This window comes from Novosphingobium sp. SG751A (genome assembly GCF_013149295.1).
Classification (GTDB): Bacteria; Pseudomonadota; Alphaproteobacteria; order Sphingomonadales; family Sphingomonadaceae; genus Novosphingobium.
Map to the genome: position 1 here is coordinate 1 of NZ_JABGCB010000017.1, position 107,246 is coordinate 107,246.

The window sequence follows — 107,246 nt, forward strand, 5'->3', positions numbered from 1 at the left end:
GATATCATGGGACCCGTCCTCTTCCTCGCCAGCGATGCCTCCGCCCTCATCACAGGAACCTCCCTCATCGTCGATGGCGGCTGGACTGCGGATTAGTGAAAATCGCGTGATTTCGGTAGGATGCGGACATTGCGTGGATGGTTATGCGCCGAGGGGCGGTGAGTTTCTCCCACGACCATTTCCGTCAGCCCGGTCAGCATCGCGGTGCGGTCGATCACCCGGTCGACCATCACATGCACCACGCCCTCCTTGCTGCGCTGGACCACGCCCTCGATCACCATCAGCCGCGCGGCCATCACCGCGCTGCGCTGCTTTTCCAGATCGCGGGCCCAGAGCAGCGCATTGGCAATGCCGGTTTCATCCTCGATGGTGATGAAAACGGCATTGCCCTTGCCGGGCCGCTGACGGGTCAGGACCACACCCGCCACGCGGATCTTGCGCCCATCTTTCAGCTCTTGCGTATGCGAGCAAGGCGACACGCCCTCCTGTTTGAAAGCATCGCGCAGGAACCGCATCGGATGGTTTTTGAGTGACAGGCGCAGCGTTTGATAATCGGCCAGCACGTCTTCGGCAGGCGGCATGGCGGGCAGGGGAGCATCGGCCTCCTCGCCCAGTTCGGGCGCTCCTGCATGGGCGAAAAGCGGCAATTGCGCGGGCGGCTTGCGGCGCACCTCCCACAATCCGCTGCGCCGCGAATGGCCCAAAGATTTCAGCGCATCGGCATCGGCCAGTTTGCGCAAGGCCGCAGGCGGCAGGGCGGCGCGCTGGGCCAGATCCTCAACCGATTGATAAGGCCCGCCGCCGCGCTGATCGGCAATCGCATCGGCCCATTCGCGGCGAAACCCGTCCAGCCGCGAAAAACCCAATCGCAACACCCGCGCCTCATCCTCCAGTGTGCAATCCCATGCGCTGTGTCCCACGTCGATGCGGCGCACCAGCACGCCATGCTCCTGGCAATCGCGAACCAACTGGGCCGGGGCGTAAAAGCCCATGGGCTGGCTGTTGAGCAGCGCGCAGGTGAAGACCGCCGGATGCCGACATTTCAGCCATGAGGACACATAGGCCAGCCAAGCAAAGGCCTGCGCATGGCTTTCAGGAAAGCCATAGTCGCCAAAGCCTTCGATCTGTTTGAAACATCTTTCGGCAAATTCAGGGTCATAACCGCGCGCCGTCATACCGCCCACCAGCCTTTCCTTATAACGGTCCACCGTGCCCTTGTGGCGAAAGGCGGCCATGGCGCGGCGCAGTCCATCGGCCTCGGCCGGCGTGAAGGCCGCTGCCACGATGGCCAGCTTCATGGCCTGTTCCTGAAACAGGGGGACCCCCTCTGTCTTGCTCAACACCTCCTCCAGTTCATTTGGAGGATATCCCGGACCCGGGCTGGGCAGGACCGCTTTTTCCTCACCGGTGCGGCGGCGCAGATAGGGATGGACCATGCCTCCCTGAATTGGGCCGGGCCGCACAATCGCCACCTGAATCACCAGATCATAGAGTTTGGTCGGCCTCATGCGCGGCAACATCGCGATCTGCGCCCGGCTCTCGACCTGAAACGTGCCGATGCTGTCGCCTTTGGACAGCATCTTGTACACGCCCGGATCCTCCAGCGGCACAGTGCGCAGCGAATAATCGCCCAGCCCATGCCGGCGCAGCAGATCGAAACTCTTGCGGATACAGGTCAGCATCCCCAGCGCCAGCACATCGACCTTCATCAGGCCCAGTTCGTTGATGTCATCCTTGTCCCATTCGATGAAGGTGCGGTCGGGCATCGCGGCATTATGGATCGGCACCATTTCGTCCAGCCGCCCTTGGGTCAGCACGAAGCCGCCCACATGCTGCGAAAGATGGCGTGGAAATTCCAGCAATTGATCAACCAGATGCTTCATCCGCGCGATCACCGGATTGGCCGGATCAAAGCCCGCCTGCGTCACGCGCGCCTCGGGCACATCGCCGCCCCAACTGCCCCAGATCGTTGATGACAGGCGCGCGGTCACATCCTCGCTCATGCCCAGCGCCTTGCCCACCTCGCGGATCGTGCTGCGCGGGCGGTAATGGATGACGGTGGCGGCAATCCCGGCGCGATCCCGGCCATAGCGGGCATAGATATATTGCATGACCTCCTCGCGGCGCTCATGCTCGAAATCGACGTCAATGTCGGGCGGTTCGTCGCGCGCCTCGGACAGAAAGCGCGAGAAGAGCAGTTTTGCGCGCACCGGATCAATCGGCGTGATGCCCAGAAAATAGCAGACCAGCGAATTGGCCGCGCTGCCGCGCCCCTGACACAGGATGGGGGGATCAAGGCTGCGCGCATGATGCACGATGTCATGCACGGTCAGGAAGTAGGGGGCATAGTTGCGCGACCGGATCAGGCCGAATTCTTCCTGCAAAACAGCCATATATTCCTTGGGCAGGCCATTGGCGAAGTGATTTTTGATGCCCCGCATCACCAGATGTTCCAGCCACGCCTGCGGTTGCCACCCGTCGGGCACCGGTTCATGCGGATATTCATAGCGCAGCTCGTCCAATGTGAACTGCACCCGCGAGAGCAGGTCCATGCTGGCCTCCACCGCCGCCGGACAGACGCGGAACAGGCGCGCCATTTCGGCGGGGCCTTTCAGATGGCGCTCCGCATTGATGGCAAGGCGCCGCCCGGCGCTCTGGATCGTCACGCCCTCGCGGATACAAGTGAGGATGTCGTGCAGGGGCCGCGCCTGCGGACTGTCGTAAAGCGCATCATTGCTGGCCAGCAGGGGCACGCCGGTGGCCGCCGATAAAGCCTGCGCCTGCGCCAGACGCCGCGCATCGGCCCCGCTGCGCAACATATGCGCCGCCAGCCAGACCGCGCCGGGCCGCGCCTCCTGCAAGCGCTCCAGCACACCGCGATCCTGCCCTATGGCTATCAGCAGCAGATCATCGGCATGATCGAGCAGATCGGGCAGGCGCAGGATACAATCGCCCTTTTCCGCCCGCCGATTGCCCAAAGTCAGCAGCCGCGTCAGCCGCCCCCAGCCATGCCGCGTGGCCGGATAGGCGATGATATCGGGCGTGTCATCGGCAAAGACCAGCCGCGCCCCCACCACCAGTTTCAGCCCGCAGGCCTCGCGCCCCAGATCTTTCCACGCCTTATGCGCGCGCACTACGCCCGCCACGCTGTTGCGGTCGGCCATGCCCAGTCCGGCCAGCCCCAGCAGCACCGCGCGCGTCACCATGTCCGCCGGATGCGAGGCCCCGCGCAGAAAACTGTAATTGCTGGCCGCGATCAGCTCGGCAAAAGCGGGAGTCGGGGCGGGCGTTTTCATGCGAAAAGCCCATGCATATACCAATGCGGATCGGACTTTTCCTCATACAACCCATGGCGGAAAATCCAGTAGCGCCGCCCATGTCGATCCTCGACCCGGTAATAGTCGCGGGTCAGCCCGCCCATGCCGGGGATCTCGCCCTCCTTGCGCCGCCACCATTGCGCGGCGATGCGTTCCGGCCCTTCAAACCGGCGGACTTCATAAAGGATGCTTCGCCAGCGGAAACGATGGGGCGGGCCGTCGGGTACTTCGGCAATGACATCAACCTGTTGCGGCGGATCGAACAGGAACAGGGGGCGCAAAGGCGGCTCTCCCTCCGCCGGGGCGGGCCATGGGATCGGCGCATGATGGATAGCCGGAAGTGCCAGTTGCGCCTGCTCGGGCATATGGCTGTCCTGCGGCACAAGGCGGCGCAAGGCCTGCGGCCCCAACCGCGTGCTCAGCCGGTCGATCAGTTCGGCCAGCGCGGCTTCCTGCCTCTCTTCGCCATCCAGCGCGCTCTGGCTGGCCAACAGCGGTTCGGCCAGAGGCACCAGCAGCGCAATCCGGTCATAGCCAAAACCGGGGTCGAGCGGATCGGCCAGCGCCGCGATGCGTTCATCGAACAGGCGCAGCACCAGCGCCGGATCGCGCGTGGGCAGACCGGTTTCGATCATCAGCCGATGCCGCGCCCCATCGCTGCGAAACAGGGTGAGGGCAAAGCGCCGCCCGCCCAGATCGCGCTGCGCCATCTCGCCCGCAGCCTGATGCATCAGGTCGAGGAAGCAGGCCGCGATGGAGGATTGCAGGCCGATGGGTTCGGGAAATCGCCGCTCGAAGCGCAGCGGGCGCGGGCGAAGGATGGGCGCAATCGGCGCCTGCTCCTCGCCCAGCAGGCGGCGCAGGGCGGTGACCGTTTGCCCACCGAAACGCGCGGCGATGGCGGCCATCGACCGCCCCGCCACATCGCCCACCGTTTTCAGCCCCGCGCGCGAAAGCGCCAGCGCCGCCTCATGTTCCAGCCCCAGCGCAGCCATCGGCAGGGCGCGGATCGCGCGGCCTTCATCGGCCACGGGCCCCTGGCCATAATGCACCCCATAACGAACCAGAGCCTGCGCCGCCTCAGACGTTGCAGCCATGGCCACCCGCGTGGTCATGCCGATGTCGGCCATCGCATCCTCGACCTGAGCGGCCAAACCGGCCTCGCCGCCGAACAGGTGATCGACCCCGGTGCTTTCCATCACCAGCCCGTCGGGCGGCGTCACCATCACATGGGGCGACCATGCGCCGCAGCGCCGCGCCAGACGCATCAGCCAGTGTGCATCGGCTTCCTCGTCCATTTCGGCCACGATCAGATCGGGCAAAACCGCCCGCGCATCGGCCAAAGCCATGCCCACCACCATGCCTTGATCCCGCGCCGCGCCATTCACCGCGCCCAGCCGCAAGGCCCCGCGCACCTTGGCCACCATGGCCAGAGGCGCGTCATGCAGCGTGCCGCTCTCCTGCTCGATCCCCCGCTCGACCTTGAGCCGGTCGGTCGAGAGGAACGGGAACCACAGCGCCAGATAGCGCTTCATGGTTTTGCCCTTTACGGAACTGGCATTTTTCACGGTCCCACTCCAGCCGCCAGCTCTGGCCGGACGGGCCGGAGCGCTGGCGCAACAAGGTCACATCGAAACAGGGTGCGCCCGGCGCATTGCCCAATAAGGCTTGCGAGGGCGCAGCCGTCACCTGCCATCGCGTGCGCGCCGCGCTGGGCGTTGGTGCGGCATCCATGCGCAGCAGCAGCAAAGGCACGCCCGATTGCTCTGCCGCCAGCGCAAAGCGGCGGCTCGCCGTCAGGTCCAGCTCGCGCATAGCCCCCCAGCTTTCCACCACCACCGCCCCCAGCGCCGCGCAGCGCAAGCCATCGACCGCCGCGCGCAGCAGCCCCATCGTATCGCCCACCACGCCGACCAATCCGCCATCGGGCGCGCCGCCCAGCTCGGCCCAGCCCGCACCCTGAAACACGCCCAGCGCGCCCACCGCCCGCCGCGAACGCAGCCAGAGCAAGGGCCGCGCGCCGGACATGCCCCCCCCGCACATCCCCATCGCGGCGCCCAGCGTGAAACCCGCCGCCGCCGCTGCATCGCCCACCTCGGCCGCATAGATCTCGTGCAGGCAGCCATGAGCCAGCCCGCCGCCCAGCGCGGCGTCCATAGGCTCCATGCCGCTGCTCCACCGGGATAGGGGCGGCGCATCAGGCATGGGCGAGGGGGCGTTTATGATTCTCATGTGTTCTTATTATGTTCCAATCGAGGTGAAGATCAAGCCCCCGCTTGCCCCCTTGCAAACCAAGGATTTGACACAGGTTGACCGCTAAAGCGTTGCCTACGCGCGATGGATGGAGCGGGCTTTCACTACGGTCCATCCCCGCTTCTGCTAAGCAGCGAAGGTGCACAAGTTCATGTTTCTTCACGAACGGACCCGTTTCACAGGGCTGGTTCCGGCGCTCGTCCTTGCCTGCGCGGCCTGTACGCCGCAGACGGGGCTTCATACGCAGGCGCCGGCACAGGCCGAGCCATCGATGGCGGGGGATTGGTGGCATCAATCGGGCGACGCGCTGCTGGATGAAATGGTGGCGCAGGCATTGAGCGCCCTGCCGCCCGTCTGCGCCGCGCCGGAGAGGGGGATTCGCGGCGGCATCCGGGCCGCGCTGCATCATCAAAGCGCCGAAAAACGCCATGCGCAGGAGCATGAGCGCGCCGTGGAACGCCTGCAAAAGGCCGAGGCGGTGGCCGGGGCCTATCTGCGGCTGCGTGCTTGGGCCGATCGTCTGGCCGCGCGCCATGCGATGCTGGCGCCATGGGTCGACAATGCCGAAATCGCCCGTTTCCGCCGCGAGGCCGGGCTGGTGCCCGCGCTGGATGAGGATATGGCGGGGGTGATGGTGGGCCTCAATGCCAGTGACGAGGATGCCGCGCGCGCCGGGCTGGAACGCGCGCTGACCGATCTGGCTCGTTTGACCGGACAGGACGCGGCGGCTCTGCGTGCAAGGCTGGACAAGACCTCGGCCATGCCGATCGGCAATGGGGCGGCGACCTCGAATACTTTGCTGGCGCAGGCCGAAGCCGCGCTGGCCAATGCCCGCATCGCCTATCGCGGCGGCGCGGCCAGTTTCGCCACGCTCTATGTGGCCGAGGCCAATGCTTTGGCCGCGCGTGAGGCGCAGATCATGGCCAATCACACTGCCGCGCTTGCCACCATTCGCCAATGGAGCGAAAAGGCCATGGCCGAGGAGGCGCATTGTGGCTGAACTATCGCCGACCGACAGCCTGCTGGGCGCGCAGACGCCCCGGCGGCGGCGCGGGTTGACCGTGCTGTTGCTGGTGCTGCTGGCCGGATTTGCGGCGCTCTGGCTGTTCACGCGTTTTCTGGTGGGGACGGATTCGCCCTATTTCACCGCCCCTGTCGAACGCGGCGATCTGACGCCCACGCTCTCGCTGCGCGGCACGCTGCATGGTGAGGGCGAAGTGACGATCGCTGCCGCGCAGGATGGCGTGGTGGTCAGCCTTGCCTCGCCGGGCGGAATGCGCGTGGCGGCGGGGCAGGAACTGGTGGTGCTCGATACGCAGGCGCTGGCGCGCAGCCTTGAGAGCAATAAGGCCGCGCTGGAGAGCGCGAAGGAGGCCCAGCAGCGCGCCCAGATCACCCTGCGCGAACATCAGGTTCGGTTGGATCGCTATGAGGGCGTGTGGCGCAAATCGGGCGGACGGGTGCCTTCGCTTAACGAGATGGAGGGTGCGCGCGCCGATGTTTCGCGCGCGCAGATCGACCTGTCCCGCGCGCAGGACGCCATTGCGCAGGGCGAGCGGCAGATCGAGATGGATCAGGCATCGATGGCCAATGCCATCGCGCGGGCGCCTTTTGCGGGCTATCTGGTGGCCTGCTCGGTGGCGCCGGGGCAATGGGTTCATGCCGGGCAACCGCTTTGCACCATCGCGGCCAATCCGGAAAAGCTGAGCATCTCTGTGCCGATTACGGAAAGCGATGCCGGGCGCATGGCAGCGAAAGCGGGCGCCCGCGTGCTGGTCGATGGCAAGAGCGATGCGGAACGCAAGGCGGCGTTGGTGCGCATCGACCGACTGCCCCATGGCGGGCGTGAGGCGTTGTTCGCGCTGGCTCCGCCGGAAAAAGAGGGCGCGGCGCTGCTCCCCGGCCTTGAGGCGCTGGCCCAAATCGATCTGGCCGAGCGCGAGAATGTCCTGCTGGTTCCCAATGCCGCGTTGACTTTCAGCCTGCATGGCGAGGAACGCAGCCGCCAGAGCGGCGTTTATGTGGCAGGCAGTGATGGCGCCCCGCGTTTCGTCGCCGTCGCGCTGGGGGCCAATGACGGCCATCGCAGCGAAGTTTTGTCGAGCGCGTTGCAGCCGGGCGATCAGGTGATCATCGGATGGCGGCGCGACCACAAAGGATCATGATGATTTCCCGATTGACCCGAAGGAATGTGACGAAAAGCGGATTGGGCGCTCTGATGATGGCTTTTGCCGGGCGTGCTCTGGGCGAGGCGGCCATACCGGGGCGTTTCGGGCCCGCGCGGCGCTTTTCATGGGATGATCTGGTGGCGCAGGCGCAGATGCGCGCTCGCCGCCCCTATGCCCGCCAGATCGCCGTCCATGCCGTGCCCGATTTCGACACCCATGTACGCTTGAGCTATGATCCCGCCGAGATGGTGGCGGGCCGTTTACGCCTGTTTCCGGCCAAGGTGGATACGGCGCCCGATGCGGTGAACATCCATGTCGTGGAAAATGGCATGGCGCGCGCGATTGTGGACACCCATGGCCTGTTCGGCGGCGGGCAATCGGCCGATGTCGCCGGTTTCCGCGTGATGGAGGCCCATGGCGGTGGTGACTGGCTGGCCAGCCTTGGCGCGTCCTATTTCCGCGCGGTGGGGCCAACCGGGCAATATGGCCTCTCGGCCCGCGCGATTGCCGTCGACACGGCCATGCCGGGGCCTGAGGAATTCCCCGCCTTCACCGATTTCTGGATCGAACAGAAGGGGCCGGATCATCTGCTGATCCAAGCGCTGGTCGACGGGCCTTCGCTGTGCGGGGCCTATGCGTTTGACATTACGCGCACGGGCGCGGGGGTCGAGCATGGGGTGCGCGCGGCGCTGTTTATCCGGCGCGACATTCGGCGGCTGGGCGTGGCGCCGATCACCAGCATGTTCGATTTCGATCAGGCCACCCGCCCCGCCGATGGCGACTGGCGGCCCGAGGTGCATGACAGCGACGGTCTGGCCATCCATGCCGGCAATGGCGAGCGGGTCTGGCGCCCGCTGGACAATCCGCCGGGGCCGCGCGTTCACATGCTGCGCGCCGACGGGGTGAAGGGCTTTGGCATGATCCAGCGCGACACCGCCTTTGACCATTATCAGGACGATCTCAATTTCTACAATCGCCGCCCCTCGCTCTGGGTCGAACCGGAGGGCGATTGGGGGCCGGGCGCGGTGATGCTCTACGAGATGAACACGATCTCGGAAAATGTTGATAATATGGCGGCGATGTGGGTTTCCGACCGGCCCGCGCGCGCCGGGGACCGCCGCGATTTCGCCTATCGGCTGCGTTGGGGGCAGGGCGATCTGGCGGGTGATGGCAATGCCGTTTGCGTCAATTTTTTCATGGGGCCGGGCGGCGTGCCGGGCGCCGATCCGATTGCCGGGGCCATGCGCTATGTTTTCGATTTTTCCGGCCCGGCGCTGCGCGGCCTGACGCGGGACAGCAAGGTTGAGGCGGTGACCGATCTGGGCGCGGCGCTGATCATGGCCAATGTGTTTCCGGTGGAGGGTCAGCAGGACCTGTGGCGCGTGACGATGGATGTCCGGGTCGAAGGTCTGAAACAGAATGAGTTTCGCCTGTTTCTGCGCCGGGCGGGCGGGGCGCTGAGTGAGACCGTGATCAAGACGGTGCGCCCATGACACCCCCCAAGGGCGCCACCCATCTGCCCCAATTGCCGCCGGAGGCCCCGCTGGCCATGCCGGTGCAGGATCTGTTCGGCAATCCGCCCGCCCGGATCGAGGTGCTGACCCGCCCGCATGGCATGGGGATGAAGCGCTTGCTGCTGGTGCTGTTGACGGCGGTGCTCAGTCTGGCGGCATCAAGCGAGCTGCGCGTGCAATTCTCGCTCGACGGGCTGGACTGGTTCGAGGTGGCGCTGCTGATCTGCTTTGTGCCTTTGTTCAGTTGGGTGGCCTTTGGCTTTGTCACCTCGCTGATCGGTTTTGTGCAACTGATCAGCGGCGAACATCCCGGCTTCACCGAAATTCCCAGCCCTGCCAAGGCCCTGCGCCATCGCACGGCGGTGTTGATGCCGGTCTATAATGAGAGCGTCGCGGAGGTGTTTGCCCGCGTCGAGGCTATGGGCCATTCGATTGCGGCATCGGGCGGCGGTCCATGGATCGACTTTTTCGTGCTGAGCGATTCGCGTCCCGATCATGGCGCGTTGGAGGAGGAGGCATGGGCCAGACTGGCGCCCCGGCTGCCGATCCGACTGTTCTATCGCCGCCGTGCCGAAAATACCGAGCGCAAGCCGGGCAATATTGCCGAATGGGTCCGCCGCTTTGGTGGGGCCTATGAGAATATGCTGGTGCTGGACGCGGACAGTTTGATGAGCGGACATGCGATTGTCGGCATGGCGGCCATCATGGAGGAGCGTCCCTCGGTCGGCCTGTTGCAGACCGTGCCGATGATCACCAATGCGCGCACCCTGTTTCAGCGCTGGATGCAGTTCGCCAGCGAGGCTTACGGCCCTATCGCCTCGGCGGGGCTGCTGTGGTGGTCGGGGTCGGAGGCCAATTTCTGGGGCCATAATGCGATCGTGCGAACCCGCGCCTTTGCCGAGGGCTGCGGATTGCCGCAATTGCCGGGTAATCCGCCCTTTGGCGGGCCGATCCAGAGCCATGACATGTTCGAATCCGCCCTGCTGCGCCGTCGCGGCTGGGCCGTCCACATGATCATGATCGGCGGCAGTTATGAGGAATTTCCGCCCAGCATCGTCGATTTCGCGATCCGCGACCGGCGCTGGATGCAGGGCAATCTGCAGCATCTGCAATTGCTGGGCGCTTCGGGGCTCAGCCTGACGCATCGGCTGCATCTGCTGCTGGGGGCTTCGGCCTATCTCACCTCGCCGGGCTGGCTGCTGCTGGTGATCACCTCGATCCTGCGCATGGGCGCGGCGGGCGAATGGCAGGCGGCGGGGGGTATGCCGCTCAACGTGTTATGGCTGACGCTCGTGCTGCTGTTCGGGCCCAAAGTGATGGGCATGCTCTGGCTGTTGGCGGACCCGGCGCGGGCGCGGACATTTGGCGGGGGCGGCAGCATCGTACGCTCGGTGGCGCTGGAGACGGTGCTCTCCATCCTGCTGGCGCCCGTCACGATGGTGACCCAGACCAAGGCGCTGGCGGCTTTGCTGATGGGCGTGCCTTCGGGCTGGAACACGCAGGCGCGCGAGGCGCGGCGACTGCCGGTGCGGGGGCTGCTGGGCTCTCTGCGCGAACATCTGTTGCTGGGCGCGCTGTTTGCCGCGACCTTTTTCTACAGCATCAGCCTAGGCCTCTGGCTTTCGCCTCTGGCGCTGGGCCTGCTGCTCTCGCCTTGGCTGATCAGCCTGACCTCGGGTGAGGATCTGGGATCGGCGGCGGGTCATGCGGGCGTCTTTGCCGTGCCAAGGCCGGAGATTGCCGACCCGACCGCTCCCAAAGAATAGGGGGCCAAGGAATAAGGGCGGCAGGCAAACCGCCGCCCTTGGACATGCTTACTTCTTGGGCGTCTTGGCGGCGGTCGCCTCGATTTCCACCAGGAAGGCGGGACCGGCCAGCGCGGCCACCTGCACCACCGAACGGGCCGACTTGTTGGGCTGGGCGGCGGTGCCGAAGAACTGGCCATAGGCTTCGTTGAAACCCTTGAAGTCCAGCTTGCCGCCATTGGCCGGATCGCCGACCAGGAAGACCGTCAGCTTGATGACGTCGGACATTTCATAACCCTGCGCCTTGAGCGCGGCTTCGATCTTCTTGAAGGTGCTGATGGCCTGCGTCTTGGTGTCGCCATAGGTGGCGATGGCGTCGGGCGCGCCGCCCTGAACGGCAGGAGCGGGAACTTGACCCGACAGGATCAGCATATCCGCCTTGGCCGGAACCAGCACGCCCGTCAGGATCGGCGAGGTGGCAGCGCCCGGAATGCGGGTGACGTCCTGCGCCTGCGCCACGGCGGGGATCGCGGCAAGGAGGGCGGCAGCGGTCAAAAGGCGTTTCATCGGTTCAACTCCTGATGGAAAGACGCCGCCTTTGTGGCACGCGGGGATGACGCCGCCAAGACCGGGGTAAAGCGCTATTTTGCGTATGCTTGCGCGCGGCGGCGCAATAGAAAATCCAGCCCAGCGCCCAGCGCCAGAACCCCTGCGCCAAACACCGCGCCCAGCCCAAGCTGAACAAAGGAAGCATAGAGCATATAGGCCGCCAGAGCGATGAAAACGGCGGGAAACAGCGGAAAGAGCGGCGTTCTGACCGGGCGCGGCAGGGCGGGATGCATGATCCGCAAACGGATCGCCGCCGCCATGCCCATGCCGATAAACAGCCAATAGACCGGCGTCATATAATCCACCATGGCGTTAAACCCGCTGCCTGTCAGTGCCGAAAGCAGGGTGAGCACCAGCGACACGCCGCCCACCGCCAGCGCCGCGCGGGTGGGTGTGCCGCGTGTGGGGTGCCAATGGGCCAGAGCGCCAAGGCCTGGATGATCGCGCGCGGCGGCATAGGTGGTGCGTGCGCAGACGATGATGGTCGAATTGATGCTGGCCACCGCCGATATGCCCACCACCGTCACCACCAGCACCTGTCCCGGCCAGCCAAACGCCATGCGCGCCAGATCGGCGGCAGGGGCTACCGAATGGGCCAGCTCCCTTTCGCCAAGGCCGCGCATCAGCGCCCAGTTGAGCGCGACATAGATCAGCCCGAGCAGGCCGATTGAGCCGATTACCGCAATGAACATGCCCCGCCGCCCTGATCGCACCTCGGCCGAGAGGGTTGCCGCATCGCTCCACCCGCCATAGGCGAGGAAGATATAGATGAGCGCCACAGCGATCCCGCCCATGGCCGGGCGCGGCGCATCGGGCATGACGGGGGCGGCCGGAACCACAATCCCGGCCAGAATGACGGCAACAAAGCCCAGCGCCACGGCCAGCACCAGCGCCGCCTGTGTCAGGAAGCCTAGCCGCACATGGGCCAGATTGAGCCCTGTCATCGCCGTCACCAGCCCCACCGACAGCACCAGCCGCCCGCCCGCGCCCAAGCCCAGCGGCGCGCCGATATAATCGGCGGCCAGATGCGCCATCAGCGCCACCCATCCGGTATGCATGATGGCAAAGCGCGACCATGCGTAAAGTGTGCCCACCCTTTCACCCCAAGCGCGGCGGATGAAACTGTATTCACCCCCCGCGTCGGGAAAGGCGGCGGCCATTTCGACATAGGACAGGCCGCCGACAATCGAGACTATTGCGCCTGCCACCCACAGGCCGAGGAAATTCCAATGGCCGATCGAGGCGACAATTGTGGGCGCGGTTTTCAGCGCATCGGTGGACATGATCATGCCCAGCGCCAGCAGCATCGCATGCAGGCTGTGAAGGTGCCGTTGCGGCTGATGGATACTCATGGGCGGGGCTTTAGTTTGCCGCCGCGATCAGCGCCAGCGCCTCGTCCATCGCGGGCAGCACCGAGGGCGCGCCCGAAGGCCGGTCATTGGCATAGATGGCAAAGGTCAATTCGCGCCCGCTGGCCGCGATCATATATCCGGCCAGCGCATTGGCGGCCAGCAAAGTGCCGGTTTTGGCAAAGACTTTGCCTTGCAGGACAGGGTTTTTCATCCGGCGACCCAGCGTGCCGTCTACTCCGCCGATGGGCAAGGTCTTGCGCCAGTCCGCCGCCCATGGCTGCCCATTGGCCCAGTGGAGATAGGACACCATCGCGCGCGGGGTGATGCGATTGTCGGGCGAGAGGCCCGAACCATCATAGAAATCATGCGAGGAGGCGGGCAGACCGGCCCGCGCGATGGTCTGGTTCAGCACGATCCGTCCGGCGGGCGTGGTGGGCGAGAAGCCCTGCGTCAAAGCCAGTTTTTTCAGGAACAGATGCGCGTGCAGGTTTTGGCTGACCTTTGACGTGATGGTCAGGTCCTCGATCAGGTCGGGCGGGGTCAGGGTGGACAGATCGGGCGCCTGCGCGGCGGGAGTGATCGCCGCCGGGATCATATCCACCGGCCCCATCGGCGCATGGCGGGCGCGGGGGTGGCCGGTGACCTTTACGCCGCGTTCGCGCAGCAATTGGGCAAGGCGGATCGCGGCATAATCGGCCGGATCGTCAATGTCGAAATCCAGCCTCTGCTCCTTGCCGCCAAGGGGCAGCGAGCCGAACAGGCGGATCTGGCGCGTGCCGGGGATCATCTCGACCATGACCTCGGCGTGGGAATCGGGCGCGCCGGTGGTGATCTGGTTGACGATCTCCATGTCGGGCGCGGCGATTTCCAGCGCGGCGCGCCCCGGCGCCCCCACCGCATCGCCCGGATTGGCCAACACGGTCAGTTCATTGTCATTGATCGTCAGCGCGGAAATCTGGGTGCGTGTGCCGGGGCGGATGCGGTCGGAGATGATCCAGCGCTCGAAAGGCATGAAGCTGTCATCGCCGATCACATCGCCCACGCGCTTCACCCCGCCCGCCGCCACGGCATCGGCCAGAGCTGCAAGGCAGTCCTTCTCGCAATCGGAGCGGTCCTTCATCATCGCATCGCCGCGCCCGACAATGACGACGTTCTTGCGGCCATGATCCTCCTCGATCCGCACACCATTGCCCGCATTGGGAAAAGACCCGCGCGCCATGGCGTCAAACACGGCGGTGGTGACAAAGATCTTGGTGTTCGATGCAGGCTGAAACCTCTCATCCGGGGCGATGGAGGCGATGACATGGCCCTCCTTGTCCTCAACCCGCAGGCCCCAGCGCGTGCCCTCGATGGCCGGCTTGGCCAGCACGGCGCGGATCTGCGCATCCAGATCGGCAGCGCAGGCCGGGCCGCAAAGCGCCACCAGAGTGGCAAGCCCGGTTATGGTCAGGCGCATGATCGCAAATTCCCTGTTTGACAGCCTATCGCCCGATCATTGCAGAATGCCGCGCCGCCGCAAGGGGCAAAGCCGCGCCAGCTTTGCGTATTTTCGCCAGTAGGGGGGGTGGTTTAGCATCCGCGGCAAGGGGGAATAATCATGCCGATCATCCTGAGCGTGAATGGGCAAAAGCACAGTGTCGACAATGCCGCCGCCGATGTGCCTTTGCTGTGGGTGCTGCGCGATATGGTGGGCATGACGGGCACAAAATTCGGCTGCGGGGTGGGGCTGTGCGGGGCCTGCGGCGTGCTGATCGGGGGGCAGCGGTTCTTTAGCTGTCAGACGCCTTTGCGCGCGGTGATCGGGCGCGATGTGGTGACGATCGAGGGGCTGGGCGAGGATCCGCATGGCGCGGCGCTGCAACAGGCGTGGGAGGAGGCCGATGTCGTGCAATGCGGTTATTGCCAGCCCGGCCAGTTGATCGCGGCCTGCGCCTTGCTGAAGGCTAATCCGCGCCCCGACGATGCGGCGATTGACGAAGGGATGAGCGGCAATCTGTGCCGCTGCGGCACCTATCCGCGCATCCGCAAGGCGGTGAAACTGGCGGCGGGAGGCGGGCGATGAGCGAGGGCGGATTTTCGCGCCGGAGCATGTTGCAGGGCGCGGCGGCGGTGGGCGCAGCCATGGTGGTGCCTGTTGCGCGCGGGGCGGGCGGCGGGGCGCTGGCGGCCAACGCCTATATTTCCATCACAGCCGCAGGCGTCGAACTGGCCTTGCCCAAGACCGAGATGGGGCAGGGGGTGATTACCTCGCTCTCCATGCTGGTGGCCGAGGAATTGGGCGTGGCCTTGAACAAGGTGCGGGTGAGCATTCCCGATGGCGATGCGCCCCGCTTTGCCCCCATCACGCAGGAGACCGGTGGCTCAACCTCGATCCGCGAAGTGTACAAGCCCATGCGGCAGGCGGCCGCACGGGCGCGTGTGGCCTTGATCGAGGCGGGGGCGCGGCAGTTGGGCATCGCGCCGGGACAATGCGATCTGGTTGACGGCATGGTGGTTTGCGGCAAGCGGCGGATTGCGATGGGCGATCTGATTGCGGCGGCGAGCCTGCCCCGCGAGGCGCCTCTGCGTGATCGGTTGGGCCTGATAGGCAAGCCTACCCGTCGTATCGACGCGCAGCCCAAGATCACCGGCGCGATGCAGTTCGGGATCGATTTTCGTCTGCCCGGCATGAAGGTGGCCACGCTGGCGCAATGCCCGATCTATGGCGGTACGCTGGCCGGGCTGGACGAGGCGGCGGCGCTGGCGACCCCCGGCGTGGTCAAGGTGGTGAAGGGCCGCGATGTGGTCTTTGTCGTGGCCGATCATTACTGGGCGGCGCTGCAAGGCTATGTGGCGGCCAATGTGCGATGGGCCCCGGGGCCGAAACCGGCCGAGCAGGGGGCGATTGTCGCCGATCTGGAGGCGGCGCTGGCCCGCCCCGGCCATTCGGCCAAGGCGCAGGGCGACCTTAACGCCGCGCGGGGCCGCGCATTTTCCGCCACCTATCATCAGCCTTTCCTGGCCCATGCAGCGATGGAGCCTTTGGCCTGTACCATCCATGTTACGGAAAACGGCTGCGAAATCTGGTCGGGATCGCAGGTTCCCGCGCAAGCCCGCGCCGATGCGGCCAAGGCGCTGGGCATGGGCGAGGACAAGGTGACCTTTCACAACTTTCAGATGGGCGGCGGTTTCGGGCGGCGGCTGGAAACCGACATGGTGCTGCGCGCGGTCGAACTGGGGCGGGCGGTGCCCTGGCCGGTCAAGCTGGTCTGGAGCCGCGAGGAGGATGTGCAGCATGACATGTTCCGCCCTGCCTATGCCGACCGGATCAGTGCCACGCTGGACGACAAGGGCAAGCCCGTCGCATGGGAACATCGCATCGCCGGTTCCTCGATCATGGCGCGGTTGATGGGCGATGGGTTCAAGGGTGTGGATGGCGACGCCATCGAGGGCGCGGTGGAGATGCCCTATGCCGTGGCGGCCCATCATGTCTCGTTTCAACAGGTCGAAAGCGCGGTGCCGACCAGCTGGTGGCGCGGGGTGGGGGGCTTGCGCTCCTGCTTTGTGGTGGAAAGTTTTATCGACGAACTGGCCCATGGCGCGGGGGCCGATCCGCTGGCCTATCGGCTGGCGCTGATGGAGGATGCGCGCAGCCGGGCGGTCTTGGCCCGCGCGGCCAAGGAGGCGGGCTGGGGGCGGGCCTTGCCGCCGGGGCAGGAGATGGGGCTTGCCGTGCTTAAACTATGGGGCACGCATATTGCCGCGGTGGTCGAGGCCAAGGTAAATGAGGGCCAGATCAGCGTGCCGCGCGTGACTATTGCGGTTGATTGCGGACTGGCGATCAATCCGCTGGGCATCGAGGCGCAGGTGGAGAGCGGGGTGATCTTTGGCCTTTCCGCCGCGCTTTATGGCGAGATCACGATGAAGGACGGCGCCGCCCAGCAGTCAAACTATCACGACTTCCGCATCCTGCGCATGAATGAGGCGCCGCGCATCGCAACCCATATCATGCCCAGTCAGGCCGATCCGGGCGGCATGGGCGAGCCGCCCTGCGCGGTGGTGGCGCCCGCGCTGGCCAATGCGGTTTTCGCCGCCAGTGGGCAGAGGATGCGCCAATTGCCGCTGGTGGTTTAGGCGCGCCGCCGCCACCACGCCGCCCCCATCGCCAAGCCCAGCGTGACAAGGCTGCTGATCAATTCCACCCGGCGTGCAGGCGCGAACATCATCGCCACCAGAATGCTCAGGATCGCGGCCAGCGTGGCATAGGAAAGCCATGGAAACAGCCACATGCGGATGGGCAAGGTTTCCCGGCCCTCCGCCTCGATCCGGCGGCGCTGGACGATCTGCGCCACAGCCACGGCGAAATAGACAAACAGCATCAGCGCGCCCGAGGCATTGACCAGAAAGGAAAACACCAGTTCGGGCGAGATGACCGAGGCCGCCAGCGCCAGATAGCCGAACAGGCTGGCGATCAGGATCGCGCGGGCGGGCACTTTGCGCCGGTTGACCGCGACCAGCCATGCGGGCGCATCGCCCTTGTCGGCCAGAACGAAGAGCACCCGGCTGGTCACATACATGCCCGAATTGAGGCAGGATAGGACCGCCACCAGCACAACAAGGTTCATCACGAATTCGGCATGGGGAATCGCCATATGGCCCAGCGCAATGGCAAAGGGCGAGGTGCCGGGTACGATCTGCGTCCATGGCATGACGGCCACGATCAGCAGCAGCGAGAGCACATAGAACAGGATGATCCGCGCGGCCACGCTGCTGGTGATGCGGGCGATGGTGCGGGCCGGTTCATGCGATTCGGCCGCCGCCACCGTGGCGATCTCTGCGCCGGTCAGGGCAAAGATCACGCTGGCCGTGCCCGCCAGCACCGCGCCCCATCCCTTGGGCGCAAAGCCGCCATAGGCGTTAAGGTTGCCCCACGTCGGCCCGGTGGGGGAAGTGAGGCCGAAAGCCCAGACGCCCGCAATCGCGATAAAGCTGACAATGGCCAGAACCTTCATCAGCGAGAACCAATATTCGAACTCGCCATAGGAGCGGGTGGACATCAGGTTTACCCCGGTCAGCATCCCCAGCAAAGCGACCCCGATGGCCCAGACCGGCGCGTCGATCCAGATATGCAGGATCTTGGCCCCGGCAATCGCCTCGATCGGCACGACGATGACCCAGAAATACCAATAGAGCCAGCCGCAGACGAAACCCGCGCGCGGCCCCAGCACTTCGCGCACCAGTTCGGTGAACGCGCCAAGGCCGGGGCGCAGCGCGGCCATTTCGGCCATCATCCGCATCACCATCAGCACGACCAGCCCCGCCAGCCCATAGGACATGACCACGGCCGGCCCCACCTGCGCAATCGAGCTGGACGAGCCGACGAAAAGCCCCGCGCCGATGATCCCGCCAATCGCGATCATCGAGACATGGCGCGATTTCAGCGCGGCCTGAAGCTGGTTGTCACTTGCGGCCAAACCCTATCCCCTTGGCGCTGATCCCTGCGCGAAGTGAACAGGTTGGACCGGTCCGGGTCAAGCCCTGCCCGATACGCTATTTGCCCCGGCCAAAAGGGATAAGGCGCAACAGATCGGCCAGCGCCGGTGCATCGGCCCATTGCGCGCCCTGGCGCAGCAGAAAGGCGTGGCGGATGATCTCGGCCTGTTGCTCGATATTGAAATCGCCCCATGCCGCGCCGGGGCGCAGAGCATAGTCATAGCGGCAAAAGGGCATCCGGCGCAGCAGCAGGTTAATCCCGGCCTGATGCTGCCAGACATGGGCCATTTCGTGGATAAACAGGCCCTGCGCGGCCAGCGACCCTTGCGCAAAGCATGGGTGCCACAGGGTGCTTTCGGGGTGGAAATGCAGATGGCCGCGCGGTGCCATCACCACATTGCGCGGTTGAAACCACCACCAGCGCCGCCGGATCACCCGCACCGGATCCGGATTGAGCGCGGCGCCGAACATATCCGCCACCATGGTCCTTTCGGCTGGTGTCAGGACGCGGGAGGTGGGGCGGTGTTCGATCATCGCGCGATCTATGGCGTGTGTCATAACGGCGCGCAATTGACGCATTTGCCTGTGTGAGTGGACGGGGTACACTCGCCCCGCAAACAGAGGGCATGCGGATGGTATTGCGTTGGATCGGGTTAACGGCGGCGATAGTGATCCCGATGGCGGCGCATGCCGCGACCAGAGTGGAGGAAGTGCCGCTTTGGGAAATCTCGGCCCAGTTGGAGCGGGGCGCGGTCAGCAGCGAGGCGGTGACGGGCGCCTATCTGGAGCGTATCGCGGCGATGGACCGAAAGGGCCCGCAATTGCGCGCGATCATCGCCATCAACCCCGATGCGATGGCACAGGCCCGCGCTTCGGACGCGCGGCGGCGGGCGGGCAAGGCGCTTGGCCCGCTCGACGGCGTGCCGATCCTGATCAAGGACAATATTGAGACGCAGGATCCGGTGGCCACCACAGCGGGCAGTCTGGCGCTGCGCGATAATGTGGGCGGGCGCGATGCGCCGGTGGTGGCGCGGCTGCGCGCGGGCGGGGCGGTGATCCTGGCCAAGACCAATCTGTCGGAATGGGCCAATATCCGCTCGACCCATTCGATTTCCGGGTGGAGCGCGGTGGGCGGACAGGTGCGCAACCCCTATGCGCTGGACCGCAGCCCCTGCGGATCATCGAGCGGCACCGGCGCGGGCGTGGCGGCCAGTTTCGGCGCGGGCGGACTGGGGACGGAGACGGATGGGTCGGTGGTCTGTCCCTCCTCGCTCAACGGGCTTGTCGGGCTGAAACCCACGGTGGGCCTGCTCAGCCGCAGCCATATCGTGCCGATCAGCCACAGTCAGGACACGCCCGGCCCGATGGCGCGCAGCGTTCGCGATGTGGCGATGATGCTCTCGGCCACGGCGGGGAGCGATCCGGCCGATCCGGCCACGGCGCAGGCCGATGCGCATAAGCAGGATTATGCCGCCGCGTTGGAACAGGCCAGCCTGAAGGGCGTGCGCGTGGCCTATTACCGTCCGACGATGAGCGCGGCTCTGGCCGAAAGGTTCGCCGCCGCGCTAGAGGTGCTGAAAGCGCAGGGGGCCGAGCTGATCGAGGTGGCGCGGCCCGAACTCGAGGGTTTGGGGCAGGCCGAGCATGAGGTGCTCCGCAGCGAGTTGAAGGCCGATCTCAACACCTATCTGGCCGGGGCGACGGCGGCGGTAAAGCTGCGGACGCTGGCCGACATCATCGCCTTTAACCGGGCCAATGCCGAAGCGGAAATGCCCCTGTTTGCGCAGGAGAGTTTCGAGGAGGCCGAGGGGACACGCGGGATTGCCGACCCGGAATATCTGGGCGCGCGGGCCAAATCCCTACGACTGGCGGCAAAGGAGGGGCTGGAGGAGATGCTGGCCAGGGCCGATATTCTGGTGCAGCCCACCACCGGTCCGGCATGGCTGATCGACCCCATCTATAGTGACCAGTTTCGCGGACCTTCGGCCAGCGGTCTGCCGGCGGTGTCGGGTTATCCGCATCTGACCGTGCCGATGGGGCTGGTGGGGGGGCTGCCGGTGGGCCTGTCCTTTATCGCGCGGCCCTATGAGGAGGGCAAATTGCTGGGCGCGGGCTATGTCTATGAACAGGCGGCGCGGGCGAGGATGGCGCCGACTTATCGCGCCACGGTCGATGCCGGGGCGGCGTTCAAGGGGGCGGTGGAAAAGTAAGCGCTTGGAATTACCCGCATGATGGCCCATCGCAGCCTCCATGACTGAACGGGTTCCATTCGCCGGAATGCGGCGGGGCAGCGCCGAATATCGCCGGGCCAGCCTGGCGCTGTTTCTGGCGGGCAATGCCACTTTCTCGCTGCTCTATTGCGTGCAACCGCTGTTGCCCGAATTTGCGCGGGAGTTTGGACTGGCCCCGGCGGGGGCTTCGCTGGCGCTGTCCCTGACATCGGGCGCGCTGGCGGTGGCGGTGTTTCTGGCCGGAGCCATCGGGCAGGCGATGCCGCGCCGCTCGCTCATGCTCGGCTCGCTGATCGCGGCCAGTGTGCTTAATCTGGTTGCGGGGGCGGCCACGCACTGGCCATGGCTGGTGGCGGCGCGTCTGCTCGAAGGGGTGGCGCTGGGCGGCGTTCCGGCCGTGGCCATGGCCTATATTGCCGAGGAGATGCATCCCGCCGATCTGGTGAAAGCCATGGGGCTCTATGTCGCGGGCACGGCCTTTGGCGGGATGATGGGGCGTTTTGCTACCGGTTGGTTCACCGAGTTTGGTTCATGGCGCATCGCGCTGGGCGCCATGGGCGCTCTGGGGCTGGCCGCGGCTTTGGGCTTTGGCCTGCTCTTGCCGCCCTCGCGCCGGTTTGTGCCCCAGCGCGGGCTGGGCTGGGCGTATCACCGGGCGGTGTGGTGGCGGTTGATGCAGGATAACGGCTTGCTTCGCCTGTTCTTCATCGCTTTTGCCTTGATGAGCGTCTTTGTCACCCTGTTCAACTATGTCGGCTTTCGCCTTGTGCGCCCGCCCTTTTCCTTGGGCCACGGCGCGATCAGCGCGATTTTCCTCACCTATATCTCGGGCATCTTCTCCTCATCCATCACCGGCCATATGACCGAGGCATGGGGGCGGCGTCCGGTGCTGGCCATGGGGCTGATGGCGATGCTGGGCGGGGCTTTGCTGACGCTGTCCGCCGCCTTGCCGCTGATCGTGCTGGGCATTCTGCTGCTCACGCTGGGCTTTTTCTCGGCCCATGCTGCGGCCAGCGGGTGGGTGGGGCAATGGGCGGGGCCGGACAAGGGCCATGCCGCCTCGCTCTATCTGCTGTTCTATTACCTTGGCGCCGGGATCACCGGCACGGCGGGCGGCTGGTTTTATCAGCACTGGCAATGGCCGGGCGTGGTGGCGCTGACGGGCGGGATCTGCGCGGCGGGGCTGGGCGTGGCCCTGTCGCTGCGCCCGCGCTAAAGTGCCGCCGAATTACAGACCGGCCTCGACCGCCACGCGGATTGCCTCGGCGCTGGATCGCACGCCCAGCGTCTTGAACATGGCCGAGCGGTGCATCTTGATCGTGCGCTCGGACAGGCCCAATTCCCACGCCACCTGCTTGTTCAGCTTGCCATGCGCCATCTCGACCAGAATCTGGCGCTGGCGCGGGGGCAGGGTGTTGACGCGGGCCAACGCCTCTTCACGGGTTTGCCGGTTCTGATCGACAACCTCGACCTGAGAGCCGAGGAAATATTCGACATCGCCATCGGCATTGAACACAGGCGCGATCATCACGGCATTGCGGAAAGGGGTGCCGTCTTTTTTGTAATTACGGATTTCGACGATGGCGGGCTGGCGATTGTGGATTGCGCTGCGCAGCGTTTCGGTCAGCTCGCCCTCGGTGTCCGGCCCGCGCAGGAAACGGCAATTGCGCCCGATAATTTCCTCGCGGGCAAACCCGGTCAGGTCAATAAAAGCCTGATTACAGGCAATAATCGGATTGTCGGGCAGCCTGGGATCGCTCACGACGGCGGCGATGGGGCTGTGTTTGATCATCTCGTCGGGCAACATGACAGGGGTTCTAGGGCAGAAAGCGGCCTATTCCAAGCCGCAGATCGATGCTGGCGCGAGGGGGCATGATCGCCTAAGGGCGGCGCGATGAAACCGACAAGCGAAAATCATGATGCCATCGTGCTGGGCGCGGGGGCGGCGGGGCTGTTTTGTGCCGCGCAGGCCGGACAGCGCGGGGCGCGTGTGATCGTGGTCGATCATGCGCCGGAACCGGGGCGCAAGATCCTGATTTCGGGCGGCGGGCGCTGCAATTTCACCAATATTCACGCCACCCACGAACGCTATCTGTCGGCCAACAAGCATTTCGCCCGCTCGGCCCTGTCGCGCTATACACCCGCCGATTTCCTCGAACTGGTCGAGCGCTATGGCATTGCATGGCATGAAAAGACGCTGGGGCAATTGTTCTGCGATGGTTCTGCGCGCGAGATTCTGGCTATGCTGGTCGAGGAATGCCGGATCGGGGGCGTCGAGATCGCCTGCGGGCTGAGCCTTGGCGAGGTCAGCCATGCCGATGGGCTGTTTCATGTCCGCGCGGGCCATCGGATGCTCTCGGCGCGCAATCTGGTGATCGCCACGGGCGGGCCTTCGATCCCCAAGATGGGGGCCAGCGGCATCGCCTATGATCTTGCGCGGCAATTCGGGCTGAAGGTGGTTCAGCCGCGCCCCGCATTGGTGCCGCTGACCTTGCCGGGGGATGAGGCGCTGTTCCGCGAGCTTTCGGGCGTGGCAACGCCGGTCGAGGCGCGGGTGGACGATGGCCCATGGGGCAAGGCGGCGTTTCGCGAGGCGGCGCTCTTTACCCATCGCGGCCTATCGGGTCCGGCAATCCTGCAAATCTCCTCCTATTGGCAGCGCGGCGTGGCGCTTGGCATCAATTTCCTGCCCGATCTGGCGGCGGGCTGGATGGTGGAGGCCAAGAAGGCCAACCCCAAGGCCGCCCTGCGCCGCGTGCTGGGCGCGCATCTGCCCGATCGTCTGGCGGTGGCGCTGGCGCAAAATCTGGGGCTGGAGGGCGAGATGGGCAACCAGTCGGACAAGGCCCTGCGCGCCGCCGAGGCCCGGCTGGCGCATTGGCCCTTCAACCCCGATGGCAGCGAAGGCTATGCCAAGGCCGAAGTGACGGCGGGCGGCATTGCCACCACCGGCCTGTCGCAAAAGACGATGGAGGCCAATACCGTGCCGGGCCTTTATGCCATTGGCGAGGCGGTGGATGTGACGGGCTGGCTGGGCGGCTATAATTTCCAATGGGCATGGGCCAGCGGCCATGCGGCGGGGGTCGCCATCGCCCAAACGGGTTGACCCGCATCAAGGCGCGAGGGAAAAGAGGGGACTAGGTAAGCGCCAGCCTTTCAAGGAGATTCTCCATGACTTCGCTTTCCCCCACAATCCCTGCCCAAATTCCCGCCACTATGCGCGCGGCGGTCGTCCGCGCATTCGGCGCTCCGCTTACCATCGAGCAATGGCCTGTCCCCACCCCCGCGCGGGGCGAGGTGCTGGTGAAACTGCTAGCCACGGGCGTTTGCCATACCGATCTTCACGCCGCCCATGGTGATTGGCCGGTTCAACCGACTCTTCCTTTCATTCCCGGCCATGAGGGCGTGGGCCATGTCGTCGCCCTTGGCGAAGGGGTGGAGGATCTGGCGATTGGCGATGCGGTGGGCGTGCCATGGCTGCATGACGCCTGCGGCCAATGCGAGTATTGCCAGACGGGCTGGGAAACCCTGTGCGAAAAGCAGCATAATACCGGCTATTCGGTCAACGGCACCTATGCCGAATATGTGACGGCGCCGGCTGCCTTTGTCGGGCGCCTGCCTGCTGACGCCGATCTGGTGCCGCTGGCCCCGATCCTTTGCGCGGGCGTGACCACTTATAAGGGCCTGAAGGAAACCGAGGCGCGGCCCGGCGAATGGGTGGCGATTTCGGGCGTGGGCGGGCTTGGCCATGTCGCCGTGCAATATGCCAAGGCGATGGGGCTGAAGGTCGTGGGCGTCGATGTGGGGCAGGGCAAGCTCGACCTTGCGCTCGAACTGGGCGCGGATCTGGTGGTCAATGCGCTCGATCCTGATGCGGCGGCCCGCGTGGTCGAGGCCACGGGCGGGGGCGTGCATGGTGTGTTGGTGACGGCGGTTTCAGTGCCTGCCTTTGAACAGGCGCTGGCCATGGTGCGTCGCAAGGGCACTGTGGCGCTGGTCGGCCTGCCGCCGGGCGCTTTCCCCACACCGATCTTTGATGTGGTGTTGAAGCGCATCACCGTGCGCGGCTCTATTGTGGGCACGCGGCGCGATCTGGCCGAAGCCATCGCCTTTGCCGTTGAGGGCAAGGTGAAAAGCACGATTCAAACGGCAAAGCTGGATGACATCAACGCGGTGTTTGACAAGATGATCGCGGGCAAGATCGAGGGGCGCATCGTCCTGACTTTCTAAAACCCGCTTAAGGGCATTTGCCGAGGCCAGGCTCAGCCATGCCTTAGGCATCCTTGTTCATAAAACGAGGCGGCGGGAGGAAAACCTCCTGCCGCCAAGTTTTAGGGAACGGGATGCGCCTCTTTTTCTATCTTCCGGTCATCACGCCATGGTGGTTCGAGGCCATCGTGACGCCGATGCTGATCCGGCTCAACGCTGATCCATGGGTGCATGAACTCCATGTGATGGTGGCCCCGCTGTGGCGCAACACCGGGGTGGAGGGCGCGCAGCTTGAGCCTTTGCTGGCGCAGGAAAAGCTGCGCTGGCATGTGATCGCCGAGGGCGATCCGGCCCAGTTTCGCATGCATGGCGCAGCGGTGCCGGGGCTGATCGAAACGGTGGCCGGGATACGGCCCGATCTGACCCTTGTGCGCAGCAGCGATTTTGCCACGCCCGCGATGTTTCCCGGCACGGTGCGCCATATCATGGAGGGAGCGGCGGCCCCCTTTGCCACCGATCCGGCATGGGTGGTGCTGGAGGAAACGCCCTTTTCCTATGGCTTCATGCCGGAGGAGGACATTTTGCCCTCCGAACTGGCGGCGCGGGTCGATGCGCTGTGGTCTGGGGCGGCGGGGCGGTTCGGGCCTTTCTCGGTCCCGCTCTCTCGCCCCACGCTGGCCGTGCCTTTGCCCTATGAGCATGAGGAGAACCTGTTCCTGCGCCATGGTGCGTATGAGGATGGGGTGGCGCTGCTCCAATCGCTGCTGACGCGTCTGCCCGAGGAATGGCGCATTGAGGTCAGCGATCATCCGCTCAACCGCCTGCATGTGGATCGCGGTGCGCTCGACGCCTTCATCGCCGCCGCGCCGGACCGGCTGAGCATGGCGCTGGGGGGGACCGAGGCAATGGTGGCCGGGGCGACGGCGGTGTTTACCGATCTGTCCAAGAGCTGGACGCTGGCCGCCTTTGCCGGAAAGCCGATGCTGCATGTCGGACGCCGGGCGATGGCGCCATGGCTGCGCGCCAGCGGCGATCCGGGCGAGTTGGCCGGGCCGGACCGGGATGCGGCGCGGCGCTGGTTTGGCTGGCATCTGGCCGCGCGGCTGCTGCGGCCCGAGGTCGTCGATCTCAACCTCCTGCTGCGCCATGCCAAGGGGCAGCCGACATTTGAAGACATGGACGCCAATCTCGATGCGCTGGAGGTGGTGGCGCCATGATCCCGCAGCCTGCCTTTAATCCCGCCGCCGAATTGACGACCACGCCTGCGCCGGAATTGGGGCTGGAATGGGCGATGGAGGTGCTGCGTGGGGAAATGACGGCGCTGGCCGATTGTCTCGACCATCCGCCTGAAGGACTGTCCGGAGCGATCCATGCGTTGGCGGCTTCGCGCCTGCCGGTGCTGTGCTGCGGTGTGGGCAAATCGGGGCTGGTGGCGGCCAAGATCGCGGCCACGCTTTCCAGCCTTGGCACGCCCGCCTTCTCGCTTTCGGCCGGAGACGCCAGCCATGGCGATCTGGGTGCGGTGACGCCGGGCAGCGTGGTCATGCTGTTTTCCAATAGCGGGACCACGGTGGAACTGATGCGCATCCTGCCGGGCCTGCGCGAGCGGCGGTGCCATCTGATCGGCCTGATCGGGCGGGGGGATACGCCGCTGGCCCGCGCGGCGGACACGCTGGTGCTGTTGCCAATCGTGCGGGAGGCCGACCATCTGGGCATGGCGCCCACGGCCAGCACGACGCTGCAAATGGCGATGGGCGATGCGATGGCGGTGGCGGCCAGCCAGTTGCGCGGTTTCGCCCGCGATGATTTCCTGCGCAGCCACCCGGCCGGTGCTCTGGGCCGGCGCGCCCAGCCGATACGCGCGGTGATGCGCGAGGGGGCGTCCTTGCCCTGCATCGGCCCGCAGGCCAATCTGGCCGAGGTGATCGCGGCGATTTCCACCGGAAAGATGGGCGCAGCCTGTGTGGTGGAGGGGGGCTATCTGTCCGGTTTGATCGTTGATGGCGACATCCGCCGCGCCATTGCCGCGCGCCGCGACATCTATGCCGAGCGCGCCGCCGATGTGATGCGCCCCGACCCGACCGTCCTTTCCGCCTCGGCCACCACGGGGGACGCGCTCGATCTGATACGCGACCATGGGGCGGGCTTTTCCGTTTTGCCTGTGACCGATGACGCCGGTCGCCTGTTGGGCATGGTTCACAGCGTCGATCTGGTGCAAAATCTATGAACGCCCATTCAAAGCCCTTTGCCCGCCCCCGCGTGGCCGCCCTGATGCCCGCCAAGGGCAACAGCGAGCGGATCGAGGCCAAGAACACCCAGGTTCTGGACGGCGATCATCTGTTCCTGCGCAAATTGCGCCAGTTGCTGGCCTGCGAGGCGGTGGATGCGGTCTATTTGGACACGGAATGCGATGTGATCGCGGGGCTGGCGGGGGATCTGCCGGTGCGGCGCCTGCATCGCCCGGTCGAGCTGGCCAGCAACTCTTGCGACGGGCATGGGCTGTTTGCGTGGGAATGCGCGGCGGCGGATCAGGCTGATGGGCCGTATGATTTTTATCTTCAGGCGCTTTGCACCGCGCCTTTCGTCACCGAACATACCGTGGCGCGCGCCATTCAGGCATTGATCGACAATCCGCAGGCGGACAGTCTGGTGGCGGTCAGCCGGGCCAAACAATATTGCTGGAATGGCGATGAACCGGCCTATGGGCGCGGTCGCATCCCCAACAGCGTCGAATTGCCGCCCACAGTGATCGAGGCAATGAGCCTCTATATCGTGCGCCGCCGCCCCGGAGAGCCGGTGCCCACCCAGCGTTTCGGGCGCAATCCGATCCTGTTCGAACTGGACCCGACCGAGCAGGTGGATATCAACAATCCCGCCGATCTGGTCATGGCCGAGGTGCTTTGCGCAGGGGAGCGGGCGCAGGAAGTGACGCGGTTGCGGGCGCTCACGCCCTATCTCTCCTCGCCGGTTTTGGCCGATATCACCAAGGAGATGGGATTTCGCGCCGTCCTGCCGCCCCATATCGGTGCGACCAGTCCGGGCAAGATGCTGGGCCGCGCGCGCACGCTGCAACTGGTGGCCATCACCCCGCAGGAGCGCGAGAGCGGGCGGTGGAAGGGCATTTACGATGCGCTGGAATCCTATCGCTTCGTGCGCCCCGGCTGCATCATCGCGGTGGCCAATGAGGCGCCCGGCTTTGCCTATTTCGGCGATCTGAACGCCACGCTGGCGATCCGTGCCGGGGCGGTGGGCGCGGTGATCGATGGCGTCACGCGCGACAGCCGCGATGTGTCGCTGCTGGGCCTGCCGGTCTATGCGCGACGGTCCTATTGCGACGATATCAAATATGAAGGCACACTGGGTTCGATGAACATGCCGGTGAAGATCGGCGATATACGCATCGCCCATGACGACATGATCTTTGGGGATGAGAACGGCGTGGTGGTGATCCCTCATGCGCTCTGGCCGCGGGTTGAGGAGGCGGCGTGGGATGTGCTGAGCAATGAGGCGCGGATCCGCATCATGGCCGCGCGCGGGCGGCCCACGGGCCAAATTCTGGCCGAGTGCGGAGCCTTCTGATCCTCTTGCGCATCCTCTCTTACAATGTAAGTATAGCATACAAAGGCGACTCAAGGTGCAGATCGCCCGCATTGTAAGAGAGGATGGCTTTTATGCAGGATTTCAACGGGCAACTGGCCTTTATCACCGGCGGCGCCTCGGGCGCGGGGCTTGGTCAGGCGGTGGTCTTTGGCCGGGCCGGGGCCAAGGTCGTGATCGCCGATCTGCGCGCCGATGCGATTGAGGCAGCGCTGGGCCAATTGCGCGCCGAGGGCATCACCGCCCATGGCATCGTGCTGGATATCACCGATCGCGCCGCCTATGCCCGCGCCGCCGATGAGGTTGAACAGGTCTTTGGGGCGGCCCCTACGCTCTTGTTCAACACGGCGGGCGTGAACAGCTTCGGTCCGGTGGAAAAGACCACCTATGCCGATTTCGACTGGCTGATCGGGGTGAACCTTGGCGGGGTCATCAACGGCATGGTCACGTTTGTGCCGCGCATGATCGAGAGCGGCAAGCCGGGCCATATCGTCACCACCTCCTCGCTTGGCGGCCTGTCGGGCAGCGCGCTGGCCGCGCCCTATTCGGCGGCCAAAGCGGCGGTCATCAATCTGATGGAAGGCTATGCGCAGGGGCTGGCCAAGCACAATATCGGCGTGTCGGTGATCTGCCCCGCCAATATCAAGAGCAATATTGCCGAGGCCAGCAAGCTGCGCCCCGCAGGGCTCGGCCCCTCGGGATACCGCGAGGATGAGGCGACGATCCAGTCGCTCCATTCGATCCATCGCCATGGGATGGAGCCGGTCGAACTGGCCGAATGGACGAAGAAGGGGATCGAGAAGGGCGACCTCTACATCATCCCCTATCCCGAGGCCAAGGAGCAGATCCGCGCCCATTTCGACCGCATCGTCGAGGCCGTCCTGCCGCTTGAGGCCGACCCGGAAGGCGCCAAGGCCCGCACCGAGGCGCTGATGGAATGGGCCAGCAATGGCGCGAAGGTCTTTGCGAAAACTGCCAGTTAACGGAAAAAACCGCGCCAGTGCAGATATAGATAGGTGGCGAGCGAGGCCAGCAAAGCAACGCCTCCCGCCACCCATGTGCCCGAACCATGGGCAAAGGGCAGGGCGCCGGTGTTCATGCCGAAAAAGCCCGTCACCAGCGTGGCGGGCATCAGCAGCACCGTCATCACCGAGAGGATATAGAGATTGCGGTTTATCCGCTGATTGGCGGCCAGCTCCAGTTCCTCGCGCAGCATCCGCACCTGCCCTTGCGCGGCGGTTACGTCCTCGTCCAGCCCCTGCGCGCGCTGGGTCAGCTTCTCGACCGTGGGGTGGAGCGCGGCGTCGAGATCACCGTCCTCCTCCAGCCGCATCAGCACGCGCTTGGTGCCATCCATCATTCGGTGGATGATCGAAAGCCGCCGCCGCAATTCCAGCAGATCGCGCGCCGAGGGCGGTGCCTTGCCCGCCAGCACCGCGTCCTCGGCCTTTTGCACGCGGGCCGACAATTGCGTGACCAGTGCGGCCTGATTGGTGACAATGGCCGACACCAGCACATCGAGCGCACGCTGCGCGCTGTCGATAAACAGTTTTTCGGCAAACCGGTCGCGCAGCACATCGGCAAAGCCCAGCGGATGCATCCGCGCCGTAATGATCATGTCGGGCGTGATGGCCACATGGACGGTGCCGGCGCGGTCGGTATAGCGGATCTCGAAATCGCGTTGCAGATCCTGAAGCACGCAGGACAGCGTATCGTCCTCGACGAAGCTGCTCTGATGCGTATCGGGGGCCAGCATCGCCTCGCGCAAATTCTGGGGCAGGAAATCGGCGCGCTCGATCCATTGCCGCGCGCCATTGTCGGCCAGGCTCATATGCAGCCAGCGAAAGACGCCATCGGCGCGCGGAGTGTCGATGGCGATGTCGCGCGGGCCGGTGGTGTAGAAATCCTTGCCCCACAGCAAGCCGTTGCCGGGCTGGCTCCATGCAGGCGCGCGTTCCGGCGTTTTCAAGTCCGGCGCAGACATTCCGAGCCCACGATCAGCGCTTCGAGACTGTCCATCACCGCCGGTTCGATCGGGGTCAGCTTGCCCATCACCTCGCCATAGGTGTTGTCGAAACCGGCCCAGCCGATCACCAGCGCCTGAATGGCCGAATGCAACTGCACCGCCTCGGCCGCGCTCAGCCCCAGAGGTTGCAGGCGCTGGGCCAGATATTCGCGGAAATTGCGGAAATCCTCTTCGACATAGCCCAGCGAGAAAGTGAGGCGGGCCGCATCGCGCGCGCTGTGATACATGGTCCAGAGCGCCCGGCCATAGGCGCGTGCCCAATCCTGCCATGTCGCGCATTGGGGCATATCGGCCATGGCCAGAGCATAGAGGCGCTGGCTCATCCGGCGCAGCAGTTCCTCCTTGTTCGGGATGTGCCAATAGATCGACATGGCCTGTACGCCCAGCCGCCCGGCAAGGCGGCGCAGCGAGACGGCATCAAGCCCTTGTTCCTGCATCAATGCGATGGCTTCGCCCACGATCCGCTCGGCGTTCAGCGGCGCGGGGGGCGTATCGGTGCTGGGTTGTTCAGAAGGGGTGGTCGCACTGCACATGATTGCATGACTAGGCGCGGCCTGTGGGATTGGCAACTGGACAAGAGGGGAAGGGGCAAGGACGCGCCGGTGCGTCGCGGCGGGCCGTATATTCACGCAAATGCCATAAGATTCATAGTTTTGTCATCGAACTGTCGTGTTCCGGTCATTGCTCTCCCCTAGCGGCCTTCGCACATGCAGCAGGCTTGCTGCACAAGGATGGAGAATCCCATGGGTCGAATCACTTTGCGCGCCAGCCTTATGCGCCCAAGCCTGTCGCTGGCCGCTCTCTCGCTGTCGCTTGCCGCCACCTCCGCTCTGGCCGCTGAGGTCCCCGCCGCAGCGGCCGCCGATGCCGAAGCGCCCGCCGCCGATATTGGCGAAACCATTGTGGTGAACGCCAAGACCACCCGTTCGGCCACGGCTATTCCGGCGGCTGAAATGCAGAAGATCCTGCCCGGCATCTCGCCCCTGAAGGCGATTCAGAGCCTGCCCGGCGTGCTGTATGTGACCGCCGACCCGTGGGGCAACAATGAGCAGAACGCGCAGATGTTCGTCCATGGCTTCTCGGCCCAGCAATTGGGCTATACGATGGACGGCGTGCCGCTGGGCGATCAGTCCTATGGCAATTACAACGGCCTTTCGCCCAGCCGCGCGCTGATTTCGGAAAATACCGGCCGCACGGTTGTCGCCACGGGCGCGGGCGATCTGGGCGTGGCCTCGATCAGCAACCTTGGCGGCGCGGTGGAAATCACCAGCCGCGATCCGTCCAACGAACGCGGGCTGGAAATGAACCATACCGCCGGCTCCTATGGCACGGCGCGCACCTTTGTCCGCGTGGATTCGGGCGAGTTCGGCAATGGCAACAAGCTCTTCCTCTCGGGCAGCCGCCAGCGCGCCCGCGCATGGGACTTCGCCGGGGTTCAGGGCGGATATCAGGCCAATGGCAAGTTCATCCACGAAGACAGCCATGGCAAGCTGACCGCCTATTTCGCCTATTCGGACAAGATCGAGCCGAATGAGGACGCCACCACCATCTATGCCAACCCCGCCAATGCGGTGCAGGCCTATCAGCCCTATACCCGCCCCTTCACCTATCCCAGCTTCAGCGCGGCGCTCAATTATCTGGACGCCAGCGGTGCTGTGCCCGCCGTGGCGGCGAACAATTATCGCAACTTCTATTCGGATGCTCAGCGCACCGACTATCTGGGCTACATCAAATATGATGTGAACCTGTCGAAGGCCGTCAAATGGTCCAACCAGTTCTATATTCACCACAATGATGGCGTTGGCGTGGTGGCCGGGCCGATCACGGTGGCTGGCCTGCCTGCCTTGTTTGCCAAATATTTTCCGGGACAGGATCTGAAAACCGTGTTCGGCGGATCGGGCTATGCCATCCGCACTACCGAATATATGATCCACCGCGAAGGCATCATCAGCAACCTGAACATCGATGCTGGCGATCACCGCATCGAGGCGGGCGTGTGGTTCCACCACAATGAATCCTCGGCCTATCGCCGCTGGTATCCGATGAATGTGAACATGCCGGATGCCTACAGCCCCTATATCCGTCCGTCGGGCTATCTGATCACGCAATATGCGGTGGAAATGCGCACGGATAACCTCCAGCTGCACATTCAGGACGCATGGCGCGTCAACAGCCGGTTGAATGTCGAAGCGGGCATCAAGACCAGCGCGCAATTCGCCAACGGCCTGTTCACGGTGCAGGAAATCAACAATCCGCGCCCTAGCGGCCGGATCAATTCGACCAACTGGTTCCTGCCCTCGGTGGGCGCGAATTATGACCTGAACGGGTCGGAAAAGGTCTATTTCAACGTCCAGAAGAACCTGCGCCAGTTCCAGGCCTATGGCGCGGGCGGCTCGGCCGATCCGTGGAGCACGGGCAGCCAGGCTGCGTTTGACTATATCAAGAGCAATGTTCGCCCCGAAACCGCATGGGTCTATGAAGTGGGTCTGCGCAGCCACCGCAATTTCACCGGCCTGCTGAGCAGCATCGACGCGCAGATCAACTATTACCACGTCGATTTCAGCAACCGCCTGCTGGCGCTTTCCACATCGGGCGCGATCAACACGATCAACCCGTCGACCACGGCGCTGTTCAACGTCGGCAATGTGACCACCAATGGCGTGGACGCGGCGGTGACCCTTGGCTTTGGCCAGCATGTGAAGCTGTATAATGCTTTGAGCTATAACAGCTCGAAATATTCCAGCGACTATTCGACCGTGACGGGCGCGGCGACGGGCACCCAGATCGGCGGCTTTGCCACGGTTGCAGGCGTGGTGCCCACCGGCGGCAAGCAGATCCCCGGATCGCCCAGCTGGATGAACAAGACCATGCTGACGGTGAATTACGCCGGGGCCGAGGTGCAGCTGATCGGTGACTATATCGGCCGCCGCTATGCCACCTATACCAATGACGCCTCGATCCCCAGCCTGTTCATGGCATCGGCCCGCGTGGCTTATCAGTTGCCCGCGCAGCTGGTGCATGCGAAAAAGGCCGAGCTGAGCCTGAATATCACCAACCTGTTCGACAAGAAGGGCTGGTTGCAGGTTTCCAGCTTCAACAATGCTGGCAGCTTCGCCGCCTATCCGGTGGCCCCGCGTCAGTTCTTTGTCACTCTGGCGGTGGGTCTCTGATCGATGCGTAATCCGCTCTCTCGTCGCAAGGTTTTGTCGCAAGGTCTGGTCGCGGCCAGTGCTGTGGCGGGGGGGCGGGGCATGGCTATGGCCGCGCCGGTAGGGGCCAGCGTTTCGGCGCGCGCCCGTCCGGCGCGGCCTGTGCTGCTGGCCCATCGCGGATCATCTGCGTTGCGTCCCGAACATACGCTGGGCTCCTATGCCCGCGCGATTGCCGATGGGGCCGATTTTATCGAGCCCGATCTGTGCTGCACGCGCGATGGCGTGCTGGTGGCGCGTCATGAGAATAACATTGCCGAAACCACCGATGTCGCCGCGCATCCCGAATTCGCATCGCGGCGGGTGGAAAAGATCGTCGATGGCGAAAAGCTGATTGGCTGGTTCACCGAGGATTTCACGCTGGCCGAATTGAAGACACTGCGGGCCAAGGAGCGTCTGGGCGCGGTGCGGCCTGAGAGCCAGAGCTATGATGGCCAGTTCCAGATCGTCAGCCTTGAGGAAATCGCCGATTTCGTCGCGGCGGAATCGGCGGCGCGCGGGCGGGTGATCGGCCTGATCCCGGAGGTTAAGCATTCGACTTATTTCGCGCGGATCGGATTGCCGATCGAACCGCGCCTGATCGAGCGCTTGAACGCCAGCGCTTATTTGAAAAAGGCGCCGGTGGTGATCCAGAGTTTCGAGGTGGTGAATTTGAAGGCTTTGCGCCGTGACCTTGCGGGGCGGGGCAATATTCAACTGATGCAACTGGTGGGCGATCCGCGCCAGAGCCCGGCCGATTTCGAGGCGGCGGGCGACAAGCGTCGCTGGGCCGATCTGCTGACGCCGCAAGGGCTGGCCGAAATCGCCACCTATGCCGACTGGCTGGCGCCTGCCACGCGGATGTTGATCCCGCTGGAGGCCGATGGGCGTCTGGGCAAGCCGACCGGGCTGGTCGAGGCGGCGCGGCGCGCGGGGCTGTTGGTGGGCACATGGACCTTCCGCCCGGAAAACCGCTTCCTTGCCGCCGATTTCCGCAATGGCGAGGGTGAGAATGCCCGCAATGCGGCGGGAAGCGTGGCCGAAATGCGGCGTTATCTGGCGCTGGGGCTGGACGGGTTCTTTACCGATGATCCGGCGCTGGGATTCGAAGCGCGAGGAAATTAGACTCTTGGTAAAGGCGGGGAACCATCGCTTCTGGTTCGCATTTCGCTGATAATCTGGTTCGTTTACGAAATCCATTTTGGAACTTTGCTGCAATGCAGGATGTTGTATAGTGGATTTAACCTAGGCACCTTTGCCTTGAATATGATGATCCTGCTCAGGAAGGCCGCCATGGAAAGTACTGCCGCGCTTGTCCCGCTCACCGTTGATATGCTGATGCAGCAATCGGGTGTCCAATTCGGCACCAGCGGCGCGCGGGGTGAAGTCGTCGCGATGACCGACCGCGTGTGTTATGGCTATACGCAGGGCTTCTTGTCCTATCTTCGCGAAATTGGCGAATATGATGGTGGCCGGGTCGCTCTGGCGGGCGATCTTCGGCCCAGCTCTCCGCGCATTCTGGCCGCCTGTGCGCAGGCGATCCGGGATATGGGCGGAGAGCCGGTGTTCTGCGGTTATGTGCCCACGCCCGCGCTGGCGCTCTATGCGTTCGGGCAGGCGATTCCCTGCCTGATGGTGACCGGCAGCCATATTCCCGACGACCGCAACGGCATCAAATTTTATCGACCCGCCGGCGAGGTGCTCAAATCGGACGAGGCGGGCATGAAGCGTCAGATCGTGACGCTGGCCAAGGGCGCGTTTGACGATGAGGGTATGCTGGTGTCGCCCGCACCTTTGCCTGCGGTGACGGATGTGGAGAAGGCCTATGTCGCGCGCTATGTCGCGGCGTTTGGGGCCGATGCTCTGGCCGGGCGCAAGATCGGCGTTTATCAGCATTCGGCGGTGGGGCGCGATGTCGTTCTCTCCATCGTCAATGCGCTGGGGGCCGAAGGCGTGCCGATTGGCCGCGCAACCAAATTCATCCCCGTCGATACCGAGGCGATCCGCCCCGAGGACGTGGTGCTGGCGCGCGAATGGGCGGCCGAATATGGCTTTGACGCGATCATCTCGACTGATGGCGACAGTGACCGGCCCCTGCTGGCCGATCATACGGGTGAATGGTTGCGGGGCGATGTGTTGGGCGTGCTGTGTGCGCGGGCGCTGGGCGCTGGCACGGTGGTGACGCCGGTGTCGAGCAACACGGTGCTGGAGCTCTCGGGCGCGTTTGCCCATTGCGCGCGCACGCGGATCGGTTCGCCCTTTGTGATCGACGCGATGAATGCCACGCTGGCTGCCGGGCAGGACAAGGTTTGCGGCTATGAGGCCAATGGCGGCTTCCTGCTGGCCAGTACCTTTGATCTTGGCGGGCGCAGCATTTCCGCGCTGCCCACGCGCGATGCGGTGCTGCCGGTGGTCGCGGTGATTGCGGCGGCGCGGGGGCGTCGGGTGGCGGACCTGCTGGGCGAATTGCCGCCGCGCGTGACCTATTCCGACCGGATCCAGAACTTTGCCACGCAGCGGAGCGAGGCGATCTTTGCCGCGTTGCTGGAGGGCGGCGCGCAGGATCAGATCGCGCGGTTGACCGGCTATTTCGGCGGTATTGCGGGGCCCATCACGGGGGTCGATCTGACCGATGGCATTCGCATGTCTTGCGCCGATGGTTCGGTCTTGCACCTGCGCCGGTCGGGCAATGCGCCGGAGCTGCGTTGCTACAGCGAGGCTGATGATGTCGGTCGGGCCGCTGCGATCAATGCCGCCGCGTTGAAGGTGGTGTTGGAGGAATTGGCTTAAAGGAAGTTTGCCATCGGCGTGCAAAGGGCGGGGGCCCTTTGCAATCCCGATACTGTCGGCGTTGCGTCTGGCATCGGCCTTGGGGCAGGGGGCAACCTTTGAATTTTAAAGCCTTCGGCGCCAATCAGCGTAACCCGCGCCGCAGGCTTTTAAAACCTAACCTCAACGTTTCCAACCTTGCGCCACCCCCATTAATGGGATTGCAAAGGGACAAGTCCCTTTGCCCGCCGGAGGCATAAAGCTCAAACCCCTCACTTAACCTGCTGCTTCTCCAGCTTCCGGGCCAAAGTCCGTCGATGCATCCCCAGCCGCCGCGCGGCTTCGGAAATGTTGAAATTGCATTCGGCCAGCGTGGTATGGATATATTCCCATTCCACGGTCTTGATGCTGGTCTTGCGCCCCTCGACGGGCACGGCGGCATTGCCTTCGCGCTTGGAGAAGGCTTCCTCGATGTCATCGGTATTGGCCGGTTTGGCGAGGTAATGCGAGGCGCCCAGTTTGATCGCCTCGACGGCGGTGGCGATGCTGGCAAATCCGGTGAGGACGACGATGGTGGTGTCGGGGTCTTTTTCGTGCAGCATCTGAACGCAGGTCAGGCCGGAGGCCGTGCCCAGCTTCAGGTCCACCACCGCATATTGAAACCGCGTGCTGGTCATCAGCAGCGCCAGTTCGTCCGGGCTGGTGGCCAGCAGCACTTCATAGCCGCGCCGCTCGAAGGATCGGCGCAAGGTGCGGCCAAAGGCGGGATCATCCTCGACGATCACGAGATGGGGCAGGGGGTTGTTCATGATGCTCCTTTGCCCGCAAAAGCCAGCGCCGACAATGGGATCGAAAGGATGACCAGCGCGCCGCCCTCCTCGGTGTTGCTCACTTCGATCCGCCCGCCAAGCTGGCGCAGGACGTTGACCACGAGGAACAGGCCCAACCCGCCGCCATCGCGCCCCTTGGTCGAGCGATAGGGGCGGCCGACCTGTTCGATCATGTCAGGGGCGAAGCCGGGGCCGAAATCGCGCACGGCGATCTGCCAGATGTCGCCATCGCGCGCCGTGGCTATCGCAATGCCTTCGGGCGATACCTCCAGCGCATTGTCCACCACATTGCCGATCACCTGCCGCAGCGCAGGGTCGGCAATGATCGGCACATCCTCGCCCAGCCGGTCGTCCAGCGTGATGGGGGCGGGGCTGCGCGCGCGCCAGTCCTCGACGATCTGGCAGAGGAAGCCGCGCGCGGTGGTGACGCTGGGGTTCTCGCCGCGCACTTCGCCTGCCGCCATCAATATGCCCGACAGGATGGTTTTGCAGCGTTTGAGTTCGGCCTGCATATCGGCCACATCGGCGGACAGGTCGGAATCGCCCGCAATGGTCTTTTCCCGCGCCCAGTCGCCAAGGATTACCGACATTGAGGCCATCGGCGTGCCAAGTTCATGCGCTGCCCCGCTGGCCAGCAACCCCAGCCGCACGATATGATTCTCCTCCGCCGCCTGTTGGCGCAGGGCGGCAAGGGCGGCGCTGCTGGCGCGCTGGTTGCGGTCCATGCGGACCACGAAATAGACCAGCAGCGCGGCAATCAGCACAAAGCAGGCCAGACTGCCCAGCAGATAGAGCCGGAAATGCTCGCCCACATAGGCGGGGGGCAGATCGAGCGGCCGATAGTCAAACGTCAGAAATGCCACATCGCAGCACGCAACCAGCGCGACGATCCAGCTCCACCGAGCGGGCAGCAGGATCGCCCCCAGCATGATCTGGACCAGAAACAGGAAGATGAACGGATTGGTCGCGCCGCCGGTGAAATAGAGCTGCCAGCTCAGCGCCTCGACATCGAGCATCAGCGCGCCCAGCAGTTCCAGATAGGAATAGCCCGCGCGCTGGCGCCCATAGGCCCATGTGCCGATGTTCATCAGCGCCAGAAGCGCGGGCACCGCTACCAGTTCGGCCATCGGCAGCCGTACGCCCAGCACGCGCCACGCCACCCAGATCGTGACCAATTGCCCCAGCACCGCGATCCAGCGCAGCTGAACCAGCAGTCCCATGTTGCCATAGGATGCGGGGGCTATGTCATAATCGGGTGTGGGTTGGGTTGCCATGGCCGCGCTTTATCAGGGCACGCGCCGCCAGACCAGCCGGATGGCAAACAGGCTGAGCAAAGCCATGGCGAACCATGTCAGCGCATATTGCAGATGGCTGTTGGGGAATTGCACCACGGTCAGGCCCGGGATGGGATTTCCTGGGATTTCCGGGCCCTGCGCATCGATAAACCATGCGGCCTGCCCTTTCACCCCGCGCGTGGCGGAGATGACGGCAATATCGCGCGCATACCAGCGGTCCTGCGCGGGCACATTGGCCTGCAAAAAGCGGCCCTTCGGCTCGGTCTTGCGCAGCAGCCCGGTGATCGCCACTTCGCCCGTGGGCGTCTGCGCGGCCTCGGCCAGAGCGGTGCTGCCCAGCGGGACATAGCCGCGATTGATCCACACCGCGCGCCCATCAGCCATGCGCAAGGGCGCCAGCACCCAATAGCCAGCGCCCCGCTCGGTCAGCGCCGAGACCAGCGTGGTGCCTTGGGGTTCAAACCGGCCCAGCGCCCAGACATGGCGATATTCCAGATCGGCCAGATCGCGGGGCGAGGGAGCCATCGGCAACAGCCGCGCCTCAACCGGATTGGCGGTCGAAACCTCGTTCACATGCGCGATCAATGCGCGTTTCCATGCCAGCCTGTTCACCTGCCACACGCCCAGCGCCGAAAACAGCGCCGCACAAAGCAGCAGGGCGGCCACCGGAAGAATCCGGCGCCGCCCCTTTTGCTGGCCATTAAGGCCGGACTTCATCAGCCCATGCCGTCCATCTTGACCGGCATCATGTTGGCATTGAGGTGGAACATCACCCACAGCGTGCCGGACAGGATGATCGCCACCAGAAGGATGGTGAAGAGCGCGGCCATCAGGTTCCAGCCACCCTCGATCTTGCCGTTCATGTGCAGGAAGTAGATCATGTGGACCACAACCTGAACCGCGGCAAAGGCGGTGATGACGATGGCGGTCGTCGACTTGTCGGCAATCGCGCCGCTCATCACCAGCCAGAAGGGGATGGCGGTCAGGATGACGGACAGGACAAAGCCGATCACGTAATCCTTGGTGGTGGCGTGGAACGCGGCTTCATGGCCGTGATCGTGAGAATGGTCAGCCATCAGCGCAGCACTCCCATCAGATAGACAAAGGTGAACACGCCGATCCAGACCACGTCAAGGAAGTGCCAGAACAGCGAGAGGCAGGACAGGCGGCGCTTGTTGGCTTCGGTCAGGCCATGCTTGCCCACCTGGAACAGCAGAGTGACCAGCCAGATCGAACCGAAGGTCACGTGCAGACCGTGGGTGCCGACCAGCGTGAAGAAGGCCGACAGGAAAGCGCTGCGCTGAGGCCCGGCGCCTTCCTCGATCAGGTTGTGGAATTCGTAAAGTTCGATCGAAAGGAAGCCCAGACCAAAGCACAGGGTCAGGATCAGCCAGCCGATCAGGCCCTTCTTGCTGCCGTTCTGCATTGCGATCATGGCAAAGCCATAGGTGATCGACGAGAAGAGCAGCAGCGAAGTGTTGACCGCCACCAAGGGCAGTTCAAACAGATCCTTCGGAGCCGGACCCCCGGCATAATTGCCGCCCAGCACCGCGAAGGTGGCAAACAGCATGCCGAAGATGAGGCAGTCGCTCATCAGATAGATCCAGAAGCCCAGCGTGGTGCTGTAGCCGTCCGGGTGGGCGTGTTCGTGCAGATCGTAATACTGCTCGGTCAGGTTGGTGCTCGCCATTACGCGGCTCCCTTTTCCAGCGCGGCGAGTTGCGCCGTGCGCGCAGCTTCAACCTCGGCGACATGGTCGGCCTTGATGTAGAAGGTGCGGTTATAGTTGAAGGTGTGGAAGATCGCGGTGCCGACGATGCCGACCAGCATGACCACAGCCAGCCACCAGACCTGCCAGATCAGCGCGAAACCGCAGACCGTGGACAGACCAGCCAGCACGATACCGGCCCAGGTGCCCTGCGGCATGTAGATGTCCTGGAAGCCGTCGACCGGGCGGGCAACGCCCTTGGCCTTCATGTCGGCCCAGGCGTCGATGTCATGCACCTTGGGGGTGAAGGCGAAGTTATATTCCGGCGGAGGCGAGGAGGTCGCCCATTCCAGAGTACGGCCGCCCCAGATGTCGCCGCTTTCGTCCTTGTATTCTTCGCGCTTCCAGATCGACACGGCGAACTGAACCAGCATCGCGCCGATACCGGCCGCGATCAGCAGCGCGCCGAACAGCGCAACCCAGTAATAGATGCGCATGGCGTCAAAGCTGGCATCGAACACGCGCATACGACGCGTCACGCCCATGAAGCCCAGCATATAGAGCGGGGTGAACGCGATCCAGAAACCGGGAACCCAGCACCAGAACGACACCTTGCCCCAGAACTCGTTCAGCTTGAAGCCGAAAGCCTTGGGCCACCAGTAGTTGATCGCGGCAAACACGCCCCAGACCACGCCGCCGATGATGACGTTATGGAAGTGGGCGATCAGGAACACCGAGTTGTGCAGCACAAAGTCAGCCGCAGGCACAGCCATCATCACGCCGGTCATGCCGCCGATGGTGAAGGTGAGCATGAAGGCGACGGTCCACATCATCGGCAGTTCAAACCGGATGCGGCCACGGAACATGGTGAAGAGCCAGTTGAACAGCTTGGCCCCGGTGGGGATCGAGATCACCATGGTGGTGATGCCGAAGAACGAGTTCACGGACGCGCCCGAACCCATGGTGAAGAAGTGGTGCAGCCAGACCGAATAGGACAGGATGCCGATGACGCAGGTGGCATAAACCATCGAGGTATAGCCGAACAGGCGCTTGGAGCAGAAGGTCGAGACGATTTCCGAGTACACGCCGAAGACCGGCAGCACCAGAATGTACACTTCCGGGTGGCCCCAGATCCAGATCAGGTTGACATAGAGCATCGGCGAGCCGCCGAAGTCATTGGTGAAGAAGTTGGTGTGGAACACGCGGTCCAGACCCAGCAGGGCCAGAACGACGGTCAGTACGGGGAACACGGCAACGATCAGGATGTTGGTGACCAGAGCGGTCCAGGTGAAGACGGGCATCTTCATCAGGCCCATGCCGGGGGCACGCAGCTTGATGATCGTAGCGATCAGGTTCACACCCGAAAGCGTAGTGCCGACACCGGCCACCTGCAGCGACCAGACGTAATAGTCGACGCCGACATCAGGGCTGTAGGCCAGTTCCGAGAGCGGGGGATAGGCCAGCCAGCCGGTGCGCGCAAACTCGCCCACAAACAGCGAGAGCATCACCAGCACCGCGCCGCCCGCCGTCATCCAGAACGAGAAGTTGTTCAGGAAGGGGAAGGACACGTCGCGCGCGCCGATCTGCAAGGGCACGACATAGTTCATCAGACCCGTGACGAAAGGCATCGCCACAAAGAAGATCATGATGACGCCGTGGGCGGTGAACACCTGATCGAAGTGGTGGCTGTTAAGATAGCCGTCAGAGCCGCCGAAGCCCAGCGCCTGCTGGCTGCGGATCATGATCGCGTCGGCAAAGCCGCGCAGGAACATCACAAGCCCCAGCACCATATACATGATGCCGATCTTCTTGTGGTCGACGCTGGTGAACCACTCTTTCCAGAGATAGGACCACAGGCGGAAATAGGTGAGCGCACCCACCAGCGCGATGCCGCCGAGCGTTACGGCCGCAAAGGTGGCGAGCACGATCGGCTCGGTCGGGATCGCGTCCGGGCCAAGGCGGCCCAGCAGCGGTGTCCAATGGGAATGGGTCGGGATCATGGGATCTCGCTATCAGCTAAGAGGAGTGCGCGCGGGCGAGGCCAGCGAAAGCTTGGCAGCGTCGGCAGGAACGGGGGTCTTCACGCCATCGGGAACGCAGATCGCGCGCACGAAAGCCTTGGTGCGGGCATCGGCCTGCTGACCGCCGCGACCGGGGATGACGGGGATGGTCGTTTCGCGACCATTCTTGTCATAGGTCAGCGCGGCAACATTAAAGATGCCGGCCTTGCCGGTGCCGCCGCGAGCGTCGAGCGCCATCATGTCCTTCAGACACATCTTGCCCGGACGAACGCACAGGTTGACGATCTTGTCGAACAGGCCGTCAGCCACCGCAGTGAAGTGACGAACCGGTTCCTTCTCGCTGGGCTGTTCCAGCTGAAGATAGGCCACGGTGTCGAGCGCGCCTGCGCTGTCCTTGTCGCCGCCCTTGGCGACATTGGCGACCCACTGGTCAAAATCGGCGTCGGTCATGCCATGCGTCTTGAAACGCATATGCGAGAAACCCGAGCCCGAATAATTGGCCGAGAAACCGTCGAACGTGCCGGTCTTGTTCAAAACCGCGTTCAATTCGCTCGTCATCGCGGGCATGGCATAGATCTGGCCAGCCAGCGCCGGGACGTAGAAGGAGTTCATTACCGAGGAGGCCGAGATGCTGAAATGCACCGGGCGGTCCACCGGCAGAGCCAGTTCGTTGACCGTGGCGATTTTCTGCTCAGGATAAATAAAGAGCCACTTCCAGTCGAGCGCGACGACCTGAACCTCCAGCGGCTTCGCATCCGCAGCAAGGGGCTTGCCCTCGGCAATGCGCGAGACCGGACGGAACGGATCGAGCGTGTGGGTGGTCACCCAGGTCAGCGAACCGAGCGCGATGATGATCATCAGCGGGGCGGCCCAGATCACCAGTTCGAGTTGGGTCGAATGGTGCCATTCGGGCTCATAGCGCGCACCGGCCTTTTCGCGATATTTCCATGCGAAATAAACGGTCAGCGCCATCACCGGAACGATGATGATCAGCATCAGCAGCGTGGCGGTGACCACCAGGCTGGCTTCCTGTTTGGCGATGTCGCCCGCGGGGTTCAGCACCACCGGGCTACAGGCGGAGAGCGAGGCGAGGCTGACAAGGCTGCCGAGCCGGCTCGCATGACGAAGGAGGGTGGGTTGCGTGCTCATGGCGCCCGCGCGTAGGAGGCTCATGCTGCAACCGCGATAGGACATATTGTCCCATCAATTTGATTGCCATCATGGATCTTTTGATGCAGTCTCACATCAGGCCCGCCAAAAGGCCCTGAAATCTGCGGTTTTCCGCGCGTTTTGGAACCTTGTGGACGGACCATAATTAAAGAGAAAAGCCGGGTTGTTCCCATGGGAAAACACCGGCCCGATTTTGGGGATGCTGAACATGACCACCTCCGTTTCCAACGGGGTGGCCGCAGGGGTCGTTTCGGGCCATGCTGGCCATTCCGATCACGTTTCTCCCGGTGAGATCGCCATTGGCGTGATCATCGGTCGAACTTCGGAATTCTTTGACTTTTTCGTCTATGCCATCGCCTCGGTGCTGGTATTTCCTAGCTTCTTTTTTCCTTTCACCGATGCCTACACCGGCACGCTCTATTCCTTCGCGATCTTTCCGCTGGCCTTTGTCGCGCGGCCCTTGGGCACCTTTGTGTTCATGACCATCGACCGGCTCTATGGCCGCACGGCCAAGCTGGCTATCGCGCTGTTTTTGCTGGGCGGATCGACGGCGGCGATTTCCTTCCTTCCGGGCTATGCCACGCTGGGCAAAACGGCCATTGCGCTGCTCGCCCTGTTCCGGCTGGGTCAGGGTTTCGCGCTGGGCGGCAGCTGGGATGGTCTGGCTTCGCTGCTGGCGCTCAATGCGCCGCGTGATCGCCGGGGCTGGTTTGCGATGGTGCCGCAATTGGGCGCGCCGCTGGGGCTGATCGTGGCATCGTCCATGTTCGCCTTCTTCGTCTCGTCGCTGCCCACCGAGGATTTCCTGAGCTGGGGCTGGCGTTTCCCGTTCTTCGTTGCCTTTGCCATTAACGTGGTGGCGCTTTTTGCCCGCCTGCGTCTGGTGGAATCGCCCGAATTCGTACGCTTGTTCGAAAGCCGCGATCTGCAGCCGGAAAAGGCCATCGTCACCATCCGTCAGGAAGGCCGCACAATCCTGATCGGCGCTCTGGCGCCTCTGGCCAGCTTTGCGCTCTTCCACATGGTCACGGTGTTCCCGCTGTCCTGGGTGATGCTCAACACGCCCGAACGCCCGGCCTCGTTCCTGATTATCGAAACGGGCGCGGCCATGATCGGCGTGCTGGCGATCATCGTGTCGGGCTATATGGCGGACCGTTTCGGGCGCCGCGCGGTGCTGGGCGCTTCGGCGGCTGCAATTGCGGCTTTCTCCGGCTTTGCCCCGCAATTGCTGGGTCAGGGCACCGGGGGCGAGGTCGCCTTCATGACCATCGGTTTTGCCATTCTGGGCATCTCCTTTGGTCAGTCCTCGGGCGCTGTGGCTTCCAGCTTCTCGACCCAGCATCGTTATACGGGTTCTGCGCTGACCAGCGATATCGCATGGCTGGTGGGGGCCGCCTTTGCGCCGCTGATCGCGCTGAAGCTGGCCACGACCTATGGGCTGATCTCGTCGGGGGCCTATCTGCTCTCTGGCGCGGCGGCCACGCTGATCGCGCTGTGGGCCAATCGCGAACTGGCGGGCAATCGCAACAATGCGATGAGTCCGATGTCGCTGGCCGTCTGAACGGGTACACCATTGCCCGCAGGTCATAGATCTGCAAAGGAAAGGGGGCGTGAAAAGCCCCCTTTCTCTTGACCTGAAGGCCGTGACAGAGCCGGACCGGCCCGCCATTGCGGATCGCGATGCGAGGCGCGCGCATCCCTACTGGCCCTATCTGGCCTCGCTTGGGCTGGTGGGCGGCTTTTCTCTCATCGGCATTCTGCTCAATCCATGGCTGGGCGAGGGCTATGCCTCGCTGGTTTTTGTGGTGGGCGTGTCGATGGTGGGCGCGCTCTATGGGCTGATGCCTTCGCTGCTTTGCGCGCTGCTGTCCTCGCTGCTTTTCGACTTCTTTGTATCCGAGCCGGTGTTCGAACTGGCGATCAGCCGCACCACTGACCTTGCCCCGCCGGTGGTCTTTGCGCTTTGTGCGGTGATTTCGGGCCTGCTCTCAGGCCGCCTGCGCGATGAGGCCACCCGCGCCAACCGCTCCAACCAGCAATTGGCCAGTCTGCTCTCCCTCTCGCGCCAGTTGCAGAGCGCGAGCAGCGATGAGGCAGTGCATGACATCCTGTGCGAAAGCCTGCTGGCGGGGGCGGACGGCGGGATCGGCCTTTATCGGATGACCGAAGGGCGTGCTGTGCCGGTGGGTCGGAGCGCGGATGGGCCCGAATGGATCACGCTGGCCCAGGCCGCGATGCTGTGGGAACCGGAATGGCTGGAGGATGAACATCTGATCGGCTGCCGCCTGCTGGCGGGCGAACATTGTGTGGGGGCGTTGGTGGCGGACCGCACCACGGCGCGGGCGCGGGGCATCGGCCTGATGCTGGCGCAGGGGCGGATGGCGGCGCTGGCGCTCGAACGGATCGACCTGTCGCTGCGCCTGTCCGAGGCCCATGCCCATGCCCGCACCGAAGAACTGAAATCGGCGCTGCTCTCTTCGGTCAGCCACGATCTGCGCAGCCCCTTGACCGCGATCAGCGCCTCGGCCGCCAGCCTGCTGCACTTTGGCCCGCAATTCGACCGCGAAACTTCGCGCGAATTGCTCGACGGTATCGTCAAGGAGGCGGCAAGACTCAACGATCTGACCACCAACCTGCTCCAGATGACGCGGCTGGAGGCGGGCGAGGAGGGGCTGAGCTGGTCGCTGTTGCCGGTGGGCGAGAGTTTGCGCGCGATCATGGGCCGGGTGCAGATGCATCGCCAGACCCACCCGATGACCCTGCATATGCCTGCGCAGGAATTGCTGGTGCGCACCGACGCCACGCTGTTTGATCTGGCCGTGACCAATGTGTTGCAAAACGCGATCCGCTATAGCCCGGCGGGCAGCCCGATCACTATTGCCTGCATGTCCGATGGCTCGTGGTGCCATATTGCCATCAGTGACCAAGGCCATGGCATTCCCCCCGCCGAGCAGGAAAGGGTGTTCGACCGCTTCTATCGGCTTGCGCGCGATGCCCGTGTGCCGCAAGGATCGGGGCTGGGGCTGGCCATCGTGCGCGGCTTTGTTCAGGCGTCGGGCGGCAGGATTAAACTTGAATCGCCGCTGTGCGATGGGCAGGGAACGCGCATCACCATCATCCTGCCCCTGATGGAGCAGGATCAGAGCCGGTTGGCCGATGAGGATGACGATGAAATTGGCGCCAATATGGCGGATGACGCTGTTGATCTGGCGCCGGGCGCGGCAAGCATGAAGGCATAAGGAAGCATATGGTTAGCGGTCATATCCTGCTGGTGGATGATGAAGTGGGCATCGTGACGGCGCTGCGCCCGGCGTTGCGCGCGGTGGGCCATGAGGTGACCGTGGCCAGCGATGGCACGGCGGCTCTGGCCAGTTTCCTGCTGGCCGATCCCGATGTGGTGCTGCTCGATCTGGGCCTGCCCGATATGGACGGCAAGCAGGTGATTCGTAAGATCCGCGAGACATCCTCGACCCCGATCATCGTCATCTCCGCCCGCCATCAGGAGGCCGAGAAGATCGCTGCGCTGGACGAAGGGGCCGATGATTATGTCGACAAACCCTTTGTGCTGGGCGAATTGCTGGCGCGGGTGCGTTCGGCGCTGCGGCGGCGGCAACATCTGATCGAGGTGCCCGAGGGGCTGGATCTGGGCCATCTGAGCATTGATTTCGGCACGCGCGAGGTGCGGCTGCGCGGTGATCTGATCAAGCTTTCGCCCAAGGAATACAATCTGCTGCGTATGCTGGCCGACAGCGCCGGGCAGGTAGTGACGCAAAAACGCCTGCTGGCCGCAGGATGGGGCCGGTCCGAGGCCGATCCGCAATATCTGCGCGTCTATATCGGCATGTTGCGGCAAAAGCTGGAGATCAATCCGTCCGATCCCCAGATGATCCTGACCGAACCGGGCGTGGGCTATCGCCTGCTGGTTCCTGCCTCTGTGTAAAGCAGAGGCCATTGGCCAGACAAAACAGACGGCAAGGAAAGGGGCCGCCTTCATATCGCTTAGGGATAGGTTGAGATGAAGGCGACCACACAAAGTTGCGGATCGGAAAGCCAGACGAGGCCGGCATGTTTTGTTCTTCTGATACCGAGATTATCCAGCCCCAGCGCAGCTTGCACCTAAAAAAGCCATAAACGGCATCCGTTTCCGCCATTTCGGCTGCAAGCCTTGTGTTGCGGTCGCGGCAAATTCAGTAGCCCGGAAAGAGCTTGCGGACCAGTTGGCCGCGCCAGGGCTTGCCATGATAGTTAAAGAAGAACCAGCCGAACAGACGCGTGAAAGCCAGCACCGGCCGGGCCAGCGGATCGCCGTTTTCCCGCATATGGACATAGAGCGCGCGGTCGGCGCGGCGCCGGTCGGCACCGGTGCCGCCGCCGTTGATGCCATAGGCATTGTCATGCCGCTTGCACCCTATGTTGCGATTGCGGATGCGGCCGTTCATGAACAGGCAGTATTGGCGGTCGGTCATGGCCAAGGATAGACCCGCGCCCGCGCCCGCTTTCAAGCGCAAAATCTTCTATCTGCCCGGCTATGATCCGCGCGGCAGCCGCCATTACCACGCCATTCTGGCCGAGGAGGCTGCCAAGGATGGCGCGCTGAACCTGTCGCGTCGGCGTCGGGCGGGGGCCAATGTGGTCTGGACGCTGGAGCGGGGCGATGGGGCGGCATCGGGCGCGCATGAATTTCTGGTGTGGGATGACATTGTTCGCGCCACATGGGCTAAACATCCCCCCGCGCTTCTGCGGCAGGGGATAAGGACCTATTGGCATCTGTGTCGCCATCTGGACTGGCGACTGGCGCGGCGCTGGCCGAGGGCGGGGTGGGTCACGCTGTTTGCGCCCGGCGTGCTGTTTATCGCGCTGCCTATGCTGTTTTCGTTGGGCCTGTGGGGCTTGGCCGGGCGTGGGTGGCTGGCCTTTCCTGTGGCGCTGGGGCTGGGCTGGGTGCTGGCGATGGAGTTGCAGAAACGGCTGCACAGCCTGTGGCTGCTGCGCTTTGTGATTTTCAGCACGATTGTCTCGCGGCAGGAGGCGCCGGGGCTGGAGGATCGGCTGGACCGTTTTGCCGAGCGCATCGTGGCGGCGCTGGACGAGGATTGGGACGAGGTGCTGCTGATCGCCCATTCGGCGGGGACGATCCTGTCGATGATGGTGATGGCGCGCTTGCTGGCGCGGCGGGGCGGGGCGATGCCGGACCATTTCGCAGTGGTGACACTGGGCAGTGTGGTGCAGCTGATCGCCTGCCGAGGGGATGCGGCGTGGTTTGGCGCGGATCTGGACGCGGTGGCTGCGGGGGATTTTCGCTGGCTCGACATTGCCTCGGTCACAGATGGGGCCTGTGTGCCGCTGGTCGCGCCATGCCTTGGGCGTGCGAAGGAGGCGCCGGAGCGGCTGGTGCAGATTACCCCGCGCTGGTTCGCCTATTGCGATCCGGCCCATTATGCGCGGCGGCGGCGGGACAAGTATCAGACACATTTCGATTATCTGCGCCGATTGGATCGTGCGTCGCCGGTGGATTATCTGGGGCTGGTGGCCTCGGCCCGGCCCATCGCCCAATCCATCGCCGCGTTTGAGGCGCAGCGCCATGCATGAATGCCCCTTTATCCCGCCTTATCCCGCGCCTTTGGCCCAAAAGCCGGGGCTGATCCGCCGTTTCTATCTGGGATGGTGCAAAAGCTGGCTCGATATGCTCCACGGGCGGGCCTACACGATGAAGCTGGGCGTGACGCAATTGCCGGCGGGCCGGGCGTTCATGGTCAATGACATGGCGCTGGTCGAGCGTGTGCTGGGCGATGCGGCGCATTTCCCCAAGCATCGAATGGTGCATGACATGCTGGCCCCGATGATCGGCAACAGCGTGTTTGTCAGCAATGGTGAGGAATGGGCGCACCAGCGCGCGATGGTCAATCCGGCCTTTGTTCACACCAATCTGAAGCGCGCCTTTCCCCTGATGGCGGCGGCCACGCGGGATATGATCGGGCGGATGCGGGCCTTGGTCAACAATTCGCGGGCCGATGCGGCGGGCGGGCGGGTGGTGAATGTCGATCCGCTGATGACTCATGTGACGGCCGATGTGATCTTTCGCACGATCTTTTCGGTGGAGCTGGGCGAGGCGGAGGCAGGGGCCGTCTATCGCGCCTTTGGTGAATATCAGACCGTGTCACAGCGGGCGCATCTGCTGCGCCTGTATCGGCTGCCCGGCTTTGGGCTGGGGCGCAGGGCGCGGCGGCTGGGGCAGAGGGTGCGGGCGGTCTTTGCGCCGATTGTCGAGGCCCGTGCGGCGAAGGGGAGGGCGGCGGGCGAGCGGCGCGATATTCTCGACGCGCTGCTCGATGCGCGCCATCCGGTCAGCGGTGTTGGGTTTACGACGGGCGAGTTGGTGGACCAGTTGGCGCTGATCTTTCTGGCCGGGCATGAGACGACGGCGACCTCGCTGGGCTGGGCGCTCTATCTGCTCTCGGAATGTCCGGAGATGCAGGAACGCCTCCATGCCGAGATCGAGGCTGTGACCGGCGGAGGGCCGCTTGACTATGAGCATGTCAAGGCGCTGGACGGGGTGCGCAACCTCTATCGTGAGGCGCTGCGACTCTATCCGCCGGTGGGGTTTTTGCCGCGCACATCCGATACGCCCGTGACCATGCGCGACAAGCGAGTCGGGGCGGGCGAATTGATGCTGGTCGCGCCGTGGCTGGTTCAGCGCAATCCGGGCAACTGGGCGTGCCCCCATGCCTTTGCGCCGGATCGCTTCAACACGCCCGAGGGGGCCGAGGCGTTGAAGGAGGCGTGGATACCCTTTGGCAAGGGCGAGAGAATCTGCATCGGCGCGGGCTTTGCCCAGCAGGAGGCGGCGCTGATTCTGGCCGAGGTCATCCGGAATTTCCGGCTGGAATTTCCCGCCGGGCGGCCAAGACCGCAGGTGGTGGCGCGGTTGACCCTGCGCCCGCGCGATGGATTTGAGCTGGTGCTGCGGGCGCGATAATCAGATGCGGCGCAGGCGGTCGGTGCGGGTTTCATCCTGACGGGTAAGCACCGAGACCGGGCCGCGCTGGTAATAGTCGCGGGTTTCGTTTTGCTTGGCGCTGACTTCGGCGGGGGTGCGCAACAGGACAGGATCGATGGGGCGGGCAAAGGCCACGCCAAAGCGGTTGCTTTGCACCCATGCCACAATGCCCTCTATCGCGCCGATATTGCGTAATTCCAGCACGACCTTTTCGCCGACCGTGGCGCCCAATGTGCCCTCGGCCATCAGTCCGGTGGCCGAAACATTGCGGATTTTGACGCGTTCATCCATCTGGCGGTTGGGCCAGTGGCAGATCGAGGACAGCAGCAAATTGTTGCGCGGAGCATTGCGCTGGTCAGCATAGGGATCGGTGGTGGCGTCGGGCTGAGACATGACTTTGTCCTGAAGCGGAATGCGATCTGATTCTCTAAATCAGTCCGCCAAAGTTGGCCTGAACCGGGGATTAGGTTGGTTTACCTATCGACGAGCGGGCGGGGTGGGGTTTTGTCGAAAATTTTGGCGGTTTTGCCCGGTTTCCTGCGCGTTCCCGCTTGAAAGCGGAACCCAATTATGATTCTTGGTAATTATGCGACAAAGAATGCACAGGCCGAAAATGGCGCGTGAAGCTGTGGCGCAGGGCGTGGCCCTGTGTCTGCTTCTTATCATGCTTGCCGTGGCGATCGCCGGGCCCAGCGGCTTGCTGGCGTGGAGCGAGAATCGCCAGTTGCTGGAACAGCGCCATAAGGAAATTCAGAAACTGGCGGTTGAGCGCGACGAATTGCGCAACCGTGTCAACCTGCTCGATCCGCGTCATGCCGACCCGGATCTGGCCGGAGAATTGTTGCGCAAAAATCTTAATGTTGCGCATCCCGACGAGATCATCATGATGGTGAACTGATCGCGCGGTGATTCCTGCCCTCTGTCAAGTGGGCCATTGGAAGTGATGCGCGGTCATTACAAAATTCGTATGTGACGGTTTGCTGGATGGAGTCTAACTCCTATAGGCAAGGCTGAACATAACGACCTTCAGGGGAAGCGTCTTGGCCAGAACCGGCAAAATCCAGAATGCGGCACCCGCCGCAGCCGATAACTCCCTCAATGCACTTCAGGCCGCCTATGAGGCCAATCGGCGCTATGCCGCCAGTGATGAGGAATTGCTGCATTTCTACGAGCAGATGGTCCTCATCCGCCGATTCGAGGAACGGGCAGGCCAACTCTACGGCCTTGGCCTGATCGGCGGCTTCTGCCATCTTTACATCGGTCAGGAAGCGGTCGCCGTCGGTATCCAGTCGGCGCTGAAAGAAGGCCACGACAGCGTGATCACCGGCTATCGTGACCATGGCCACATGCTGGCCTATGGCATCGATCCCAAGGTGATCATGGCCGAATTGACCGGGCGCGAGGCTGGTATCAGCCGCGGCAAGGGCGGTTCGATGCACATGTTCAGCACCAGCCACAAGTTCTATGGCGGCCACGGCATCGTGGGCGCTCAGGTCTCGCTGGGCGCGGGTCTGGCCTTTGCGCATCAGTACAACGAAGACAACGGCCTGTGCGTTGCCTATTTCGGCGATGGCGCGGCCAACCAGGGTCAGGTTTACGAGAGCTTCAATATGGCGGCTCTGTGGAACCTGCCGATCATCTTCGTTGTGGAAAACAACCAGTATGCGATGGGCACGGCGGTCAACCGTTCGTCGGCCGAAACGCATTTCCATCGTCGCGGCGCGGCTTTCCGCATCCCCGGCATGGACGTGAACGGCATGGACGTTCTGGAAGTGCGCAGCGCGGCCAATCTGGCGGTCGAGCATGTCCGTTCGGGCAATGGTCCGGTGCTGATGGAACTCAACACCTATCGCTATCGCGGCCACTCGATGTCCGACCCGGCCAAGTATCGCAGCCGCGAGGAAGTCAACGAAGTACGCGACCACCGCGACCCGATCGAGGCGGCCAAGAAAGACCTGCTGGATCGCGGCATCCCTGAGGAAAAGCTCAAGGAAATCGAAAAGCGCATTCGCACCATCTGCACCGAAGCGGCCGATTTCGCGGAAAGCTCGCCCGAGCCGGCTATGCCCGAATTGTATACCGACGTTCTGGTGGAGACTTACTGAGATGGCGATTGAACTCAAGATGCCCGCCCTCTCGCCCACCATGGAAGAGGGCAAGCTGGCCAAGTGGCTGGTCAAGGTTGGCGATGAAGTGCGTTCCGGCGACATTCTGGCCGAAATCGAAACCGACAAGGCGACGATGGAATTCGAAGCTGTGGACGAAGGCACCATCGGTTCGATCCTGATCGCTGAAGGCACCGAAGGCGTGAAGGTCGGCACGGTCATCGCGCTGATCGGTGGCGAAGGTGAGGCGGCACCTGCCGCTTCGGCTCCCGCTGCTGCGCCTGCCGCCGCTCCGGCTGCCGCTGCCTCGGCGCCTGCTGCCGCGCCCCGTCCGGCCGACCCGGTTGTGCCGCATGGCACCAACATGAAGACCTCGACCGTACGTGACGCGCTGCGTGACGCGATGGCCGAGGAAATGCGCCGCGATCCGCGCGTCTTCGTGATGGGCGAAGAAGTGGCCGAATATCAGGGCGCCTATAAGGTGACCCAGGGTCTGCTGGCCGAATTCGGGCCCAAGCGCGTCATCGACACGCCGATCACCGAATATGGCTTTGCCGGTATCGGTACAGGTGCGGCGATGGGTGGCCTGCGTCCTGTCATCGAGTTCATGACGTTCAACTTCGCCATGCAGGCGATTGACCACATCATCAACTCGGCGGCCAAGACCAACTATATGTCGGGCGGCCAGATGCGTTGCCCGGTGGTGTTCCGTGGCCCGAACGGTGCGGCCAGCCGCGTGGGCGCGCAGCACTCGCAGAACTATGGTCCGTGGTATGCCAACGTTCCGGGCCTGATCGTGATCGCGCCCTATGACGCTTCGGATGCCAAGGGCTTGCTCAAGGCCGCGATCCGCAGCGAAGATCCGGTCGTGTTCCTTGAAAACGAGTTGATCTATGGCCGCTCGTTCGAGCTGCCCGAGCTGGACGACCACGTTCTGCCCATCGGCAAGGCTCGCATCATGCGTGAGGGCAAGGACGTGACCATCGTGTCCTATTCGATTGGCGTGGGTCTGGCTCTCGAAGCCGCCGAAGCGCTGGCAGCGGAAGGCATCGACGCCGAGGTCATCGACCTTCGCACGCTGCGTCCGTTGGACAAGGAAACGGTGCTGGCCTCGCTGGCCAAGACCAACCGCCTTGTCGTGGCCGAAGAAGGCTGGCCGACCTGCTCGATCGCTTCGGAAATCGCGGCCATCGCGATGGAAGACGGCTTCGACTATCTTGACGCGCCGGTTGTCCGCGTGTGCAATGAAGACGTTCCGCTGCCTTATGCGGCGAACCTCGAAAAGGCCGCGCTGATCAACACGCCCCGCATCATCGAGGCGGTCAAGAAGGTCTGCTATCGCTAAGCAGAGCTTTGGCTAAGGAATTGGGCGCTCCCGTCGAAAGGCGGGGGCGCCTTTTCTTTGGGCGCTTGGGAAGCGCGAGCGGGCAAAAAGAAAGGCCGGGGATCGCTCCCTGGCCTTTCTTTTTGTGCGATAGGCTCTCGATCAGGCAGGCTTCAACGCATTGGCTGCGCTCAGCACCGCGCGTACCGAGGCGGTGGCGATGTCATTGTCGAGGCCAACGCCCCACACGGTCTGACCATCGGGCCCGACGGCCTCAATATAGGCCGCAGCCTTGGCTTCCGAACCGGCCGAGAGCGCGTGTTCGGAATAATCCTTCACCGAGATCTCAACCCCGAAATGCTCGGCCAGCGTGGCGACTACGGAGGAGATCAGGCCATTGCCGCGCCCGGAGACGCTGCGTTCCTGACCATCGACGCCGATCTTGCCGGCGAACACGCGGGTGCCGTCGGGGGCGCGCGCTTCCTCGTAATCGACCAGTTGCAGATGCTGGGGATCATTGACGTAATAGACGCGCTGGAACACATCCCAGATATCGCCCGCCACCAGTTCGCGGCCCAGTTGATCGGCCAGTTCCTGCACATGGCGGCTGAAATGCGCCTGCATCTTCTTGGGCAGTTTCAGCCCCTGATCCTGCTCCAGCACCCAGGCAAAGCCGCCCTTGCCGCTCTGCGAATTGACGCGGATGACGGCCTCATAGGAACGGCCCAGATCGGCCGGATCGATGGGCAAATAGGGCACGGCCCAGAGCTGATCGTTGCGCTGCTCCTGCGCGGCAAAGCCCTTCTTGATCGCGTCCTGATGGCTGCCGGAAAAGGCCGTGAACACCAGTTCGCCGCCATAGGGATGGCGCTCGGCCACAGGCAGTTGGTTGCAATATTCGACCGTCTGGATCACCTCGTCAATGTCCGAGAAGTCCAGACCCGGCGCCACGCCCTGCGTGTACATATTCATGGCCACGGTCACCAGGCAGCAATTGCCCGTGCGCTCGCCATTGCCGAACAGACAGCCCTCAACGCGGTCCGCGCCCGCCATCAGGCCCAGTTCGGCCGCCGCCACGCCCGTGCCACGATCGTTATGCGTGTGCAGCGAAATCACCGCGCTTTCGCGATTGGGCAGGTTGCGGCAGAAATACTCGATCTGGTCGGCGTAAACATTGGGCGTAGCGCATTCGACCGTCGCAGGCAGGTTCAGGATGATCGGGTTCTCCGGCGTCGGCTGGAGAATGTTCATCACCGCCTCGCAGCACTCGATGCTGAAATCCAGCTCGGCGGTGGAGAAGGTTTCGGGGCTATATTCGAACTGCCACTTGGTCTGCGGGAAACGCGCGGCATTGTCGCGGAGCAGCTTTGCGGCGTTTTCGGCAATGCCGCGCACCTGCGGCTTTTCCATGCCGAACACCACGTTGCGCCACAGCGGCGAAACGGCGTTATAAACATGGACGATGGCCGAATGGATGCCCGCCAGCGATTCGAAGGAGGTCTTGATCAGATCCTCACGCGCCTGAGTCAGCACCTGAATCAGCACGTCATCCGGCACACGGCCCTGATCGACCAGCCCGCGGATGAAGTCATATTCGGTCGCGCCCGCGCTGGGGAAGCCGACCTCGATTTCCTTGAGGCCCACCTTGACCAGCAGGTCGAAGAAGCGGTTCTTCTTTTCCGCGCCCATCGGGTCGATCAGCGACTGGTTGCCGTCGCGCAGGTCGGTCGAGAGCCAGCGGGGGGCTTTCTCGATCACCTTGGACGGCCAGGTGCGATCGGGGATGTTGATCTGCGGAAACGGACGATACTTGACCGAAGGGTCTTTCAGCATGGACATGACAGGATCTCGTAAGGCTGGATGTGCGACTTGAGGCTAGATGCTTGCTCCCTTGAGCGCCGCGCGCGCTCAACCGGCACGCCAGCTCACGCCCAAGGGCGGATAAGTCGCAGAGTAAGGTCCAGATGAGCGATCATGGGGAAAGCCTATGACGCCATCGCGGCGCGAAGTAAAGTCTTGATTGCGCCGCGATGCGAAAGGGCTCAAGCCCCGCCGCAGGCTTCGAACAGGCGGTCCACCGGCCCGGCAGGCAGGAACCACAGCACCGCCACCGCGCCCGCGCAGGCGATGCCCGCCCACGGATACCAGCAGGCAAGCCCAAGCCCGGCAAGATAGAGCAGCGTTGAAACCAGACCTTTACGCGTGCTGGTGCGATAATAGGCCTCGGCGATGGGCGTGCGGTGGCCATGGCGGCGCACATCGGCCTGCAAGGGGATATAACAGACCGCCGGCGCCAGCATCACGCCCAGATAGAGCATCGTGGCATCCCGGCTGAAATGATGCTCGCCAAGATAAGCCGTGGCAAAGGGCACCAGCGAGAGCGTGAAAAGCAGCCCCATATTGTTCCATACCAGCCGGTTCGTGACCCGCGCGGCATGGGCGAGCAAGCGGTGATGGTTTACCCAATAGATCGCCACATAGGCAAAGCTGAGAACATAGGCAAGAAACACCGGCCAGAGGCGGAGCAGGGGCTCCCAGCCTTCTTGCTCGGGCGCGTGGAGTTCGAGCACCATGATCGTGACGATGATTGCCAAAACGCCGTCGGAAAAGGCTTCGACCCGACCGATGCTGCCGCGCGTTTCGAAGGAATCGTCGCTCTTGCTCATGCTCAGTTCCCCATGCTTGCGGCGCGATCATGCACGACCTGATCGAACCACGCCAGATAGGCATCCGCGCAAGGGTCGGCGGCCAGATGAGTGATCAGCGGGCGCAGCAGCGCGGTGGTGGGGCGGGGGGACTGCGCCACGACCAGCAAGCCTTGCGCCAGCAATTCCGCCTTGCGGCTTGGCACGATCATGCCTGCCTCGGGAATGGTCATGATGTCGCGCAGGAAATGCGAGCAATCGGTCGAAACCACCGGCACGCCATGCGCCAGCGCCTCAACAGCCACCGCAGGGCCGCCCTCGAACGTGCTGGATACGAACAGCGCATCCGCATCGGCCAGAAAGGGGTCAATCGCCGGGACGTGACCCATGAAACGCACCGTATCGCCAAGGCCCATGCGGTAGGCCATCTTTTCCATACGCGGGCGCAGATAGCCTTCGCCCAGCATGGTCAGCCGCGCAGGCGTGATACGGTTTAAGGCAGCAATGGTCTTGAGCGCCAGCGGGGCATCCTTCTGCGGTTCGAACCGCCCGGCCCACAGGATTTCCAGACGATCTGCGGGCTCATGATGTGGGGCAGGGCTGTCGGCCAGAAAAACCGGGTCATAGAGCGTCGAGACATTGACCCAAGGCGCGATGGCGCGGATCTCGGCCTCAAGGCCGGTGTTCATCGCGGCAAAGCCATCCAGATCACGGACAAAATGACGCAGCAGCCAGCGCATCGGTCTCGCCACCGCCCCTTCGGGCAGGACGGGATTGGAAATCTTCACCACCAATGCGGCAGCCCCGCGCACCTTGGCCAGCGCAGGGATCAGCGGGAAATGGAAATTGCCCGGCAGGAAGATCACATCGGGCCTCAGGCGCTTCACATAGGGTGCCATCGCAGGCCCGAGTCGCAGGCGCGAGGTCAGGCTGCGCGACAAGGGGGGGGCGAGTTCGACGACCTCGATGCGCGGATCGACCGTATCCTCAAGCCCGCCCGTCCGCGCGCCGCACAGGATCGTTACCCGACGGCCCTTATCCAACCAGCGCCGCGCCATGCCCAGCGCGATACGCTCTGTGCCGCCCCGATTGAAATCGTGGAAACAGATCAGAATGTGGTTTGCGCGCTGGACCATGCGCCATTCCTCACAACAAAAAGCGCGCCGTGTGAAGCCACACGACGCGCTTTTGAACGTAAAACCTTTGAAGATCTTAGTTCTTGGTCTGGTCAACCAGCTTGTTGGCGCCGATCCAGGGCATCATGGCGCGCAGCTTGGCGCCGGTTTCCTCGATCGGGTGACGCTTGGCGGCGATGCGCGAAGCCTTCAGTTCGGGCTGGCCTGCGCGGTTGTCGAGAACGAAGTTCTTCACGAAGCGGCCCGACTGGATGTCTTCCAGAACGCGCTTCATTTCCTTCTTGGTTTCGTCGGTGATGATGCGCGGGCCGGTCACGATGTCGCCATATTCGGCGGTGTTCGAGATCGAATAACGCATGTTGGCGATGCCGCCTTCATACATCAGGTCGACGATCAGCTTCAGCTCGTGAAGGCATTCGAAATAGGCCATTTCCGGCGCATAACCGGCTTCGACCAGCGTCTCGAAACCAGCCTGAACCAGCGCGGTGGTGCCGCCGCACAGCACGGCCTGCTCGCCGAACAGGTCGGTTTCGCATTCTTCGCGGAAGTTGGTTTCGATGATGCCCGAGCGGCCACCGCCAACGCCGCTGGCATAGGCCAGAGCGATGTCATGCGCGTTGCCGGTCACGTTCTGATGGATAGCCACCAGGCAGGGCACGCCGCCGCCCTTCACATATTCGCCGCGCACGGTGTGGCCCGGACCCTTGGGGGCGATCATGATCACGTCGATGTCGGCGCGCGGCTCGATCAGGCCGAAGTGGATGTTGAGGCCATGCGCGAAAGCCAGAGCAGCGCCCGGTTTCAGGTTGGCGTGCAGGTCGGCGGCATAGATCGCGGCCTGATGCTCGTCGGGAGCCAGGATCATGAGAACGTCGGCCCAGGCAGCGGCTTCGGCGTTCGAGAGAACCTTGAAACCGGCGCCTTCGGCCTTGGCGGCCGAGGCCGAGCCGGGACGCAGCGCGATGGCCACTTCCTTGACGCCCGAATCGCGCAGGTTCTGCGCATGGGCGTGGCCCTGCGAGCCATAGCCGAGGATGGCGATCTTCTTGTTGACGATCAGGTTCAGATCGGCGTCGGCGTCGTAATAGACCTTCACAGCAATTCCCCTTGCATGCCCCCGCGCATGGCGCTTCCAAAGGGGCTGGACAGGTGCCACCTGTCGGTGGCGGGTTTCAGATTTGGCGCGGCATCTGCATCAGACTGCCGCCCCGGTCAAGTTTCAGGATTTCCGCGTGCCCCGCACCATGCCCACCACGCCGGTACGGGCGGTTTCGACAAGGCCCAGCTCGTTCATCAGGCTGACGAACATGTCGATCTTGTCGGGCGTGCCGGTCAGCTCGAAAATGAAGCTCTGCGTGGTGGTGTCGACCGGGCGCGCGCGGAACACATCGGCAAGGCGCAGCGCCTCAACCCGGTTCTCACCCTTGCCCACGACCTTGACCAGCGCCAGCTCGCGCTCGACATAGGGGCCTTCCTCGGTCAGATCGATCACCTTATGCACCGGCACAAGACGGTCGAGCTGGGCATGGATCTGATCGATCACATCGGGCGGGCCATGCGTCACGATGGTGATGCGGCTGGTTGAATGATCCTCGGTGATTTCCGAGACGGTCAGACTGTCGATATTATAGCCGCGCGCGGTGAACAGGCCCGCGATCTTGGCCAGAATGCCCGCCTCATTGTCGACCACCAGCATCAGGACATGGCGTTCCTCGGCGGCGTGTTTGATCTTCATCATCTCTCTCGCCCTCCTTACACCAGCGCCTTGGCTTCATCGTCGATGATCCCGGCCACATTGTCGCCATAGAGGATCATGTCGGTATGCGCCGCGCCCGAGGGGATCATCGGGAAGCAGTTGGTTTCCTTGTGAACACAGCAATCCACGATCACCGGTCCCGGATGGTCGATCATCGCCTGAATGCCTGCGTCCAGTTCAGATTCGTTCTGGATGCGGATGCCCTTCCAGCCATAGGCCTCGGCCAGCTTCACGAAATCGGGCAGCGAGTCCGAATAGCTGTTCGAATAACGGCTTTCATAGGTCAGTTCCTGCCACTGGCGGACCATGCCCATCCATTCGTTGTTCAAAATGAACACCTTGACCGGCAGGCGATATTGCGTGGCGGTGCCCAGTTCCTGAATGTTCATCTGGATCGAGGCGTCACCGGCAATGTCGATCACCAGGCTGTCAGGATTGCCCAATTGCGCGCCGATGGCGGCGGGCAGACCGTAGCCCATCGTGCCCAGACCACCGCTCGTCAGCCACTTGTTGGGGCCGAAGAAGTGGAAATATTGCGCGGCCCACATCTGATGCTGGCCCACCTCGGTGCTGATGACGGGATCGCGGTCCTTGGTCAGCTCGAACAGGCGCTCGATCGCATATTGCGGGGCGATTGTGCTGTTATAGCGCGGATAAGACAGGCTCTTCTTCGCCTTCCAGCCCTTGACGCGCTCTTTCCACGCGGTCAGGTCCTGCGGCTTGCGATTGCCCCAAGCTGCGATGATCTGATCCAGAACGGTCGCGCAATCGCCCACGATGGGCAGATCGACGCGGACGATCTTGTTGATGCTGGAACGGTCGATGTCGATGTGGATCTTGGTCGAATTGGGCGCAAAGGCATCCAGACGGCCCGTCACGCGGTCGTCCCAGCGCGCGCCGATGCACAGGATCAGGTCGGCCTGATTCATCGCCCAGTTGGCCTCATACGTGCCATGCATGCCCAACATGCCCAGCCAGTCGTCATGATCGGCCGGAAACGCGCCCAGACCCATCAGCGTCGAGGTGACGGGAGCCCCCGTCAGCGCTTGAAGCCGGCGCAGCAATTCGGCCGCGCGGGGGCCGGAATTGATCACGCCGCCGCCGGTGTACAGCACCGGCGCCTTGGCGTTGGCCAGCAGTTCAACCGCCTGCGCGATCTCGCTCTCGCTGCCTGCCATGCGCGGCTGATAGCGGTTGCGACGCTGGACCGGGCCTTCGGGGAAGGCGGCGGTGGCGATCTGCACATCCTTGGGGATGTCGATCACGACCGGGCCGGGGCGACCCGTCGTGGCGATCTGAAACGCCTCGTCGATGATCGCGGCCAGATCGGTCGGGTCCTTGACCAGATAATTATGCTTGCAGCAGTGGCGCGTGATGCCAACCGTGTCGGCTTCCTGAAACGCGTCCGAGCCGATCAGCGGCGTGCCGACCTGGCCGGTGATGACCACCATCGGGATCGAATCGAGGAACGCATCGGCAATGCCGGTGACGGCATTGGTCGCGCCGGGGCCGGATGTGACCAGCACCACGCCCGGCTTGCCGGTGGAGCGGGCATAGCCTTCGGCGGCATGGGCCGCGCCCGCTTCGTGGCGGACAAGGATGTGGCGCATGCGTGCATCGTTAAACAACGCGTCATAGATCGGCAGCACTGCGCCGCCCGGATAGCCGAATACGCATTCGACCCCCTGACGGGCAAGGCTTTCAACCAGAATTTGCGCACCGCTCAGCTCTTGGCTCACGGGAATCCATCCTTCTATCACAATGTTTGCGGCCACCGGCCCCGTATGGGGGGCGTGCTCACGACAATCGCGCGGCCATGGCCAAGCTTGGCCTGCTGCGCAAGAGGGGAAATGGTGGGAAACCGCGAAATTCAGCCATTTCGCGGGGCTTGGCCCGACCTTGCCCCATTGGCATACATGCGGTTGCACGCCTGTCTGCCAATGACGGGATGCGCTCTAGGTGATGCAAAATGTCTCGTCAAGCGTTAATGGTGAAATAAAATATCAAAATGTGATTTCAGGGAGACATTTGTGTCGCTGCTGCGCGGCCAGTCGGTGGGCGGCTGATGACGAAACCATGTGTATTGGCGCTTGGCATATTGGCGGGTGGTCTGCGCGCCATCGGCTATCGCTTCGGCTAAAGTCATATCCCCGCGCAGATGCGCCGCCAACGAGGCGACCCCGATCGCCCGCATCACCGGCAGCGCCGGGTCCAGCCCGCGCGCCAGCAACGCCTCGACCTCTGCCAGCGCACCCTGCTGTACCATCAGCCCAAAGCGCCGGTCGCAGCGTTCATAAAGCCAGTCGCGGTCGGGCAGCAGGATCAGTGGGGCCAACCGGATCGTCTCGCCAATCCCGCCCTCCAGCCTTTGCTGCCAATGGGCGAGCGTCTGCCCGGTCGAGCGGACCACCTCCAAGGCGCGATGGACGCGGGTGGTGTCATTGGCGTGCAATGCGGCGGCCCGTTCGGGGTCGAGGCGCGCCAGTTCCTCATGCGCCGTGCCCACGGGCATGGCGCGGACCGCTTCGCGCACTTCGGGCGCGATATCGGGCACGGGCGCGATGCCATAGAGCAGCGTGCGCAGGTAGAGCCCGGTGCCGCCCACAAGGATCGGCACGGCCCCCGCGCCATGGGCCGCCGCGATCTCGTCCCGCGCCCGCGTCGCCCAATCGGCGGCCGAGCAGCTTTGCGCCCCATCCCATGCGCCATAGAGGCGATGGGGGATTTCCGCCTGCTCCGGCGCCGAGGGGGCGGCGGAGAGGACCGGCAGGTCGGAATAAAGCTGAGCGCTGTCGGCATTGACGATGACTGCCCGCCGTCCGGAACTTTCCAGCGCGCGGGCAAGCGAGAGCGCAATATCGCTCTTGCCGCTGGCGGTCGGGCCTGCGATGAGGCCCACGCATGGGCGGGCCGACGGGCTCGCAAGGTTTTGAAGGGATATTTCGGTGCTCATTGCGCGCGTATTAGCAGATTGCGAGGACCTGTCGGCAAGGATTGATGTGTTGCTGGAGGCTTTGAGCGAAGGCGATGCTTCGGCCGATGCGCGGGAACTGCCGGGCAATGTGTGGGAAGTCATCGTCGAAGGCGTGGCGCTGGAGGATCTGCGCGGGGCCATCGACACCCATGTGGGCGTGTCGGACGCGCTGATCGTCAATCATAAGGTGCGTATCCCTAAGCTGTTTATCTCGGACATGGATTCGACGATGATTTCGGCCGAATGCATCGATGAACTGGCCGATTTCGCAGGGATCAAGGACCGCGTCGCCGACATCACCGAGCGCGCTATGCGCGGCGAGCTGGATTTTGCGCAGGCCTTGACCGAGCGCGTGGGCCTGCTCAAGGATCTGCCCGCGCAGGCGATTCAGGACTGCCTCGATCAGCGTATCGCCCCGATGAAGGGCGCCAAGGTGCTGGTCGAAACGTTGAAGGCGAAGGGCTGCCGCACCGTGCTGGTGACCGGCGGTTTCCACCAGTTTGCCGACCCCGTGGCCGAGCAACTCGGTTTCGAGCGTGTGGTGGCCAATCGACTCGCGGTGGCCGATGGGCGGCTGACCGGCGGGCTCGACGGCCCGATCTGCGACAGCAGCACCAAGAAAGCGACGTTGATCGAGGAAATGGCGGCGCTGGGCGAGGGGGCCGTGGCGCTGGCCACCGGCGATGGCGCCAATGACATCCCGATGATCGAAGCGGCGGCCTATGGCGTGGCCTTCGAGGCCAAGCCCAAGGCGCGCGCGGCGGCCAATGGCTGGGTGGATCGCGGGGATCTGACGGCGGTGTTGCGTTTGCTGGGCGTGGCGGAGAGCGATTGGGTTTTGACGTAAGGGATTTATGCCTCCGGCGGGCAAAGGGCCTCGGCCCTTTGCCCGCCGGAGGCTGAAATCAGCCCTCCATCCAATCCTTGAAGAACGCCTCATTGGCCTTCTTGAGATCCGACACCAGCACGCCCGCGACGTCCGCGCCGCCCACGGTGCCCAGACGCACCGCGCCTTCGAGCACGACATCGGCCGCCGTGGTCACGACATAGCGCGACTGGTCCTCGCCAAAGGCCTGGGCGGTGTTGAAGGTCACGTCGAGTCGCGCGCCGATGCCGCCGGCCATCGCCATTTCGGCCAGAGCCACCAGCAGGCCGCCATCCGAAACGTCATGCACAGCGGTGGCCAAGCCATCGGCGATCAACTGGCGCACGGTTTCGCCGTTGCGGCGCTCGAGGTTCAGGTCCACGGCAGGTGCGGGGCCTTCCTCGCGCCCGGCCACTTCGCGCAGCCAGATCGACTGACCCAGATGCGAGCCTTCCGGCCCGATCAGCCAGATCGCATCGCCCGCGTTCTTGAATTTCACGGTGGCCATCTTTTCGTGGTTCAGCATCAGGCCGACGCCGCCGATGGCGGGCGTGGGCAGGATGGCCGAACCGCCGCCGGTGGCCTTCGATTCGTTGTAGAGCGAGACGTTGCCCGACACGATGGGATAGTCCAGCGCGCGGCAGGCATCGCCCATGCCTTCGAGGCAGCCCACGATCTGGCCCATGATTTCCGGGCGCTGGGGGTTGGCGAAGTTGAGGCAGTTGGTGATCGCCAGCGGCGTTGCGCCCACCGCGCAGATGTTGCGCCATGTTTCGGCCACGGCCTGCTTGCCGCCTTCATAGGGATCGACGAAGCAATAGCGCGGGGTGCAGTCGGTGCTGATGGCCAGTGCCTTGTCGGTGCCATGCACGCGCACCACGGCCGCATCGCCGCCGCTCTTTTGCAGCGTGTCGCCGCCGACCTGCGAATCGTATTGCTCGAAAATCCACTTGCGCGAGGCCAGATCGGGGCAGCCGATCAGCTTGAGCAGATCCGCGCCAATGTCCGCGCTTTCGGCCACATCGCCCAGCGGGGCGGGCTTGGGCGTGGGCGTGGAGGGGCGGTCATAGAGCGGAGCATCCTCGGCCAAGGGGCCGAGCGGGATGTTGCAGACTTCCTCGCCCTTGAAGGTCAGCACCATGTGGCCGGTGTCGGTCACTTCGCCGATCACGGCAAAGTCCAGCTCCCACTTTTTGAAGATCGCTTCGGCCATCGGCTCCTTGCCGGGCTTCAGCACCATGAGCATACGCTCCTGGCTTTCCGAGAGCATCATTTCATAGGGCGTCATGCCGGTTTCGCGGCAGGGCACCTTGTCCATGTTGAGGATGATGCCGGCCTTGCCATTGGTGGCCATTTCCACCGAAGAGGACGTGAGGCCAGCGGCACCCATGTCCTGAATGGCGACGATGGCGTCTGTGGCCATCAGTTCGAGGCAGGCTTCGATCAGCAGCTTTTCGACGAAAGGATCGCCAACCTGCACGGTCGGGCGCTTTTCCTCGATGTCGTCACCAAAATCGGCGCTGGCCATGGTGGCGCCATGGATGCCGTCGCGGCCGGTCTTCGATCCGACATAGACGATGGGGTTGCCCACACCTGTGGCGGCGGAATAGAAGATCTTGTCCGTATCGGCCACGCCAACGGTCATGGCGTTCACAAGGACGTTGCCGTCATAGGCCTTGTGGAAATTGGTTTCGCCGCCAACGGTGGGCACGCCAACGCAATTGCCATAGCCGCCGATGCCCGCAACCACGCCCTGCACCAGATGCTTCATCTTGGGGTGATCGGGGCGGCCAAAGCGCAGTGCGTTCATGTTGGCCACCGGGCGCGCACCCATGGTGAACACGTCACGCAGGATCCCGCCAACGCCGGTCGCGGCGCCCTGATAGGGTTCGATATAGGAGGGGTGGTTGTGCGATTCCATCTTGAAGATGGCGGCCTGACCATCGCCAATATCGATGACGCCGGCGTTTTCGCCGGGACCGCAGATGACCCAGGGCGCCTCGGTCGGCAGCTTCTTCAGGTGGAGGCGGCTCGACTTATACGAGCAATGCTCCGACCACATGACCGAGAAAATGCCCAGTTCCACAAGGTTCGGCTCGCGGCCGAGTGCGTGGAGAACCTTGTCATATTCCTCCGTGCTAAGCCCGTGGGCGGCGACAACTTCGGGGGTGATCGTGCTGGCGGCGTTTGTCATGGTCGCGCCCTTAGCGCCATGGTCGGCAGATTTCCAGAGCGTATCGGCCGCTATTGATCGTGTATAGTTGCATGATGCCCTTGGGGGAGCCTTGACCGGGCCGGGCAATTGGGGCCATGGCTGCACCCATGAGCCAAGAAATTGCAAGTTCGCCCGAGCTTTCCGGTCTTAGTTTCGAGGACGCCCTGCGCGCATTGGAAGATGTCGTGCGCCGGCTGGAGGGCGGCGAAGTGCCGCTCGATGAATCGATCACTTTGTATGAACGCGGCGAATCGCTGCGCAAGGCATGTCAGGCCCGTCTGGATTCGGCACAGGCGCGTATTGAGCGCATCGTGGCCGGGCCTGATGGCGAGCCCGCCGGTCTGCGCCCGCTCGACGAACAATAAGGGGAAGGGGCAAGCCATGGCTGTTGTGACCGATAATTTGTTGGCTCAGGGGCTGAAAAGCATTCAGGCCGATATTGACGCTGCGTTCGATTCGCTGCTGCCGGTTCCCGAGGATCCGCGTGCACGCCTGTTCGAGGCAATGCGCTATGCCACGATTGGCGGAGGCAAGCGGGTGCGGCCTTTGCTGGTGGCGGCGGTGGCCGATATGTATGGGGTGGACCGGAATGCGGCGGTGCGTGTGGGGGCGGCCATCGAATCGGTTCATGTCTATTCGCTGATCCATGACGATCTGCCCTGTATGGACAATGACGCGCTGCGCCACGGCAAGCCCACGCTGCATCTGGCCTTTGACGAGGCCACGGCGGTGCTGGCGGGCGATGCGCTGCAGTGCTTTGCCTTTGAATTGCTGGCCGATGTGGCCACCAGCGGCGATCCCTTTGTGCGGGTCGAACTGGTGACGACTCTGGCCACGGCCAGCGGCCATAATGGCATGGCGGGCGGGCAGATGATGGACATCGCCGCCGAAACCGCCAGTTTCGATCTGGCGACCGTCACCCGTTTGCAGCAGCTCAAGACCGGTGCCTTGCTGGGCGCGGCGGTTGAGTTGGGCGCGATTCTGGGCAAGGTGGCGCCTGAGGGTCGTCGCCATCTGCGTGCCTATGCCCGCGATATCGGCCTGGCGTTCCAGATTGTGGACGATCTGCTGGATCATGAAGGCGATGCGGCGCTGGCGGGCAAGGCTTTGCGCAAGGATGCCGAGGCGGGCAAGGAGACTTTTGTCTCGCTGCTGGGCGCGGATCGCGCGCGCGAACAGGCGCGGATGCTGATCGATCAGGCGATTGCGCATCTGGCCGCACACGGCCCGGAGGCCGACCTGCTGCGCGCGCTGGCCCGCTTTATCGTTGAACGTGATCGTTAATAGGCTGGACCGGGTGCTTCTCCGGCTTTACGCATAAGGCAATATGAGGCCGGGGGAGCGCAAGGGTCAGGCATGGCAAATATACTTCATGGCGTGGCCGAAAGGGTAGGGGTCTATCCCGGCACGTTTGATCCGATCACGCTTGGCCATGCCGATATCATCCGGCGCGGGGCCAAGCTGGTTGACCGGCTGATTATCGGCGTCACCACCAATCCGTCGAAAAATCCGCTGTTCACGCCCGAAGAGCGCATGGCCATGGTCACGCGCGAAGTGGCTGCGATGGGGCTGGATAATGTCAGCGTGGTAGGCTTCAACGCGCTCTTGATGAAATTTGCCGAAAAGCAAGGGGCCGGCGTCATTCTGCGCGGCCTGCGCGCGGTGGCCGATTTCGAATATGAATATCAGATGGCGGGCATGAACCAGCAGTTGAACGCCGGGATCGAGACCGTGTTCCTGATGGCCGATGTCTCGTTGCAGCCCATCGCCAGCAAGCTGGTCAAGGAAATCGCGCTGTTTGGCGGCGAGATCGCCAAATTCGTCAGCCCCGCCGTGCGCGCCGATGTTATGGCGCGTATTGATAAAGTGGGGCGAATGGGAGACGATTGATGAACCGTGCCGATTTTTCGGTGACTGGTTCATTGCCACGACAGCCTTGGCGGTCTATCGCCGCCACAATTGGTCCCAAGCAGGGCCTTGGGTGCCATTCTTGCAAGAGAGCCGCATGAAACGTCCTGATTTCGCCAAAACCGCGCTTGCTGTGCTGCTGGGCGCTGCGATGCTGTCCACCGGGGCCTGCGCCCGCCATCGTGACAAGACGCCCAAGCTGGCCAATCTGAAGGCCGAAGCGGCGCTTCCGGCGAACAACCTTTCGGCCAAGGTCGATCAGGACATTTCGCATGATCCCGACAATGTGCTGATTCTCGACCTGTCGAACGGCGGGCGGGTTGCCATTCGCATGATGCCGAAATGGGCGCCTGCCCATGTTGAGCGGGTTAAGACGCTGGCCCGTCAGGGTTTTTATGACGGCATCATCTTTCACCGCGTGATCGAGGGCTTTATGGCCCAGACCGGCGACCCGACGGGCACCGGCGCGGGCGGGTCGAAGCTGCCCGATCTCAAGGCCGAATTCAATTCGATCCCGCATGTGCGCGGCTCGGTCTCGATGGCGCGCACGAATGAGCCGGACACCGCCAACAGTCAGTTCTTTATCGTGTTCTATCCGCGCTTTGCGCTGGACAAGCGCTATACGAACTTTGGCCGGGTGATTTCGGGCATGGATATTGTCGACGCCATCGTGCGCGGCGAACCGCCCAGCAATCCGACCAAGATCGTGCAGGCTTCGATTGCATCGGATAACAAGCCGCGTCCGGCCTATACGCCGCCTGCGGCCCCGGCCAAGATCGGCATCGACCAGTTGAACAACTCGCGTTCGAACTGAGGCTGTTTTGCGCGTCGATCTGTTTGATTTTGTCCTGCCGCCCGAAAATATCGCGCTGAGGCCCGTGTCTCCGCGAGATTCGGCGCGTATGCTGCTGGCCGGCCCCACCGGCGATTTTGGCGAGCATCAGGTGCGCGATCTGCCGCAATTGCTGCGCGCGGGCGATGTGCTGGTGTTCAACGATACGCGGGTCATCCCGGCCCAGCTTGAGGGCAAAAGGGGGGAGGCGCGGATCGGCGCGACCCTGCATAAGCGCATCGACCTGCGCCGCTGGCAGGCATTTGTCCGCAATGGCAAGCGCCTGCGCGAGGGCGATGTGATTACCTTTCCCGCCGAGGTTGCCGCCACGGCCGAGGCGCGCCATGAGGATGGCAGTTGGACGCTGGCCTTTCATGGTGACGAGCCGGTCGAGGTCTTGCTGGAGCGGGCCGGACGGATGCCTTTACCGCCCTATATTGCGGGCAAGCGGCCGACCGACGAGGCTGACAAACGCGATTATCAGACGATGTTTGCGCAAAAGGACGGCGCGGTGGCAGCGCCCACGGCGGCGCTGCATTTTACGCCCGAACTGATTGCGGGCCTCGAAGCTGCAGGCATCGCGCGCGAATTTCTCACGCTCCATGTGGGCGCGGGCACATTCCTGCCGGTCAAGGCCGATGACACTACCGACCATCAGATGCACGCCGAATGGGGCACGATCACCCCTGAGGCCGCCGAGCGCCTGAACGCTGCGCGGCGGGCCGGCGGACGGGTGATCGCGGTGGGGACAACCTCGCTGCGCCTGCTCGAATCGGCCACCGGCGAGGATGGGGTGATCCGGCCTTTCAGGGGCGACACTTCGATCTTCATCACTCCGGGCTATCGCTTCCGCGCCATCGACGGGCTGATGACCAATTTTCACCTGCCCAAATCCACCCTCTTCATGCTGGTTTCCGCGCTGATGGGTCTGGATCGGATGCAGGCCGTCTATGCTCATGCCATTGCCATGGGCTATCGTTTCTACTCCTATGGCGATTCCAGCCTGCTTCTGCCGCAAGGCTGACACGGGCCGAACGGGGTGGCTGAATTGCGGCTTGCCTTGGGGCGGGCGCTCGGCCAATTTCGGCGCGGATCGAAAAGCCAGGATGGATAGGAATGGCCGATATGAAAAAGACACTTGGGATCGCAAGTCTGCTGGCCATGATCGCCACGCCCGCGCTGGCGCAGGCGCCTGCGGTGGATGAGGGTTCGCAAAAGCTGGCCGAATGTGTGACCACCAAGGCTACCGCCGAGGACAAGGCGGCCCTGTCCAAATGGGTGGCGGTCGAGATTGCTTCGTCGGTCCCGGCAGCAGGGGTTGTCACGGTGGACCCGGAAAAGAAGGCGGCGCTGGACAAGGACACGGCCAAAATCTTCACCCGGCTGGTGATGACCGACTGTTTCGAATTTGCCAAGCCGCTGGCCAAGCAGAACGGCAATCAGGCGTTCCGCGCGGCGGGTGCCGCGCTCTCGCGTCTGGCCGTGCGCGAACTGATCGCCACGCCCGGCGTGAATGGTGCGATTGTGCGTTCCTATGTTTCCAATCTCAATCAGCAGGATTTCATTCGGCTGATCCAGCAGTAAAGCCCTTGGGCTGGCTCACCCGGTGAACCAGCCTAAGACCAGCTTGGCCGTCAGCGCCAGGCTGACTGTCACCAGCAGCGGGCGGATGAATTTCGCCCCCAGCTTGGTGGCCATATGCGATCCGGCCCACGCCCCGGTCATCGAACCGATCGCCATGCACAGGCCCAGCAGCACCATGATCTGACCGCCGAGGGCAAACACCGCCAGTGAGGCCAGATTGCTGGTCAGGTTGAACAATTTGGTCAGACCCGTCGCTCGCGTCAGGCCAAAACCGCGCAACGAAACCAGCGTGATGGCAAAGAACTGACCCGTGCCGGGGCCAAAGAAGCCATCATAGAATCCGATTCCGCCGGCCACGGGCAGATAGGCTTTCTCGCTGATCTTGGCCTCGCCCTCGTGGTCATGCATCTTGGGGCTGAGCAGCGTATAGGCCGCCATGGCGATCAGCAGCACCGGCACCAGCAGCTTGAGCACGCCCGGACTGATCCGCTGTACCGCCCATGCGCCCAGCGCCGCGCCCACCAGCACAAAACCCACCGCCGCCAGATTGGGCCGCAGCGCAAACAGGCCCGCCCGGTGATAGCGCCATGTGGCCAGCGCTGTCCCGCTGCACGATTGCAGCTTGTTCGTGCCCAGCACCATCGCCGGGGGCAGGCCCGCATAGATCAGAGCGGGCACTGTGATCAGCCCACCGCCGCCTGCCACCGCATCAACAAATCCCGCCACCGCCGCAACCCCGGTCAGCGCGGGATACATCGGGTCAATGGTCACTTGGCGGCCTCGCGGGCGAGGGTGGTGTTCAAACGGTCCTCGAACCGGGCCACGGTCGCGGCGCAGGCGCCCTTGTCCTCCCAACTCACGCTGCCGGGCGCGCGCATTGCGGCGGCCACCTTGTCATCGGTCAGGGTGTGTTCGGGGTGGCCGGTGATGAGATAGTCGCAGGGAAATGCTTTGGCCTTGGCGAAGGATTGGCGGAAAGAGGCGACGGCCGAGGCGTGTTCGGGCGCGGAGAAGCGGTAGGTATCGGCCGCTGTGGCGCTCAGGCTGGCCATGAAGACCATCGCGCGGCACCCGGTCTTGGGCGCGCAGGATTGCCATGTCCAACTGGTCGATCCGGCGGTGTGGCCGGGGGTGAAGCGGGCGGTGATGACCGTATCGCCCAATTTGATTTGCGCACCATCCCGTATCGCGCGCAGGCGCGTGGGTGCGGGGAAGGGTTTGAGATCGCCGTTCTGCGGGTCCTCGACCCCGGTCTGCCCCTTGCGCAGCGCGGCCACCGTATAGGGGCTGGCGATCACCGTTGCGCCCGAATCGCGCGCCAGCGCCGCCACGCCGCCCGCATGGTCGAAATGCGCCTCGGTAACGAGGATGTAGCGGATGTCTGAGGGCTTATGGCCGAGGCTGCGGATCTGGGCCTTCAACTGGGGCTCGAATTGCGGCAACCCTGCATCGATCACCACCAGCCCCGCGCCCGTGTCGATCACCGCCGTGTTGAGATGCACCGAACCTGCCATCCATGTCTTGCCATAGATCTGGATCGGCGCGCGCGGCTGCATCCAGCGGTCGGTATAGCTGGTGGTGATCGGGCGGGTCAGCGGATCGTCCGCGGCCAAAGCGGGGGCGGCCAGAAGGGCGAGGAGCAGGGCGGCTTGTTTCATGGCCGCGACGCTAGACGTCGGACTGGGCTGCGTCCAGATTGCGGGGCTTCGCTTTTCCGCGTAAGGCGCGGGCCCATGACCCGTTTTCAATTCAACATTCATGCGCGCGACGGCAAGGCGCGCACCGGCACCATCCAGATGCAGCGCGGCGAAATCCGTACGCCTGCCTTCATGCCCGTTGGCACGGCGGCCACGGTCAAGGCGATGAAGCCCGAGACGGTGCGCTCGATCGGCGCCGACATCATTCTGGGCAATACCTATCACCTGATGCTGCGCCCCGGCGCGGAGCGCGTGGCGCGGCTGGGGGGCTTGCACAAGTTCATGAACTGGGATCGCCCGATCCTGACCGACAGCGGCGGCTATCAGGTGATGAGCCTGTCGGAGCTGCGCAAGATCACCGAGGAAGGCGTGACCTTTGCCAGCCATATCGACGGCAGCCGCCACAATCTGACGCCTGAACGCAGCATGGAAATCCAGCGTCTGCTGGGCAGTGACATCGTGATGGCTTTCGATGAATGCCCGCGCGCGGATCAGGGCAAGGATGTGATCGAGCGCTCGATGCTGATGTCGATGCGCTGGGCGCGCCGCAGCCGCGAGGGTTTCGATTCGGGCGAGGAACATGCCGCGCGCTCGGCGCTGTTCGGCATTCAGCAGGGCGGTCTCAATGAGGATTTGCGCTCGATTTCGGCGGGCAAATTGCAGGAGATCGGCTTTGACGGCTATGCCATCGGCGGGCTGGCCGTGGGCGAGGGGCAGGAGGCGATGTTCGCCACGCTGGACTTTGCCCCCACGCAATTGCCCGATGACAAGCCGCGTTATCTGATGGGTGTGGGCAAGCCGGACGATCTGGTCGGGGCGGTGGAGCGCGGGGTCGATATGTTCGACTGCGTGCTGCCTTCACGTTCGGGCCGCAATGGGCAGGCGTTTACGTGGAGCGGACCATTGAACATCCGCAATGCCAAGCATGCCGAGGATACCGGCCCGATTGACGAGCATTGCACCTGCTCGGTCTGCGCCACCTACAGCCGGGCCTATCTGCACCATTTGCAAAAGGCGGGCGAGATCCTTGGCGCTATGCTGATGACCGAGCATAATCTGGCCTTCTATCAGCAATTGATGGCGGGCATGCGCGCCGCGATTGCCGAGGGCCGTTTTGCCGATTTCGCGGCGCGGTTCCGGGCGCGCTATTTCGCACGGTAAAGACAAGCTCTGCGAATTTCTTGACGTAAGGAACAAACAGGCGCTCTATTCACCCATGGCCTGATCGGGGGATTTGCCATGGGTGAGACAAGCGGCGACTTTCTGATCCGTTACCTTCAGAAAAAGCAGAGCATGGACGATGACGCCCTGCGCATTGCCTTGGCGCAGGACGTTCATATCAAGCAATGGTCCTATGGCTGGCTGAACAAGGTCTTTTTTGTTCTTGCCATGCTGCTTTCGGTGGCGGTGATGGTCTGGCCCTTGATGGCCGTGACGATCAATGCGCGCGGGGTCGATGCCGCCGTGGCGCAGACTGTGGTGACCGCGCTCGACGGCTTCGCGATCTATTTCTATCAGTTTTACAAGAAGCGGCAGGTTCTGACCGAGAATCTCCTGCGCCGCATCGTCTTTTCCGACCTGCCGGTGGCCAGGCTGGTTGATGCGGTGATCGAAGAGATGAGCCGGATCGATCAGGGCTTTGGCTTCCCCGCCGGCGGCAAGAAGCATGGCGAAGGTGAGGAGCACCGCCCCGTTCCACCCAGAAATGGACCGTCCAAGCCCAGATCAGGCAAGGGGTTGATCAATAAACCGACCCCCACCGAACCGATGCCGGGCGCTCCGTCTGTGTCCGATCCGCAACCCTGATCACGCCGCCGAGGCTACCACCTGCCCGTCCGGGAGCAGCACCTCAAGCCGTGTGCCCAGATAGCTGGAAAACTGCCCGCTTTTTTCCGCCATGAATCCCGCGCCGATCTTAAAGGCAAAGCGCTGTGCCGTGGCGAGATCGGGATACCATTTGCCCACGCGGTGGGCGGTGACATAACGATAGAGCTTGTTCATGACATCAGTACGATTCTGATTTGCGTTGGTTCCGTTCATCGCGGTGAAATGACGGCCCAAGGCGACGATCTGATGACAGAAACAACCCGGAAAAGCTTTGTTACGAAAAAGAAAAAGGGCGGAAAGCCGAAGCTCTCCACCCTCTGTCTGTTCCCGAAGGAAACGCGAATTAGCGCGAATAGAATTCGACGACCAGATTCGGTTCCATCTTCACCGGATAGGGCACTTCGTCGAGCGTCGGAACGCGCACGAAGGTCACCTTGTCGGCGTCCTGCGACACATAGTCGGGCACTTCGCGCTCGGGCAGAGCCTGAGCTTCAGCGATCAGGGCCATTTCCTTGGCCTTCTTGCCGAGGCTGATCACGTCGCCGGGGCGAACGCGACGCGAGGCGATGTTGCACTTCACGCCGTTCACATAGATGTGACCATGCGAAACGACCTGACGGGCCGAGAAGATGGTGGGGGCGAACTTCGAGCGGTACACCACCGCGTCCAGGCGCTGTTCGAGCAGACCGATCAGGTTCTGACCGGTGTCGCCCTTCATGCGCGACGCTTCCTGATAGGTGCTCTTGAACTGCTTTTCGGTGATGTCGCCATAGTAGCCCTTGAGCTTCTGCTTGGCGCGCAGCTGGATGCCGAAGTCGGAGATCTTGCTCTTGCGGCGCTGACCGTGCTGGCCGGGGCCATACGAACGGCGGTTCACCGACGACTTGGGACGGCCCCAGATGTTTTCGCCAAGGCGGCGATCAATCTTGTACTTCGAGGCATGACGCTTCGACATATGCTTCCTTACATTTGCTCTATGGCGCGGGGCGGAATGCCTCGTGCCTTCTTTCGCCAGCTTGGATGCTGGCTTGTTCCGGCGCGCACCCTGAAGGCCAAAGGCTTTCAGGCGGCCACTGCTTCACCGGACATGCAGGGCCAATGGAATACGGCGCCGGGTGGGCGCCATCCTTGTGAAGGGGCGCCCTTGGCGGGAATGACGGATTTTGTCAATCCCCCGTGTTGCCGGATTCGTCTTTCGCCCCTGATGCGGGAGGGGGCGGGGCGGGCTTGACGCGCGGCGGCGGCGGCACGCCGGGCTGGCGCATCAGCGCGGAGAGAACGCCGCGCATCGTGCGCACTTCCAGATGGTTCCACGCCGGTTTGGTCAGCATGGTGCGCAAGGTGCGCCGCGTGGCATCGGCCCGCGCCTCGGGAAAATAATAGCCGCGCGGCTCCAGCAGGCTGTCGAGATGGCCGATCAGCCCTTCCAGATCTTCCTGCGGGGCAGGCGGCAGGATTTCCTCGACCGGAGGTTGTTCCAGCGCGTTTTCGTTATGCAGGCCCTTCGACCACTCATAGGCGCACAGGATCACCGCCTGCGCCAGATTGAGCGAGCCGAATTCGGGATTGATCGGTACGGTGATGATCGCGCGGGCCAGCGCCACATCATCGGTTTCCAGCCCGGAACGTTCGGGGCCAAAGATGATCGCGCTGCGTCCCGGCTGAGCATGGATTTCGCGCGTGGCGGCCTCAGGCGTCAGCACCGGCTTGGTCACGCCGCGCTTGCGCACCGTGGTGGCATAGACATGCGGGCAATCGGCCACCGCCTCGGCCAGCGTTTCGAACACCTGCGCCTGTTCCAGCACAATGTCGGCGCCGGCGGCCGCTGGTCCTGCGCTGGGGTTTGGCCAGCCATCGCGGGGCGACACCAGCCGCATTTCGACAAGGGCGAAATTGAGCATGGCGCGCGCCGCCTTGCCGATGTTCTCGCCCAGTTGCGGGCGGACCAGGACGATAACAGGCTTCATTTCTTGTGCCCCGCATCACGCACGTTGCCGGCAAATTCCTCGAAATCGCGCGCTTCGGAAAAGTCGCGATAGACGCTGGCAAAGCGGATATAGGCTACGCTGTCGAGTGCGTGCAGCCCTTCCATCACCATCTCGCCAATTGCCTTCGAGGGTACTTCGCTGTCGCCCAGCGTTTCGATTTGGCGCTGAATACCCGAGACAAGCTGGTCCAGCCGTTCCTGCGCGATGCCGCGTTTGCGACAGGCCAGCGCGACCGATTGCTCGATCTTGGCGCGGTCAAACGGCTCGCGCTGATCGTTGCTTTTTACCACGGTGATCTCGCGCAATTGCACCCGTTCAAATGTGGTGAAACGCGCGCCGCAGCCTTCGCACTGTCGGCGCCGACGGATGGACGTATTGTCCTCCGTCGGGCGCGAATCTTTCACCTGCGTGTTGTCACAGGCGCAGAACGGACAGCGCAAGGATCAGTAGCCCAGCTTGGGATAGATCGGGAAGCGGGCGCACATTTCGGCGACTTCGGCGGCTACGCGGGCTTCGACCTGCGCATCGCCTTCGGGGCCATTCTTGCGAAGACCGTCAACCACTTGCGCGATCCACTTGCCGATCTGGGTGAACTCTTCCTCGCGGAAGCCGCGGGTGGTCCCGGCCGGCGTGCCCAGACGGATGCCGCTGGTCAGCAGGGGCTTTTCGTCGTCGAAGGGGATCGAGTTCTTGTTGCAGGTGATGCTGGCGCGGTCGAGCGCCTTTTCCGCATGCTTGCCCTTGGCGCCATAGGGGCGCAGATCGACCAGCATCAGGTGGTTGTCGGTGCCGCCCGAGACGATGCCCAGGCCTTCAGCCTGAAGCGAGGCGGCCAGCGCCTTGGCATTCGCCTTGATCTGGGCCGCATAGGCCTTGAACGAAGGCTGGAGCGCTTCACCGAAAGCTACCGCTTTGGCCGCGATGATGTGCATCAGCGGGCCGCCCTGAAGGCCGGGGAAGATTGCGCTGTTCAGTTTCTTGGCGATGGCTTCATCGTTCGACAGGATGATGCCCGAACGCGGGCCGCGCAGCGACTTATGCGTCGTGGTCGTGGTCACATGGGCAAAGGGCACCGGCGAGGGATGCGCGCCGCCGGCAACCAGACCCGAAATGTGGCTCATGTCGGCCAGCAAATATGCGCCCACTTCATCGGCAATCGCGCGGAAACCGGCCCAGTCCCATTCACGTGAATAGGCCGTGCCGCCGCAGACGATCAGCTTGGGCTTGCATTCGCGGGCGATGCGGGCAACCTCTTCCATGTCGATGAGCTGGTTGTCCTCACGCACGCCATAAGGCACCACGTTGAACCACTTGCCGCTCATGTTCACCGGCGACCCATGCGTCAGATGGCCGCCCGAGTTCAGGTCCAGACCCATGAACGTGTCGCCCGGCGTCAAGAGCGCAAGGAACACGGCCTGGTTCATCTGGCTGCCCGAATTTGGCTGAACATTGGCGAAAGCGGCGCCGAACAATTCCTTGGCGCGGTCGATGGCAATCGCTTCGATTTCATCGACATATTCGCAGCCGCCATAGTAGCGGCGGCCCGGATAGCCCTCGGCATACTTGTTGGTCAGGATCGAGCCGGCGGCCTCAAGCACAGCGGTCGAGCAGATGTTCTCGCTGGCGATCAGCTCGATCTTGTCCTGCTGACGGCCCAGTTCCTTGTTGATCCAGCCAGCGATCACGGGATCGCGATCAGACAGCGTGCCGGTGAAGAAATCGTCGGGGCGAATGTCGGTCATGGTGGCTTGTCCTTTTGGGGATCAGAAGGTGGGGTTGGTCAGCTTTTCGACGCGGCCGGTGTGGCGGCCGCTGCCGAAATCGGTGCTGAGGAATGCGGTGAGGCAGGCCTTGGCCATATCGACGCCGGTCAGGCGCGCGCCCATGGCGATGGCATTGGCATTGTTATGTTCGCGGGCCAGTGCCGCCGAGAGCGGTTCGCCCACCAGCGCGCAGCGCAGCGCCGGGTGGCGGTTGACGGCGATGGAAATGCCGATGCCGCTGCCGCAAAGTGCAACGCCGAATTCCGCCGCGCCCGATGCCACCGCCTGCGCCAGCTTGTAACCATAGTCGGGGTAGTCCACCCGGTCCTCGGTTTCGGGGCCAAGGTCGTTAACCTCATGGCCCTCGTCGCGCAGGAACTGGGCGAGTTCGGCCTTGAAGGCAACGGCGGCGTGGTCGGATGCAATAGCGATTTTCATGGGTCTGGCTCATTCCCGCAGAGTCGTCGTGGCGTCGTCTTGGCGGCTCCTTAGGCGTCAAACCGCGCCATGGCCACCCCCAACAAGGGCCAAAAGTGGCAGTTTTGCGACGTTGGTGGCCGGTTTGCACCATGGCAGCACTTGCGACGCCACTATCCATCACATTTTCACGAAAAAGGGCACGATTCCCAATAGAATCGCGCCCTTTTGCATCAAGATTTCCGCAATTATTGGTCGAGGAACGACCGCATCTTGCGCGACCGGCTTGGGTGCTTGAGCTTGCGCAGCGCCTTGGCCTCGATCTGACGGATACGTTCGCGCGTCACGCTGAACTGCTGGCCAACCTCTTCCAAGGTGTGGTCGGTGTTCATGCCGATGCCGAAACGCATACGCAGCACGCGCTCTTCACGCGGCGTCAGCGACGCCAGAACGCGGGTGACGGTTTCCTTCAGGTTGGACTGGATCGCGGCGTCCACCGGAATGATCGCGTTCTTGTCCTCGATGAAATCACCCAGATGCGAATCTTCCTCGTCACCGATCGGCGTTTCAAGGGAGATCGGCTCCTTGGCGATCTTCATCACCTTGCGCACCTTTTCGAGCGGCATGCTCAGGCGCTCGGCCATTTCCTCGGGCGTGGGCTCGCGGCCCTGCTCATGCAGGAACTGGCGGCTGGTGCGGACCAGCTTGTTGATCGTTTCGATCATATGCACCGGAATACGGATCGTGCGCGCCTGATCCGCGATGCTGCGCGTGATGGCCTGACGGATCCACCAGGTGGCATAGGTGCTGAACTTATAGCCGCGACGGTATTCGAACTTGTCGACCGCCTTCATCAGGCCGATGTTGCCTTCCTGAATAAGATCAAGGAATTGCAGGCCACGGTTCGTGTACTTCTTGGCAATCGAGATCACGAGGCGAAGGTTGGCTTCCACCATTTCCTTCTTGGCGATGCGGGCCTCGCGTTCACCCTTCTGCACCATGTTCACGATGCGGCGGAATTCGGGCAGCGCCATGCCGGTGTTGCTGGCGATGTCCGAAACCTCGGCGCGGATGCGTTCGACCGCGTCGCCTTCGTTGACGGCAAAGGCCGTCCACTTCTTGTCCTTGCCCTGAACGCTGGCCAGCCAGTTGTCGTCCAGTTCGCGGCCGACATAGGCTTCAAGGAAGTCCTTGCGGCTGACCTTGTGACGCTCGGCAAGGCGCAGCATCTGACCGCCAAGCGCCGTCAACCGGCGGTTGAAGGCATAGAGGTTGTCGACCAGATATTCGATCTTCTGGCCGTGGAACTGCACGCTTTCGACCTGCGCTGTCAGGTCTTCGCGCAATTGCTGATAGGTGCGTTCCTTGTCCGCCGGATAGTCATTGCCGACGGCCATGTATTCCAGCCGCTCTGCCTGCGCCTTTTCAAAGCTGTAGAACAGATCGGTGATGAGGGCGAATTTCTCAAGCGCTTCGGGCTTGAGCTGTGCTTCCATCTGGGCGAGCGAGAGGGTGTTATCCTCTTCCTCTTCCTCAACGGGTCGCTTGGCGCGGCGCTCGATGCCGTCCTCATCCTCCTCGTCGGCGGACTCGGTTTCCTCGATGTCCTCTTCCTCCTTGAAGGAAGGGCCGGCGGTGGCTTCGGAAATCTCGCCATCGGCTTCTTCGCCGTCTTCCGACAGGTTTTCCGGCTGCGGCTCTTTGGAAAGCATCGCGTCGAGATCGAGGATCTCGCGCAACTGCATTTCGCCATTGTTGAGCGCTTCGGACCACTGGATGATGGCGTGGAAGGTGATCGGGCTTTCGCACAGGCCCAGAATCATCGTGTCGCGACCGGCCTCGATCCGCTTGGCGATGGCGATTTCGCCTTCGCGGCTCAGCAGTTCGACCGCGCCCATCTCACGCAGATACATGCGCACAGGGTCATCGGTCCGCTCGACCGTTTCCTTCTTCTTTTCGATGGCCGGACGGTCGGACATCGTCGAATCGGAATCGTCGACATCATCGGCGGCATTGTCATCGGGCTCGGCGGCATCCTCATCGCTTTCCACGATGTTGACGCCCATCTCGCTGATGGCGGCCATGATGTCCTCGATCTGGTCGTTCGAGAACTGGTCCTGAGGCAGCGCCTCGTTCAATTCGTCATAGGTGATGATGCCGCGGCGCTTGGCGCGGGCGATCAGCTTCTTGATCGAGGCTTCATTGAGGTCGATCAGGGGGGCGTCGCCGCCTTCGCCCTTGCCGCCATCCGACATGTCCGCGCCAGAAATCTCTTCGTCCATCCTATACGCCATCTAGAGGTGCGCGGCATCGGTCGATGCCGCCGCAGCATTATCCTGTGCAACCGCCATTTGGCCGAGTCGCGCCTTCAAATCCAGCTCTCTTTTTTCCAAATCGCGCAAACGCGCCAACAATCTTTGCTGTTCTGCCCAACTTTCCTCGGTCACCTCGCCGCTTTCGCGGGTTTGAGCCAAAGCGGCCTCCACCATCGGCTTTTCCGCCAGCACGCAAAGCACGTCGGACAATTGCCCTTTCGCACCTTCCCCCGATTCGCAAAGGAAGGCAAATTCCATACCGGGACGTGCAGTGGTGTCGGGAGGCGTCAAGCCTTTCTCCGCCAAGATGGTGCCGATGGCCGCGCTTTCAAGGGGCGCGCCGTCATCAAGTGCATCAAGCAGCACATCGCACCGCGAATCCTCCTGCGCCAGACGCGCCAGCAGGCTGGCATGGCGGGCGATTTCGCCGGGCATGCGGATCAGGCCCGCCAAAACCGCCTCGATCGTGGCCGCGCGGAACGGGTTGGCGGGGCGCTGAAGCCTCTGCGTGGTTTCCTGGTGGGGCAGGGGCGGGGGAATGTCGCGCCCAAATCGCCCGCCGCGCTGTTGTTTTTGGAAAGGCTGACGTGGCTGCCATGGCGCGCGATTGTCCTCGCGCCGCGGAAAGGCGAAGGCGGAAAAGCGTTCGAGCAGATCGCGACGATAGAGCGCTTTGATGTCATTATCGGCAATCGTATCGACATGGGCCATCAGCCGCGCCTTCAGTCCCGCCTTTTCCTCGGGGCTGCCCGCCGGGGCGGCATCCATTTCGAATTGCCACAATGTATCGAGCAGGCTTTGCGCGCCTGCCAGCACTTCTTCCATCGCGGCCGGTCCGCGCGCCTTGATCAGGTCGTCGGGGTCCTGCCCCTGGGGCATGCGCACGATGCGCAGGGAATGGCCGGGGCGCAGCAAGGGCAGGGCGCGCGTAACGGCGCGCATCGCCGCCCTTTGCCCCGCCGCGTCGCCATCGAAACACAGCACCGGCATCGCCACCATGCGCCAGATCATCTCGATCTGCGTCTCGGTCAGCGCCGTGCCAAGCGGGGCGACCGCATCGTGAAATCCCGCCGCCGCCAGCGCGATCACATCCATATAGCCTTCGACCACGATGATCCGCCCCGATTGCCGCGAGGCAGGGGAGGCGCGATGGTGGTTATACAGCGTGCGGCCCTTGTCGAACAAAGGCGTGTCGGGCGAGTTCAGATATTTGGGCGCATCGGTCTTATGCGTTGCCAGAATGCGCCCGCCAAACGCGATGACCCGCCCGCGCGGATCATGGATGGGCAGCATCAGCCGCCCACGGAACCGGTCGTAGGGATCTTTATCCTCAACAACGATCCGCAGGCCGCCCTCGATCAGCATATCTTCGGGGAATTGCCCCAAGGCGCCCTTCAGCGCCTGTCGTCCCTCAGGCGCATAGCCAAAGCCGAATTCGCGGCACACGGCGGCGGAGAACCCGCGCGAGGCCAGATAGGAGCGCGCCTGACCGCCTTCGGGGCTGGCCAGCTGGTCGACGAAGAACGCCTGCGCCGCACCCATCACATCATGCAGGCTCTTCTGCTTTTCCGCGCGCTGGGCCTGCCTTGGATCGGGGGCGGGGACTTCCATCCCCGCCTCCTCGGCCAGTTGCTTGACCGCATCCATAAAGGATAGGCCGCGCTGATCGGTCATCCAGCGGATGACATCGCCATGCGCGCCGCAGCCAAAGCAGTGATAGAAGCCCTTTTCATCATTGATGGTGAAACTGGGCGTCTTTTCATGGTGAAACGGGCAACATGCCTTGAACTCGCGCCCCGCCTTGGTCACGCGCTCGGTCCGCCCGATCACGGCCGACAGCGTGATCCGGCTGCGCAATTCATCAAGGAACTGGGGCGAGAGGCTCATGTTACGCCAGCGCCGCCTTTACCAGCGCGCTCGCCTTGCCCATGTCGATCTGGGTGCCATGCTTGGCCTTCAGCGCGGCAATCACCTTGCCCATGTCTTTGGGCCCGGCGGCGCCAACCTCGGCCTTGATTGCCTCAATCGCGGCCTTGACCTCATCCTCGCCCATCTGCGCGGGCAGGAAGTCCTCGATCACCGCCACCTCGGCGGCTTCGGCGGCGGCCAGTTCGGGGCGGCCGCCCTGTTCATACATGGTGATCGATTCGCGGCGCTGTTTGACCATCTTCTGCAGCACATCGGTGACGATCACATCGTCATCCGGGATGCTGGCGGCGGTGCGCAGTTCGATATCCTTGTCCTTCAGCTTGGCCAGAATGAGGCGCACAGCGGCAAGGCGGGGCTTGTCGCCCGATTTCATGGCGGCCACCTGCGCGGCCTTGATCGAATCGCGGATCATTTTTCTAAACTTTCCCGTGGAGTTTTGCGCATTTCGCGGCTTGGCGCATAACCCTAGCGGGATTTTTCCGGTTTTGATAGGTTGACGGATAAGGGTATGGGGTCTAGCGGGCGGGCCTTAGCACCCATTGTTGAAAACTTCTCACGGAGCGCCCCCATGGCAGACCCCGCCCCTTCGCTTGCGCCTAAACCAGTTGGCGCCACTGCCGTCCTGGTACTGGCCGATGGTTATGTCGCCTGGGGCCGAGGATTTGGCGCGCAAGGCAGCGCCGTAGGTGAAGTGTGTTTCAACACTTCGATCACCGGCTATCAGGAAATCATGACCGATCCCAGCTATGCTGGCCAGATCGTCACCTTTACGTTCCCTCACATCGGCAATGTCGGCGTCAACAATGAAGACAACGAGGCCGCCGTCGATGGCGCCGTTGGCTGCATCGTGCGCGAAGACGTGACCAACCCCTCGAACTTCCGCTCCGAAGGCCGTTTCGACGCCTGGATGAAGGCCAAGGGCAAGATCGGCATCGCCGGGCTCGACACCCGCGCGCTGACCCGCCGCATCCGCCTTTCGGGCGCGCCCAATGCCGTCATCGCCTATAATGAGGCGGGCGAATTCGACATTCCCGCGCTGCTGGCCAAGGCGCAGCAGTGGCCCGGCCTTGAAGGCATGGATCTGGCCAAGATCGTGTCGCGCAAGGCGCAGGAAAACTGGGAAGGCTCGGTCTGGCATCTGGGCAAGGGTTATGGTCGCAGCCCCCACGATCCGCGCCCGCATGTCGTGGCGATGGACTTTGGCGCCAAGGACAACATCTTCCGCAATCTGGTCGCCGCTGGTGCGACCGTGACGGTGGTTCCGGCTGAAACGCCGCTCGATGTCATCCTCGGTCTCAAGCCCGATGGCGTGTTCCTTTCGAACGGCCCCGGCGATCCGGCGGCCACGGGCGTCTATGCCGTGCCGGTCATCAAGGCACTGCTCGATCAGGGCATGCCGATCTTCGGCATCTGCCTTGGCCACCAGATGCTGGCGCTGGCCGCCGGCGCCAAGACCGTCAAGATGCACCAGGGCCATCGCGGCGCGAACCATCCGGTCAAGCGCATGGCCGAAGGTGTGGTCGAGATCACCTCCATGAACCATGGCTTTGCGGTGGATGCGGAAACGCTGCCCGAAGGTGTGGTGGAAACCCACAAGTCGCTGTTTGACGGTTCGAACTGCGGCATCGAGATCACGGGCAAGAAAGCCTTCTCGGTGCAGTATCACCCCGAAGCCTCGCCGGGGCCGATGGACAGCTTTTATCTTTTCACGAAATTCATTGAGAGCATTGCCTGATGCCTAAGCGGACAGACATCTCCTCGATCCTCGTCATTGGCGCGGGGCCCATCATCATCGGTCAGGCTTGCGAGTTTGACTATTCCGGCACGCAGGCGATCAAGGCGCTGAAGGAAGAGGGTTACCGGGTCATCCTGGTCAACTCGAACCCGGCCACGATCATGACCGACCCGGAAATGGCCGATGCGACCTATATCGAGCCGATCACCCCGGCGATGGTCGCCAAGATCATCGAAAAGGAGCGCCCCGATGCGGTGCTGCCCACGATGGGCGGCCAGACCGCGCTCAACACCGCGCTGGCGCTGTTTGAGGACGGCACGCTGGAAAAATACGGCGTGCAGATGATCGGCGCCGACGCCGATGCCATCGACAAGGCCGAAGACCGCCAGCGTTTCCGCGAGGCGATGGACAAGATCGGCCTCGAATCGGCGCGCAGCGGCATGGCCCATACGGTCGAAGAAGCCTTCGCTGTGCTGGAGCGCACCGGTCTGCCCTCGATCATCCGCCCCTCCTTCACGCTGGGCGGCACGGGCGGCGGCATCGCCTATAATAAGGCGGAATTTGAAGCGATCGTGAAGAGCGGTCTGGAGGCCAGCCCCACCACCGAGGTCCTCATCGAGGAATCGCTGCTGGGCTGGAAGGAATATGAGATGGAAGTCGTGCGTGATCGCAACGACAATTCCATCATCATCTGCTCGATCGAAAATATCGATCCGATGGGCGTGCATACGGGCGACTCGATCACCGTTGCGCCCGCGCTGACGCTGACGGATAAAGAATATCAGATCATGCGGACCGCCTCGCTCAACGTGCTGCGCGAGATCGGCGTGGAAACGGGCGGTTCGAACGTTCAGTTCGCGGTCAACCCTGCTGATGGCCGCCTGATCGTGATCGAAATGAACCCGCGCGTGTCGCGCTCTTCGGCGCTGGCGTCGAAGGCCACGGGCTTCCCCATCGCGCGCGTCGCGGCCAAGCTGGCCGTGGGCTACACGCTGGACGAGCTGACCAACGAGATCACGGGCGCCACGCCTGCCTCGTTCGAGCCCAGCATCGACTATGTCGTGACCAAGATCCCGCGCTTTGCCTTTGAAAAGTTCAAGGGCTCCGAGCCGCTGCTCTCCACCGCGATGAAGTCGGTGGGCGAGGTGATGGCGATCGGCCGCAACATCAAGGAATCGATGCAGAAGGCGCTGCGTGGGTTAGAAACGGGCCTCGACGGTTTCAATCGCGTCGATGAACTGGTCGGCGCAAGCCGTGACGAGATCACCGCTGCCCTCTCGCGGGCCACGCCTGACCGTCTGCTGGTGGTGGCGCAGGCCTTCCGCGAAGGCTTCACCGCCGCCGACATCAACCGGATCACGCATTACGATCCGTGGTTCCTGGCCCATATCGAAGAAATCATCGCGGCCGAGGCCGAGGTGGCCAGGAATGGTCTGCCCAACGATGCCGAGGGCCTGCGCCGTCTGAAGGCGATGGGCTTCTCGGACAAGCGTCTGGCCAAGCTGGCGGTGCAGTCCGCTTCGCTGGCGGGCAGCGCCAATATGGCGCGTTCGGGCCTGTTGCATGATGTGGTCGAAGCGATGGTGGGCGCCACCAGCGAAGCCGAAGTGCGCGCGCTGCGTCACCGCCTTGGTGTGCGCCCGGTGTTCAAGCGCATCGACAGCTGCGCGGCCGAGTTCGAGGCGATCACGCCCTATATGTACTCGACCTATGAAGCGCCGATGTTTGGCGAGGCAGAGAACGAGGCCGATCCGTCCGACCGCAAGAAGATCGTGATCCTTGGCGGCGGCCCGAACCGTATCGGTCAGGGCATCGAGTTCGACTATTGCTGCTGCCATGCCTGCTTTGCGCTGGAAGAGGTCGGCTATGAAACGATCATGGTCAACTGCAACCCTGAAACGGTTTCGACCGACTATGACACCTCGGACCGCCTGTATTTCGAGCCGCTGACGGCCGAAGACGTGCTGGAAATCCTGACGGTTGAACAGTCGAAGGGCGAACTGGTCGGCGTGATCGTGCAGTTTGGCGGGCAGACCCCGCTGAAGCTGGCGCAGGCGCTGGAAGATGCCGGCATCCCCATTCTGGGCACCAGCCCGGATGCCATCGACCTTGCCGAAGACCGCGAGCGTTTCGCCGCTCTGGTCGAACAGCTCGGTCTGAAGCAGCCCGCAAACGGCATCGCACGCAGCCGCGACGAGGCGGTCAATGTTGCCAGCCGTATCGGTTATCCGGTGCTGATGCGTCCGTCCTATGTGCTGGGCGGGCGGGCGATGGAGATCGTCGACAGCGTGGCGCAGCTTGATGACTATATCGCCACGGCGGTGCAGGTGTCGGGCGACTCGCCGGTGCTGATCGACCAGTATCTGCGCGATGCGATCGAATGCGATGTCGATGCGCTGTGCGACGGTGAAAAGGTCGTCGTGGCGGGCGTGATGCAGCATATCGAAGAGGCTGGCATCCACTCGGGCGACAGCGCCTGCACCCTGCCGCCCTACAGCCTTTCGGCCGACATCATCGCCGAGATGGAGCGTCAGGCCGAGCTGCTGGCGCTGGCGCTGGGCGTCAAGGGGCTGATGAACATTCAGTTCGCGGTCAAGGATGGCGAGGTTTACCTCATCGAGGTCAACCCGCGCGCCTCGCGCACGGTGCCTTTCGTCGCCAAGGCTATCGGTCAGCCGGTCGCCAAGATCGCCGCGCGCGTGATGGCGGGAGAAAAGCTCGACACGTTCCCGCCGTTCCGCCGCGATCTGCCCTATATGGCGGTCAAGGAAGCGGTGTTCCCGTTTGCGCGCTTCCCCGGCGTCGATCCCGTGCTGAGCCCCGAAATGAAGTCCACCGGCGAGGTCATGGGCCTCGACAAGGATTTCGCCACGGCCTTTGCCAAGAGCCAGCTGGGCGCGGGCGTCAAACTGCCTCAGGAAGGCGTGGTGTTCATTTCGGTCAAGGATACGGACAAGGCGGTCGTGCTGCCTGCCGCGCGCAAGCTGGTCGAACTGGGCTTCAAGCTGATCGCCACGGGCGGGACGCAAAAGTTCCTGGCCGAGGCCGGCGTTGCGGTCGAACTGGTCAACAAGGTGGCCGAAGGGCGCCCGCATATCGTTGACCGAATCATTGATGGCGGCGTGGCCTTGGTGTTCAACACCACCGAGGGCTGGCAGAGCCTGAAGGATTCGCAGAGCATCCGTCAGGCCGCGCTGGGCAACAAGGTACCCTACTTCACCACTGCGGCGGGCAGCGTCGCGGCTGTGGAAGCGATTGGAGCGATGCGTTCGGCCAGTCTTGAAGTGTGCCCGTTGCAAGCCTATTATAGCTGACCGACCACGTCCTTTCCGCAAAAGTTGGAAGGCAAACCCCCGCGTTTTCATCAAAATGCGGGGCGGAGCCTTTGACTGTCCTGGCGGAGGGAAGGGCCATGAAGGAAGTTTCACGGATGGCAAGTATCGAAAAGCTGCCGATGCTGGCGATTGGCTATGAAAAGCTGACGGCCGAGCTGAAGGCGCTGCGGGAAGAGCGCCCCCGGATCGTTGACGCGATCGAGGAAGCGCGCGCGCATGGCGACCTTTCCGAAAATGCGGAATATCACGCCGCCAAGGAGCGTCAGGGGCAGGTTGAAGCCACGATTGCCGATCTTGAAGACAAGATCAGCCGGGCTCAGATCATCGACCCCACCTCGCTTTCGGGCGACCGGATCATTTTTGGCGCCACCGTCACTTTGCTGGACGATGACGACAAGCCGGTGCGTTACCAGATCGTCGGCCCGTATGAGGCGGACGCGAAACTGGGCCGGATCAGCTATGTCTCACCGCTGGGCCGGGCGCTGATCGGCAAGAAGGTCGAGGACGAGATCGAGGTGCGCGTGCCTGCGGGTGAGCGTTTCTATGTGGTGGAAAAGATCGAATTCATCTGATCCGCGTCTGACCGCCCAAATGAAAAGGCCCCGCCAATCAGCGGGGCCTTTTCATTTGGGCCGATGCAAACCGATCAGTGTCGATCAATGCTCGTGGCCGGGTTCCAGCAGCTTGTGCAGGTGAACGACGACATACTTCATCTCGGCATCGTCAACGCTGCGCTGTGCCGCGCCGCGCCATGCTTCCACGGCCGAAGCGTAATCGGGAAACACGCCGACATAATCGAGCGCGCTGAGGTCCACGAAATCGAGGCCCTGCGGGTCACGCACACGACCGCCGATGACGAGGTGGAGAAGTTGGGACATGATGGCTTGTTTCCAGCAAATTGGAGGATTGAGCCTTTGCCATAGCATCGGGCCAAGCCGATCAGCAAGCACCACCAAGGTTGAAATCAAGCATATTCTGATTGCGTTTTGCGCAAGTTTTATACCCCATCGCGCTTTCCGGGCAGGCGGGCGCGGATTTTCGACAGGCCTGATTGCAATCTTTCGCGCGCCTCGGCCCATGCCGGTTTGGCCTTGGGGGCCAGTTCGACCGCCTTGGCAAAGATCTGTTTGCGCGCCAGCCAGAGCATCAGCGCGGTCAAGGTGCCCGCCAGCACACCGCGCTCGTCGGCGGCAATCTCCATCGCCTGCGAGAGTGCCTTGCGTCCCTGCACCTGTATGTCATTGGACAGGCGCCGGCCCAACTCGCCCGGCTCGGCCAGAGCGCGGATGCGGGTGGAGCGACTGAGAAATTCGGCGCGGGCAGCATCGCGCGCGGCGCGCAATTGCGCCAGTTTTTCCTCGGCAGGGCTCATGCCTCATCCTCCGAGGAGGAAAACAGCGCGGTCAGCCTGCGGATGGCGCGCTTGACCTTCATCACGCTCCAGAGCGTGATGAGCAGCAGCAGCGCCGCTACGATCCCCATCGCACCCCACGGCCCCACCACCGAGGCCAGCCCCAGCAGCGAGCCCATGATGACGGCCATCAGCAGGAAAAACACCAGCGCCAGCGCCAGCGCCGCCAGCCCCGCAATGCGCAGCACAAGGCCCACAGCCATTCCGGCGCGCGCCTTTTGATATTCGATCTCGCTGTCAAATGCCGCGCGGGTCGATGTGAAAAGGCCACGAACATCCTCTTCGAGGCTCGGCTCGTCGTTGGGCTCGTCGATCTCGCTGCTGTCTTGCCGATGCTTGGGCATCAGGCCCCCTTCAATGCTTGCGTAAAGGCGCCGGAGCAGCGCATGGCCGCCCCGGCGCCTTCCGCTTCATGCCTTTCGGCTTATGCTTCTTCGTCGCTCTTGCCGCCCAGCAGCTTGGTCAGGGCAAAGCCTACAGCGATCAGAGCGCCGGCGGCGATCACCGGATTTTTCTTCACAAATTCGGTGGCTTCCTTGCCCAGCTCTTCCAGATCCTTGGATTCCAGCTTGGCGCCGGTTTCCTGAAGCGCGCGGGCCGCGCTGCGGGCATAATCGCCATATTTCTCGCCCAGCTTGTCATCGACAAGGCCCGCATTGTCGGCCACGACCTTGCCCAGCGAGGTGATCGCGTCGCTTGCCTTCACCTTGCCGTCGGCGGCCAGATGCAGCGCGCGTTCCTTGGCCTGTTCGCCAATCGCCTTGGCTTCGGCCAGCAATTCGCCGCTTGAAAGCTTTTCGGTATAGGGCGCAGCCTTTTCCTGCAAATCCTTGCCCAGCGCGAGGGCGCCCGCGCGCGCGTCGTCAATCGCCTTGCTGAACTTGGCCTTCACACCGTCGGCCGTTTCGGTAACGGCTTGGGCGGCGTCGGCAACAAGAGCGTTGGTTTCATCGGCCATGGCTTATCATCCTTCTCTTGGGCGGGGCGTAGAGAATCGCGTGATGAATTCGCATCGATTTTCTCGCCTCGCTCCTATCATGCTGCAATGCACCTTGCCTGCCAAGGTTCCGCTGCTAAGGGAATCGTCTTGAGGGCATCTGAAAGGTGTCCGAGAGGAGATGAACACGCCATGACCGCGATTATCGACATCCACGCTCGCGAAATTCTGGACAGCCGTGGCAATCCCACGGTCGAAGTCGATGTGCTGCTCGAAGATGGCAGCTTTGGCCGCGCCGCCGTGCCCTCGGGCGCCAGCACCGGCGCGCATGAGGCGGTTGAACTGCGCGATGGCGACAAGAGCCGCTATCTGGGCAAGGGCGTCACCAAGGCGGTGGAAGCGGTGAATTCCGAAATCCACGAAGCGCTCGTCGGCGTCGATGCCGAAGATCAGCGCGACATCGACCTGGCCATGATCGAACTGGACGGTACGCCCAACAAGGCGCGCATTGGCGCCAACGCCATTCTGGGCGTCTCGCTGGCCACCGCCAAGGCTGCGGCCGATGCGCGCGGCCTGCCGCTTTATTCCTATGTGGGCGGCGTTTCGGCCCATGTTCTGCCCGTGCCGATGATGAACATCATCAACGGCGGCGAACATGCCGACAATCCGATCGACTTCCAGGAATTCATGATCATGCCGGTCGGCGCCGACTCGATTGCCGAGGCGGTCCGCTGGGGTGCGGAAATCTTCCACACGCTGAAAAAGGGCCTGCACGAAAAGGGTCTGGCCACCGCCGTTGGTGACGAAGGCGGCTTTGCCCCCAACATCGCCAGCACGCGCGCCGCGCTCGATTTCGTCTCGACCTCGATCGAAAAGGCCGGGTTCAAGCTGGGCAGCGACATCTTGCTCGCGCTCGACTGCGCCTCGACCGAATTCTTCAAGAACGGCAAGTATGAGATCAGCGGCGAAGGCCTCTCGCTCAGCCCGGTCGAATTTGCTGAATATCTGGCCAAGCTGGCTGCCGACTATCCGATCATCTCGATCGAAGACGGCATGAGCGAAGACGATTTCGAAGGCTGGGCCGCACTCACCAATCTGATCGGCGACAAGGTGCAGCTGGTGGGCGACGATCTGTTCGTGACCAACCCCAAGCGTCTGTCGATGGGCATCGATCAGGGGCTGGCCAACTCGCTGCTGGTGAAGGTCAACCAGATCGGCACGCTTACCGAAACGCTCGAAGCCGTTTCGATGGCGCAGCGCGCGGGCTACACCGCCGTGATGAGCCACCGTTCGGGCGAAACCGAGGACGCGACCATCGCGGACCTCGCCGTTGCCACCAATTGCGGTCAGATCAAGACCGGCTCGCTGGCCCGTTCGGACCGGTTGGCCAAGTATAACCAGCTGATCCGCATTGAGGAACAGCTTGGCGTTGCCGCGCTTTATGCGGGCAAGAGCGCCTTTGGCCGTCTGAAGGTCTAAAAAGCCTTCCGGGCACCGGAACAGGAAAGGGCGGGGGGCTGATGCTCCCCGCCCTTTTGTTTTGCCCTGAAGGTGTCTTAGAGATTGGCGAAATATTCGAGCATCATCGCGCGCGCCTTGGCGGTCAGGCGGACGAAGGAGCGGCGCGCATCGTGATTGTCATCCTCGCGCTCGACCATCCCGCGCAGTTCCAGAACGTTGAGCCAGCGCAGCGCCGTCGTGCTGGGTACGCCCGAGCCGATGCAGGCGCTGGTTACGGCCACGCGCTTGCCGCGCTCTCCGGCTACGAACAGGTCGAGCAGGATGTCCCACGCGGGTTCGCCAAACAGCGTGTCGTCGCCAAACGCCTCGATCCGGCGGCGGCGTTCGCGATAAAGCTGTTGGGCCTGTTCGGCCGGGTCCGATTTCGGCCTTGCTGCGATACCGGCTCCGCCATCTTCGACAGGCACCGCAGGAGGCGCTTTTTCCAGTTCCATGGCGGCATTGAGCAGCGATTGCGCCAATGTGCGCAGGCGTTGATTGACGGGCTGGCTGCCCTCGGGCTCTTTCCAGATTTGAGGAGCCGCCCCGGCCAGAGCGGCAGAATTTCTGTCGGTCCAGTTCATCCCTTGCGATGTCCCCCGTGCTAGCAGCAAAACATGGCAGCAGCAGAAATAGCTACTGGTGTCTGCGTAGTTTAGCTCAAGCAGGGGTGTTGGGAATATTAGGGGTAATACCGATTAATCGCCTTTCGAGTGATTTTCGTCGGAAATGAAGTAATCGCTCAGAGCATGCAAACAAGCGTCCAAGTGTGCAGCTGCGGTAAAGGCATTAATGGCGTCCAGCCGATCAAGTGCGTTGCGCAGGCATTGCATCAGCGCGAGGGTGTCATTCGTCCGGTCCATGCTATCCCTGTTTCTGGACATTGCGCCGCTTTGCCGATTGCTCTGCATCGGGGCATTGTTGGTGGTTGATACTGGCCGATAGGTGGGTGTGGTTCGCATTTGAACAAGGGCCGCTAGGTGATTACCACTATGTAGATCGTCAGATATGTTGGTGTCTTGTGCAGATTCGCCTCATTTGGACTATTCAAACCCGCCGATTGGCCTATCCCCAGCGCCATGACGGCCTTACTGACATCATTGTAACTTGTTGACTGGCTCTGTCTTGCGGGCTCTATGCAGGGACGCCCGACAGGAGGGGTGGCGCTATTATATTGTAAGGACAGGATAATGCCCAAGATTGCAGATTTTCGTCGGGCGCTGGCACTTGGCCTTTGCCCGTTGGCGCTGGCCATGCCGATGATGGCCCATGCGGCGGGGGCGCCCAAGGGGGCTTCGGTGGGGTTGAATGCATCCGGAATGGATCGTTCTGTCCGCCCCGGAGACGATTTTTACCTCTTCGCCAATGGTGTTTGGGCCCGCGAAACCGAAATCCCGGCTGATCGGGCCTCGGTTGGTGGCTTTTATATCGCCGATCAATCGACCGAAAAGCGAATCACCGCGTTGGTGGCCGATGTGGTGGCGGGCCATCCCAAGCCCGGCAGTGATGCCGCGCTGATCCATGACTACTATCGCGCCTATCTGAATACCGGGGCGATCAACGCGGCGGGCATGGCTCCGGTGCAGAGTGATCTGGCCGCATTTGCTGCGATTGCGAACAGGGGCGATCTGGCCCGTGTGCTGGGCGCGCAGGTACGCGCCGACGTAGATCCCCTTAACGCCACCGATTTTCAGACCGAGAACCTTTTCGGCCTGTTCATCACCCAATCCCTTAATGGCACGGCGGTGATGCCCTATGTATTGCAGGGGGGGCTAGGCCTGCCCGAACGCGAATACTATCGTTCGACCGATGCGAAGATGGCCGATATTCGTGCCAAGTACCGCAGCTATATTGCCACGATCCTTGCCGATGCTGGTTTGGCCGCCACTCCGGCCGAAGCGGAAGTGCGCGCGGGCAGGATTTACGAACTGGAAGCAAAAATCGCCGAGGCTCATGAAAGCCGCGAGCAAAGCGAGGACTTTCAGCACGCCAATGCCGAATGGACCCGCGCCGATTTCGCCGCCAAGGCGCCGGGGCTGGACTGGGAGGCTTTCTTCACCGCCGCCGGTCTGGCGCATCAGGAGCGTTTCGCCGCTTTCCACGACCAATCGATCCCCCGCATCGCCGCGTTGGTCGCTTCCGAACCGCTGGATGTGTGGAAGGATTGGCTGGCCTTTCACCAGATCAACCAATATGCCTCGGTCCTGCCTACGAAGATCGACGATGACCGCTTTGCCTTTTACGGCGCCACTCTGCAGGGCGTGAAGGTTCAGCGGACCCGCGAGCGCCGGGCAATTGCAGCGCTCAACGGCGCACTGGGCGATGCGCTGGGGCGGCTCTATGTCGCCAAATATTTCCCTGCCGGCGACAAGGCCCGCATTCAGGGCATGGTGTCGGGCATCAAGGAGGCCTTTGCCACCCGTATCGGACGGCTCGACTGGATGGCGCCCGCCACCAAGAAGGAAGCCATCGCCAAGGTGCGCGGCATTGTCGTGGGCGTGGGCTATCCCGACCATTGGAAGGATTATTCGGCGCTGAAACTCAGCCCCGACAAGGCCTATGCCAATGCCAAGGCGGCGGGACTCAACGAATATCGCCTGCAACTGGCCAAGATCGGCAAGCCCATGGATCGGGGCGAATGGTGGATGAATGCGCAATTGGTCAATGCGGTCAATCTGCCGGTGCAGAACGCGCTGAATTTCCCCGCCGCGATTTTGCAAAAGCCGTTCTATGATCCGGCGGCGGATGCGGCCTTCAACTATGGTGCGATCGGCGCGGTGATCGGCCATGAAATCAGCCATAGCTTTGACAACAATGGCGCGGCCTTCGACGCTTCGGGCCGCCTGCGCGACTGGTGGACACCTGCGGATATGGCGCGGTTCAAACAGGCGGGCAAGGCGCTGGCCGATCAGTTCAGCGCCTATGAGCCGTTCCCCGGCCTGCATGTTCAGGGCGAACTGACGCTGGGCGAGAATATTGCCGATGTGGCGGGGCTGGCGGCGGCGCTCGATGCCTATCACGCCTCGCTCAAGGGCAAGCCCGCGCCCGTCATCAACGGGATGACCGGCGACCAGCGCTTCTTCCTCGCCTTTGCGCAAAGCTGGGCCACCAAGGTGCGCGAGGCGGCGCTGCGCGCCCAGATAGCTACCGATGGCCATGCGCCGGGGCAATATCGCGCGCTGACGGTGCGCAATCTGGATGCATGGTACAAGGCGTTCAATGTGAAGCCGGGCGACAAGCTCTATCTGCCGCCGGCCAAGCGCGTGAAGGTCTGGTAAAAGAAAAGGGCGCGGATGGGATGACCACCGCGCCCTTTTTCATGTCCTGTCCGGCGTTTTACGCGCCAAATTTTTCCTTCAGCGCCAGCAGGGCGAGGGCCGCCTTGGCCGCTTCGCCGCCCTTGTCCTTCTGCTTGGGGTCGGCGCGCACGATGGCCTGCTCTTCGTTTTCGACCGTCAGGATGCCATTGCCGATGGCAATGCCGTCCATGGTCAGCGCCATGATCCCGCGCGCGCTTTCGCCCGCCACGATTTCGAAGTGATAGGTCTCACCCCGGATCACCACGCCGATGGCCACATAGCCTTCATATTCGCCCGAAGCCTCGGCCAGCGAGATGGCGCCCGGAATTTCCAGCGCGCCCGGCACGGTCAGCACATCGACCTTATGCCCCGCCGCCTTCAGCGCGGCCCGCGCGCCTTCGACCAGCATATCGTTGAGGTGGTCATAGAAGCGGGCTTCGACAATCAGAAACTTGGCCATGATAGGTCCTTCAATCAAGCAATGCGGCGTTCTTCGGTGATGGTCAGCCCATAACCTTCCAGCGCGACAAGCGTATGATGCGTATTGGTCAAAAGCACCAGCTCATGGATGCCCAGCTCGGCCAGAACCTGCGCGCCCACGCCGTAATCGCGCAGTTCTTCGAGCGGCTTGGTGTTGCCGTCAATCGCAAGCTGGCGATATTCGAAGGACTTGGACACTTCGGAATGCGGACGGTTGACGAAAACGATCACGCCCGCGCCTTCCTCGCCGATGATTTCCATCGAGCGGTGCAGCAGATTGGCGCGCGGGCTGTCCTCGCCCAGCAAATCGCTGAACATCGAGGTGGAATGCATGCGCACCAGCGTCGGCTTGCTGGGGTCGATACGGCCTTTGAGCAGGACGAGATTTTCCTCACCGGTCGCCTTGTTGGCATAGGCGCGGGCCTGCCATTCGCCGCCGAAACGGCTCTTGAAGGAGGTTTCCGACTTCAGGCTGACCATGCGGTCATGCTTGCGGCGATAGGCGATCAGGTCGCGGATCGTGGCGATCTTGATGCCATGCTGACGGCCAAAGAGCAGCAGGTCGTCCAGACGCGCCATCGTGCCATCATCGCTCATCACCTCGCAGATGACGGCCGAAGGGTTGAGGCCCGCAAGGCGCGAAATATCGACCGCCGCCTCGGTATGGCCGGTGCGCACCAGCACGCCGCCCGGACGCGCGCGCAGAGGGAACACATGGCCGGGGCTGACGATATCGGCCGGGCCCTTGCTGCCGTCGATGGCCACCGAGACGGTGCGCGCGCGGTCGGCGGCGGAAATGCCGGTGCTGATGCCTTCCTTGGCCTCGATCGAAACGGTGAAAGCCGTGCCCAGCGGAGTGCCGTTGCGGCGGCTCATTGGCTCCAGACCAAGCTGGTCCACGCGTTCATGCGAGAGGGCAAGGCAGACAAGGCCGCGGCCATAGGTGGCCATGAAGTTGATGGCGGCAGGGGTGGCCATCTGGGCCGGGATAATCAGATCGCCTTCGTTTTCGCGATCTTCGTCATCGACAAGGATGTACATCCGCCCGTTGCGGGCTTCCTCGATGATTTCCTCGATGCTCACCAGCACCGGGGTCTCGTCGCTTTCGTCAAGGAAACGCTCAAGCTTGCCCAGCGTTTCGGCGGTGGGGTTCCATTCCGCTTCGTTGACATCGCGCAGGGTGTTGGCATGAAGCCCTGCGGCGCGGGCCAGACCGGCGCGGGTCATGCCCCCTTCGTTGACGAGGCGGCGAACGCGATCGATGATGTTCTGTGTCATGAATGTGAGGTAATCACATGGCGCTGTGATTGCAAGAGGGGCATCACATCGCCATCACATTATTTCTTCTTAGTATGCGCCACGTGGATATATGCGCGGCCAAAACCGCCACTAGAACCCCCGCCGCCGCCGCCACGCCCAGCCCGATCCAATAGGTGCCGCCCAATTGCCGGATGCCCTGAAGGATGGGCATTTGCAGGGCGAACAGGGGAAAGGCAATCTGGCCCAGCCACATGGCGGCGCGATGAAACCTGTCCAGTCGCATGGCCCCCGCGATCATCAGCGGGCAGGCCAGCACGACGAAGCCGATGTCGAACCACCACCCCTGCGTCTTCGTCCACCACACCAGCGGCAGCAGCGCAGGCATCAGCGGCAGCGCCACCCACCATGGGATCGGCACCGCGGGCTCTTCCTGCCACCAGCGCGCCAGCACGATGCCCAGCACGTAGGCCGCAAGGCAGCGCAGCACGCCCCAGAAGAAATTGTCGCTCCTGGGCCCCACGTCCAGCCCGTGGAAATGCCACGAGATCCAGCCATCCGCCGCCAACAACCCCGCCGCCAGAGCGATCAGCCACCGCCGCCGCAGCCGCCACAGGCCCAGCACATGCGCGGCATTGCAGGCCAGCTCGCAGGTCATCGTCCATGCCGGAATGTTGAGCGGAAAGGAAAAGGTCCACCACCACACCGGCAGCAGCGCCATATTGGGCAGCGCCGCCAGCAGGAAATTATGCAGATCCGCCGAGCGCAGCCACAGGCGCGGCAGGCCGATCAACCCGCCCAGCGCCATCATCGGCCACAGCCGCCAGAAGCGCCGCCGCAGAAATGACCACGGCGCCGCGCCATGGGCCAGCCTTGGCTCCTGCACCCGCGCCATCAGGAAGCCGGAAAGCATCAGGAAGAAATCGACCCCCAGATAGCCCAGCCCAAACACCCTCTGCCCGCCAAACACCGCCCGCACATGCAGCAGCAGCACACACGAGGCCGCCACCAGCCGCAGCAGTTCGAGGCCCGGCAGGCGCTTTATCGAGGGGGAGGGCATATGGGCCATGGCGCCGCCACTATCGACCATCGCGGCAAATGAAAAGTGATCTGTCGGGAAAGGGTGGTGGACGCACTAGGGCTCGAACCTAGGACCCGCTGATTAAGAGTCCACCATTGTTTTTTGATTTATAAGGAATATCCCTGTAAACCGAGCGGGCAATTGCCACCGGAAACTCAAACTGTCAAGGGAAAATGTAAACTAAAATTGGAGGTGATTTTTCTCCTGCTCACGGGCAGGTGCGTCCTGCCTTCGCACGGAGGTGTCACGTAGCCTGCGCCGCGATCCCACATTTCACTCGGATTTTGAATTTCAGCGACGAGCTAACAATCGATTGTTTTGGGTGCTAGGTTTTGCTGATGAATGGCCATAAAGTGCCGGTACCAAAATTAGCCCGGGGTTTCCTGACCCCACTCTAGCCTTCCGAAAGTTCCAGACATCTGAAACCTTTAGCACTCTCAGATCTTTGCTGCCGAAGGTCAAGATAAAATCGCGATACATGTCATGGTACATGATTTTGTGGGCTCGAAAGCCGCCGAAAACAGTTCATGTCAACTCTATCTGGTCTGTAGGTGCTGCGGGCCTAAGCTCGACTTTGTACGTTTACGCCGCGAAGTATGGCGCCTGCACCATGCGCAAGACGCGAGTTGCCGGAATAAACTGCGGTTCCCGGTTTGGCGGGGAGTATTGATTAATGTCGCCGAGCCAGATTTTGTGGCGGACGGCGCCGATGGCGTCAGTGAAAGTCAGACCGGTTTTTCGATACCATGCGGCTGCGTAAGGGGGCCTGCTGATGGTAAGCAGATCACAGGCCCATAGTGATACGAGACTGCAGAGATCCAGTAGCACCGGGGCGGTTCGGGCTATGGCTTGATCGCTCCACTGGCGCTGTGTCTCGACACCGAGGTGGGCCCGAGTTTCGGCAAACGTGACCTCGATTTGCCAGCGGCGGACGTACAGTGCGATGATGTCGGCAGGTTCAAGTGTGACGTCGGTGCGGAAAAAGCTTGTGGCTCACGTTTCGCATCGGGATCTCGGACAAGGACCCATCGAACCGGCATCACTGGGGTACCTGGTCTGTACCACAAGGCAGTGTCGGATGTGATATCGAGCGTTTTGCCGCCAGCATGGCCGTCCCGCGCGGAGACGACAATACTGGTCCAGCTTATCGCTGGGTCGGACGGCAGGGTCTTGAGCTTTGGCAGCGCGGGACCTTTTTGCACGGGCCGTCCCATTGTACGCGATGTTCGTTTCGCGGGCGGCGCAAACAGGCTGGCATCCAACCGCAGCCGGCTGATAAGCGTGGCTCGTCGCGTGATGGCGTGAGCCAGTTCGTGTACGGCAAAGCTGCTGTCGCCGATGAAGATGATCCGTCGCCCTGGCAGCCAGCGAGACAGTTGAAGAGCGCCTTGCCGTGCCCAGTCTGTCAGCAACTTGTGACGACAGCCGCGTTGAAGGTTGGATCGCTCCGAAGGGGCAAACGGGGTCAGGACCGGTAAAGCCTTGATCAGGCGGGGCCACGGCACCGGGGGGAGCACCATGAAGCTCAACCAGCGCAGCCTGCTGGCCTTGACGAAGTGACCGTGAGTGGAACGCACCGGGTCCCGATAGATACCACGCGCGCTGATCCGGCGACCCCAGCGGCGCTTGATGGTGTCATCCAGACCGATGACAACAGGCCCATCGGGCACAAACCGTTCGACCACGATGGCCGGCAATCGTCTGGCGACAGCACGCGAACTCCAACGAGCGCGGTTGAGATTTGATGGAAAGCTGCAAAGTTGGCAGCTTCGGCTCGGCCGGTCATGCGCAGGCAGGAACTGCCAGTCCGCTTGCCCGGTGCCAGCAGGGCTCCCATCACCAGGACGAGGACATGCTCCCAGCTGGGCGCAGTGAAGCATGGGCGCCATGCTTGCAGCCACTGGCGGTGGCGTTGGCTGGTACGAAGACAAAGGCGCATACCACCGTATCTGCCGGCAACCGAGGCACCGATCGCGCGTCTCAAGCCAACCGGCACAGGTGAGGAGTTCCGGATCGCCTACTGCTCACATCGGCGGAAATGGGAAGACATCGACGACATGGGTGGTGGCATCCTACCGCTTGATCAGGCTCTCGAACACGTTGCAATCAACAGCATCTTCTGGATCTGGGCCTGATCAAAATCGTACAAAGTCGAGCTCAAGACACAATTTCTATTGTATAAATGTCGATTGCGCCTTTGTTACATCGGAAGAGCTTGGAGAATCTGCTTCCAAAGTGACCGGCCCAATCAAACCCGAGGGTTTTAATGGCGCATCGGGCCTGTAGGTCGATGTCGCGGTCCATGTGATCTTTTGCGCACCGGGCTGGGCATCGCCAATCAGGCGGTTCACCCACAGATTGGCGACTTTGACCTCGATGCTGTTCTGACCCTTGTGAACAAGCTTGCCAAGCTCGACACGGTATGGCTCATGCCACACGCTTCCTGCCGGCTGCCCGTTGATTTTGACCTCGGCAATTTCCGATACCTTGCCCAGATCCAGCCAAAGAGCGGCACCTGCCTCGATGCTTTTGGGCAGGGTAAAGGTGTTGCGATAGGTCGCTTCTCCCGAAAAATACTTCACCCCCTTATCGGGATGGTCGGACAAGGAATGGAGCGTTTCCAGGCGAATGGCCGCTGGAGCACCGCGTCCGGGCTGAAACTGCACGGTCCATGGTCCCATAAGAGTTGCTACCTTCTGCAGGAGCGGTCTGGACAGGGCAAGTTGGGGTTGACGCGCCGGTTTGCGGAACACCACGAAGACGGACTCTTCAGCCGCCAGGTCAAGAGGCACGACAGTTTCATCGCCTTCGATAGTGTAGCCGACCGGTTCGATGCGGCCTGTGTCTGCATGCCAAAGTTCGGGTAACTTGCCGGCAATTCTGAACCGGGCAGAGAAATGTTCCGGGCGATTCTTTCGGTTGACCAGAAACCACAGGTCGCCTTCGGGGAGCGCGCGGTGAACGAATGGGATTTCGGCGTCAGGCGCTGCATCCTCCACCTTGAAGTCGGGTTTCACCCCCATGCGCTCAAGCGCATCGTCCAGGTTTTGCATGGCGATCACGCGCCCCGCGCCAACCTTGGTAATTTGGCCGTCACCCCACATACGAGCGATCAGCGCCGAAAAGGCCTTTGGATCATCCTCAAGCGAAGGCGACGTGGTTGGCGCCATGCCGATGATGGTCGCCCCGGCGTCGGCCAGTTCGGCTATCCGTCGCAAAGTGGCAATGGTCATCTTCTGGCTCGACCCGCCCAGATAAAGTGCTTTGTATCTCGCGCCGCCACTGCTGACGAGTTCGCCGCCTTCAGCCTTGACGGCTGTGAAAAGGCTGTCCCTGTTCAGGAAGTCAAACGCATGGTATTTCGGCGCTTCTTGAGTGGCTGGCTGGCCATAGAGCGCCGTGAGCGGGCCTTCCTCACCATAAAACACCGCAACGTCGGCAACATTTCGCCCGCTCTGAAGAAGCAGCGAGCTGCGGGCGATATAATCGATCCATGGCCGGGCCATTTCGCCCCAGGCTTCGTGTCGATTGAAGTATTGCCCGAAAATCAAAAGCGACAGTCCGGGTATTCGGTCATCCACGGGCTGGTGCACCGATGTATGAATAACCGGCCGGTTCACGCCGTTCACGAATTCGAGGTCAACAATTCGTCGAAGGTCGTTGGGGGCATTGAACCATGGCGCTGATGCTGATGTCATGGATTCTGCGGCGACGAGATTCCTGCCCAACACATGCGCCACCGAAGCTGCACCCCGGATATCGGCGATGTGGCTCAGATTGGGCCCCTGCTGCCGTCCGAAGGTCCACAACGCTGCCATCGGTATGTCGGCGTGGCTGCGCATGGCCATGTCATCACCCAGCGATGGCCGGTCAAGTTCCAGCGCCTCGCCATAGACTTTCAAGCCTTGTTCGTGGGCCACCTTGGCGATCGTGCCGTAATGCTCGGATGCCATCAGGTCGGCCAGCGTCTGGCGATAGTCCCACAGGAAGCGATCGGATTGCTCCCGCGTTCCGACCAGCACCCCGCTGAGAGTGGGAAACCATGGGGTCGGATCATAGCCACGCAATTGCTTGAAGCGGCTGACCATTTGCGGCGTCCAATTGGCCGCGCCCACCTCGATGGAATCGGTTACCAAAGCGCGCAAGCCGTGTTCTCCGAACAGGGCAGGGCCGGTAGCCTCGCGATACATCGCCAGATAATGTTCGAGATAGCGCCGGACCGCCGAAGCGTCGAACTTGTCCACCTCAAGGCCGGTCGCCTCGGCTGCCGCAGGGCTGTTTGTCGTGCCCACAAGGGATGAACCGAAGCGCAAAATTTTCCAATGAGAGCCCTTAGGCGGCACCCAATCGAGCGATCCGTCCGCTTTCATCCGGGACGTGAGGTCGATAGTCCGGGTTGGCGCCGGGCCGACGGCCGAAGGATCGGGAAGGCCAAGCGCAAAGTAGTGGCGCTCGATGGCAAATCCGGCCTTGGCTTCAAATTGATCCACTTTCGCTTGCGACGAAAGCACGAACTGGCGCAGGTCAATCGGCTTGGGGATTTGGGCGGATCCGCTTGGGCTGCTGGAGGCAAGCCCGGGCACAGGCTGTCTTGGGTTGGAGGCTTGGGAAACAAGCGAGATTATGGTCAGGCGAAAGTGCGCTGCGGTTGTTTCGGGGAAGCTGATGGTCGTGGGCGCCTGATTCATGGCAAACATGCCGATCTGGCGCCAATTCTTGCCATCGCCGCTGGCTTCAAGTGTTGCCTCATAGCTTGGCGAGGCGTGCATGGCCTTGGCTCCGGCAATGAACAAGGTAGCAGACCGGATAGGCTGCGGCGCTGCAAAGTTGGCTGTCACAATGACCGGCATGCCCGGAAGGCCGCCGGGCAGCGAAACCCCGCTGCGCAAGTTGTGGTCGGAAAGCGCGGCTGCATCCAAGGGGGCGCCGTTCAACTCATAACGAGGTCTTGCCCCGTCATCGGGCGCGCAGGGAACCGCAAGGACTGCGAAATCGGAATAGAGTTCGGGCACAACATAGGTTGGAGCTGTTTTTAAAATGGGAATCCCTGCGGCGACGGGAAGGTCGAGATAGGTTCCCGAGTTATGAGGGGGGGAGGGAAGTTGACCGGTGAAACGTTTGCCCCCCTTTACGATCAGTTCGCTCCAGACCACCTTCTTTAACGCATCTTTGGGCTTGACCCATGGCCCGCCGGTTTCGGACCATCCCGGAGAGGCCGCGATTGCCAATTCAAGATCCAGCCTTTCGGCTTCTGATGTTGCAAAACGAAAGGCATCCTTCCAGCCCGGCGTCATGAAGGGCAGGCGATTTGGAACGATAGTTGGCGTCGCAAGCCCCACGTCAAAGTTTTGAACTCCACCGATGCCCACCCGTTTCATCCAGGCGAGGTCCTTGGCGATGCCGTCCTTGGTGATGTTGCCGTTCATCCAGTGCCACCACACGCGCGGGCGGGCCGCCTGCGGGGGCTCTTGAAATTGCTGGTCAAGACTGGGCTGCGTTGCGGCAGGTGGGGCTGTTGGCTCGGTCGCTGCCGCCAAAGGCGCTGCAGAGGCCAGCAGTGTGACGGCGAGCAGCGAGCGATTGAAGATCATGTGTACGTTCTTCCCGTGCAGCAGACTTGAAATATGAAAGGATAATCTTGCGCGTCGAATGGAGGGGTATCTGGCTCCGACTTACGCGCATGCGCCATCGGTTAGAGTGTGCCCCGTTCTTGCCAAGCCGTACCGGCGTAAATCGTACTTTCCGACCTCTCACTTGCCTGGTTTTGTCTGCCTTGCGCTCATGTTGTGATTGAAAATGATTGCAAGAGAGTGATTGTGCCCACTTTAGCAAATATGGACTGGCGGTCAATCAGGCGCATATAGATTTAATAGGTCGACAAACAAAGATGGTGGCGATCCGGCGGGATGTACTCGTTCGTGCGTTTTAATCGCGCAAGAGGTGTTATCAGGCTGATTGGAGGAGGGCGGGCGGGGCAGGGGAATGGGTTCGCGCCCTAGGAGGTGATATAATAAATAGCAAAAAAACAAAACAATAGGTCTAAATTGATGAAGGTGTGCAGGCATAGCTCCATGCGATCAGGCTACGCAGTGATCTAACTCTCAAAAGGAGAGGGGTGGCACGATGGCAGAGCTCCTGATGGGTGGAGCCCACATGTATTGCGGCGATGGCAGTAGGTCGGACGACAAAAATTTTAGTTTGCCATAAAACCAAAATAGTGCATAAACGCTCAGAATCGCTGATCACAGAATCTGCGATGGGGAGATGGAGCGGTCCAATTCTATCTGGGCGGTCGTTTGCCGAAAGGCAGTCGGATTTAGGTCGCCCTGCAGAAAATGTGACGAGATGGGAGGCGTTTATGAGAGTAATGGCCATCGGCTATGGTGCAGTTTGCGCCGTTAGCGCCCGGACGGTGTTCGGCATGCGGCCTCAAGGGGACGTCTTCAAAAGCCATGTTGCCGGAGCTTTCACGCATCCCTTCCATTTGCTGGAGGACGGCTTGCGCTCGACTGTTGTCGGCGTGCCGTTGGACTGATGGCCGTGTCGCAAGAAAATCCGCAGAATCAGGGCGCCATGAGCTCGATCATCGACGACAACGCTTGGGGCCTTTCGCAAAAACTGTTGCTGGCGCTGGTCTCGCTGGCGATCCTGATGGATGGTTTTGACAATCAGGCTCTTGGCTTTGCCCTTCCCGGATTGATGAGGGATTGGGGCGTGACCAAATCCGCGCTGGGGGGCGCTTTGGCCGCTGCACAATTGGGCATGCTGATCGGTGCGATCGGCGGCGGGGTGCTTGGCGACCGCATGGGGCGCAAGATGGCATTGGTCATCAGCGTTGTGATGTTTGGTGCGGCGACATTGCTGATCGGATTTGTCGGGTCGCCTTCTCAGCTTGCCGCTTTGCGCTTCGTCGCGGGCATCGGTTTGGGGGCAACATTTCCCAACGCCGCCGCATTGGTTGCTGAATTTACGCCTGCCCGGCATCGCAGTCTGGCGGTGATCATTTCCATCGTCTGTGTGCCCTTGGGCGGCGTCTTGGGCGGTGTGGGCGCATCCTTCATCCTGCCCACAACGGGATGGCAGGCGCTGTTTTTCATCGCTGGCGGATGCACGCTGGCGTTGGCTGTTTTTCTGATCCTGCTTGTGCCGGAATCTGTAGCTTTTCTTTTGTGTTCCGGGGCGAGTGATGATCGGATTCAGAACAGCTTGCGCAGGATGGGGGTGCACATGGACATCCATGCACTCATGCAGTCCGCGTCGGACTCGAAGGTCCAGCAACTTCCGCTCTCGGCTATCATTGCGCCTACATGGCTGAGGGACAGCTTGTTGATTTGGTCTGCGTTCTTCTTCGCGCTGGTTTCGGTTTACGCGGCATTCAACTGGCTCCCCGTTCTGCTGACCGAGAGTGGCCTTGACATTGCTCAGGCAGCCCGGGGTCTGGCGGCCTTCAACATGGGCGGTGTCGTCGTTGCGCTGACGGCCGGCACGATGATCGGACGTTTCGGTTCGCGGTGGGTTATGGTGGTGATGTCACTTGTGGCGTCAGCGGCCGCTCTGGCGTTGGCTACGTTATCCCATCGCGAACTTCCATTGGTCGGCATGTTCCTGTTGATTGCTGTTGAAGGCGGCTGCGTCAATGGCGTTCAGAGCAGCCTGTATGCGCTTGCCTCCAGCATTTATCCGGCTCCTTTGCGAGCCAGGGGTGTGGGCATGGCGACCGGCGTAGGACGCCTTGGTGCCATCGCCAGCGTGCTCTTTGGCGCAATGGTGGCGGGCGCTTGGGGGTTAGCGGGCTTCCACAGCTCTATCGCGGTGGCAATGGTCATAGTTGCGGTCGCGCTATTTCTTATGATGCGACATGTTCCTTGCCGAGCCAGCAATAATCAGACGATCTGACTTATTTTTAATAACCTTAAAATATTTCAAGGAGGAGGGTTAAATGAATAAAATTTCCAATTCTGTATTTTTTGCTCCATTTCTTTTTTCGCTTTGAGCGGAGCAGTATTCGCACAGGAGCAAGCCGCGACTGTCTCGGACAATGTGTCAGCGGCCGAAATTATCGTAACAGGTACCAGCATTCGCGGCGTTGCGCCGACCGGTTCGCCGATCCTCTCGGTAGGCGCTGACGATATCAAGAAGTCCAACGCCAGCAGCCTGTCGGATGTGCTGGCCAAGGTGCCGCAGGTTGCACAATTTGGCACGATCCCTACCGGCTCGCCCACCTTTGGTTCGATTGTTGCGGCGACCTCTTTGCGCCCCAACCTTGGCAATAACGCCACGCTGCTGCTGATCAACGGCCACCGTGTGGTGCCGAGCGGGATTCTGACCGGCATCGTGGATGCCTCGATCATCACGCCTGGAGCCATTGACCGGGTTGAAATCATTCCCGATGGCGCGTCCTCGATCTATGGGTCGGACGCGGTCGCCGGTGTGATCAACTTTATCACGCGCAAGAAGGGTGATGGGATGGAAACATCCGCTCGCTATACAACCGCGAGCAAGTTCAACACCTTTGACCTGAGCCAGCGTATCGGGACGAGTTGGTCGTCCGGTTCTTTCGTTGTTGCGGCATCATACACCGAAAGCTCGCGCCTGCGCGGCAGCGACCGCGACTATTACAACGCGCTGAACACCAACAATAACAGCAGCCAGTGTGGCATCGCGCAATTTGGTGCGGCCCCGCTTTGCGACACCACCAATCTGGCCGACATTCAGCCTCGCAAGCGTCGTGGCAGCATTTTCGCGACTCTGCGTCAGGACCTGGCGCCGACGGTCGAATTGTGGAGCGATCTGCTCTATTCAAAGGAAACCCGCGACTCGCAGGAATTCCAGCCCAGCCTCTCATTCCCCATGGCGGCTGCCAATCCCTACAACACTTCGGGTGTGACTCAAACGCTGGCCTATCGCCCCACCACCGAATTCGGTGACGGTCTCCAGCGCCATGTCTCGATGGAGGCTATGCAGGCCAGCGTCGGTCTGAACGCGAAACTGCCGCGTGATTTCGGGCTTAACATGTTCGCTACCGCAGGTCAGACAAACAACAACGCTTTTGGGCAGTCGCTGGATAATGTTGCCTATCGCAACGCTCTGGCCGCAACCACGACGGCGACCGCGTTTGACCCGTTCGGTCACCGCACTTCCTCGGCGGTTCTGTCTCAGATTGCTGACGGCAACGAGGTCGTGCATTCCAGACAGCGCCTCTATGAGATCGGTGCCAAGGTCGATGGCCCGCTCTTTGGCCTTCCGGGCGGTGATGTCCGCGTAGCTGTCGGCACCGATTTTATCTGGCAATCACAGGTCGGCTCGCGCCGGGTGGGTTCGCCCAACAGCGTTCTGGATTCGACCGGCACACTGACCGGCTATCTGTCGCGGGGCGATGGATCGGCGTCGCGCAACATCAAGTCGGCTTACGCGGAATTGTTCGTGCCTGTCGTGGGCTCCGGCAACGAATTCGCGCTCGCCAAGAAGCTCTCGCTTTCCCTTGCCGCACGTGTTGATGATTATTCGGACGTTGGCAGCACCTTCAACCCCAAGATTGGCGCGGACTGGAAGCCCGTCGATGCCATTCGCATCTTTGGTAACTACAGCACGGCATTTCAGGCCCCGTCGCTGGGTGACACGACCTCCGGTGCTGTCGATACCCGCCTTCAGTTGAGCAGTGCGGGCTCGCCCAACTTCCCGCCGTCGGGCAATCCGACCCTCAATCAGTATACTTCGCTTCCGGGGTTGATCGTGGCGGGCGGTTCGCCCAATCTGCGGCCGCAGACCTCCAAGAACTACTCGTTCGGGTTCGATTTCAAGCCCCAGGCCTGGAGCGGCTTCAAGGCGTCGGCGACATATTATCATGTCGACTTCAAGGACTTCATCGGCATTCCGTTCAACGGTCCGGGATCGACTTTCTCCAACCCCGCTTTCGCGCAATATGGCATTCTTGCTCCCATAGTCGGCGGCGTAATTCAGCCGTTCACGCCCAGCTCGCCGGAGGTGACCAAGTACAGCTCGGTTCTGGCGGTCGATGGCGGGATTATCCCCTCGCAGGTCTACTGGATCGCCGTGCTTCAGCGCGTGAACGTATCGCGCAAGATCCAGAGCGGGATTGATTATGATGTCTCCAAGCCGTTCGCCCTTGGGAAGGGGACCCTGACGGTTCGCGCCGCCGGCACTTACATCCTGACCGACAAGCTGCAGGGCGCTGCCGGTGCACCGATCACCGACATCGTCGCCACGGATTCGCGTAGCCGTTTCATGGGCTCGGTGGATTACGACACGGATCGTTTCACGCTCGGTGCGACCGTGATGGATCTGTCCGGTTTCTACACCACTATCGCCCAGACGGCGTATGTGTCGCATTTTGCGACCGTGAACCGTAAGCGCGCAAAGCCCTGCACCTGTTCACTGATATCGTCATGATTGATTGTGTCCACGAGGAGATCGTGGACACAATGGCATTGGATGACGGG

92 protein-coding genes are annotated in these 107,246 nt (G+C 62.8%); 42 read left to right on the forward strand and 50 right to left on the reverse strand.

Annotated features, from left to right (window positions below; translation table 11 throughout):
• On the forward strand, positions 1-96 hold a 96-nt coding region (locus tag FHW96_RS20040; protein WP_172342360.1), incomplete at its 5' end, for an SDR family oxidoreductase.
• Here FHW96_RS20040 and FHW96_RS20045 read toward each other — a convergent pair.
• The 3 genes from FHW96_RS20045 to FHW96_RS20055 are packed head-to-tail and all read right to left on the reverse strand — an operon-like array spanning position 93 to position 5,549.
• Positions 93-3,296 (reverse strand): error-prone DNA polymerase, encoded by a 3,204-nt coding sequence (locus FHW96_RS20045; protein WP_172342361.1) that lies wholly within the window; start codon positions 3,294-3,296, stop codon positions 93-95. The genes FHW96_RS20040 and FHW96_RS20045 overlap by 4 nt on opposite strands.
• Positions 3,293-4,852 (reverse strand): DNA polymerase Y family protein, encoded by a 1,560-nt coding sequence (locus tag FHW96_RS20050; protein ID WP_172342362.1) that lies wholly within the window; start codon positions 4,850-4,852, stop codon positions 3,293-3,295. Before FHW96_RS20050 ends, FHW96_RS20045 begins: the two co-directional genes overlap by 4 nt.
• Positions 4,758-5,549, reverse strand: a complete 792-nt coding sequence (locus FHW96_RS20055; RefSeq protein WP_172342363.1) for an ImuA family protein — start codon at positions 5,547-5,549, stop codon at positions 4,758-4,760. Before FHW96_RS20055 ends, FHW96_RS20050 begins: the two co-directional genes overlap by 95 nt.
• 172 nt (positions 5,550-5,721) lie before the next feature.
• Between FHW96_RS20055 and FHW96_RS20060 the strand changes: the two genes are divergently transcribed.
• The 4 genes from FHW96_RS20060 to mdoH are packed head-to-tail and all read left to right on the forward strand — an operon-like array spanning position 5,722 to position 11,018.
• Entirely contained in the window at positions 5,722-6,570 is an 849-nt protein-coding gene (locus FHW96_RS20060) for a hypothetical protein (protein WP_172342364.1), read from the forward strand.
• Complete coding sequence (locus FHW96_RS20065) at positions 6,563-7,735, forward strand: efflux RND transporter periplasmic adaptor subunit (protein WP_371815768.1); 1,173 nt, start codon at positions 6,563-6,565, stop codon at positions 7,733-7,735. Before FHW96_RS20060 ends, FHW96_RS20065 begins: the two co-directional genes overlap by 8 nt.
• 53 nt (positions 7,736-7,788) lie before the next feature.
• Complete coding sequence (locus FHW96_RS20070; RefSeq protein ID WP_253951103.1) at positions 7,789-9,231, forward strand: glucan biosynthesis protein; 1,443 nt, start codon at positions 7,789-7,791, stop codon at positions 9,229-9,231.
• Entirely contained in the window at positions 9,228-11,018 is a 1,791-nt protein-coding gene (mdoH, locus tag FHW96_RS20075) for a glucans biosynthesis glucosyltransferase MdoH (protein WP_172342366.1), read from the forward strand. Before FHW96_RS20070 ends, mdoH begins: the two co-directional genes overlap by 4 nt.
• 48 nt (positions 11,019-11,066) lie before the next feature.
• Here the strand turns inward: mdoH and FHW96_RS20080 are convergent, their stop codons facing one another.
• From FHW96_RS20080 to dacB, 3 genes are all read right to left on the reverse strand, one after another.
• Complete coding sequence (locus FHW96_RS20080; protein WP_172342367.1) at positions 11,067-11,564, reverse strand: RidA family protein; 498 nt, start codon at positions 11,562-11,564, stop codon at positions 11,067-11,069.
• Positions 11,565-11,638: 74 nt separating this feature from the next.
• On the reverse strand, positions 11,639-12,958 hold the full coding sequence (locus FHW96_RS20085) for an APC family permease (RefSeq protein ID WP_172342368.1): 1,320 nt from the start codon (positions 12,956-12,958) through the stop codon (positions 11,639-11,641).
• A gap of 10 nt (positions 12,959-12,968) precedes the next feature.
• Positions 12,969-14,414: a D-alanyl-D-alanine carboxypeptidase/D-alanyl-D-alanine-endopeptidase gene (gene dacB / locus FHW96_RS20090; RefSeq protein WP_172342369.1), complete on the reverse strand. Its 1,446-nt coding sequence runs from the start codon at positions 14,412-14,414 to the stop codon at positions 12,969-12,971.
• Positions 14,415-14,555: 141 nt separating this feature from the next.
• Here dacB and FHW96_RS20095 point away from each other — a divergent pair, with 141 nt between their 5' ends.
• Together FHW96_RS20095 and FHW96_RS20100 are read left to right on the forward strand one after the other, a co-directional pair.
• A complete protein-coding gene (locus tag FHW96_RS20095; RefSeq protein WP_172342370.1) occupies positions 14,556-15,020 on the forward strand; it encodes a (2Fe-2S)-binding protein in 465 nt (154 codons plus the stop codon).
• Positions 15,017-17,071, forward strand: a complete 2,055-nt coding sequence (locus tag FHW96_RS20100) for a xanthine dehydrogenase family protein molybdopterin-binding subunit (RefSeq protein ID WP_172342371.1) — start codon at positions 15,017-15,019, stop codon at positions 17,069-17,071. Before FHW96_RS20095 ends, FHW96_RS20100 begins: the two co-directional genes overlap by 4 nt.
• Here FHW96_RS20100 and FHW96_RS20105 read toward each other — a convergent pair.
• Both FHW96_RS20105 and FHW96_RS20110 read right to left on the reverse strand, forming a co-directional pair.
• On the reverse strand, positions 17,068-18,411 hold the full coding sequence (locus tag FHW96_RS20105; protein WP_253951104.1) for an amino acid permease: 1,344 nt from the start codon (positions 18,409-18,411) through the stop codon (positions 17,068-17,070). The two genes, FHW96_RS20100 and FHW96_RS20105, sit on opposite strands and share 4 nt — an antisense overlap.
• 76 nt (positions 18,412-18,487) lie before the next feature.
• Entirely contained in the window at positions 18,488-18,988 is a 501-nt protein-coding gene (locus tag FHW96_RS20110) for a vgr related protein (RefSeq protein ID WP_253951105.1), read from the reverse strand.
• A 74-nt stretch (positions 18,989-19,062) separates the two neighbouring features.
• On the opposite strand from FHW96_RS20110, the gene FHW96_RS20115 reads away from it, so the two are divergent.
• Positions 19,063-20,640 (forward strand): amidase, encoded by a 1,578-nt coding sequence (locus tag FHW96_RS20115; protein WP_172342372.1) that lies wholly within the window; start codon positions 19,063-19,065, stop codon positions 20,638-20,640.
• Between the two features lie 40 nt (positions 20,641-20,680).
• Positions 20,681-21,877 (forward strand): MFS transporter, encoded by a 1,197-nt coding sequence (locus tag FHW96_RS20120; protein WP_216650981.1) that lies wholly within the window; start codon positions 20,681-20,683, stop codon positions 21,875-21,877.
• Between the two features lie 12 nt (positions 21,878-21,889).
• On the opposite strand, the gene FHW96_RS20125 is transcribed toward FHW96_RS20120, so the two are convergent.
• Positions 21,890-22,453, reverse strand: a complete 564-nt coding sequence (locus tag FHW96_RS20125) for a PAS domain-containing protein (RefSeq protein ID WP_253951106.1) — start codon at positions 22,451-22,453, stop codon at positions 21,890-21,892.
• A 102-nt stretch (positions 22,454-22,555) separates the two neighbouring features.
• Between FHW96_RS20125 and FHW96_RS20130 the strand changes: the two genes are divergently transcribed.
• From FHW96_RS20130 to FHW96_RS20155, 6 genes are all read left to right on the forward strand, one after another.
• A complete protein-coding gene (locus FHW96_RS20130) occupies positions 22,556-23,767 on the forward strand; it encodes an NAD(P)/FAD-dependent oxidoreductase (RefSeq protein WP_172342374.1) in 1,212 nt (403 codons plus the stop codon).
• 98 nt (positions 23,768-23,865) lie between these two features.
• Entirely contained in the window at positions 23,866-24,891 is a 1,026-nt protein-coding gene (adhP, locus tag FHW96_RS20135; protein ID WP_371815770.1) for an alcohol dehydrogenase AdhP, read from the forward strand.
• Between the two features lie 113 nt (positions 24,892-25,004).
• Positions 25,005-26,087, forward strand: a complete 1,083-nt coding sequence (locus tag FHW96_RS20140) for a hypothetical protein (protein WP_172342376.1) — start codon at positions 25,005-25,007, stop codon at positions 26,085-26,087.
• Entirely contained in the window at positions 26,084-27,097 is a 1,014-nt protein-coding gene (locus FHW96_RS20145; protein ID WP_172342377.1) for an SIS domain-containing protein, read from the forward strand. The genes FHW96_RS20140 and FHW96_RS20145 overlap by 4 nt, the downstream gene beginning before the upstream one ends.
• Entirely contained in the window at positions 27,094-28,449 is a 1,356-nt protein-coding gene (locus tag FHW96_RS20150) for a hypothetical protein (RefSeq protein WP_172342378.1), read from the forward strand. Before FHW96_RS20145 ends, FHW96_RS20150 begins: the two co-directional genes overlap by 4 nt.
• Before the next feature lie 92 nt (positions 28,450-28,541).
• Positions 28,542-29,450, forward strand: coding sequence for an SDR family NAD(P)-dependent oxidoreductase (locus tag FHW96_RS20155; protein ID WP_172342379.1), 909 nt, complete (start codon positions 28,542-28,544; stop codon positions 29,448-29,450).
• Here the strand turns inward: FHW96_RS20155 and FHW96_RS20160 are convergent.
• Complete coding sequence (locus FHW96_RS20160) at positions 29,447-30,451, reverse strand: CorA family divalent cation transporter (RefSeq protein WP_172342380.1); 1,005 nt, start codon at positions 30,449-30,451, stop codon at positions 29,447-29,449. The genes FHW96_RS20155 and FHW96_RS20160 overlap by 4 nt on opposite strands.
• On the reverse strand, positions 30,433-31,026 hold the full coding sequence (locus FHW96_RS20165; protein WP_172342381.1) for a TetR/AcrR family transcriptional regulator: 594 nt from the start codon (positions 31,024-31,026) through the stop codon (positions 30,433-30,435). The genes FHW96_RS20160 and FHW96_RS20165 overlap by 19 nt, the downstream gene beginning before the upstream one ends.
• 210 nt (positions 31,027-31,236) lie before the next feature.
• Here FHW96_RS20165 and FHW96_RS20170 point away from each other — a divergent pair, with 210 nt between their 5' ends.
• The 3 genes from FHW96_RS20170 (at position 31,237) to FHW96_RS20180 (ending at position 36,471) form a co-directional block, all read left to right on the forward strand.
• Positions 31,237-33,663 (forward strand): TonB-dependent receptor, encoded by a 2,427-nt coding sequence (locus tag FHW96_RS20170; RefSeq protein WP_172342382.1) that lies wholly within the window; start codon positions 31,237-31,239, stop codon positions 33,661-33,663.
• A 3-nt stretch (positions 33,664-33,666) separates the two neighbouring features.
• Positions 33,667-34,806 (forward strand): glycerophosphodiester phosphodiesterase, encoded by a 1,140-nt coding sequence (locus tag FHW96_RS20175; protein ID WP_172342383.1) that lies wholly within the window; start codon positions 33,667-33,669, stop codon positions 34,804-34,806.
• Between the two features lie 168 nt (positions 34,807-34,974).
• Positions 34,975-36,471, forward strand: coding sequence for a phosphomannomutase (locus FHW96_RS20180; protein WP_253951107.1), 1,497 nt, complete (start codon positions 34,975-34,977; stop codon positions 36,469-36,471).
• A gap of 251 nt (positions 36,472-36,722) precedes the next feature.
• On the opposite strand, the gene FHW96_RS20185 is transcribed toward FHW96_RS20180, so the two are convergent.
• The 7 genes from FHW96_RS20185 to cyoA are packed head-to-tail and all read right to left on the reverse strand — an operon-like array spanning position 36,723 to position 43,453.
• Positions 36,723-37,259, reverse strand: coding sequence for a response regulator transcription factor (locus FHW96_RS20185; protein ID WP_172342384.1), 537 nt, complete (start codon positions 37,257-37,259; stop codon positions 36,723-36,725).
• Positions 37,256-38,554 carry an ATP-binding protein gene (locus FHW96_RS20190; protein WP_253951108.1) on the reverse strand — a complete coding sequence of 433 codons (1,299 nt, stop codon included), beginning with the start codon at positions 38,552-38,554 and terminating at the stop codon, positions 37,256-37,258. The genes FHW96_RS20185 and FHW96_RS20190 overlap by 4 nt, the downstream gene beginning before the upstream one ends.
• Before the next feature lie 12 nt (positions 38,555-38,566).
• Positions 38,567-39,292 (reverse strand): SURF1 family protein, encoded by a 726-nt coding sequence (locus FHW96_RS20195; protein ID WP_172342385.1) that lies wholly within the window; start codon positions 39,290-39,292, stop codon positions 38,567-38,569.
• Positions 39,292-39,651, reverse strand: a complete 360-nt coding sequence (cyoD, locus tag FHW96_RS20200; RefSeq protein ID WP_172342386.1) for a cytochrome o ubiquinol oxidase subunit IV — start codon at positions 39,649-39,651, stop codon at positions 39,292-39,294. The genes FHW96_RS20195 and cyoD overlap by 1 nt, the downstream gene beginning before the upstream one ends.
• Positions 39,651-40,265: a cytochrome o ubiquinol oxidase subunit III gene (gene cyoC, locus FHW96_RS20205; protein WP_172342387.1), complete on the reverse strand. Its 615-nt coding sequence runs from the start codon at positions 40,263-40,265 to the stop codon at positions 39,651-39,653. The genes cyoD and cyoC overlap by 1 nt, the downstream gene beginning before the upstream one ends.
• Complete coding sequence (gene cyoB / locus FHW96_RS20210) at positions 40,265-42,283, reverse strand: cytochrome o ubiquinol oxidase subunit I (protein ID WP_172342388.1); 2,019 nt, start codon at positions 42,281-42,283, stop codon at positions 40,265-40,267. The genes cyoC and cyoB overlap by 1 nt, the downstream gene beginning before the upstream one ends.
• A 12-nt stretch (positions 42,284-42,295) precedes the next feature.
• Positions 42,296-43,453 carry a ubiquinol oxidase subunit II gene (gene cyoA, locus FHW96_RS20215; protein WP_172342389.1) on the reverse strand — a complete coding sequence of 386 codons (1,158 nt, stop codon included), beginning with the start codon at positions 43,451-43,453 and terminating at the stop codon, positions 42,296-42,298.
• 229 nt (positions 43,454-43,682) lie between these two features.
• On the opposite strand from cyoA, the gene FHW96_RS20220 reads away from it, so the two are divergent.
• Genes FHW96_RS20220 through FHW96_RS20230 form a run of 3 tightly spaced genes read left to right on the forward strand, consistent with a single transcriptional unit; the run spans position 43,683 to position 47,414 of the window.
• Positions 43,683-45,035, forward strand: coding sequence for an MFS transporter (locus FHW96_RS20220; protein ID WP_172342390.1), 1,353 nt, complete (start codon positions 43,683-43,685; stop codon positions 45,033-45,035).
• Positions 45,036-45,084: 49 nt separating this feature from the next.
• Positions 45,085-46,713: an ATP-binding protein gene (locus FHW96_RS20225; protein WP_172342391.1), complete on the forward strand. Its 1,629-nt coding sequence runs from the start codon at positions 45,085-45,087 to the stop codon at positions 46,711-46,713.
• 8 nt (positions 46,714-46,721) lie between these two features.
• The gene (locus tag FHW96_RS20230; RefSeq protein WP_168602516.1) at positions 46,722-47,414 is read left to right on the forward strand and encodes a response regulator transcription factor; all 693 of its coding nucleotides are present in this window, start codon (positions 46,722-46,724) and stop codon (positions 47,412-47,414) included.
• 247 nt (positions 47,415-47,661) lie between these two features.
• Here FHW96_RS20230 and FHW96_RS20235 read toward each other — a convergent pair whose 3' ends face one another.
• Positions 47,662-47,940 carry a hypothetical protein gene (locus tag FHW96_RS20235; protein WP_253951109.1) on the reverse strand — a complete coding sequence of 93 codons (279 nt, stop codon included), beginning with the start codon at positions 47,938-47,940 and terminating at the stop codon, positions 47,662-47,664.
• Between FHW96_RS20235 and FHW96_RS20240 the strand changes: the two genes are divergently transcribed.
• Together FHW96_RS20240 and FHW96_RS20245 are read left to right on the forward strand one after the other, a co-directional pair.
• Positions 47,939-49,063 (forward strand): hypothetical protein, encoded by a 1,125-nt coding sequence (locus FHW96_RS20240; protein WP_172342393.1) that lies wholly within the window; start codon positions 47,939-47,941, stop codon positions 49,061-49,063. The genes FHW96_RS20235 and FHW96_RS20240 overlap by 2 nt on opposite strands.
• Positions 49,056-50,450 (forward strand): cytochrome P450, encoded by a 1,395-nt coding sequence (locus FHW96_RS20245; RefSeq protein ID WP_172342394.1) that lies wholly within the window; start codon positions 49,056-49,058, stop codon positions 50,448-50,450. Before FHW96_RS20240 ends, FHW96_RS20245 begins: the two co-directional genes overlap by 8 nt.
• Here FHW96_RS20245 and FHW96_RS20250 read toward each other — a convergent pair whose 3' ends face one another.
• On the reverse strand, positions 50,451-50,864 hold the full coding sequence (locus FHW96_RS20250) for a PilZ domain-containing protein (protein ID WP_172342395.1): 414 nt from the start codon (positions 50,862-50,864) through the stop codon (positions 50,451-50,453). It abuts the gene before it with no gap.
• A 220-nt stretch (positions 50,865-51,084) separates the two neighbouring features.
• Here FHW96_RS20250 and FHW96_RS20255 point away from each other — a divergent pair, with 220 nt between their 5' ends.
• From FHW96_RS20255 to FHW96_RS20265, 3 genes are all read left to right on the forward strand, one after another.
• Positions 51,085-51,369: a septum formation initiator family protein gene (locus FHW96_RS20255; RefSeq protein WP_253951110.1), complete on the forward strand. Its 285-nt coding sequence runs from the start codon at positions 51,085-51,087 to the stop codon at positions 51,367-51,369.
• Positions 51,370-51,511: 142 nt separating this feature from the next.
• Complete coding sequence (gene pdhA, locus FHW96_RS20260) at positions 51,512-52,576, forward strand: pyruvate dehydrogenase (acetyl-transferring) E1 component subunit alpha (protein ID WP_172342397.1); 1,065 nt, start codon at positions 51,512-51,514, stop codon at positions 52,574-52,576.
• Between the two features lies 1 nt (position 52,577).
• Positions 52,578-53,921, forward strand: a complete 1,344-nt coding sequence (locus FHW96_RS20265; protein ID WP_172342398.1) for a pyruvate dehydrogenase complex E1 component subunit beta — start codon at positions 52,578-52,580, stop codon at positions 53,919-53,921.
• Positions 53,922-54,062: 141 nt separating this feature from the next.
• Here FHW96_RS20265 and leuA read toward each other — a convergent pair whose 3' ends face one another.
• From leuA to miaA, 7 genes are all read right to left on the reverse strand, one after another.
• Positions 54,063-55,739, reverse strand: a complete 1,677-nt coding sequence (gene leuA / locus FHW96_RS20270) for a 2-isopropylmalate synthase (RefSeq protein WP_172342399.1) — start codon at positions 55,737-55,739, stop codon at positions 54,063-54,065.
• A 203-nt stretch (positions 55,740-55,942) separates the two neighbouring features.
• Complete coding sequence (locus FHW96_RS20275; RefSeq protein WP_172342400.1) at positions 55,943-56,566, reverse strand: TMEM175 family protein; 624 nt, start codon at positions 56,564-56,566, stop codon at positions 55,943-55,945.
• Positions 56,567-56,568: 2 nt separating this feature from the next.
• Entirely contained in the window at positions 56,569-57,681 is a 1,113-nt protein-coding gene (locus tag FHW96_RS20280; protein ID WP_172342401.1) for a glycosyltransferase, read from the reverse strand.
• A 76-nt stretch (positions 57,682-57,757) separates the two neighbouring features.
• The gene (gene ilvC / locus FHW96_RS20285; protein WP_172342402.1) at positions 57,758-58,777 is read right to left on the reverse strand and encodes a ketol-acid reductoisomerase; all 1,020 of its coding nucleotides are present in this window, start codon (positions 58,775-58,777) and stop codon (positions 57,758-57,760) included.
• A 123-nt stretch (positions 58,778-58,900) separates the two neighbouring features.
• Positions 58,901-59,416, reverse strand: coding sequence for an acetolactate synthase small subunit (gene ilvN / locus FHW96_RS20290; RefSeq protein ID WP_168602881.1), 516 nt, complete (start codon positions 59,414-59,416; stop codon positions 58,901-58,903).
• 17 nt (positions 59,417-59,433) lie between these two features.
• Positions 59,434-61,176: a biosynthetic-type acetolactate synthase large subunit gene (ilvB, locus tag FHW96_RS20295; protein WP_172342403.1), complete on the reverse strand. Its 1,743-nt coding sequence runs from the start codon at positions 61,174-61,176 to the stop codon at positions 59,434-59,436.
• Between the two features lie 245 nt (positions 61,177-61,421).
• On the reverse strand, positions 61,422-62,390 hold the full coding sequence (gene miaA, locus FHW96_RS20300) for a tRNA (adenosine(37)-N6)-dimethylallyltransferase MiaA (RefSeq protein WP_172342404.1): 969 nt from the start codon (positions 62,388-62,390) through the stop codon (positions 61,422-61,424).
• On the opposite strand from miaA, the gene serB reads away from it, so the two are divergent.
• Positions 62,383-63,258, forward strand: coding sequence for a phosphoserine phosphatase SerB (gene serB / locus FHW96_RS20305; RefSeq protein WP_172342405.1), 876 nt, complete (start codon positions 62,383-62,385; stop codon positions 63,256-63,258). The two genes, miaA and serB, sit on opposite strands and share 8 nt — an antisense overlap.
• 58 nt (positions 63,259-63,316) lie before the next feature.
• On the opposite strand, the gene purL is transcribed toward serB, so the two are convergent.
• Positions 63,317-65,470, reverse strand: coding sequence for a phosphoribosylformylglycinamidine synthase subunit PurL (gene purL / locus FHW96_RS20310; RefSeq protein ID WP_172342406.1), 2,154 nt, complete (start codon positions 65,468-65,470; stop codon positions 63,317-63,319).
• 128 nt (positions 65,471-65,598) lie between these two features.
• Between purL and FHW96_RS20315 the strand changes: the two genes are divergently transcribed.
• The 6 genes from FHW96_RS20315 (at position 65,599) to FHW96_RS20340 (ending at position 69,815) form a co-directional block, all read left to right on the forward strand.
• Positions 65,599-65,856 carry an exodeoxyribonuclease VII small subunit gene (locus FHW96_RS20315; protein ID WP_172342407.1) on the forward strand — a complete coding sequence of 86 codons (258 nt, stop codon included), beginning with the start codon at positions 65,599-65,601 and terminating at the stop codon, positions 65,854-65,856.
• Positions 65,857-65,872: 16 nt separating this feature from the next.
• Complete coding sequence (locus tag FHW96_RS20320) at positions 65,873-66,775, forward strand: polyprenyl synthetase family protein (protein WP_172342408.1); 903 nt, start codon at positions 65,873-65,875, stop codon at positions 66,773-66,775.
• 72 nt (positions 66,776-66,847) lie between these two features.
• Positions 66,848-67,381, forward strand: coding sequence for a pantetheine-phosphate adenylyltransferase (coaD, locus tag FHW96_RS20325; protein ID WP_172342409.1), 534 nt, complete (start codon positions 66,848-66,850; stop codon positions 67,379-67,381).
• 115 nt (positions 67,382-67,496) lie between these two features.
• On the forward strand, positions 67,497-68,213 hold the full coding sequence (locus tag FHW96_RS20330) for a peptidylprolyl isomerase (protein WP_172342410.1): 717 nt from the start codon (positions 67,497-67,499) through the stop codon (positions 68,211-68,213).
• Positions 68,214-68,220: 7 nt separating this feature from the next.
• Complete coding sequence (queA, locus tag FHW96_RS20335; protein ID WP_172342411.1) at positions 68,221-69,255, forward strand: tRNA preQ1(34) S-adenosylmethionine ribosyltransferase-isomerase QueA; 1,035 nt, start codon at positions 68,221-68,223, stop codon at positions 69,253-69,255.
• 101 nt (positions 69,256-69,356) lie between these two features.
• Entirely contained in the window at positions 69,357-69,815 is a 459-nt protein-coding gene (locus tag FHW96_RS20340) for a hypothetical protein (RefSeq protein ID WP_172342412.1), read from the forward strand.
• A 15-nt stretch (positions 69,816-69,830) separates the two neighbouring features.
• Here FHW96_RS20340 and FHW96_RS20345 read toward each other — a convergent pair whose 3' ends face one another.
• Positions 69,831-70,586: a TSUP family transporter gene (locus FHW96_RS20345; protein ID WP_371815769.1), complete on the reverse strand. Its 756-nt coding sequence runs from the start codon at positions 70,584-70,586 to the stop codon at positions 69,831-69,833.
• Positions 70,583-71,473 carry a subclass B3 metallo-beta-lactamase gene (gene bla, locus FHW96_RS20350; RefSeq protein WP_172342413.1) on the reverse strand — a complete coding sequence of 297 codons (891 nt, stop codon included), beginning with the start codon at positions 71,471-71,473 and terminating at the stop codon, positions 70,583-70,585. The genes FHW96_RS20345 and bla overlap by 4 nt, the downstream gene beginning before the upstream one ends.
• A gap of 75 nt (positions 71,474-71,548) precedes the next feature.
• Here bla and tgt point away from each other — a divergent pair, with 75 nt between their 5' ends.
• Together tgt and FHW96_RS20360 are read left to right on the forward strand one after the other, a co-directional pair.
• Positions 71,549-72,673 carry a tRNA guanosine(34) transglycosylase Tgt gene (gene tgt, locus FHW96_RS20355; protein WP_172342414.1) on the forward strand — a complete coding sequence of 375 codons (1,125 nt, stop codon included), beginning with the start codon at positions 71,549-71,551 and terminating at the stop codon, positions 72,671-72,673.
• 78 nt (positions 72,674-72,751) lie between these two features.
• Positions 72,752-73,318, forward strand: a complete 567-nt coding sequence (locus FHW96_RS20360) for a hypothetical protein (RefSeq protein WP_172342415.1) — start codon at positions 72,752-72,754, stop codon at positions 73,316-73,318.
• On the opposite strand, the gene FHW96_RS20365 is transcribed toward FHW96_RS20360, so the two are convergent.
• From FHW96_RS20365 to FHW96_RS20405, 9 genes are all read right to left on the reverse strand, one after another.
• Positions 73,319-73,552 carry a hypothetical protein gene (locus tag FHW96_RS20365; protein ID WP_253951111.1) on the reverse strand — a complete coding sequence of 78 codons (234 nt, stop codon included), beginning with the start codon at positions 73,550-73,552 and terminating at the stop codon, positions 73,319-73,321.
• Between the two features lie 130 nt (positions 73,553-73,682).
• Entirely contained in the window at positions 73,683-74,294 is a 612-nt protein-coding gene (gene rpsD, locus FHW96_RS20370) for a 30S ribosomal protein S4 (protein WP_172342416.1), read from the reverse strand.
• A 211-nt stretch (positions 74,295-74,505) separates the two neighbouring features.
• Positions 74,506-75,306: an RNA methyltransferase gene (locus tag FHW96_RS20375; RefSeq protein WP_172342417.1), complete on the reverse strand. Its 801-nt coding sequence runs from the start codon at positions 75,304-75,306 to the stop codon at positions 74,506-74,508.
• Positions 75,303-75,767, reverse strand: a complete 465-nt coding sequence (gene nrdR / locus FHW96_RS20380; RefSeq protein ID WP_172342418.1) for a transcriptional regulator NrdR — start codon at positions 75,765-75,767, stop codon at positions 75,303-75,305. The genes FHW96_RS20375 and nrdR overlap by 4 nt, the downstream gene beginning before the upstream one ends.
• Before the next feature lie 3 nt (positions 75,768-75,770).
• Entirely contained in the window at positions 75,771-77,069 is a 1,299-nt protein-coding gene (glyA, locus tag FHW96_RS20385) for a serine hydroxymethyltransferase (RefSeq protein WP_172342419.1), read from the reverse strand.
• A 21-nt stretch (positions 77,070-77,090) separates the two neighbouring features.
• Positions 77,091-77,528: a ribose 5-phosphate isomerase B gene (gene rpiB / locus FHW96_RS20390; protein ID WP_172342420.1), complete on the reverse strand. Its 438-nt coding sequence runs from the start codon at positions 77,526-77,528 to the stop codon at positions 77,091-77,093.
• Positions 77,529-77,755: 227 nt separating this feature from the next.
• Positions 77,756-79,789, reverse strand: coding sequence for an RNA polymerase sigma factor RpoD (rpoD, locus tag FHW96_RS20395; RefSeq protein ID WP_246404346.1), 2,034 nt, complete (start codon positions 79,787-79,789; stop codon positions 77,756-77,758).
• Between the two features lie 12 nt (positions 79,790-79,801).
• Positions 79,802-81,709, reverse strand: coding sequence for a DNA primase (gene dnaG, locus FHW96_RS20400; RefSeq protein ID WP_172342422.1), 1,908 nt, complete (start codon positions 81,707-81,709; stop codon positions 79,802-79,804).
• A 1-nt stretch (position 81,710) separates the two neighbouring features.
• Positions 81,711-82,163, reverse strand: coding sequence for a GatB/YqeY domain-containing protein (locus FHW96_RS20405; RefSeq protein WP_172342423.1), 453 nt, complete (start codon positions 82,161-82,163; stop codon positions 81,711-81,713).
• Positions 82,164-82,319: 156 nt separating this feature from the next.
• On the opposite strand from FHW96_RS20405, the gene carA reads away from it, so the two are divergent.
• From carA to greA, 3 genes are all read left to right on the forward strand, one after another.
• Positions 82,320-83,486, forward strand: coding sequence for a glutamine-hydrolyzing carbamoyl-phosphate synthase small subunit (carA, locus tag FHW96_RS20410; RefSeq protein ID WP_172342424.1), 1,167 nt, complete (start codon positions 82,320-82,322; stop codon positions 83,484-83,486).
• Positions 83,486-86,800 carry a carbamoyl-phosphate synthase large subunit gene (gene carB, locus FHW96_RS20415; protein WP_172342425.1) on the forward strand — a complete coding sequence of 1,105 codons (3,315 nt, stop codon included), beginning with the start codon at positions 83,486-83,488 and terminating at the stop codon, positions 86,798-86,800. Before carA ends, carB begins: the two co-directional genes overlap by 1 nt.
• A gap of 116 nt (positions 86,801-86,916) precedes the next feature.
• Positions 86,917-87,393, forward strand: a complete 477-nt coding sequence (greA, locus tag FHW96_RS20420) for a transcription elongation factor GreA (protein WP_168602550.1) — start codon at positions 86,917-86,919, stop codon at positions 87,391-87,393.
• A gap of 84 nt (positions 87,394-87,477) precedes the next feature.
• Here the strand turns inward: greA and FHW96_RS20425 are convergent, their stop codons facing one another.
• The 4 genes from FHW96_RS20425 to FHW96_RS20440 all read right to left on the reverse strand — a co-directional run bounded on the left by FHW96_RS20425 (position 87,478) and on the right by FHW96_RS20440 (position 89,190).
• Positions 87,478-87,699, reverse strand: a complete 222-nt coding sequence (locus FHW96_RS20425) for a DUF4170 domain-containing protein (RefSeq protein WP_172342426.1) — start codon at positions 87,697-87,699, stop codon at positions 87,478-87,480.
• A gap of 119 nt (positions 87,700-87,818) precedes the next feature.
• The gene (locus FHW96_RS20430; protein ID WP_172342427.1) at positions 87,819-88,193 is read right to left on the reverse strand and encodes a hypothetical protein; all 375 of its coding nucleotides are present in this window, start codon (positions 88,191-88,193) and stop codon (positions 87,819-87,821) included.
• Positions 88,190-88,576, reverse strand: a complete 387-nt coding sequence (locus tag FHW96_RS20435) for a phage holin family protein (protein WP_172342428.1) — start codon at positions 88,574-88,576, stop codon at positions 88,190-88,192. The genes FHW96_RS20430 and FHW96_RS20435 overlap by 4 nt, the downstream gene beginning before the upstream one ends.
• 80 nt (positions 88,577-88,656) lie before the next feature.
• The gene (locus FHW96_RS20440; RefSeq protein WP_216650982.1) at positions 88,657-89,190 is read right to left on the reverse strand and encodes a hypothetical protein; all 534 of its coding nucleotides are present in this window, start codon (positions 89,188-89,190) and stop codon (positions 88,657-88,659) included.
• A gap of 171 nt (positions 89,191-89,361) precedes the next feature.
• Between FHW96_RS20440 and eno the strand changes: the two genes are divergently transcribed.
• A complete protein-coding gene (eno, locus tag FHW96_RS20445; RefSeq protein WP_172342429.1) occupies positions 89,362-90,648 on the forward strand; it encodes a phosphopyruvate hydratase in 1,287 nt (428 codons plus the stop codon).
• 77 nt (positions 90,649-90,725) lie between these two features.
• Here the strand turns inward: eno and FHW96_RS20450 are convergent, their stop codons facing one another.
• Positions 90,726-91,253, reverse strand: a complete 528-nt coding sequence (locus FHW96_RS20450; RefSeq protein ID WP_253951112.1) for a MarR family winged helix-turn-helix transcriptional regulator — start codon at positions 91,251-91,253, stop codon at positions 90,726-90,728.
• Between the two features lie 114 nt (positions 91,254-91,367).
• Positions 91,368-91,532, reverse strand: a complete 165-nt coding sequence (locus FHW96_RS20455) for a hypothetical protein (RefSeq protein ID WP_172342430.1) — start codon at positions 91,530-91,532, stop codon at positions 91,368-91,370.
• A gap of 327 nt (positions 91,533-91,859) precedes the next feature.
• Here FHW96_RS20455 and FHW96_RS20460 point away from each other — a divergent pair, with 327 nt between their 5' ends.
• Entirely contained in the window at positions 91,860-93,947 is a 2,088-nt protein-coding gene (locus tag FHW96_RS20460) for a M13 family metallopeptidase (RefSeq protein WP_172342431.1), read from the forward strand.
• Positions 93,948-94,005: 58 nt separating this feature from the next.
• Here the strand turns inward: FHW96_RS20460 and ribH are convergent, their stop codons facing one another.
• From ribH to FHW96_RS20485, 5 genes are all read right to left on the reverse strand, one after another.
• Positions 94,006-94,428, reverse strand: a complete 423-nt coding sequence (gene ribH, locus FHW96_RS20465) for a 6,7-dimethyl-8-ribityllumazine synthase (RefSeq protein WP_168602557.1) — start codon at positions 94,426-94,428, stop codon at positions 94,006-94,008.
• Between the two features lie 14 nt (positions 94,429-94,442).
• Positions 94,443-95,726 carry a 3,4-dihydroxy-2-butanone-4-phosphate synthase gene (gene ribB, locus FHW96_RS20470; protein ID WP_172342432.1) on the reverse strand — a complete coding sequence of 428 codons (1,284 nt, stop codon included), beginning with the start codon at positions 95,724-95,726 and terminating at the stop codon, positions 94,443-94,445.
• Positions 95,727-95,769: 43 nt separating this feature from the next.
• The gene (locus tag FHW96_RS20475) at positions 95,770-96,774 is read right to left on the reverse strand and encodes an acyltransferase (protein WP_172342433.1); all 1,005 of its coding nucleotides are present in this window, start codon (positions 96,772-96,774) and stop codon (positions 95,770-95,772) included.
• Between the two features lie 854 nt (positions 96,775-97,628).
• Positions 97,629-98,483 (reverse strand): transposase, encoded by an 855-nt coding sequence (locus FHW96_RS20480; RefSeq protein WP_253951113.1) that lies wholly within the window; start codon positions 98,481-98,483, stop codon positions 97,629-97,631.
• 474 nt (positions 98,484-98,957) lie between these two features.
• On the reverse strand, positions 98,958-102,377 hold the full coding sequence (locus FHW96_RS20485; RefSeq protein WP_172342434.1) for a glycosyl hydrolase: 3,420 nt from the start codon (positions 102,375-102,377) through the stop codon (positions 98,958-98,960).
• 943 nt (positions 102,378-103,320) lie between these two features.
• Here FHW96_RS20485 and FHW96_RS20490 point away from each other — a divergent pair.
• Positions 103,321-104,682, forward strand: coding sequence for an MFS transporter (locus tag FHW96_RS20490; RefSeq protein ID WP_172342435.1), 1,362 nt, complete (start codon positions 103,321-103,323; stop codon positions 104,680-104,682).
• A 93-nt stretch (positions 104,683-104,775) separates the two neighbouring features.
• Positions 104,776-107,196, forward strand: a complete 2,421-nt coding sequence (locus tag FHW96_RS20495; RefSeq protein ID WP_172342436.1) for a TonB-dependent siderophore receptor — start codon at positions 104,776-104,778, stop codon at positions 107,194-107,196.
• Positions 107,197-107,246 lie beyond the last annotated feature (50 nt).

What these genes read in the sequence shown, in the direction of transcription:
- FHW96_RS20255 (WP_253951110.1), top strand. Translation starts at nt 51,085, where the DNA reads ATGGCGCGTGAAGCTGTGGCGCAGGGCGTGGCCCTGTGTCTGCTTCTT.
- FHW96_RS20175 (WP_172342383.1), top strand. Translation starts at nt 33,667, where the DNA reads ATGCGTAATCCGCTCTCTCGTCGCAAGGTTTTGTCGCAAGGTCTGGTC.
- FHW96_RS20450 (WP_253951112.1), bottom strand. Translation starts at nt 91,253, where the DNA reads ATGAACTGGACCGACAGAAATTCTGCCGCTCTGGCCGGGGCGGCTCCT.
- FHW96_RS20230 (WP_168602516.1), top strand. Translation starts at nt 46,722, where the DNA reads ATGGTTAGCGGTCATATCCTGCTGGTGGATGATGAAGTGGGCATCGTG.
- FHW96_RS20455 (WP_172342430.1), bottom strand. Translation starts at nt 91,532, where the DNA reads ATGGACCGGACGAATGACACCCTCGCGCTGATGCAATGCCTGCGCAAC.
- rpoD (WP_246404346.1), bottom strand. Translation starts at nt 79,789, where the DNA reads ATGGACGAAGAGATTTCTGGCGCGGACATGTCGGATGGCGGCAAGGGC.
- greA (WP_168602550.1), top strand. Translation starts at nt 86,917, where the DNA reads ATGGCAAGTATCGAAAAGCTGCCGATGCTGGCGATTGGCTATGAAAAG.
- FHW96_RS20100 (WP_172342371.1), top strand. Translation starts at nt 15,017, where the DNA reads ATGAGCGAGGGCGGATTTTCGCGCCGGAGCATGTTGCAGGGCGCGGCG.
- ilvN (WP_168602881.1), bottom strand. Translation starts at nt 59,416, where the DNA reads ATGAAGATCAAACACGCCGCCGAGGAACGCCATGTCCTGATGCTGGTG.
- FHW96_RS20240 (WP_172342393.1), top strand. Translation starts at nt 47,939, where the DNA reads ATGGCCAAGGATAGACCCGCGCCCGCGCCCGCTTTCAAGCGCAAAATC.
- FHW96_RS20165 (WP_172342381.1), bottom strand. Translation starts at nt 31,026, where the DNA reads ATGTGCAGTGCGACCACCCCTTCTGAACAACCCAGCACCGATACGCCC.
- FHW96_RS20250 (WP_172342395.1), bottom strand. Translation starts at nt 50,864, where the DNA reads ATGTCTCAGCCCGACGCCACCACCGATCCCTATGCTGACCAGCGCAAT.
- cyoA (WP_172342389.1), bottom strand. Translation starts at nt 43,453, where the DNA reads ATGAGCACGCAACCCACCCTCCTTCGTCATGCGAGCCGGCTCGGCAGC.
- carA (WP_172342424.1), top strand. Translation starts at nt 82,320, where the DNA reads ATGGCAGACCCCGCCCCTTCGCTTGCGCCTAAACCAGTTGGCGCCACT.
- FHW96_RS20140 (WP_172342376.1), top strand. Translation starts at nt 25,005, where the DNA reads ATGCGCCTCTTTTTCTATCTTCCGGTCATCACGCCATGGTGGTTCGAG.
- FHW96_RS20280 (WP_172342401.1), bottom strand. Translation starts at nt 57,681, where the DNA reads ATGGTCCAGCGCGCAAACCACATTCTGATCTGTTTCCACGATTTCAAT.
- FHW96_RS20330 (WP_172342410.1), top strand. Translation starts at nt 67,497, where the DNA reads ATGAAACGTCCTGATTTCGCCAAAACCGCGCTTGCTGTGCTGCTGGGC.
- purL (WP_172342406.1), bottom strand. Translation starts at nt 65,470, where the DNA reads ATGACAAACGCCGCCAGCACGATCACCCCCGAAGTTGTCGCCGCCCAC.
- ribB (WP_172342432.1), bottom strand. Translation starts at nt 95,726, where the DNA reads ATGACACAGAACATCATCGATCGCGTTCGCCGCCTCGTCAACGAAGGG.
- FHW96_RS20375 (WP_172342417.1), bottom strand. Translation starts at nt 75,306, where the DNA reads ATGAAGCCTGTTATCGTCCTGGTCCGCCCGCAACTGGGCGAGAACATC.
- dnaG (WP_172342422.1), bottom strand. Translation starts at nt 81,709, where the DNA reads ATGAGCCTCTCGCCCCAGTTCCTTGATGAATTGCGCAGCCGGATCACG.
- FHW96_RS20185 (WP_172342384.1), bottom strand. Translation starts at nt 37,259, where the DNA reads ATGAACAACCCCCTGCCCCATCTCGTGATCGTCGAGGATGATCCCGCC.
- FHW96_RS20245 (WP_172342394.1), top strand. Translation starts at nt 49,056, where the DNA reads ATGCATGAATGCCCCTTTATCCCGCCTTATCCCGCGCCTTTGGCCCAA.
- FHW96_RS20115 (WP_172342372.1), top strand. Translation starts at nt 19,063, where the DNA reads ATGGTATTGCGTTGGATCGGGTTAACGGCGGCGATAGTGATCCCGATG.
- FHW96_RS20080 (WP_172342367.1), bottom strand. Translation starts at nt 11,564, where the DNA reads ATGAAACGCCTTTTGACCGCTGCCGCCCTCCTTGCCGCGATCCCCGCC.
- FHW96_RS20160 (WP_172342380.1), bottom strand. Translation starts at nt 30,451, where the DNA reads ATGTCTGCGCCGGACTTGAAAACGCCGGAACGCGCGCCTGCATGGAGC.
- FHW96_RS20320 (WP_172342408.1), top strand. Translation starts at nt 65,873, where the DNA reads ATGGCTGTTGTGACCGATAATTTGTTGGCTCAGGGGCTGAAAAGCATT.
- FHW96_RS20190 (WP_253951108.1), bottom strand. Translation starts at nt 38,554, where the DNA reads ATGGCAACCCAACCCACACCCGATTATGACATAGCCCCCGCATCCTAT.
- carB (WP_172342425.1), top strand. Translation starts at nt 83,486, where the DNA reads ATGCCTAAGCGGACAGACATCTCCTCGATCCTCGTCATTGGCGCGGGG.
- FHW96_RS20460 (WP_172342431.1), top strand. Translation starts at nt 91,860, where the DNA reads ATGCCCAAGATTGCAGATTTTCGTCGGGCGCTGGCACTTGGCCTTTGC.
- leuA (WP_172342399.1), bottom strand. Translation starts at nt 55,739, where the DNA reads ATGTCCATGCTGAAAGACCCTTCGGTCAAGTATCGTCCGTTTCCGCAG.
- FHW96_RS20405 (WP_172342423.1), bottom strand. Translation starts at nt 82,163, where the DNA reads ATGATCCGCGATTCGATCAAGGCCGCGCAGGTGGCCGCCATGAAATCG.
- FHW96_RS20365 (WP_253951111.1), bottom strand. Translation starts at nt 73,552, where the DNA reads ATGAACGGAACCAACGCAAATCAGAATCGTACTGATGTCATGAACAAG.
- FHW96_RS20435 (WP_172342428.1), bottom strand. Translation starts at nt 88,576, where the DNA reads ATGCCCAAGCATCGGCAAGACAGCAGCGAGATCGACGAGCCCAACGAC.
- eno (WP_172342429.1), top strand. Translation starts at nt 89,362, where the DNA reads ATGACCGCGATTATCGACATCCACGCTCGCGAAATTCTGGACAGCCGT.
- FHW96_RS20490 (WP_172342435.1), top strand. Translation starts at nt 103,321, where the DNA reads ATGGCCGTGTCGCAAGAAAATCCGCAGAATCAGGGCGCCATGAGCTCG.
- FHW96_RS20315 (WP_172342407.1), top strand. Translation starts at nt 65,599, where the DNA reads ATGAGCCAAGAAATTGCAAGTTCGCCCGAGCTTTCCGGTCTTAGTTTC.
- miaA (WP_172342404.1), bottom strand. Translation starts at nt 62,390, where the DNA reads ATGAGCACCGAAATATCCCTTCAAAACCTTGCGAGCCCGTCGGCCCGC.
- dacB (WP_172342369.1), bottom strand. Translation starts at nt 14,414, where the DNA reads ATGCGCCTGACCATAACCGGGCTTGCCACTCTGGTGGCGCTTTGCGGC.
- FHW96_RS20095 (WP_172342370.1), top strand. Translation starts at nt 14,556, where the DNA reads ATGCCGATCATCCTGAGCGTGAATGGGCAAAAGCACAGTGTCGACAAT.
- FHW96_RS20265 (WP_172342398.1), top strand. Translation starts at nt 52,578, where the DNA reads ATGGCGATTGAACTCAAGATGCCCGCCCTCTCGCCCACCATGGAAGAG.
- FHW96_RS20425 (WP_172342426.1), bottom strand. Translation starts at nt 87,699, where the DNA reads ATGTCCCAACTTCTCCACCTCGTCATCGGCGGTCGTGTGCGTGACCCG.
- FHW96_RS20440 (WP_216650982.1), bottom strand. Translation starts at nt 89,190, where the DNA reads ATGGCCGATGAAACCAACGCTCTTGTTGCCGACGCCGCCCAAGCCGTT.
- FHW96_RS20220 (WP_172342390.1), top strand. Translation starts at nt 43,683, where the DNA reads ATGACCACCTCCGTTTCCAACGGGGTGGCCGCAGGGGTCGTTTCGGGC.
- FHW96_RS20055 (WP_172342363.1), bottom strand. Translation starts at nt 5,549, where the DNA reads ATGAGAATCATAAACGCCCCCTCGCCCATGCCTGATGCGCCGCCCCTA.
- tgt (WP_172342414.1), top strand. Translation starts at nt 71,549, where the DNA reads ATGACCCGTTTTCAATTCAACATTCATGCGCGCGACGGCAAGGCGCGC.
- FHW96_RS20180 (WP_253951107.1), top strand. Translation starts at nt 34,975, where the DNA reads ATGGAAAGTACTGCCGCGCTTGTCCCGCTCACCGTTGATATGCTGATG.
- FHW96_RS20045 (WP_172342361.1), bottom strand. Translation starts at nt 3,296, where the DNA reads ATGAAAACGCCCGCCCCGACTCCCGCTTTTGCCGAGCTGATCGCGGCC.
- FHW96_RS20275 (WP_172342400.1), bottom strand. Translation starts at nt 56,566, where the DNA reads ATGAGCAAGAGCGACGATTCCTTCGAAACGCGCGGCAGCATCGGTCGG.
- coaD (WP_172342409.1), top strand. Translation starts at nt 66,848, where the DNA reads ATGGCAAATATACTTCATGGCGTGGCCGAAAGGGTAGGGGTCTATCCC.
- FHW96_RS20360 (WP_172342415.1), top strand. Translation starts at nt 72,752, where the DNA reads ATGGGTGAGACAAGCGGCGACTTTCTGATCCGTTACCTTCAGAAAAAG.
- cyoB (WP_172342388.1), bottom strand. Translation starts at nt 42,283, where the DNA reads ATGATCCCGACCCATTCCCATTGGACACCGCTGCTGGGCCGCCTTGGC.
- rpiB (WP_172342420.1), bottom strand. Translation starts at nt 77,528, where the DNA reads ATGAAAATCGCTATTGCATCCGACCACGCCGCCGTTGCCTTCAAGGCC.
- FHW96_RS20070 (WP_253951103.1), top strand. Translation starts at nt 7,789, where the DNA reads ATGATGGCTTTTGCCGGGCGTGCTCTGGGCGAGGCGGCCATACCGGGG.
- FHW96_RS20475 (WP_172342433.1), bottom strand. Translation starts at nt 96,774, where the DNA reads ATGGCCCATATGCCCTCCCCCTCGATAAAGCGCCTGCCGGGCCTCGAA.
- FHW96_RS20340 (WP_172342412.1), top strand. Translation starts at nt 69,357, where the DNA reads ATGAAAAAGACACTTGGGATCGCAAGTCTGCTGGCCATGATCGCCACG.
- cyoD (WP_172342386.1), bottom strand. Translation starts at nt 39,651, where the DNA reads ATGGCTGACCATTCTCACGATCACGGCCATGAAGCCGCGTTCCACGCC.
- FHW96_RS20195 (WP_172342385.1), bottom strand. Translation starts at nt 39,292, where the DNA reads ATGAAGTCCGGCCTTAATGGCCAGCAAAAGGGGCGGCGCCGGATTCTT.
- FHW96_RS20125 (WP_253951106.1), bottom strand. Translation starts at nt 22,453, where the DNA reads ATGATCAAACACAGCCCCATCGCCGCCGTCGTGAGCGATCCCAGGCTG.
- FHW96_RS20170 (WP_172342382.1), top strand. Translation starts at nt 31,237, where the DNA reads ATGGGTCGAATCACTTTGCGCGCCAGCCTTATGCGCCCAAGCCTGTCG.
- FHW96_RS20060 (WP_172342364.1), top strand. Translation starts at nt 5,722, where the DNA reads ATGTTTCTTCACGAACGGACCCGTTTCACAGGGCTGGTTCCGGCGCTC.
- FHW96_RS20130 (WP_172342374.1), top strand. Translation starts at nt 22,556, where the DNA reads ATGAAACCGACAAGCGAAAATCATGATGCCATCGTGCTGGGCGCGGGG.
- rpsD (WP_172342416.1), bottom strand. Translation starts at nt 74,294, where the DNA reads ATGTCGAAGCGTCATGCCTCGAAGTACAAGATTGATCGCCGCCTTGGC.
- bla (WP_172342413.1), bottom strand. Translation starts at nt 71,473, where the DNA reads ATGAAACAAGCCGCCCTGCTCCTCGCCCTTCTGGCCGCCCCCGCTTTG.
- FHW96_RS20430 (WP_172342427.1), bottom strand. Translation starts at nt 88,193, where the DNA reads ATGAGCCCTGCCGAGGAAAAACTGGCGCAATTGCGCGCCGCGCGCGAT.
- ribH (WP_168602557.1), bottom strand. Translation starts at nt 94,428, where the DNA reads ATGGCCAAGTTTCTGATTGTCGAAGCCCGCTTCTATGACCACCTCAAC.
- mdoH (WP_172342366.1), top strand. Translation starts at nt 9,228, where the DNA reads ATGACACCCCCCAAGGGCGCCACCCATCTGCCCCAATTGCCGCCGGAG.
- FHW96_RS20235 (WP_253951109.1), bottom strand. Translation starts at nt 47,940, where the DNA reads ATGACCGACCGCCAATACTGCCTGTTCATGAACGGCCGCATCCGCAAT.
- FHW96_RS20110 (WP_253951105.1), bottom strand. Translation starts at nt 18,988, where the DNA reads ATGACACACGCCATAGATCGCGCGATGATCGAACACCGCCCCACCTCC.
- glyA (WP_172342419.1), bottom strand. Translation starts at nt 77,069, where the DNA reads ATGACCGACATTCGCCCCGACGATTTCTTCACCGGCACGCTGTCTGAT.
- FHW96_RS20150 (WP_172342378.1), top strand. Translation starts at nt 27,094, where the DNA reads ATGAACGCCCATTCAAAGCCCTTTGCCCGCCCCCGCGTGGCCGCCCTG.
- cyoC (WP_172342387.1), bottom strand. Translation starts at nt 40,265, where the DNA reads ATGGCGAGCACCAACCTGACCGAGCAGTATTACGATCTGCACGAACAC.
- FHW96_RS20155 (WP_172342379.1), top strand. Translation starts at nt 28,542, where the DNA reads ATGCAGGATTTCAACGGGCAACTGGCCTTTATCACCGGCGGCGCCTCG.
- FHW96_RS20485 (WP_172342434.1), bottom strand. Translation starts at nt 102,377, where the DNA reads ATGATCTTCAATCGCTCGCTGCTCGCCGTCACACTGCTGGCCTCTGCA.
- FHW96_RS20145 (WP_172342377.1), top strand. Translation starts at nt 26,084, where the DNA reads ATGATCCCGCAGCCTGCCTTTAATCCCGCCGCCGAATTGACGACCACG.
- FHW96_RS20050 (WP_172342362.1), bottom strand. Translation starts at nt 4,852, where the DNA reads ATGAAGCGCTATCTGGCGCTGTGGTTCCCGTTCCTCTCGACCGACCGG.
- FHW96_RS20085 (WP_172342368.1), bottom strand. Translation starts at nt 12,958, where the DNA reads ATGAGTATCCATCAGCCGCAACGGCACCTTCACAGCCTGCATGCGATG.
- FHW96_RS20120 (WP_216650981.1), top strand. Translation starts at nt 20,681, where the DNA reads ATGACTGAACGGGTTCCATTCGCCGGAATGCGGCGGGGCAGCGCCGAA.